Genomic DNA, 115343 nt, shown 5'->3' on the forward strand with positions numbered 1-115343 from the left:
AATTGATTATTGTATTTGGCGATCAATATAGTGAACCTTATAATTTCATGGTTAATTTCATTTAATTCATACCAGTGTCTCATAGTTGTATCCTTTCTATAATGATTAGGGTTCTCTTATACAATTCAACTTAATCCTTCTCTTACAATCCGAAGCAACTCTCCCTTGTTGTCTGGATGACATGCTATTAAGTAGGGTTCCTCTTTCATTCCAGTGAACGGATTCCCTTCAAAATCTATAACAATCCCTCCAGCTTCCTTGACCATTAAAATACCTGAATACAAGTCATCACCTTCAGAATTGTACAGCACAATTCCATCGATATCGCCTTTGGCCAGCATACACCATTGTAGAGTCGGCGCCCATAGTCTCATCATTCTCTTAAAGTTAATATCAATGAATTGTCTTAGTTTTAATGCTCTTTGATCATGTTGCACCTGATGACCTTGAATCCAGCCTACATTCCCTTTTACGATATTGGGGTTGCTCTTCACATGCATTGGTCGATTATTACACTTTGCTCCTTCCCCAGCAGCAGATACAAATAGACGATCTGTCAATGGCTCATACACCACTCCGAGCACAGGTTCTTTTCTGTACATGAGTGTAATAAATGTCGTAAAAATAGGTAAACCAATCGCAAAATTATTTGTTCCATCTAAAGGATCAATCAACCACAACCAATCGTCATTCGAGCCAATTCCCCCCGCTTCTTCACTATGTATTTGATGATTAGGAAATGCCTCTCGAATTTGATTAATGATGATTTCTTCGCAAATATGATCCACTTCAGTGACTACATCCCCAAATTCATCTTTGGATCTCCATTCAACAACATGATCAAACTTCTCTTTAGAAATTAACCCTGCTTCACGAATCACACTTACTGATAGTTCTTTGGCTACTTCGATAATCTTTCGATCCATATAGCACCTCAATCGTTATATAAATTAAACTAGTTAATACAATGTAAAATCTGGATGCAGCCAATTCTTCGGACCAATCTTAAATCTTTATCCAATATCGACAGATCCCGTCGTCTACTACATCTAATTTTCCGTTGTTTCCTTCTACTACTTTCCTAGATCTTATATTATCTTCATCACAAGTAATTAGTAATTGATCCATGCCGATATCTTTGGCTGCCTTAATGATTTCATGAAGAAACAGCTTCCCATATCCTTTACCTCGCTCGCTTGGTCTAACTATGTAACCGACATGACCTCCATACAACATTAAGTGTTTTGTTAATCTGTGTCGTAACTTTCCATAGGCTACTGGATAGCCGTTAACATACATCCAATAAATGGTTTGAGGAACATATCCATCTGGAAGATCGATTCCTCCTGAAATCTGAACCAATCTAGGTAAACTATTCTTGAATTCTTCTAAATCACATTCGGGAAAGTTAGTCGTAAAACCGTTCTCCCCTAATCCAATCTCTTGAATCATTTCAAAAACATCCTGATCATCGGCTTCACTTAATTTCTTTATTTCAATCTTCACTGGAATCAACTCACTTTCAATAATCGCTAGCATATAACGTTCTTATGTTTATAAAATAACCCAGCCTTAGATACTCATATCTTAGGCTGGGTCGTTTGTTGTTTGAGTCTACTTCCATAATTATACACTCAAGGTAAGCATAAAGTCTTTATCCTTATTCAATACAGTGTTATGTCCCGATATCCATGTTTCCCATTAGTCAAAGCACATATGTATTCCGGGCTCACATAATCAAAACGGAGAATGACCCCGATCAGGATCATTCTCCGCCTTAGAAGAAGATGTCTCTATCTCCCCCACACCATGTTCCACATTCGTCTTCGATGGTAAGAGTTCTGCGGATCTACTCCACATCCCATCAACCACTGTACCGCATTATCCCGTTCAGCAGCCGATACGGATACACCCATACAATCCGACAGCTGATCAACCAGGCTACAGCAGCCACGGTGGCAATTTAAATCCTCTAATCTTTGAGCGTACAAAATACGGCACACCTTATTGAAATATAACGGATTCATCATTCTACAGCGAAATGTTCCCATTAAGCGGGGATCAAGCTGGGCCATGTACTATCTCCTTTCACATATAATTATTCCGTCCGCGGCTGGAGGCAGAGCTTACTTCATTTTACAGACCTTGTAGACGGTTAATTCAATATATGCGAATCAGACGGTCAGGACAGGGTATATACCTGTGTCTTCGGGATAATAGGGCGTTTAACAGCCATTGTACTTCTGTACATAGTGACTAAGTGTGAGCAGGGGCCAAATCCGCGGGTAGCTGTGATATCGGATATAAAAATGTCCCGGAAGTCCTGCTCCGGTTGGGTACGTTACCCTTCTGTCTTTGTCCTCACTATTCCACTCGATCATGAGTGATATTGCCTCGTTGATCTCCCTCACGGGTTGATCATGAATGGCAATCAGCATATCCAGCGCCCAAGCTGTGTGAACAACCGTAGAATAGGGGCAGGGATGTAGGTCTTTGCCGCATCGCTTTTGCAAGACTCGCCCCAGCCGCCATCCGATTGTCTGATGCGCAGCAGCCAGTCAGCCGCTTTTTGAATCGCGGGATGCTTGGCGGGTACGCCTACAGCTCTCAGTCCGGTCACTGCAGCCCATGTCCCGTATAGATACGACACTCCCCAGCGACCATGCCAAGAGCCATCAAACTGCTGCCGATTCAATAGCCAATGCACTCCCGCCTGCACACGTGGATGATCGGCTGACAGCTTCATATAAGTCCCTAAAAACTCCAGTGTTCGCCCAGTTAAATCTGCCGTTGAAGGTTCAAATGCTGTATCTTCAAAATTTTCAATCGAAAATAGACTCGTCATCCAAGATGTACTATTCCGTTCGAAAGCGGCCCAACCGCCGTCATCATTTTGCATACGGAATAAGTACTGAATACCCTTCCGCCAAGCTTCGTAACCATCCTCATTCTGATGTGTGAACCCTGTCAACGCCCTTAATACCGCTTGCGTATCATCTACGTCAGGATTCGACGTATTGCTTTCGGAAAATCCCCATCCTCCTGATTTACGTATGAACGGGCTTGCTAACGGGATAGTCCTCTCTTGATGCTGAAGGGACATCAAATACGCTGCAGCTCGCTGAATCCCTTCATCATCGGTTGAGAGTCCCGCTTCCTGCAGCGCATAGGAAATAAGCGCCGTATCCCACACGGTCGACGGAGAATTCTGAACATGGATACTCCCATCTTCCGTTTGTGTAACAAAGGAAAGCAGCCCTTTCACAGCATGGGTAATAACAGGGGAATCCTGCTGATAACCGATGGCCAGCAGCGCATAGATCATAAAAAATGTGGCGCTTGCATAACTGTACAGCGTCCCATCTCCTTCGATATTTTCCAATATCATGTGTTCAGCCGTGCGAATCATGCGGTTTGGCTTTCGCTTTGCTGTATGCCATCTGGTCCAACGGGATTGGCGGTGCAGCTTACGATATTTCTGCGTCGTATATAGATGGTTGATGTTTGCCAAGGTATGATGCGGCGGCAATGTAAATTTGAAGTGACCCAACACGAGAATCGGAGCAAAATGAATCTTTACGTACGAACTCCAGCGGTAAAAGCTAAACGGCATCCATTTCGGGAGACGAATTAAAAATAGAGGTAAGGGGTATATGGTTGGCCACGGGTACAAGCCGTGCAGAGCCAGCATGAACTTAGTAGAGATGTGGGCTTTTTCGACGCCGCCACTACGGAGGATATAATTCTCAGCCCTTTTCATCGGTGGAGAATCCCGATCCAGATAACCGGATAACAGCAGTGCGGTGTAGGCCTCAATGGTAGAGGAAAGATGTCCGTTATCGTCGTCATATTGCTTCCATTCGCCTTCTGCCGCCTGTTTGCGTACAAGCCGTTCTGCTAGCTTCCAAATGAGGTCTTTTTCATCCGGAAAGAGGGCGCTAAGGAGCAAGATCATACTGGCATCCGTCATCGGACCGCTTTCAAAATCATATCTCCAGGATCCGTCATCCTGCTGCTCGGATTGAATCCGGGCCACATAACGGCTGATTTCCTCATGCACGTTCTCCAGCAATTTCTTTATGGTCTCACCCCCTGTCACCCGGTCGAATATCTGTCCATTGTTGCCCTTAGATGTTCTCTATCCTCTATCATATGTAGGGAGTCCACGATTTGCGGAGGTATATACCCAAGCTAATCCGTCATGACTGTCAAATAAAAAAGAAGTCAACGCAGACCGCCCTCTAGGCAAGCTTGCATTGACTACTTTATTCATGGTCCCTTTTAGTGGAACATAGTCTATTCTTCTTGCTGTCGCATTCTTACTGAATCTACGGTTTCATTTACGATAAGAACCATTGCATCTACGGCTATGATTGGACATCGATACTCAATCCGGAGAACATGTTGATCGAATTCGTAGTAAAAAACGCCGAAAAAGACAGAATCATCTTTATATTGATTATGTTCCCCCTTCAGACCACCGTTTGAGACAGTATCGATAAACTTGCCGTAGAACGCGTCCTCATGATCCTGGATCTCCTTATCTACTGCTTCATCCAAAGATGTATTCTCTATCACTTCATATATCATTGTTGCTTCGGCTGACATATCAATCGAAAGGTCTTGCGAGAAAACAAATTTCTCGTCTTCTACAACAGGTTCACCCATGCCTGTTCGCAATGCGAAGGTCACACCATATGGCTCAATTGTATATTCCCTTCCATCGAACACCGCCTCTACGTGCTCTATGGAGGTTTCCAGCTTAACGTCCTTACCAGTCACAATCGATAGCTTCTTTTCTTCGGACTTAGGGGCGTCCGTCTCTAACATCGCTGTTTCTTCCGCTTCAGAGTCCCCAACAGATGTTTTAGGAACATAAGCCTCGCCTGTTCCAAAGTCCTCTTCGTTAGACGTGTCCCAGGAGAATGCTGATTCTCCATTTGAGTCTCAGTTGCATGCTCTACCGATTGTTCAGTTGCAACAGGTTGCCCATACAACCGGTTAACAGCAATATAAGTACGACGACCGGTAGCAGTTGTACCCATCCTTTATTCATCAAACTTGTCTCCTCTCCGTCTAAGTACCATGATATATACTCCTATTTCTCACAAACCATTAAATATCGCTTCACTTCGGTAAATCAAATATGATCTCTTCGTGTTCAGATACACAAGTTGCTCTATTATATTCATGACGAATTAAGTGATACACACCATCGTTATATGTCCAAGTTCGGCAGTCATTATGTTTGTAATCATTATGATATTTATAGTAATTATCGTTCCACATCTCATATATAAACACACCGTTATCATTTAAAGATCTGTAGATTCGATTTGTAGAAATCCCTGTTAGTTCCACTAGGTCGGTCCATACTGCAATATCAAAATGATTTTCAAAATCTATATCATTAAAATCACTTACAACATACTGAGCCTTGTCAAAAGCTTTATTGTAATTTCTTAAGTATTCAATGAATGTACTTGAAATATCTATGCCAGTAACCTCGAGCCCCAATCGATGTAAGACGTATCATAATCTTGTTCCCCATAGCGATTGAATTTTTCCTCGATCATTTTCAAGTCATTCAGCTCCTGGCCTTATGATTTTTGTTGTCATCCTTTACGCCGATTTCTGATAACGTTAAGCTATTCACGAAAAGACCCAGCCATTAGATAGCTTCTATCATAGGCTGGGTCTTGTGTAGTCTGAGCTTCCCCAAGCGTATCAGTCAACAGAATCTTATGCAAGCAGGAGCTGCTTTATCTCGAACAGTACGCAAATAATGAGAATATCGCTTTCATTTTTTGAGAAGCCATTGACGACAATGCTGTCTATAATCAGTGATAAAGAAATTCACAACACTATGGAGGAACCCATTATGACGAAATGGATTGGTCTGCGAGATCTTGTCAGGCATGAAATACAGCAGCGCGGAGAGGAAGGCTGCCGCGTAACAGGTTTCATAGAGCGACTGGAAGCGACCGATATGGATGAAACTCAGATTATGGGAATATATCGTGAATTAATGGCACTTGAAATAAGCCCTGATTTTAAGTATATCGAGCCATCAGATTTGGAATCGATTCGTGCTGAACGCCCAGAAGGGCCGCGTATAATTAGCAGTGAATGGGATGACGAGGTATGGCAAAACAAGTTTTATGGTGCCTGGCTCGGCCGCGCAGCCGGTTGCGCATTGGGTAAGCCGCTGGAGGCTCCATCCTTCATGCAGGGATCAGCAGGTAGACCCGGCTGGCACAATATTAAGCTCTGGTTCGAAGGCGCTGAGCAATGGCCGATTCGCCATTACACACCAAGCAAATCTACTGCTGAGGCTCAATATGACATTGAGATTTCTCCCTGGAGCCTGGCCAGCTGCCGAGATCATATCCGCTTTATGGAGACGGATGATGATATTCGTTACACGGTGCTTGGCCTGCTCATGCTTGAAGAGCGCGGTCTGGAATTTAACTCTTGGGATGTCGGTAAGATGTGGCACCGTCGCCTATCCTTCGGTCAGGTATTCACTGCTGAAACACAGGCATACATGAATTTTGCCCAAGTCACTTCGCATATTAGCGGTGAGCAGCCTGATGATTGGGAGAAGCATATCCATTGGGTACGTTCCTATTTGAATCCTTTCCGAGAATGGATCGGTGCTCAAATCCGTGTGGACGGCTATGCATATGGCGCTGCCGGCCAGCCTCAGCTTGCGGCCGAGCTTGCTTGGCGGGATGCCTCGTTCTCTCATGTGAAAAATGGTATCTACGGCGCCATGTTCTGCTCTGCGATGATTGCAGCCGCATTCGTTGAGAGCGATGTGAAGCGGATCGTTGAGATCGGACTAAGTGAGATTCCGAAGCGCAGCCGTCTGGCAGAAGACATTAAACTGGCGGTCCAAATTGCTGAAGAAACACCAGATCAGCTTGAACTGGTTGAGAAGATTTGGGATGCCTTTAAGCACTATAACTGCGTTCATACGAATAATAATGCCGCATTATGCGCGGCTGCGCTCATTCATTCCGGCGGCGATTTTGAAAAAGGGATCACTACAGCCGTTCTTGGTGGCTGGGACACCGATTGCAATGGCGCCACCGTCGGATCCATCCTTGGCGCTTCGCTTGGAGCGTCTGCGCTGCCTGAAACCTGGATCAAGCCACTGAACGATACTTTGTATGCGGATGTCAGCGGCTTCCACCCGATTGCCATCTCAGAATGTGCTCAAAGAAGCTATCATGTATTTCGGAGACTTCAGCAGTAAGTTTCTTCTTGGATAATTGTGCAACCACAATAGCAGCTCTTATTGTATACTTTCCTTATACCATGATTAATGTCAGGGGGCGATGGAAAATGAAGCTGCATATTACATACGATCATCCAATTCCGATCAACGCTTTTGAATGGACCCCTGCTACGAATCGACAATCGCCCCATATGCATTCAAGTCTGGAAGTCGGCCTCTGCCTGTCAGGCAAAGGCTGCTTCTTCTTTGGCAGCAAACGCTATACGGCTAGTCCTGGCGACATATTTATCGTCAATAACGAGGAACATCATATTGCTCAATCTGACCCGGATGATCCAAGCCACTATCTCTTTATTAACTTTGATTCGGCGCTACTGTTGGCGGAGGAACCAGGTCTTTTACTGCCTTTCTCCTATCGTTCTACCCATTTTCGTAATCATATTGTCGGTAGCTCGCCGCTTGCAAGTGAACTTACGCCCTGGATCCTTGCAATAGCGGAGGAGCTTCGAGATAAATCCCCGGGTTATTTGGCGATGGCAAAAAGCGCGCTTATCCAGTTATGCGGCCGCCTACTTAGACATTACAACGAGTTACTCAGTGCTGACGAGCGGCAGGCGATGGTACAGACGGTTCGTCAAGCACAATCTTTAGCCACTTTGGTGGATCGGCGATTTCATGAACCGCTGAGTTTGGTGGGACTAGCAGATGAGTTGGGTATAAGTGTATCGCGCCTCAGTCGTGCATTTCTGGAAACGACCGGGTACCGCTTCTCTGATTACGTATCTCTCTTACGTGTCCAAGCTGCAAAACGAGAATTGACGGGGACAGATAAAGCAGTAACCAATATCGCATTCGAATGTGGCTTTCAAAGCTTGCCAACCTTTTATCGTGTTTTCAAAGACATTACTGGCGTATCCCCCGTGACTTATCGTCAATCTATGGGGCTTGTGCAATGAATAGTAGTTTCGCTTTTTTCACAAAACGCCCCAGCCATAGATAGCTCTTATCTAAGGCTGAGGCGTTTGTTATCTGAGCTTCTTCCACATACTTCGATTACTTTAATAATCCAGTATTACTGCTTCGCAGCGACTCTTCTGCGTCTTGTCTTACTTCCGCCACTTCATGAACCGATAGTCCAGCAGGTCCACCAACAGGAACAAGACGAAGCCGACCAGACTGAATAGTAGGATCCCGGCATACATTTGCGGATAATCCAGTCGGAGCCATGCATCCATAATGAAGAAGCCCATGCCGTGCTCGGTGCCGTAGATTTCAGTAAAGAACAGAACCGAAATGGCTGTCCCAAGCGAGATGCGGATGGTGCTGAGGATTACGGACAACGCTCCGGGCAAGGTGACATGCCAAAATTTCTGACCCGGCCCTGCGCCTAGGCTTGTCAGCACATCATAAGTGCTCACTGGAATGGCTTTTACTCCGTCTCGTACAGAAATGATAATCTGGAAAATCAGGATCAGCATAATCATGAGAATCTTGGAAGTCTCGCCTAGCCCGAAGAACAGCATAACCACCGGGAGAAGAGCGATCTTGGGCACCGGATACGTCAAATACACCACTGGGTCCAGCAGCTTGTTCCAGAGGGGCGAACGCCCCATCAGAAGCCCGATCAGCAGACCGATAATTAGCGCTAGCAAAACCCCAGCAAAAATCCGCATCAGACTATAGCCGACATTCAGCACAATATCCCTTCCACCAAGGTGTCCCATTGCCTGATAGACCTCCAGCGGGCTGGGCAGCATCGGATGATGCACTAGCAGATATGCCACGTACCAGATCACATGCATTCCCAGGAACACTAGCAATAATCTCAAAATATAGTTAAGCCGTCGTCGTTTATTCACCATTTCTCTTGCATTACCTTCCTGATTCTCTTGATCTGGTCAAAAAAGGCATCACTGGCTCGCTTCTCCCCTTGCTCCAGCCCGAATACTGCCTCATTATCAATAATCTCCGGTGCCTCGCTCTTGCTCGATGGGAGCACGATAATCTTCTGCCCCAGCAGAATGGCCTCATCCACATCATGCGTCACGAATAGCGCTGTAGTAGGATTCGCTTGCCAATGTTCCAGGAATAACTGCTGTAGCCCCTCCCGCGTAATCGCATCCAGCGCAGAGAAAGGCTCGTCCAGTAATAAAATAGACGGAGCAATTGCGAACGCCCGCGCAATGGCAACCCGTTGCTGTTGCCCACCACTCAGCGACAGCGGATAACGCTCTGCTAGTTCCAAGATGCCCATCGCAGACAGCCAGCGATCAATTTGCGCCTCCTGGGACTTCTTATCCTGCCTCTTAGAATTCGCGATCTTCATTGCTACCCTGATGTTAGCCTTCACCGTCTTCCAAGGCAGGAGACCGTAATTTTGCGGCACCAAGCCAATCAGAATGTCCTGTTCGCGCAGGGACTGTCCATTGAACAGCAGCTCGCCTCGATATTCCGGCAGCAGGCCGGACACAGCGCGTAGCAACGTGGATTTCCCACTCCCGGATGGCCCTAAAATGGTGTAAATCCCATGCTCCGGCAAGGTGAAATTCACTTTCCCAAGCGCTAGCTCTCCGCCTTTATATTCAACCTCAAGCTCTTTTACGCTGAGTCCTTTATTTCTTGAACTGGACATTGGAGATCACATCTTCAGGGGTGATGTTTTTGGTCAACAGACCCTGCTCGCGGGCCCAGGCGAATGCCGACTCTACCTCTTTCACATCGACCTGATTAGCTGGAATGTAAGCTGGTACCACTATTTGGTCTTTCAAGTTTTCCGGGTAGCCGACCTCCTTGATCACCAGGTCAATATAATCCTTCTGGTCATGAGATTTCATATAAGCAACCGCATCATCATAAGCCGCATACATAGCGCGGATTGCTTCCGGCTTGGCTTCAATTACGCTTTGCGGAAAGGCCAACACAAATGGGTTCACCTGAGCCTGCTTCGTGGAGCTAAGCACGCGTAATCCTGACGTTTTCCCCATCGTAACGAACGGCTCTGGCAAAATTGCAGCGTCTGCTTTGTTATTTTTCAGTAACTCAAGACGGGTTGGAATTTGTGGTACTTCAGTAATATTGATGTCCTTCTCCGTCAGTCCAGCCTGCTTCAACATCATGGCAACGGTGTACTGCGTAGAGGTATTCTTGGACAGGATCACGGATTTACCCTTCAGATCCTTCACATCCTGGATCTCTTTATTACCGGTGAACAAATCAAATTCCCCAAAGGTCGTGCTGGTAATTTTCACGTCTAACCCAGCTTCATTATAGATCGAAATTGCGACCAGATCCGCGCTTAACCCTTCAACCTTGCCTGCTTGAAAAGCTACATCACGGTCTTTAGCGCTTTTGAATGTCTGAATGTTCAGTTTCACACCATGCTTCTGATCAAAGCCCTGCTCATGAGCAATAACGAACGGAATCTCATCAATCGAAGGCAACAAACCCAGCGACAGCTCTGTTGGTTCCGTCGTTGTACTGCCCGCGTTACCTGCGTTGGCATTATTCGTCTTGTTGCCGCATGCTACGCCAACTATGCTAACAACTAGCACCAGCGCCAATAGCATCATCATTCTTCTTGTTGTTTTAATCTTCATGGTTCTTCCATCCCCCTATGTGTTCTATATAGAATTGGCATAGTAACGTGCCTTCTTTACTTGAGACGTCTTTCACCACTTTGCGTCTTTATTCACAAACAATATCGCACAAAATCATATGTCCGTCAGAAGTCTCAAGCAATGTCAATTTTACACCTATAATTGCATTTTGTATATTTACAAATTTAAATATTATGCAAATTTTTCATATACAAAGCATTCCTTTCAGCAAAAGTTCTTGGATTTGACGAAACGCCCCAGCCTAAGAGAACTCTTAGGTTGGGGCGTTTTGTTGTTTTGACTCTTCTTCAACATACCAGTCATCGAAAGCTCACCCAAAATGATGGGCCTCCTTCTTTCTCATTTTTTTTCGTTATTCTTTTCTATTGTTTCTATATTATTATCAAACATGTATTTCTCTAGTTCTTCCTCTATTTCTTTATTAATCTCTGAGATTATCTCTGGATGATCCTCTTTCTTTTCAAAAGCTTGGAGCCCCTCATCAATTCCTTGTTGAATCTTTTCATCTTCTCTCAAAAGTCCTAATTTTTCTCTTATTTTCTTAATGTCTTCATATATTTGTTTATTTCTTTGATACGTACTAAAGACTATTCCGAATAAAATAACAAGAAAGATCCCTACTCCATATGGGCCGATTAAATAAACGGATAGAAATAATATGATAGCTCCAATAACCATACCGATTACTGTCATTTCTATTTCATTCCTTTCTTGCGAATGCGGACAAGGGGATTCACCCTTTTACTTCACGCATAGCACCTAACACGATATTATATTTATCTGGATCTTGAACATATACATTCTTAAATTCCCATTTTCCGTGTGACTCTTTTACCGGATCATATCGAACAATTCCGCCCTTATTTTGAATGTCATCAACGATTTCATCTATCTCGTCCCAACTAACATGTATAAAGGTATCCCAGCCATAATCAGGTCCCTCCGATTCCGTTGGATAATCGGAACGTTTCTTTGAAGGAGCATTGGGTCTAACATCTTCAAGGGACTCGGCTTGTTGCAGAATAACAATCATTCCGTCACGCTCTGCATGCCCCCAACCATCAATTGTACAACCTAAGACATTACGATAATATTCTTGTGATTTTTTTAAATCTGAGACTAACCGTACTTGAATTGTTGTTCCAAACTTCCATTTTTTGTCTGGATCATTGAATTGATTATTCATTTTATATCTCCCCAATAGGTTTTCCTTCAATATCGACCTCAACAATTTCAACATTCTTCTTATTACCCAGCAATCGTTGATAGGACAAAGTCTCAGCTTTCATAAACTCACACAAGAAACATGTCGCATATATACTTATGATCTTATGTTTGTTAGAAATTTGCTCTTCATTAAAAAGCATAGGTATATCACTAAAGGTCATATGATGTGCCTCACGAACCTTAATAAAGGAATTATATTTCGAGAATAAAGTGAATAGCCTTTGATATCCATTTATATAAGGGGTGATTATTCCTTCTGAAAGTTCATTACGTAATTCCTCATAAGTACACTTTTCTTGTCTCATTATTAAAAAAGGTGTGTTTAGCTTTATATTCTCTTCAAATTCCATAAGATGAAAACTAGGATCTAATAATACACCTGCTTCGATCCTAGAGTCTCTTGCTGCCACTTCTATTGCAGCGGCACCACCTAACGAATGACCTACTATGCCAATACTACTAAATATAATTGGTTCATGAGTTAATTGTGATTGTATTTCCTCTAGATGATTCAAAACGTAGTAAATATCTTCAACTCGAGTATCCAGTAGTTCTCTCCAAAATTGAAAATCTGTACTATTAATTTTAGATATATCTTCAGATTGCCTAACAAACAGTCCTTCAGGAAAGATGGAAAACATGGATTCATATGTGGAACCAATGGATACTACAATAAACCCATTATCCACTAATTGTTGGATGTGATAGATATACATATCCCTAACAACACCAAAAGCCGGAACATATAAAATAATGGGGTAACTATTTAGATGAAGATTCGGTTTGGCATTGTTATGTACTTTAGTTTTAGTTTCTCTAATAAAATGGATATCGAAATTCATTTCTTCAAGAATAGTAGTCGCTTTCTCTTGACACGGATCAAATAATTCCAAATAACTTGTTTCATTTAATTCTGTATTCTCAACTTCTGTTGGATAGAAAATACTAACTATAATTGACCTCTTATCATTTATTGAAAAGAGGTCATTCCTAGAATTATCATGAAGCACATGCGTAATTCGTCCCACACTCATAACTCTCACCTTTTATCTATTGTTTGGGTTTCCCGACTTTCTAACCTACTGTTTGATCTCCGAACTGATGTCAGATCATTCTGAATCGTTATTTCATCGAATTATCAGATAAATTACCAGTGCAGATAATATGAACGGTAATCCAATTAAAAATAGTACAAGTGAAGACTTCGTCCTATCCATTTTATCTTCAAAAGTCTCCATGCTGTTTATTGCCCTTGCCCGATCTCCACTAGTAAATGCTCCAGAGGATATTCCAGCTATCAGCCAGGATACAGCTCCTATGCCACCAACTATCTCCAATGCTACTTCCCAATTGATCAATAGCCCAATAATTAAAGTAAAACAAACACTAAAAGATATACTTATCATTAAAGTTTTAATTTTTATCACTCCTTTAGAGAGATGATGTCACCGCTTTCAAGATTAATGCTTCAATAGATTAAATCTTCCCGAACTTCTATATGATTTTGTTTGACCATTCAACTTCATTCATTAATGGTTCCAAATCTTCACCTTCAATAACTATTACTGTCATTCCATGTTCTGATCCAGATTCGTGTTCTTCCCTAGGAACCCAATATGCTGCCTTTCCGGATTGAATATGATATTTAATTCCTTCCTTACCTTTAACCCAGCCTTGACCGTTGAGCACTAAGAATAACTGATTAACTGTAGCTGGATGTGACCCTATAATCCCCTCAGCTCCAATGTAAAAACATCCTATCTGTACTGGTTTGTTATGTTGAATAATTCTTGAAAAAATAGATTGTTTACTATTAAAGTTTGTAATTTCTCTACCAAATTGCTTTTCAAAACTAAAGATTCTCATAAAATCACTCCTAATAATTTCTATATTTCTTTTCCTTCTTTATTAGGAACAAAACCCACCTTTGGTCTTAACCTTCGGGTGGGTTTTTCACTTTCTCTTGTTGTTTTTGATGTATGCGAAAGGAGCAATAATAAACGACTGTAGTTATATTTTACCTTTATTTACATCTGCGTACAAGCGTTCCTATATTTTTTTGAATATGGTTTTATATAATCCTCATAACCATGTTATGAATTCTGTAGACATTTCAGCCCACTCAGAAAAGGATAAATGGTCATCCCATGTTACATGACCAATGGCCTTAGCACATCCCCAGTCCAGTATTCTTTGATGAAGCATATGAACTTTAAAACGTTCTTTGAACGCTTCTTTATTTTCAATTCGATTGAAATATTCCGAGATAAAATGTCTGGCAAGTCTATCTTCCCCATCCGCTTGATACATGGTAACTATTTTCGGTAAATCAGCTATTCCGTCACCAAAATAACCATTTGTAAAATCGAATATTCCACTTAATTCCCAATTCTCCGTTGACTTTTGAACAAGAATATTATCTGCTTTGAAGTCCCCCATTACAAATGTGGCGAATGCAACGTATCAAACGCTTCTTCACATTCTAATAATAAGTCCTCTACCCAATTTACATCTTTCGTGGTTATTACTGAATATTTCTTTGCATCTTCTAGCCAATATCTTATTCGATGATAGATCCACGTTTTGTAAGAATCATGAAAAGGACGTATAGTATAATTTTTAGGATCAAACTCTCCATAACTTTCTACTTTCCAATGATGTAATTTACACAAACACTCTACTAATACTTCAACAATCTCTATTTTCTCTTCTAGGTTCATTTGTTCTTTCAGATCTTGATCGTTAAAATGAACTCCAGAAAGTCGTGGCATAATAGCATAGGTCCAACCGAATATATCATTTTGTTGATCTACGATATATGGTAACGAAAGGGGGAGATTTGTAAGTTCACTTAAATTCTCTATATAAAATTTCTCTTCAACAAACTGTCCTTCATATAACGGGTTACCTTTAAGCACAAATTCTCCTGCAGTTGAACTTACAAACATAGTCTGCTTTCCTACGCCTTTTGAAGTTTCTTGAATTGATATGAGTTTGCCTAAGTTATAGCGATCTAACATCTCCTGTACTTGATTATTGGTAAGAACACCTACTTTATTCGTGGAGAAAAATATTTCTGTAGTCAATTTGATCGCTCCCTACTAATCAAACATAATTTCTTTATTTGGATTCTTCATCATTTCAAAAAGCGTTTGTATCTGCTCTATCGTATTCCTGTCCTTAGATAGATCCGGCAGGTACTCTTCTTCAAAAAATCCGACTTGTTCTGTCTCGATCCCCGTCTTAAATTGGCCACCAACGATCTCACAAAGAATGAATACTTTATATACGTGAAATGCAGAAGGTGGATGGTTATAAAACTTCTTATCAATAAGACCTAATAATTTAACCGGTATTACATCTAATCCAGATTCTTCTTTAACTTCTTTAACTACAACCTCTTTACTTGATAATCCTATATCTGCCCAACCTCCAGGCAGGGACCAAGCTCCATCGGCTCTTTCTCTAACTAATAATATCTGATTATCCTTAAAGATAACTCCTCTAACATCCACTTTAGGAGTGGGATAACCCATTTCATTCGCAAATAGATTTCTGATCTTATCACTATCGACGTCAGTATATTCGTTTAAAATCTCGATGCTTAGGGTTCTAAGTTGTTCAAATCGCTCAATATCATAAACGTCCTTGGAGTAAGTAAGCCCTGCCTGGCTAATGGCCTGGATTTGCTTGGCCCACTCAATCCATTTAGTCTGCATTAGATGATCAGTCCCTTTATATAAATTTGCGAAGACATTTTTCTATTCTTCTACACTCACTATGATTGAATTGATATGGATACCATTCGGTAAATCTTCCTTTAACACACTTATAAGAGATCTTATGAAGACCTCGCCTTTCATTTCTTTATCTGATGCATTTTCATTATTCACTGGTATTGTCTCAATTTTTAGATAGGGGCTCTCCTCTTTATTTTCATCCTGCAAATTCAGAGATTTTATCTTAAACCCTTCTGTTACTGATGCTTTTTTCCCGATGCTTACACATATGAAATACTGGTAGAGGTTTCTTTTACTATAAATCTGCCAGGGGCTGAATTTTTAAAATCTTCATATCTTTCGATTATTTCTTTGGGCAAATCTTCGGTATTACTCCACCCCCAAGAAAAGTTAGAGGAATCCTTTGAGTACAAATGCTGTTTGAAAGGAATATGAATACTGTTCTTAGCATCCTCAACTTCCGTTGCTACAGTTATATTCCCCGCCTCATTTTCATTCCCCTTTATGCCTTCCTCACTACAGCCCATCTGTAATCCCAAAATAACAATAATTATTAAAAGTACATTCACTTTTTTTAACAATGCTAATCCCTCCTAACTAAAAACTGTTCCATCCATAATACCTATGTTTAGATTATGATTCTCTTTATCTAATAGTCCTCGTATGAATTAGTGTCATCAGTGAAACTAAAGGACTACCACGTGGCAGCCCTTTAGTTTTCTGTTTCTGCAGTTATCTCTTTCTTAAAATGTAATAATTGTATTTCCTATTTTCAATCTCAATATTATTTTGGAATTCAAAACCACATTTTTGTATCACTTTGTTCGATGGTACGTTACGCACCTGAGCTATCGCGATGAGATCCTCGACATTGGTGTTTTCAAACAAATACTTAATTAACCCTTTTGCGGCTTGAGTCGTGTAACCCTTATTTATATAGTCTTCTGAGATTCCATAAAAAATCTCTCTATTGGGTGATGGTACTTTATCCAATATCCCTGTACCACACACACCAATAAACTCACGGGTTTCCTTGGTTATTATACCCAACCGCAAACGGAGATGCCCTATGTCTCCATTTGTTGATACTGCTTGTAAAAACCGCTTATTATCTGGTATTTCATAGTTCTTGATCCATTCTTCCCGTTGTTCCTTGGAGACGTTCCAATCAATCAGAAATTCGTGAAAATGAGGCTGCCAAGTAATGGCATGTAAAGCGTCTAAATCCTCAATCCTATATTCCCGCAAAATGATATCTCCACAATCAATAGTAAAGATGTCTTCACTTAAGTTTTGTATGTTACTCATTGCTACCTCCTAATGTATAGAAGGAATACAAAGCAGAGATGAGTTGGGACCTACATATCACAAAAAATGCAGCAATCCATATAATACAAGGATTCGCCGCATCTAGTAATTATATATACACTATGCTTTGCATCCTTATAATAGTGAAAAACGAATTTTAGCAAACTATTAGAAAGATGCTGGCATCATAATTCTCCTTCCAATTATATCCTGAATAAATTGTAGCAAAATTTGAAAATCTATTCAATTAAATACAAGAGAATGGCTTATACAAGGTTATTATTATCTTAGATTAATGTCTGAAAAAATTGATTTCTTATTTCTTTATTATTCTTTTCCGCCCATTCAGTTAACTTGTTCAATCCGTTTACTTCCTGGCTTTTATCAAAATAAAAACACAGATCCATAGAAACCAATCGCTTTCCCTGCACTTTAAATCCAATCCTTCTGTAACTCATATAAATACACTCAATTCTAGATGATCCATACTTCTTACCACTTGAGGATATTATATAATCTGTTCCCAAAGTAATGCTTAGTTTAGTGAAAAACATCCGTTTAATTATCACGATAATATAAAATAAAACAATGAGCATTAGAAAGGATATAAGGTACGTTATTAGATTATTTCGGTTAATAGAAAGATTAATTAACAGACATCCTTCAATTAAAATCATGGCAATTAAATTAAGTTTTGCTCTTGGATAAATGGCTTTAAATGCATATTCCATTCTGATGTTCCTTTCTCGTTGATTTCAACTAATGTTCTTAGTGTTCGCGACATCCCATTAACTCAAGTCACGCTTTTTCAATGAAAACAGAGTGTAGATCGTATCAATTTCATGCGATTCTTCCAAAACCCACGAGGTTTGGGTTAAAATTCGCTGCAGACCCTCCAGCCCAAGATATCGGATTTGCACACCAATAAACTCTGTAAATCCCAGGTATCCCGGATTTACATGCGCCCGATCGAAAATTAATGAACCTGTGACCCGGGCGTCCGCCGGGAGTTGGTATAGAAATGGTTTAAATTCTTAATGATATCTGAATCCGAACCGTACTCAAAAAGACTGCCCTCCGATGAAAAAAGCTGAATCCAGCCGGAACGTTCCATACTCATATTTAGTAATGCCTCCGGCTGACTCCAGTTAAATTGAACGATATTGACGGTAATGTCCAGGCCATCGAAGCGTTCCCTTGGCTGCTTCAAGACATCAATACACCGTTTTGCAAAATTAGGGCCGTAGGTATCGATATCTAAAATATTTATCTCAATCTTCCGTCCCTTGAGTAATTCCGGGTTCGATTCCTGGATTAGAATCAAGGTGTTGATACTGTCGGTAGCGGCCCCCCCAGCGATATTGAAAAAGCAAAGGTTCCGTTCAGGAAATTGCCCTAGTTGAGGCAGCAAAATATTTGACTGACGTCGGCAAAGATCCCTCAGCCTGATCCGAAGTCCCATGAAAGAGGTTTGCTTCACCGCCCACTTGTCCCGGAATCCTATTTTAATCCCTCGGCTTAAGTCGGGACCAAGTTTGTACAGCAAAGTACGCCTGCCGCTAAGATAGGAATTATCAACATTCGACATTTTCACAAAGATATTCCGGATAAATCCAGGCATCTTCTTTAATGATTCAATGCTTCGGGCTGATTTGAGGCAGTTCAAATGATACGCCTGTTCATCAATACTCGCGTTGAATAGGGGATGAGTAATATCCAAAATAGGTAATTGAATGTCATTTTCGAAAGCCGCATAGAGAATTCTTTGATTTTGATTTGCATCCATGGTTTTCAACTCACCTCACATGAACTATGATCCATTCTTCAAATGTATGTTTAAGTTCATATTCATTAGAATAGATTCGATTGGATTCACAAAACGCCCCAACCTTAGATAGCGTTTATCTTAGGCTGAGGCGTTAGTTGTCTGGACTTCTTCCATGATTATACATCTAAAAACCATGGAATTCCATTATTCAAATAATTCAACTTTTAAGTTTTTATTATTAATCATCACGTATGTATGCAACTGACTTCTATGATGGTATAAATGACATAGTATTTCTAACAACCATTCATATCTCGTATATCTAACCCCCAATATGATTGTTTATATTCACTCAATTCATCTATAGAATATTTCAAAAACTGCTCTACTAGTTCCGTATAATTATCTATTAATGCTTCCTTAATTTCGTTAATTGTTTGTTTAGTGTTCTTATCATAATAATCTTTCATTTCCTCCTGAGTGGCCTCATTTAATATCAAATAATCAGCCTTACATATTAATGCAATATGGCACAATAATTCTCGTATCGTTCTCTTATTATCTATCGGTTTATAATCTAAATCAGCTTCCGATAGCTGTTGTATAATTTCATTAACAGAGTCAATGGCTACTTTCATTTGATGAAACACACCAGATAAATATATATTCATTTTTGTTTGCTCCTTCAAAATGCGTCTTCAAAGCTCTTTTCATTTTCTTTTTTTGTGTTTTTCATTTTCATTTAATTTAAATCTGATAAGTGTTGTTATCATTAAGGATAGTTCTATTTATAAGTTGGGTTCATTGTTGTTATTCTTTAATTTACGAGTTTTCTCAATATACAATTGTTTCTTCATTTCTATGAATTCATATACTTGCGTTATTTCGGATATGTAGTCTTCATTAATCTCAAAATAGTCAGATCTATGTTCCAAACATTTTCTTCTCATCTCATCATGTTCTAAAATCATTTCTTCGACTGTCCTGTCCTCATCGTATTTACGTGTTTCTATAGCACTTCTATTGGCTATGATGTTTGATGCAAAATTATCCGTTATATACCTTCTTGAAAATCCAAGAAATACTGAAATAATATGATCAGAATACGATTCTTCAAAGTCCTTAATATGATGGGGCAATATATAACAGCCTTCTATTATTAAACTTTGATCGTTTTCTATGTTGGTCATGATTATTCCTTTTAGGATTGGCCATAACTTCTCACCGATTACTTCGGTGCTATCAAGTGGTGAAAAACCAATGTTACTTACTCCTCTGTATAAACCCATTTTCAAATGATCAATTGAAAGATATGGAATCTTATATTTCTCTAGTAACTTCTGCGACAAAAGAGTCTCGCCTGGTACAGCTATTACCGCTGATCAGAATTATCATTTTATATCCCCTTTTTTATATCTTCTTGACTTGAGCGTGGTGAAATCGACGTATAGACGGGCACATTAGATAATTAGATGATATTGTTAATGTATAATATACTTTTATTTTTTACACATCGAAAAGAGGTCTTCATACATGATCACAGAAGAAAAAAAACGACAGTTGAACGATGGTCCTATAATTCGTAAAGAAAAAGATATTGTTTCAAAAATGATTCGTCTATACTGCAAGAAAAAACATCACCATAAAGAGTTGTGTGAGGAATGTCAGGACCTAAACCATTATGCTATGAAAAGGCTATCCCTCTGCCAATTTGGTGAAGATAAAACAGCTTGTGCAAAGTGCCCTGTCCATTGTTACAAACCGGATTATCGTCACAGAATTAAGGAAGTTATGCGTTTCTCAGGTCCGTGGATGCTACTGTATCATCCCATTGAGTCCATAAGGCATATACCAATACCAAGTAAGTTAAGAAAATAAGCCAACTAGCATCGTTTCTGAGTGGCATTCTCGATCATCGCGATTTCCTCATATCCATATTTCTTATAAAAATCAGGAGCCTGAAAGCTAAATGTGTGCAACTTAATAAAAGTGCATTTTCTTGAAACGACCCTGCCTTTAGATAGCTCTTATCTTAGGCTGGGTCGTTTGTTGTTCGAGCTTCCCATGATTATACACCTGGAAAAATCCTATCCCTGCTTTCATTCATATACTAAAACCCAGTACTCCTCCCCAAGTTTTCCTTCTTCAACGACCTTCTTCCATCCACTTTTCTCATAGAACATCAATGCTTTATGATTCTCAGATACACACTTTAGTCTTACTGGCTTACCCATTTTTTCTATAGCCTTCTTAACTAACTGAGTGCCAACCCCTTTGCCATTAAAGTCGGGGTGTACAAATAAATTATGAATAAAACGATCAGGTAGATATAAAGATGTAAATCCAAGAATCTGTGAATTTTCCTCAGCTAATAGTACGTATTCTTCAATTGTATCCTTATCAAAATCATTTAAAGTCATCTCATCGGCATTCGCCCAGTGAAAGCTTTTACGACGTGATTCAAGATATATTTGTCTTAACTGAGGGTAGTCTGTTTTACTTGCTTCTCTGATAATAATAAGATCAATCCCCTAACTATTTCTTTTATTTTTTATTGTTACTAATTCGCTGATAAGTCCTGAAGCTAATTGGGATATGTCCGATCGCTAATAACATACTACTAAGAAATAATAAAGGAGAATGCAATACGACCGACGCACAAATGAAATATAAGATTGGGCTAATAGCTAGAGGCACCGGAATTCCAATCATTGGTGAGAACAGTAATTTATTATCTCTGCCCCGCCTAAAATATCGTATCCATCCAATATAATAAAGCAGCAGAAAGATGGACATTCCAATTAGCGATAAGACTTCGTAATTTTCTTCATGGTGTATCGATGAAAGAATAGGTGATATAAATACTCCAAGCCTTCCAATACCTTCCGCTATCTTAAAAAGCAAACTTTCTTTATCTTCCATATTATCAGGTAAATTTGTAGGTGGTATTACGAAAAAAAATAGATTAGGCAATAATATGGCAATGGGTATGATTATACTGATAAAATGAAACAAGTCATTCTTGCCTCCCTTCTGGTTAATCTAAGAAATCACAGCTATATATATTCACCTGCTCGTTATTAATTTCAAACACCGTGATAGACTTGCTTTTGAAAAGATAGCTCTTACCATCCACAAGAAGACCATTAGCCAATATATTAGACTGATAGTCATTCTGATCATCAGAATTTATAACAATGATGTTTACTTTCCCCTGATCCAATGCGCTATACACTTTGATATTCTCGTTATTGCTTTCTACTTTTATTAATGAACCTCTCAAAAAGTTTGACATTAAATAAAAACTGTAAAACGACGGTCTTTTTTCGCCAAATGTTTCGTTGTTGATCGTTAATTGCCCGTTTGAAATCAGCCCGTGTTCGCCACTGTCTTGTAGGTTCCAATAATTTGCGTAATCAACGCCATTTTGCGAGCTGGCTTATGATAGCAGTTATCATAGGCAGGCTCATGTCATTCAAACCATCTTCCATTATTATACATCCAATAACCTAGGGGTGATAGTTCATAACACACTTATTCAACAAATATTTAAAGCTCCGTTATAGGTAAGTCATAGAAAAACAGCCGACCACATATATCTTTAGAATGAAATTTGTCGTTCGTGAGAATAAGGTTTGACTAGCTTGAATAGTTCATTGATGTTTCACAATGTTGGGAAAGGAGTTGTGCAGGATGTCACTTCAGGAGGAAGGTGCGCTTGCAATCGGTTCCGGCCGAATCTTGCTCTCGCTTGCTGAATCATGGTACGAATCCGGTTTATCAAATCTCACAGTTTATGTAACCAATAAGGAACCAACAGACATGGGAAAACTCACAGAACTATACGAACATACTCAAAGCAGTGAGACCGAGACCAGGTTAAATATGATTGCTGCAAAAGAAGATGAGATGCTGGATTGGAGATCGATCGTTCGGCCTTTTCAATTTATTTTGTATGTTTCGGAGCATGGCGAATTGGAGGAGCTTCGGAGTGTTCAGCATGCTTGTATAGCGGAGAGGAAACAGATGCTCCCTGCTATCGCGATAAGAGGAATGGGAATGGCAGGCCCGCTGCTGTATCCTGACGGGGATGGATACTGGGAATCGGCATGGCTGCGAATTCATTCGTCCGTCTTTCCCGAAACACAAACGTCTGAGGTCTTCTCCACAGCGACTGCAGGCATCTTATCGAATCTTATTGTTCATGAGTGGCATGAAGCGATTACGGGTGAGCATGAAATAGACCATAGAAACCAATGCTTTTTACTTGACCCTATCACGTTAACTGGAAGCTGGAATTCTTTTCTACCTCATCCTTTAGTATCAGGCTATGATGCGGCACGTCCGGTGAAAGATATAGAATTTAACATAAGCAAAAGTCATGAACAGGTAAGTCCAGAGGTATGGTTTGCTGCCTTCAACCAATTGACTTCGACGGTAACAGGCATTTTTCATGCATGGGAAGAGAGGGACTTAATCCAACTACCACTGGCACAGTGTCTTGTTCAACCTGCAGATCCCTTATCAGAAGAACCTGCACATCTTTTGCAAACCATTGTCCGTAGTGGATTAACGCATGTAGAGGCTCGACGAGAATCGGGATTGGCAGGACTAGAAGCCTATATGGCCCGCTTAATCCCGCTGCTGTTTGCTGACCTACCCCCACATCAGCAGGAAGGAATCGGCATCGGAGTTGGGTGCGATATAACTGAAGCCGCTTTGCGGGGAGTTAGGGCTTGTTTAACTAAAGAGTTCAGCAAGCGGATTTTATCTGATGAGCCGACTGTTGTTCGACGTATAGCATGTTCGCAAATTGAAGACATCCGTTGCCTGTATTATTTACAAGCTTTAACCATCCTAGAAGGAGAACCTGTTATTGCAATAGGTGAGCCGTTGCTCGGTTTTCCGACTGTATGGGTCTATTCGAATTCCTCGTGGTATGGCAGCGTAGATCTTAGCCTCACGCTTGCACTTCGCCAATCCCTGCAGAAGGCGCTCCGTAAATCCGAACGTACGGCTCTCTCTCCTGTCCTTCAGAATAATCATGAAGTGCAAGACATTACAATTTCTGATGGTGATCCTCAAAACTATAGCTCTTTGATGTTAATTGCCATTGAGACTCTGAAACAATACGATAAGCATCTTGAGGTGTTTGAACTGAACAGCGAATCTTTGTGGGGTAAAGGACCGTTTGTAGCATATGGAATAGTTCTCGGAGAGGAGGAATCCCTTTGAATACTGTCGCTGTTATTGGGGAGGGAATACTAGCCGACGCCGTGTGCAAGCGTCTGTCCAGTATCTCGTTTGTCCGAAAGAAGGACCTCAGTGAGGATATACCCGCTGTAGACTTGGTATTGATGCTAAAGGATGAGGATAACTCCACTTATTATTATGAAGCTGAAAAGCTGCTGCGCCCGCGAGGTATTCCTTGGTTATGTGCCCATGTATCCTTGGGTGAAGGAATCATTGGGCCGCTGAATGTTCCAGGAACTTCCGGATGCTTCCAATGTGCAGAAACTAGGGTTTCGTTGGCGGGTAGCAATCGCCAAGAAGTCGAGGATTTGCTTATGCAACTCATGTCTGATGATTTTATTCCCCATAATACCGCTCAAATTTCTCCGGCGGGAGCTAGTTATATGGCGCATATTATCTCAGCGGAGACGGATAAGGTGCTACGCGGCGATAGAGCCAATACGGAAGAACATCTCTACTTGATCAACTTGAATAATTTAAGCTGCACAATCCATTATGTCATGCCACTTGGAACTTGCCCGGTTTGCGGGCAACTGCCCTATGATTCTGCTGAATTAGCGGAGATATCACTACAGAAATGTCTAAAACAGGGCAACAGCTACCGCAGCCGCTCTATGAGTGATTTGAAGAAAGTTCTACTCAAAGATTATTGGGACAGTCGTACCGGAATCTTTAATGATATGAAGTGGGGTCTCGACTCTGTCTTTGCCAGTGCCGGTATTAACCTTCCTTTAGGTTTTTACGATGAGATCACTGGGGGTCGTTCACACTCATTTACGGATAGCGAGCTCGCGGGAATATTAGAAGGGCTAGAGCGTTATTGCGGAGTGACTCCGCGCGGCAAACGAACGATTGTGCGGGACAGCTATTCCCATCTTCAGACTACTGCGCTGGACCCGTCTACGGTAGGGCTTCATGCAGTGGAGCAATACGAACAATCTGATTTCCCCTTCATGCCGTATGATCCTGAATCTCCAATGGAATGGGTCTGGGGATATTCGTTGCTACAAGCACGTCCGATTCTGGTGCCCAAACTGTTGGCTTATTACAGTCTGGGCGGAGAAGAGGGCTTTGTATATGAAACCTCCAACGGTTGCGCGGTAGGAGGAAGCTTAGAGGAGGCTATTTTATACGGGATTCTCGAAGTGGTTGAGCGAGATTCCTTTTTGTTGACCTGGTATGCAAGACTACAGGTTCCACGGCTTGACTATAGTTCGTCGGGTGATTTGGAGCTGATCCTGATGATTGGGCGTTTAAGAGCGGTTACGGGTTATGAAGTGAGCTTATACAATACCACGATGGAAAACGGAATTCCAAGCATATGGGCACTAGCAAAAGGAGGAGCGCAAGACAGGGTGAACCTCATCTGTGCTGCTGGAGCTCATCTCGATCCGATTCATGCGGCCAAGAGCGCCATACATGAGCTTGCGGGCATGATCCCGATGGCTGAAAAGAGATTGAAGGAACGAAGGCTAGAAGCCGAGGCTATGCTTGATGACCCATTCCTTGTACAGCATATGGAAGATCATTCCTTGCTCTATAGCTTGCCAGAGGCAAAGGAACGGCTTCACTTTTTATTAGACGAACGGAATCCTATCCGTACTTTCGCCGAAGAGTTTCATTCTGTGCCGTGGCAAGAAGATTTAACAGAGGATTTAAAACAAATACTTCAAATCTTCCACAGTCTTCAAATGGATGTCATTGTAGTTGACCAGTCCTCAAGTGAGACACTCCGAAACGGACTGCATTGTGTGAAGGTGCTCATACCGGGAATGTTACCCATGACATTCGGACATCATCTTACCCGGCTAACTGGCCTGGATAGGGTCCTGGATGTACCGATGAAGCTAGGATACGCAAATCACAGGCTGACTCAGCAGGAGCTTAACCCCTATCCACATCCATTTCCTTAGATAAGGACAATATTCTTTAAATATTCCCCGTTTTTTTATAAGAGTCCAATCACCTAGTCGTTTTCATTCATACAATTTAGAATAAACGGGCGAAGGGAGGAATATCGCGATGGGAGAACTAGGTGGAATCGGAAGCTGTAGCTGTAGCTGTGGTGGCTTGTGGACAAATACAGGCGCAATCCTCGTATTATTCATTCTGTTGGTTATTATTACTCGCGCATTTATTTTCTAATTACAACATATTGACATCCTGCCCTGTGTTGATGTATGAAAATCCTTGTAATGTCCTTGATAGACGTTATCGGATTTTTATCTAGCCTGTTAAAGCTCGAGTGGATACACCCACTTGAGCTTTTTCATTTTTTAAATATGCAGAAGCCTCCAGTTTTTATACTATGGCTTTGTTAAATTCTAATGTTGATATTTGACCATAAACCAAACCGCCTTGGTGATAAGGCGGTTTGGTTTATGGAGCTATCGTTCTCCTCTATTTAAATATGATTCCTAACAAAAGTATCAAGAATGACTCCAACGGTAAATCCTAATATAATTATAAAAGCCCCTACCCAAATAGGAACTTCCTTTTCAGTTAGTCCAGATTTCCCCAACAACCAAATTACTATTGTAAAGGATATTATTTCTATGATATACCTCCAGATTCCTAATCCTAATGCATCAAGTGAATCGAACCCTGAAATAAATATAAAAAGTACACAGAGATATAATGGTTTCTCCAATCTCACTGGTAGTTCCAGTTTCACATTACATTCTCCTTTCTAACATGTTTATTTTTTCTTTGCTTCGTTCATATCTCTTAGCCACTACTTTGCTGTTCTTTCACGATATACAATAAGAGTAATTGCATTTAATATGATGGTAACAATGAGAAGAAATGCGGCGGCGAACACCACAGCACCTGTTGTGTCCAAAAGAGCAGACCAATCCTCAATCTTTACAAGATGATAAATATTGAAAATCTGAAGACATAACGAAATAGTACAAAAACCGATGCTCATTATAGAAAGAGCAACCCAATTCTTATGCTCATATTTTTTATATCGCATGAAATTAACAATAGGAAGGATCCAAGCAATTAGTCCGAGCACGAAGCTGCCAAGATTAAGCATACCCATCATATCTCCCTCCTATTATTTGCAACTTAATCGTCGCTTTTGGTGAAATTATCTTACCCCAGATTATTGCAGTAATGAGTGGCAGTCCAATTCCTAACACAATCTGAATTATTATTTCAGAATCAAAATGGAATCCCCAATAACCTAGTGAAAACAATATCATTAATTCTAATAAAAATCGTAATGTAAGATTTATTACATTAAGCATGAAATACTTCCTTCCTAACCAGGCCATCAACAATTATTAAATAAATGTTCTTAAACTATTCAATGTCTCTTCCCACCGCATTTTCATCTCTTCTCTGACATTGATATCTGGTAAATTCTCTTGATGAAAACTAAGAGTGGTTTTATCACTACCATTAGAAATTGTTCGTATTTGAAGCGTTGATGACTTGACCCAATTTTCATTTTTCCAGGTTAATCTGATATTTTGATATTGATTAACAACCCGTATTTCTCCTGAAACTCCTTCACTAGTAATATATTGCTGACCAACATCCATACTAAAAGAAGAGATTTCACCTAACCATGTATTAAATCCTTTATGCGTAATCAGCTCCCAAGCTTCTTAGATAGTAATTGGGAATGTCCTCCTTACACCCACTTGAAAGCCTGTTGAAGCTGTCTTAACAACGGGTCTAATCTTCTGCATTCGAATTCCTCCGATCATTAGGGATATTGGTTTAATTGCGTGTCTTTCTGATAACGATGTTGTATTCACGAAACGACCCAGCCATAGATAACTCTTATCTTAGGGCTGGGTCGTTTGTTGTGCGCTATATTTTCCTTAATTATACATTTTACATTCAAGGGACGATAGCCCCGATACATGTGGTGTTATTTGGAGGATTAGTTCCATTATTTAACCCTAGCGTTCTCCATGATAAATTCAGGCAAACAGTCAACAGCATACCATGTAGCGACTTCATCTTTAAATTCAGTATTCCAGGCGATAATAAAATGAATCTGGCATACTTCATTGGGCTCTAAATCTGGCATTTGAACTTGTATTCCTTCATTAAAACCTGATACTAAAGTAAATGACTCATTAAACAAATCGATAAATCTCTTCGGAATATAATCATTTTTTACTGCTCTGGTCTCTAGCACTTCATCATCTTGTGTACCTATTGTAACTACATAATCATTGTCTGAAAAAGCACGTGCTTCTAAATATTGTCCCCGTTATAGCCGGATTCCTCCCATTTATAATTCTCTTTCCACGTGATAATAAAATTTGGTTCATGAATAAACTTTGAAGCTTTAAATCTCCATAAAAAGGCCCAACAATCTAATATTTGCTGCTCTGGATGTATGAAATAATTGGGTCTACATGTTAATAACTCTGCCTCAAAATCCTCAGAACAGAAAGTTGTAATCCTAGCTCCAGTTTCAAGCCATATCGTACTTTCAGCAATATTATCATCTACTACCTTGTCCAAATGTGTAATGTATGTAGTTACTTGACCTAAGGGTGTGTCAATAATTGAATCTATTGCTTCAGTTTGAATATAGTTACAATCCAAAGTAAATAACTTCATTGAACTACCCCTCATTTCGCCCATACTGATCTATCAGATAACGTTCTTGTATTCAGACATCACACCACCTTATGGCACCTAGTTAATTAATAGTGGGTTGTACGTATATCATGATTTCTTCTGCATTTATAATTACTTGATCCCCTACTGACGCTACTCCTTTCCCCACTACAAATCCACGCTTATTTTTAATGATCTCATAGTATAAGTCTATCCGATCTCCCGAATAAGCTTGACCTATCACTTCAATTCCTTTAAGTGAAGAAAGAAATCCTATACCACTCTCTTCTGAAATGACTGCAAAAGCACCCAGCTGAGCCAAAGCCTCTACTACCAATGTACTTGGAATAATAGTGTTCCGCTCATTCATATACCATTCATTACTCGAAACATTCTTATATCCCTTCGCCCATTTGTTTTTCTCGACTTCCAGCACTTTATCAATTAACAAAAATGGATACCTATGAGGCAGAATATCTTGAATATTAATCATTAAAGAGACTCCTTTTTATAAACTACAACAATTTCTGAACGGACCCGTAAGTCTAAAGTGACTAGTGAACAGGTCATAGCGTCAATAAGATGTTATCAGAAGTTAGCGTCTTCTTCGACTAACTTGAAATAATTTCATAATTTTTTTGTTAGTATTACTTCCAATGGTTCTGCCTCTAATAATAAACATCCTGCATCACGATATCCCATCGTTCTATAGAAGTGTTGAGCATCTTCATTTGACAAGGTTGAAGTCATTACTAGATTAAACCCTCTTTGTCTCATTAATTCTTCCCAGTGGAGAACAATTTCTTTACCGATCCCTCTTCCCCATATTCTTCATCGATCCATATCATATTCATAAAAGGGATGTTATCCCAGAAATAACCATACCTCATCCATCCAATTTCTTTGTCCTGATCCCAGATAACAAATATCTCCTGCTCTCTAATCTTTGATGCTACAAGTGATTCATTGATATGTTTATCTCTTTCAATTATGAATTGATAGTCTTCATTTGTTGCAAATTCTATTTTCATGATAAGCCTCCTGAATCTACTATCGAATAATCTTCCCTTATGTTCTTAATATGGATTTTATATCATTCTTTAAGTCTTCAATTAAAGGTCTTTGCACAGTACTTATTTCTTCAAGATTAATGTCTTCTATCGATTTAAACTCCAACTGTAATGACTCTTGCTCTTTATCTATATAAATAAGTGTTTTATTATCTTCATCAATTTTTCCTGTTAAGTCTGCCTTTACATTAAATATAAACATTACAAATACAACTTCATTTCCATCTGGATACTTATACTTCATCCGTGAACCACTATATACAGAATAAAGTTCATGATCTGTTACAACTAATCCTGTTTCCTCATGAATCTCTCGAATCATCGTCTCTTCAATAGATTCACCTGCATTCATTCCGCCACCAGGAAGTCCCCAGTTACCATAATCAGATCTTCTCTGTAGTAATATCCTATCTTGATCGTCTCGAATGATTGCACCGCCAGTTACTAATATCTTCATCTTTGATTAACCTCTCTGATAATGATTCATCCGCCTTCATCGAACCATTAACAACTCTCTTTTAAGATTTGTCGAATTTTTCAATTGCTTTTGAAGAACACATTTTATTTCTTTAATTTTACTGACTCAAAACTACATAGCCTATCCACCCAATAACAAGATAAACAGGCATACATGCCAATATCGAAAGCAATCGCTTGTTCTTTCTTATTAATTTTGCAGCTCCTACATAGCATAACGGGAGTAATAATCCCCAAATCAGAAATATTGGCCACCCAGCTATATAAATAGACATTGGTATTATTAAAATAGCTGAGACATATAAACTTTGATGGCTTTTAATCAACACTCCCAGGATAGAACAAATTATTGATGCAATCATAAAAGGCCAGAATAATACTGTAATCATGTATTCTCCACCCTACATGTTTTAAATGTTTAGTATACTTTGCAGACTTTGTCGGGACTCAGCGTAGATACGGTGTTATCGGATATTCACTTACAAAATCATCTTGTACCACCCTGCTTCACCTACAAAATCATCTCTTGTTACATGTTCTTCACCTATTATTTTTCGGTAATTATTAATCGTTCCATCATGAGTCACTAGATAGATTCTACAATTCAATGTCTTATTCCATTCTATAAATCGATGGACATATCCCTTGAATTTTGTTGTCCATAAATCTTCATTAAAATCAACGATCTCAAATTCTCTATACAGTTCTTCAATGTCTTGTCTTCTATAGATCTCATCGCAAGCTAATGTAATCCATTCTGGATTCTGTGGAAACATTCTTGGACCAATAAAAGGACTAATATATTTCTTTAAGTTCTGTCGTTCTGTAAAAATATTAGTCGTTTCAATTGTTCTTCTTGTTGGACTTGAAATAATAATATCCGTTGGCTTTAAGTCAAATATATCTGTCAAATTTCTTGCCTGTACTTTACCTTTTTCCGTTAGAGCTGGGTGCCGAATGTCTAAACTGTTTGGTAAATTAATTGTGTGTTCTCCTTGTGCATGCCTGATAAATACTATCTCCATTGTATACACTCACTTTATAACAATAATTCCTTGCACTTCGTACGGATAATCGATTTGTTTCTTAACTACATCTACTGCTTCCTTATTTACAAAACGCTCAACGATATATAATGCAAGATCAATTGATGTGGATACTCCACCGGCTGTAATAAGATTTCCGTCTTTAACAATTCTGGCTTTGATAACTTCCTTACAGTATGGTTCTAATAATTCATATGCATTTGGATGTGTAGTCGCACTCTTATTCTCCAGGAACCCTGCTGCACCTAATAATAGTGATCCAGTACAAACTGATACCAAATGTTCAACATTAGCGGCTTGGCGCAGCCACCCGATGAATTCTTCATCAAATCGAAGCTTTCGTGTCCCCATTCCTCCAGGAACAAATACTAAATCATACTCTGACAGATCTGGTTTGATTTTATCCACTTTAATGGTTAGTCCTAATTCATCGGAGATTTCTTCTGATAATCCACAAATATCCCATGTAGTTCCTTTGGTTTCCTCAAACATATTCAATCGATAAATCACATCATAAAATCCAATAAAGTCCAAAAACGTGAGTCCGTTAAAAACAACAAAGCCAATTTTCATTGAAATCCCCCCTCTGTTTCTAAGAGAATCTGCTAATTATGGTCTTTCTTCTATTGAAGATCGACTTTATATATTTCATAGAAAAGTTTCTTCTAATAATTAATGAGGAAACCAACTTACAGAAAATACCTCTGTATCACTTCATCATCCCAGATCTGTACTTCAATATATCTTTCAGGTCCTTTATCTCCATTCCGATTCCATTCCTGTGGCATTTTAAATTCATCGATTACTTTAACTATCTCTTGTTTGGAATATACCTGTCTACGATACGGCTTATTATCTTGATACCTCATCGTTGGAAATAGATCACCATATGTGAAACTAATTGTATTTTCATCAAACTCATCTAAGTTAATTGTTATCCAACTAGGATTCATATACCATGTCTTTAACCAATCGCAAGATCCCAGTGTCATATAGTGCGGAAAAAAGTTCTTTGGTTTTCCACCCTTAGCCATGAATTGTTCTCTGGCTATCTTCTCGAGATCTCTTCTAATTAGCATATAATCATCAGGTCTCTGACTTGCAAACAGCTTTCCGTCCTGTTTGATTTGTCGTGAAACATCAAGAGCCTCGTCAATTGAAAGACTAGATAGATTTCTTAATGGTCCTATATCCTTTTCAAAATAATGATACAAAGTATAATTCATGTGTATTGTTCCTTTGTTTTTTATTTACTGTTCTTCAGAGATTTCATCTAATGTTTGTATTCACAAAACGACCCAGCCTTAGATAGCTTTTATCTTAGATCGGGTCGTGTATGACAGAATGGGCAATTGCGCCGCAGCATATATGCATTATTAAACGAATGAACTCTGATTAACATCAGATAGTTGCAGCATTTCTACCAAATAAGGGTTCATGAATACACCTGAAGGATCAAGCTCTTGACGAAGGTGAAGAAATGCATCCCACTTCGAATATACCGTACGTAGCTGCTCCGCGTGCATCGTGTGCATCTTGCCCCAGTGCGGTCTCCCGCCATACCGTCTACAGATCTCCTCTACTTTGGCAAAATAGTCGGCATACTCCATCCCACGGTACATATGTACAGCAATATAGCCAGAATCACGTCCATTCGCCGGACTAAGCCATATATCGTCTCCCTGGACATAACGGCATTCGACTGGAAAATGAACAGCAAATTGGTATTTATCTACTGCATCGCGTATTTCCTCAAGTACCATTCGCAAGCGATCTGCCGGGACGCTGTATTCCATTTCATTAAATCGAACGAGCCTCGGCGTCGCGAAAATGCGGTGACTATATCCCACTTCCTGCACATCTGGCACGCTTGTTGCTGATAATCGGCTTATCGGTTTACAAAGGCGAGGAATGAAACGGCAACACTCCGACAATAACCAGAATAGCGCATTCTCCATCAGCATGATTTTCCAGTAGCTCCAGCGGCTTGGCGTTCCGGGGACCTCATCCGTCTTATTGGTCAGCTTTATTTGAGCAATATCCGTGTAAGGGAACCAATAAAATTCGAAATGACGGTTTTCCTTTTTAAATAGATCGAGCTGCTCAAGGCATTGGGAAAACGGCATTTTGCTGCTTGTATAGCAGAGCGCGTACGAAGGTATAACACGAAGCTTCACCTTCACGATAATTCCGAACACCCCTAGTGACACCTGCATCGCCCGAAAAAGTTCTTCATCCTGCTCGGCTGAACATTCGAGGATTTCCCCTGCCGCTGTAACTACCGTCAAACCTACCGCTTGCGTTGCAAGGCTCCCGAGTCGTTCTCCTGTCCCATGTGTTCCTGTACTGATCGCCCCTGCAATGGATTGCGCATTAATATCGCCCAGATTCTCTTGCGCGACCCCATAGGCATGCAATTCTTCCCCGAGACGGTCCAGCTTTGTTCCACCCCACACCTCGGCAATCCCCTTCTCAGAATCAACAGCAATCATACCCTGCAATTGATCCAAGGAGACCAATACATCATCGGTCTGGACGAGCCTTGTAAATGAATGTCCGGATCCGACGACACGCAGCTTACGTCCTTCGGCGCCACATTCCTTAACAATCCCGACCACCTCTTCTACGCTGGCTGGATATACAATGCTTCTCGGTAATCCGCGTACGAGTCCTGACCAATTACGCCATTCTTTCTTATTGCGCTCCTTCAAATCTACAGAAAGCATAGTCCGTCCCCCGATATGTCGTTGTCTTACCAACGATACTGCCATTCGAAATGTAGTAGAGATGTGCGAATCGTTCACATAACTCTCCTGCCTTACTATGACGCATAAAGATCGGATCGCCGAGTTTCAGCTCTTCTAGCCCGTTGTAGCGGATTGGCGTCTGAACTTCGCCCGCCCCTTCCATCGCAAGAAGTGCCGTACCTTTCGGCAGATATGGACGCGGCAGTTTGTCACTGCCTGCAGCACCTGAAGCCGTGTATCCACCGCCTAAGCAAGTGTAGAGATCGCCACGGGGCTGACGCACGATCTCGATCGCATACCCTGCGGCGGGCATTAAGGTGAAGTCCCGGTAGTGGTCGAACAGGCCGGGCGAATCGAACCCCAGCCGGCTGTAACCTCGGTGACGGCTGGCTCCATGCTGCTTGTATGTAGGCTGCCCGTGCCACCTGCATTCACGAACCGCAGCGGAGGAAGACCCAAGCGGTCGATCTCCCTGACCAGTTCGGCCCGCCGGGCAGCGGCTTCACGGATCGAGCGGCGCTTGAGCAGCCGAACGATCGCGTTCTTCATCACCTGCCCAGGTACGCTGTCGCCTAAACCTGCGACCTGCGCTTCGTAGCCCATGAGGCCGTCGAGCACGACGTGCTTTGACTGCGCGATGCGCCGGGCGAGACCGAGCGCCGCTGCTGTGGAGCGTATTGGCGAGCGCCATACGCCGAAATGCAGCCCCGGGACATCGATCGACATATCAATGTCTACACAAAGCGGCAGCCTCACACCATACTTGGCTGCTGCCGCTTCCGCCTGCTCGACATGCGTCTCGCAGTCAACCATCAGCGTGATGCTGCGCCCTTCACGCTGATGTATAGCGACGGACTCGAGTAGTCGTGCGTCCGTCGCAGGGTAGCCTAGCAGCAAGTCGGTGAATCCGTGCTGCGCGAGATGGAGTGCTTCGGCACCGTGAAGCACATGATCCCTTGAAACTGCGCATTTGCCTGAAGAATGCGCCGCAGTACATCAACAGAGCGGATCGATTTGCTCGCAATGCGGACTTTTTTTCCATTCGCCCGATGAAGAACGCTCTGAATATTCTGCTGCAGCAGGTCCAGATCAACGAAGGCAAAGGGCATCGGTAGCCCAGCGCAGACTTCTTTATAGTAACGATAATCACGCACTTAACTCGACCTCCTTTGTCTGGAAGATACAAGATTTCTTGTATTATTAATATTCTAACAATAGAGAGATAACCCATATTTTCTTATGTATTTTATATACAAACAACCCAGCCTTAGATACCTCTTATCTTAGGCTGGGTCGTTTGTTGTCTGAGCTTATTCCATGATTATATCTGGACAACCAAGGGTCTGTCTCAGCTACGCTAGTTCAGGGGCTAGATATACTAAGTAGCCTGTACTTCTTAATTTACGAAAAAATTCAAAGAACATTAAAGATAGTGAAATCTATGATAAAATAGTCAAATATACTTTAAACTAGGGGGTGTGAATCATGTTCCCGAAAAGTCTAGATTCAGTTGAGGAAGATATAGCAAAGAAAAGATTAGAAGAAACGCAAATAGAGCTATTAGAGAAACCTAGGGATAGTTTTTTCTGGAAACTGAGCAGTACATTAATAGCAGGAATTATGGTCCTTGGCGTATTTTTTTTATTTTTATGGATAATGCATAAGATCAGATATTAAAAGTACCGATATGCATTCAATCCTCACTTAGTATTCTCTACAAAACTTCTAGCGATATCATTCGCTTCATTAATTGTATTTGCAGGGCCCGATTTATAACCTTCAACTATGTCATATTTTGAGTTCACTTCATCTGATTTAATCCATACTCTGTCGAAGTTATTGAAATCAAGACTGAACCTATAGTTTTTACAGTTCTAAATTCACTTTCAATGGATGTTAATAATCCAAAATATTTGTTATTTTCTTGATCCAATTTAATATCACGCTTTACATCTCTATCTAAAATCAATTCGCCAATAAATACATTCCTACCAAAAAGATTTTTATATAGATCTCCGTGGATATTGATTAGTGTATTCTTCTCGAACTTAGATTCATTTACATATATTACTCCATTATATTCCACGTCGATTTTATGTGGTCTAAGATAGTTAATTAAGAAATACATAACTGGAACAATAATAAGACAACTAATTATCCATATAATTTTCCTCATCGTATCCCCTCAAAAATATTCAATTCTGATTTCCGATTACATCTTGAGTTACCTTCAAGGTATCTTTACCTTGTCTTCTCCAAAATAAAAACCTTTAAGTTGTTTATCAAAGAAATCCTTTAAATTTTCTTGATTGATTATATAGATGACTCGGCCAAACCTTATATCCGTTCTTGTTATATAAATATTTTCAAGATCGTATTGAATTCTAATTTCTTTTCTGGTATTTAATCTAAAAACAATCCCCGCGCTAATGCTTGTGTTTGATGGTATTTGATTCAACTCTGTAATATCTGAAGCCGATGCAGAATTAATCCAATCTACAATATTATTAATTTCATTCTGATTTAATTCTACTTTTATCCAATCGATATATGCACCACCCGATCCATTACTGGTATATTGTACTTTGGACATCTCGGCGCTGGAGATTTTTTTTGCTTGAATCTCTTTATTTAACTTTGTCTTACTCATGAGATTATTCATATCACCTAGAAAAAAATAAAATGCCCCTGCCACAAGTATGAGGATAATAAATGTTCTTCTATTCTTTAGATTATTTAAAATCGCACTCTCCCCCTGTCATATAACATTCTCTAATTCACGAGCTCGAGAAGCTATTCACCTGTCCTTGATTTCTTAGAATTGCCACCAAATATCCGTAGTACCTTTATCTCTCTTGCCATTAAATAATATATTTCCATCCTTCTCCGATTTAATATCAAATGTTATTTGATATCTCTTATTAAATAATTCTTTATCTTTAATTTGGGTTTCCATTAAGTTAATAAATTCTTCAGCTAATTCCCGGGCATTATCATTTGTGATCTTATCTATAACCATTATTCTGAATTTAACAAGTTCGTTTTGTTTAGAAGCTGTTGCAGTAATATAACCTTTTCTTTTAAATGCTTCCTTTGCATGAGCTTGTGATTTAACAACGTCATCAAAACTCATCTCATGTTGACTGCACGAAGTTAATATTATAGCTAGTACTATAATCATGAATATCCTCATTGGTTTACCTCATTACTTATATTTAACTTCAAGGATTTCATATAACTTCATTGTGTTCACGACGTCCAATTCGCTGACTTCTTTGATTGCATTATCAAATAGTCTTCTCATATATAATTATTTCTTTCTGATCCTCGCTTATTGTCGAAACAACTTTGTAATCTCTTCAGGCCGAATTTACAATTACTTCTTCGATCTCTATAAAATCGATTGACGATCTTACTAAAGACAGCGTTGTACCACCCTCTCATTGACAATCCTATATCTTACGCCCGAACGAACTTCGTCTGATACCACCATGAAATGTATATTCGCTAAATATTTCAGCAATCCTTCCAATTACTCCCTTTCCTCCTAAGCATAACACTCTACCTATCTTCGCTAGCATTTACCTTTCCCTTACGGGTCACGATGTAAGCCGATGGCGACTCCTTCATTATTTTTTTAAACACTCGATAGAAATGCGACGTATCGTAGAACCCGAGATACTCCGAGATTTCCGTCACCGTCATGTTCGATTCGAGCAGCAGGCTGCTGGCTTCTTGCACGCGCAGCTGATGTACATAGTCGATTGGCGTCAAGCCGATCGCTTTCTTGAACATGGCAATCGTATAATTCGGCGACCGACCAATCTGGGCCGCAAGATCTTGAATATGGATCGTATCGCGATAACGCCGCTTTAGCTCTTGTTGGACTTGCCTGGCCAGATAGAACTTAATCGGCTCAATTGCAGGGCTCACCGGCCCCCGCTTCGCGATTCCGAGTAGCTCGATCAGAATGCCGAGACAAATCACATCAGAATAAGGCCCCGCCTCCCATCGAACCTGGAACAGTCGATTGAATCTTTTTAAGACATACTCATAATGACTTATATTCATTCGTAGAAAATTGGGATGAAGCAACTGCTGGCCTTGCCCACAATTCTCATCTTCGAGATTAAACAGAACGGTGTATTTACGATGTGTCGACTCCGTATTGCTACTAGACCTAACTGTACCTCTCGGGATGAATAACATCTCGCCCGCTTCCACCCGATGCGATACGCCGTCGATCGAATATTGCGCGGTACCGTCCACCATCAGCGCCATGACATGATAAGGGATCGCTTCTTCGACCGTGTGCCAATCTGGAATGCTATCGTCATAATGTACCGCTACAATGTTGAACATTAATTCGCCTTCTTCGTCTATTTGAATTAACTACAGCATAGCAATCCAATGCGTAACGTGCAATGAATACAATCAAGCACATCGATAAAATACATAAAAATTACAGTTGTATCATACATCGGATCGACATTATGTACATCGTGCTCTCTCTTGGACTTCACTATAATAAAATCAAACCTATTCTTGGGAGGCTAGATACGAATGAAAAATGCGACAAGGCCGAATATTCTGTTCATCATGAGCGATGATCACGCTGCGCACGCCATGAGCTGCTATAGCGGCCGCATTAACCATACGCCGAACATCGACAGGATTGCAGAAGAAGGCATCCGCTTCGATAATTGCTTCTGTACGAATTCCATCTGTGCGCCGAGCCGCGCAACGATTCTGACTGGCAAATACAATCATCTCAATGGAGTACGCACACTCTATGAGGGCTTCGACGGCAGGCAGGATCATGTCGCCAAAATGCTTCAAACTGGCGGCTATCAGACGGGCATGATAGGCAAATGGCATCTAGGACAAGGTGGCATTTATGATCCGACCGGGTTCGATTATTGGAATGTACTGATCGGTAATTGGGGACAAGGGGAATACCATCAGCCTACATTCTCTGAAATGGGCGAGGACCGCGTATATGACGGGTATGTGACTGACGTCATTACCGACTTATCGATCGATTGGTTGAACCGGCGTAATGCAGACCAACCGTTTTTCCTGATGTGCCATCACAAGGCGCCACATCGCCCTTGGGAGCCTAGCGCCAAGTATGCCACGCTATACGATGACGTCATGATCCCCGAGCCAGATACGTTCCATGATGATTATGTGAATCGGGCAACTGCGGCGGCGGAAGCGACAATGCGGGTCGACCACGATCTCACCCTTATCGATCTGAAGGAAGAGACGCCAGAACATCTGACGCCGGAACAAGCGAAGAGCTGGAAATACCAGCGATACATTAAAGATTATTTGCGCTGTGTCGCATCGATCGATGAGAACATCGGCCGGCTGCTCGACTATTTGGACGATACGGGGATTGCAGACAATACGATCGTAATCTATACGTCGGATCAGGGCTTTTTCCTCGGGGATCATGGCTGGTATGACAAACGGTTCATGTATGAAGAATCGCTACGGATGCCGTTCATCGTACGATACCCGCAGGAGATCAAGCCTGGTCAGGTGACGGAGACGATGTCCCTAAATGTTGATTTTGCGCCAACGTTCCTAGACTTTGCCGGCTTGCCGATCCCGTCCAACATGCAAGGCTATAGCCTTCGTCCCGTCCTGAATGGCGAACACCCGCCAGACTGGCGTACGGGCATGTATTATCGGTACTGGATGCATCGGATAGACCATAACGTCTATTCGCACTACGGCCTGAGAACATATCGATATAAGCTCATCTATTATTATGCGGATGGGTTAGGGCTACCGGGAACGCTCGACGAGACGAACCAGCCGGAGTGGGAACTATTCGATTTGGAGCATGACCCGGCAGAACTGAATAATGTCTACGCCAACCCGGATTACGCGGAAGTCGTCAAAACGTTGAAGGATGAACTCCATCGGCTTCAGGCTGAAGTGATGGATGAACGATACGAGTTGGACGTAAATTAGACAATAGAAGAACCCTTCATTCAATTGAATGAAGGGTTCTCTCTCCAATGTAACAAAAGTATTTTTCATCTTCTATACAGACATTCCTAAATTGATACTTTTGGGATAATTCAATCAGCTTATCATCATTGGGGATTGGATCGATTTTACCGACATAACCTATTCTTTTATGATGTTCTTCTAATTCATGTCTTGTTCGTGCATGTACAATTATCAGCTTACCGTTATTCTTTAAATTGTTGTATACATTCAGAAATACCATGTTTATATTGTCAAAGTGCGGAATACCATTGAAGATAATCACAAAATCGAACCAATAATTCATACTAAATTCTTCTTCGAAATCAGCACAACATGTTTCTGCATTTAGATATTTTGCCTTTAGTTCCTTTAACATATTATTCGAGATATCTACTGCTACGTATCTTTGGGGATATACATCGATACATTGGAGTCTTGAGTAAATTATTCCAGTTCCTGCTGCTACATCAAGTAATGAATGTTCATTTGTAATATTAAGTCTCTTTACCAATTGGTCAGCATATTCAATTGATTTTTCAGGAATCTTCTGATCCCAATCTGATGCCAACAAATCAAATTTCTTGATTTCTTCTTCTTTACTTTTGTTTTTCACAGTTTCCCCTCTTTTCAAATTTATTTCGGTGTTTCATAAATTCTTACAAAAAAAGCCTGCAATCCTTATTGCAGACTCCTTAGTTCTAGTTGGTTCAAATCTAGCTAAACGTTAAACTGTTTTAAATGATGGTCTAAGTGCTTGTAAACGCATTTCCCCCACTCTTCAGAAGTGAGTTTACCGAAAAATGGATGTGGATGTGTTGTGCACTTTTCAGGACCGTTACTTTGAAATATAATTATTTTTTGTTTCAGTATTTCTTTTTCTTTTTCAAATTCTTTTTTATCTGCAATTATTAGTGTTGGAAGCGTGGACATATTCTTAGGAGTTGGCTTATCGTTATAAATTATGGGTTTTACAAACCTTCCTATTAATATTCCTATCCAACTTCTTGGAGAAGTGGCGTTTCCCATTGCTATATCCTGAAAAGATGAGCAATGAGCTAGCATTTGTGCAACATCCATTTTACTTAACGTTCCCATGTTCACAATGTCCCACCGACTTAAAGCAACAAAGTCGCCAGCCATTTGTGTTGTTTGAAAAAATGAAGCACCAATCCATTGTAAAAATAGTCCTGAGATTCCTTTGGCAATGCTTTTGAGATCAACGTTTCATTTACTTTCAAGTTTTTATCTTCAATACATGTCTTTGCCTTATCTGTTTAATTGAGTATAACGATAAATCCAGTGAAAACCCCAATAACTAGCAAGCATATTCCACCAATCCGAGTAATTAGTAGATATAAATCGGATGGCTCAATTGCATCATTTGACTTCCAACTCTCATTTATCTTTCAGATAATATCCGGTCTAATTGTCATTAATAAACCGCACAATAGTCCAATTAGTTCTAAGAGAATGAATTTCATTTCGTTTCTCTCCTTCGATGAATATGTATGCGATGTTATTTTCAATTCTATTTCCTTCGAGCTGTATTCATGAATAGTCATTAATTATTTCTACAACTTCCACTTTCCCATTAACCAAAAGCTCAGGAAGGTCACCTCTTAGATTTCCACTCCAATATTCTCTTGCTTGCTCTACTTTCTGTGAGATAGAAGCCCCATCTTCCTTAGGTAAAAGACTTCCATCACCTTCAAAGGAACTTCCATTGACTCGGAGTTTAACAATTTGAAGTACATTCCTATTGTAGGAATCAAACAGTTCTTTCCACTTCAAAATTTCGTCATAGTTTTTAGCAGCATATAAGCAAGATAATCTTGATGGATAATCAGGATATTCCTGAAGTCTGACCATCTCCACTATCATTTCTCTAATTGCTCTTATCGTTTGATTTGCGTATTTCATGACCACATCGGCATTCTCTTTATGTAAGTTTAAGCCTTCACTTGAATAATGGCCTTGTACTATTTGAAAAAAATCCTCGCCTTTAGAATTCCGTTGCTCTCTCTCAAAAAAGAAACGATATAATGTATTGAATTGATTTTTATCAAAGTTAATCACCTGACCTATCCACATAATATTCTTGGTGACAAGGTGATAAACGTAAAACTCATTCTCACTCATAATAGGTCTCCTTTCAAGTGGACTAATTGCATCATCGAATCCTCATCTAACTCGGGCTGAACCAAAGGACGAATGCCCGAAGCGTGAACATTATGTTATACGCTGTTGATATAAATAATCTGTGAAAAAGCTAATTCATTAGCTGGACTGGTTTCATAATCTTGATAATAATCTAACAACGGCATAAATGCCTTGATTTGCATTTCGTGAATAATCGATCCTCATTAGGACCTGATTTAAATAAGGTGATATCCAATCTGATACTCCCCCCAGATACAAACATATGACGTTTCTTCCGTCATTTAATAATAACCTTGATTATCTGATAGATAAGAAATCCTATAAATGTTGATACATATAAAATTATTGCCCATCGAATGATTTGTTTAAGGGACATTGGAAATTGATTAAGTTGTTTGGGACTTTGAAATCCATTTACTGCATCATAGTCAAGAGGCCATTTATAAAGTATTCATTACCCCTCCAGCTAAAAGTAACAACCCCACTATTAAGACAATTATGCCTATGAATTTCCTAATAGAAATGAAAGTATCACTTGGTTCAGGCATATCATCTTTGAACATCCATTGTTGACTATACCAGCCCATCGTTGGTTTAAGAATTATAAGTATTCCCACACCTACGCTTACGACTCCAAAAATAAATAACATAATGGCTTTGAATATCATCTAAACAACCCCCAATATTACAACTATTATGGTATTGGACTGATTTCCTATAACAGAGTTCATAACATCCTTGAATTCGCAATCAATAGAATGTTCTTAATATCATCAAACATCTTATTCCAATTTCTATCTGTATTATCCATAACATACGAACCAAACGGTAGGGATTTAACCGCCCTTAGTTCTAAACTTTTACGTCTTATATAGTATTCTATTGTTTTAGGACTTGACCATTTTGGTTTTGAACGAACAATAGCCGTATGTTTCAATGATTCTTCAACGCTGTCTTGCGATATATAGAATAATACTGGATTTAACGGACTAATTATCATTGCGAGGTTTCTTATATATTCAATGATCTCATCTTCAGTGATTTGAGGATACATTCTATTGATATCATGAATTTGATGTTGAAATAGGACACTCTCGAAAATCGTTACTGTATCTGTATTAAACATTCTTGTAACATACTGTTCAAAGCGTGTGCAGAATACTTTCTTATATATATTAAATGGGACAGTAGCCGTATTCGAATAACAAAGTTCTTTGGAAGATAAATATTCAATTAACTCATCATTCCATGGTTTTGGCTCAGGTACTTTATAAGGTAATAAGACATAATCATCTTCAATAATAGAGTTTTGTTGAATCCACTCTTCTTGTTGAGGGAACCTTGTTAATAAATCATCGTATTCGTTCTTCGTAAGATAAGCATAAAAAGGCAAATCAATCGGATGTTCACTACCTTCAACATATACTTTTGTGTTTACTCCGACTTCTTTAAGGTAATTGTTAAGCAATTGGGCTGTGGTTGTTTTCCCTGAACCTGGAATACCTTCAAACATAATTAATTTACTATTTATCACTCAACTCACCTTTATCATATTAAATAAATCCATTATTGAATTTTCCATCCATGTTAATTTATTTGATAATTTCAAAAGTTTTATTTATGTTTTCAAATTCTATTGATAGCTTATATAATGTTGGATCTGATTCTTCTCACTTAACCTCAATAATTCAGTCTTCAATATTTCTGGGTATACATTTATATCTTTCAATTGATCTAAAGGAAACCATTTAAAAATTAGTTTGCTTCCTTCTTCAGTTCCAACAAATTCATCATCTTTCGTTATAACTTCATGCCCTTCGGGAAAATCAATTAAGTAATAAAATCCAATCTCATGATATTGTTTGTCATCGTATTCAAAGAAATCCTCCCTCACAAAAAGTAATTCTTTCGTTCGAGCATCAATATCTAGTTCTTCTTTAATTTCCCGTATTATTGTTCGATCTGTAGATTCGTTAAATTCTACTCGGCCTCCGGGAAGATTCCAAAAATCATCTGTTAATGTCGTATGTAACAGTATTCGATTATTATGAATTGCAATACCAGCTACCCTGAAATTGAATTTATTATTGTTTCTTTCAAAAGTAATCATATGACACCTTCTTAATGTATTGTTAGATCTTCATTTTTGCTAATAATTCAAATAATGTTCCCATATCACAAAACACCCTAGCCTTAGATAGCTCTTATCTTAGCCACTCATTTATTATCCGTCGCTCACAAGCAAGATCTCGCATTGCAAAAATCACTATACGGATTCCAGTCAATTCTCAACCTAATCGGGTAGATTTGGTAACAACTGAGGGTATTCGAGGTCATTACGTTCCAGGCGGAAGATAGAAATGTAATAACTGGTACCCATGTTTACACAGTCACAGCAGAAAACCTTACTGCAAATACGTACCTGAATAGATAGCTCTGCAAAAAAACTCAATATAAAAAGTAATTCGTTCCTCGTTAGAGGATAGGCTGCTTTTACTTATTTCTACTAAGCATAACTGCTCTTTATTTTAATGTTAAGTAATGCCACCTAACTTCTCCAGAATCCTACTATATCATTCCTTTACTGCATCAACTATTATTGAAACAAATCCTAGCTCATTGTTTTGGTTTCTATGATCATAACGATATGATCTGTAAATAAATCCTTGTTCTGCATTCCATTGATTGAAATGAAATTGACCATGTTCATCACAATATTCAAGCAATTTCACTTTGAATCCTGCTTCTTCAAACATTCTTGATAAGGTCTTATATGTATGAACGATTTTATGAGTTGCTGCCGGATGGTCTTTGGGTCCAGGTCCACCGATCTTTACAATGTCCTGGTACCATTCATTCTGAAAAAAGCCATCTGGAACTGCGCAACGAATATATCCTTGATGCTCTAAAAAATCAAAACATATTCTTGCAGCTTCAACTCCTTCTTCATAAGTAAGGTGTTCCCAAACATGTTCTGCAAGAATCGCTTTAACCTTTCCCAACGGGAAGCTCTGTTCCCAGTTCGAACGTGATAATAGATTTAATTCATCCTCTTGTGTTTGAATCCATCCAGCATAAGATTGTGAAGATGCTCCAATAATTAATCTAATCGGTTCAATTAATTCATCTTCTGTTAAATTTAACATCAAATCATTCCTTTGTTTCTCAGGTTGTTTTCACATAACATTCTAGTATTCACAGACCCGAGTGTTATAGGATGTTCTGTTCTTCTATGTAAGCCTTAACCCATTTTAATTACTTTTTACGTACCAAGAAATACTGAATCATACCGGCTATGTTTTCTTTTTTTTCTATTTCAAAGTAATCTTGAAGCATAGCATCGAATTCTTGAGATGACATATTAAATTTATCAGGTCTGCCTAAATGCTCCTCAATTAACATAGTAATTCGGAAAAGTGGACTATCAAAGTTAGGAATATCAAGAACAAATTTTCCATAAGGTTTTATGATTCGATGAGCTTCTATGATTGCTTCTTTAACAAAATCTTTTTCAAAATACTCGAGTATGCCGACACACGCGCCAATGTCAAAATAACTATCTTCAAAAGGCGTTTCATGTATACTTCCGCAATATAATGATCCAATAGGCAATTTCTTTTTTGTAACAAACTCATTAAGGAGCTGTATGGTTTTGCTGCTTATATCAACCCCATGATATGTTGAAAGCCATTTATCATACCCATTAAACATTAGGTTCAAACAGCATCCAAGATCAATAAATTTCATATTTGTATCTGGCGATAGATAATCCTTGATTTCCTTACGTCCACTATCGGAAAGAGATCCTTCCATTTTCAGCCTTTGAAATTTAGGGTAGTCGGGATGATTTGTGATATACTCCGGAAGATCTTCGTATAAATCAATCCCCCTCCTCCCAAAATCAATAGCTTTATCGTAAGACTTTGAAACTAACCCCAACTGGGTTTCCATTTATTACTAAGCTCCTTTTGCTTTATTTCAGTATTATGGTGAGTTACTAAAATATCATTGGATCTCTTAGTTCTGACCACTGCATCACTGGTTCTTGTCGATCACTAATTGTTATTACACCTACATAGAGTCCTTGGTCTTCTCTATGCACTATATAATGTTCTAGCATTTCTCGGTTTATTTTTGAGATATGTTTAGTCATGACCTCGCCCATTTCAAGCCAATAGACTTCTCCTTCATTTGAAGTAATCAACTGATACTTCGTTGTCTTACCAAAATAAACGTATTGTTGTCTTATTTCATTCTCTTTAATTCGTATTAGAATATATCTAAGTCTTAACTCTGATAGTTCAGACTCTTCTATGCCTGATTCCTCAAAGATCTCTCGTAGGCATGCTGTTCTGGGACAATTCAATTCATTTGGTTCAAGGTGACCTCCCAGTCCGCTCCAAAATTCAGAATTGTAAAGACGACTATTAGATTTCTTAATCATTAGCACTTTCTCGTCTTTAAATATATAGGCAGTCGCCATTTGGCGAAGTTCCATATGCTTCAGTCCTTTGATCTTAATCGGTTGCATACCTGTCAAATAACACGCCCCATCCTTAGATAGCTCTATCTTAGGCTGGGGCGTTTGTTGTCTAAGCTTCTTCCATGACTATACATCTGATAACCGAGGGGCGATAGCCCCGATGAGTGCTTTCTAGGTATTAATCATTCTATATCGCAAAATCGGATCCCCACACTCTTCAAACTCCCCTGTTTCTTCAAACCCACAACTCTTATATAGTGCATTAGCTACGATATTGCTTGGAACATGTGATACCCTAATCTCTCTACAATCATTTCTTTTCTTGAGGAATTCAATAACTTGCTTGATTGCAGACTTGCCATAACCATTTCCCTGAAATCGATGATCAATCATGAATCTAAGAATCCAATAATACCCGTCAGAATATACTTCGTTATCAAATAGAACAAAGCCTACCATATTATCATCCGCATATATTCCATATGGTCTTGAGGTAATCTCTTTCTTTGCGTGTTCTAATGAATCCGAATTTGATGCAACTAAATTAATTTGATCTTCTTTAGGCTTTAAACTAATACATTCCATCTCATTCTCTTTACTTATTGGAAGTAGTACAATATTTGAACTATCCATATGGCCTCCTGCTATTATGGATTTGGATCTTCATAACCTTTGTAACTTGTTCCGATTCTTTCAAATAACGTTGCCGTATTTCTGACGCCCGACACAGTCGGGTGTGTCCGGCTGCCCCGCTCCCCTGCCAAGAACTCCAGCCAGACCTAGGGAAAATGTAACCCGATACAGGAATATTATGTTATGCGCGGATTTTTCTTGGAGCATTTCCCAAATGCCTTCCTCGAAAGACCTACAAAATGTCCTGGTTTATATATTCCATTGCACTTCTTATATCTTCAGCTATCATTGTTCGTTTACTTTTCCCTATATTAAAACTGTTCCATTATGTTTATATTCTTCATTCCGGATCTTATAGGTTAAACCTGAAGGAATTACCCGGAGGGGGCGTTTCATGCCTGAGCTTCTTCCATGATTATACATCTGAGATAAGCATTCTTCCATAAAAAACTAATAAGTTATGAATTCAACTTACCACTTATGAATAATTTCTGGTTCAACAAATATTTCATCAATTCTCTTTAAGAAAGGGATAATTGCACTAAAATCAACCGCCCTATGGTCAAAGGCTAAGCTCATTGGTAGTATTTTTCTAATACCGATTTCCTTGTTCCCATTTTGATGCAAAAACACCCCCGGTTTTTCCTGGATAGAACTTAGTCCAACTGCGAAAACTTGAGGAGGTATAATTTCAAGTAATCCAAAGAAACCTCTTTGTTCTTTATACAAAGAACCAATATTTGAAACCGTAACGGTTCCAGACATTATATCTTTTTCCGTCAAGCGTTCATCCTCTGGTATTTTGTAATAATCTTCTTTTTCTTTCCCTTCCAGCCCTTTGATACTATATTTACTAACCTTTGCCGCTAAAATCCTTCTTAAAATGCCAAGGTTGAAATTCTTCAATTCATTTACGGAATCAGTAAATACAGCTTGATATAACATTTCATTTATATCGGTTTTTTCAATTCTTTTTGTCAACTCTGCAATATAGTTCGAAATATCATTTAACGACATTTTTTCAATACTAGGGATAGTTGGAGTAATCATTCTACCATCGGGTAAACTCCAAGGGATTGACATATTAATCTTCCCTAAAATATGTGTCATACCCTCTGTTTTCGTATGATCATATTCAATATATGAGTTTAAATTTGGTGCAGCTAATAATCCTTCTGTAATTACTTTCATCATAATTGTATTCACTGAAATTTTATAACCAGAGTCGCGTCTCGTTTTTGAGAGTGTTTTGAATTCTTCGTAAAAGTCCGTAATATCAGGTTCGTATACATATGTTACATGCGGCACATTTTGCCACGATTCTGATGTCATATACGAAACTGCCCTTCTTTGTAGGTCAAACCTGTTGGTTTCTTTTACATCAATATTATATAAATCCATAATCTTCTCCTTTTCTTTTTCTCACTATAAGTAGTTAAAAATGTATCAATCCCGTTAAAAATATTCTGAATTAGGAAAGACACTCCTTAGAGTGTCCTTAGAGATTTAATTAATACCCTTCTATTCAACTACTGTTTTTTAAGCGCTTTTTTAAAAAAATAGATTGGGCCTACAATCAAATAAGCTGGATTGGATAAGAAGGTGGGCTTCTTTCCTTCAAATGCATGTCCTATAAATTGGAAAATCCACCCAACAACAAATAGAAGTAAACCGATTTTCATGTTAACAAAAAAATGAATAAAGAAGTAATAATAGTAGGAATCCCAATAAAGTGGAAAAACTTATTCATTGGATGTTGATGATCATTTTGATATTTTTGAAACATTTTTTCGAAATTCATAAAACTGGCGCCTCCTAATAAATTCTTTTTCATTCTAAAATCGTTGGATTTTCTCTTCAAACCCCATTCAGTTTTCGCAGCAGTTCTTCTAGATTCTCTTCGGAAAACGCGCCATTACTGAACCAGACTAATCCGCGAATTGGCGCGCCTTTGATCAGACTCATCGCATATTCAGGATCTCTACCCTGTTTAAGGCTTTCCATTTGATTGTTTTTACTCAGGATCTCAACCAACATAGCCTTACTCATCGGGTCCTCGAACAAATCACCGACTGTTGTATCGCGGGTGTATCGCCGCTTCCATGTAGAAGTCGTGGCGACATGTACCGTTTCTTGAAGTACCACATCACGCGACGATTTGCCGATCAAAATGTCAAACTGCCCCGTTTCTACATACCAATCTTTCAAATCCACATTGTAATAAGCAAAAGCACGTTTATCGAGCTCAAAACAAACCGTTTTGGTCTCACCGGGTTGCAGCATGACCTTGTCGAACCCTTTCAGCTCCTTGTCCGGACGTATGACCGAGCTTTGTGGATCACGGACATATAGTTGGATGATTTCCTGACCGGGGCGTTTTCCGTATTCGTGACCTCTACGCTTACCTGCAGTATCTCGTCGTCCCGCATCTCCGATTTGGAAAGAATCAAATTCGAATAGTCGAAGGTCGTATAGCTTAGCCCATAACCGAAAGGAAACAATGGGACAATATCTTTTGTATCGTAATATCGATATCCAACAAGCAGCCCTTCCTTGTATTCAACTCGATCTCCTTCTCCCGGAAAGTTAGGGTGGGAAGGATTCTGTCTCATGCTCATAGGGAATGTCTCGGTCAGCTTCCCGCTTGGATTAGCGTCTCCGAACAGAAGATCTGCGACCGCCCCGCCGAACGCCTGCCCCGCCAAGTACGCTTCGAGCACAGCTTTGGCATGATCCAGCCAAGGCATTTCTACCGCCGATCCATTGCTCAGCACGACAACAACGTTCGGTTGCACTTCCGATACGGCTCGGATGAGCGCCACCTGGTTGTCCGGTATGCGAAGATGTGTACGGTCATAACTTTCCGACTCGTAGCTGGCGGGCAACCCGGTAAATAGAATAACCGCATCGGCCCCTTTCGCCGCGGCCATCGCTTGCTCCATCATCAGCGAGTCGGTGCCTTCTTCGATAATGTTGTACCCTTGCGCATAAATGATCTCTGCTTCGCTACCCGCCGCTTTTGCAATTTCCTCAAGCACGTCATCAATGCGTGCCGGATTGACACTTGAGCTACCTGCTCCTTGATAGCGCGGTGACTTGGCCATCTCTCCAATGACGGCGATTTTACCTTCTTCTTCAACGGCAGAATTTCATCTTCGTTTTTAAGCAGCACCATGCTTTCTCGCGCCACTTTCCTGGCCAGCCGATGATGTACCTCATGATCGCAGGCAGCATTAGGCTTCTTGTGATCTGTAACTTTGAAAATAATAGCCAGCAGCCGTTCAACGGCCCGGTCCAATGCTTCCTCCGATAGTTTTCCTGTTTTTACGGCTTCGATAATTTTCGGTACTCCCCGGTCATATGGCATTTCTAGCTCCAAGCCTGCCGCGAGACCATGATCTCTCTCATTGACGGCTCCCCAGTCAGATACAACAAAGCCTTCGTGTCCCCATTCCTTCTTCAAAATTTCGGTCAATAAATAGCTGTTTTCCGAAGCATATTCGCCATTCACTTTATTGTAAGAACACATCACCGTCCACGGTTGCGCTTTTTTGACGACGCCTTCGAAGCTGGCCAAATAAATCTCTCGCAATGTCCGTTCATCGACGACCGCGTCCACTGACATACGGCGATGCTCCTGGTTGTTAACCGCAAAATGTTTCAATGAAGTTCCGACGCCTTGACTCTGCACACCTCTAATATAATGTGTGGCCATCTCCGACGATAAAACAGGGTCCTCCGAAAAATATTCGAAGTTTCTTCCACAAAGCGGTGAGCGTTTAATATTAACGCCGGGGCCGAGTAAAATGTCAACATCCTCTGCCTGACATGCTTCACCGAGCGCAGTTCCCATTGTCTCAACCAGGTCCCGGTTCCATGAGCTTGCTACGCCTGCCGCCGTAGGGAAGCAGGTGGCGGGCACGCTCTTTTGAATACCGAGATGATCCGCCCCCTCCCGCTGAAGCCGCAAGCCATGTGGACCATCCGACAGCCGTATCGACGGGATGCCTAACCGCTCGATACTTTTTGTCGTAAAAAAATCTGCCCCTCCGCATAATCCAGCCTTTTCCTCCAGCGTCATTTCGGCGATCAGCTGTTTCAAATCGCGTTTCATGATCATTTGTGATCCTCCCCTATAGCAATACCAGATTCGAATAGATCAGCGATCTCGAATGCCTGATCCTCATCCAGTCCATCAAATGTAAGCGTGAGCATAGTCCCTTTCCGAATTTCCATCGCCATCAATCCAAGGATGCTTTTCATATCGGAAATGATGTTTTTCTCTTCCCAGATCACTCGAATCTCCGAGACGTACTCGGCGGCGGTCGTGCTGATTTTTTTCGCCATCAACACCCCGAAGCCGTCCGTCGGCATTGTCACTTTGACCGCTTTCATCGATCATCCCTCCCACTTGCGTGTTAGTTGCCCGCAGCTTGTTCTAATTCCTTGACGATTTGAGGATATTGCTTGTCCAGCTTATAGAAGTAAAGAACAACAAACATTCCAACATAAAAGATCAATGGCAAATAAATAAACATAAACCGGATCGAGTTCATCGCTGTTTCGTTAATCGCTGTTTGGCCACCGACATAGCCACCAAACGCAAGCAGCCAGCCAAGTAACGCGGTTCCGAGCCCGCTGCCAGCTTTGGCCCCAAAGCTGCCACCGCTGTAAATAAGGCCTTCCGTCCGAATACCTGTTTTCCATTCTCCGTATTCTACCGTGTCGGCAAGCATCGCATATGTTGTGGCAAGTACCGGCACAGTGCCAATCGATTTGATGATCATGGCGATAATCACAACCGTCAGATTGGTCGGATTCACCATCATCAGCACAATTCCGAATAAACTAACCACTATACCGACTAGTGCAGCATTACGTTTGCCCAGCTTTTTGATCAGTGGTGCCACAACCAACATACCCACTAACAAAGGAAGAAATGTCGTAAGTCCCAGTAGACCGACCAAGTTCTTATCGCCCAGCACATACTGTGCATAATAAACGTTAATGCCGGTAGCTACGGCAACCCCCGTATTCATGATAATCTTGAAGCCTATCAATTGCGCCCAATATTTGTTGCGGAGCAATGCCTTAAATCCGCGTTTGATCGAAACCGACTTCTGGACGACGGACGGTTTAACACGCTCTTGCGTTGAACGATAGGTGATCCAGAACAGAATGACAGACATCATGCCGTACAGGACAAAAGTCATCATCCAACCTTGTCGTCCTCCACCTAAGGTTTCGACGAGCGGATTTGTCAGCACGGTAATGATAATGGAGGACAACACCGCCATAGTCATTCTGAAAATATTAAGTAGAGATCGCTCATAAGAATCCTGAGTGATCATCGTATTCAGTACGCCATACGGAACGTTGATCGCGGAGTAAGCGATATTGATAATCAGATAGGTGCAGTAGGCGTAAATTAAGGCGCCTGTTCCCGTAAAATCGGGAGCGCTGAACAGCAATACACCAGACAGCCCGAACGGTATAGCCAACCATTTCAACCATGGACGCGCTTTACCATGCTTGCTTTTTGTCCTATCGACCAGCACACCGATGCCAATATCAATAAATGCATCTAGCACTCGAATAATCAGGAACATTGTGCCGATTGCGGCAGCGGACAATCCTACCGTATCTGTATAAAAAAAGGTAAGAAATGTGCCTACTGACGCCCATATCAGATTGCTTGCAAAATCTCCTAACCCGTATCCAAGTTTTTCCGACAATTTGATTTTTGTACCTTCCATGAAGTCACCCCGTTTAATAATCGGTTTGTGTTGTATTCGGCATGCGATTATGTATTGCCGCTTCCGGATTACGGCGTCAAGGAATCACTGCCTGCTTCTTTAACCAACGTTTGATGGGCCCATCGTTGGAAACGCTGTCTTTTTTGCACCCTCGATCTTCTTTGCACGAACGACTCGATGCCTCATCAGTATATAAAAGATCATGGTTGGTTTATGGTATAATCGTTTGAAAAACAGGATCAATTCTAGGGGAAGCTCCATGACAGCGACGACAAAGAAACCTTCGAACCCGGGTCTCGCTTATTTCTGCAGTCTGATTTACAAAAGTGTTAAACTTCCTGTCGTCTGGGTGGCCCGAGACAGCAAATCTGAAGACATGGTGTTCGGCGACCCGCTGATGGTCGTTGATCGAACCTCCATGTATCGAACGATGATTGATAAGGCGGGGAGTTCCAAGTTGCCGATCATTTGTACAACGGTTTATTTGGATCGGATGATTATTGTGCCCGTATTGAACAATGATCAGATCGCCGGTCACCTTGTTATAGGGCCTTCGCTTTCTCAATTTCCTTCTGAAGAGATGATGGAAAATATATTTAATGACCATGAAGCCACTCGTTCGGAACGTGTCCGATGGCTGCAATACTGGAGCTCTCTCCCGGTGATCGATATGTATCGCGCAGCGCATATCGGGGTACTAGCCTATTTGATTATCAATGGAGTCGCCCTGGAGGCCGACGACGTTTTGCTTCATAATTTTCAATCGGAGCAGCAGCTGGTACCGAACAGTCATATTCAACTCACCCTGTCCGATCATATGGAAAATGCACAGATCGTCGACACAGCAAACAATCCCATATTTGATCATATTCGCAATGGGAACAAAGCTGCGGTGGTCAAGCTACTCGCTTCCTCTTCGTTCGAGGGGCAAGGTGTATTGTCTAGACGCAGTCATCTGCGGAGCCTCAAGAATCTGGCGATCTGCGCCGTTGCTAGAGCGACGCGTGAAGCTAGAGCAGGAGGAATGCTTACGAAGCTTTCATATCAATTAAGTGACTTACACATTCAACATATTGAGGAAATGACGGATGTGAGGGCTGTAGAGCATGCCACCAAAAAAGCACTCATCGACTTTGTAGAGCGTGTCGGGCAATTTAAAAGAAAAAGTGTATCCAAAGCAATTGCGGACTGCATGGATTATGTGTTTACGAACTTGTACAACAAAATTACCTTACAGGATCTTGCCACGCTAACGGGATTAAACGAAAAGTACTTATCCCATCTGTTTAAAAAGGAGGTTGGTGTCGCATTCAGCCAATATTTACAAAGTGAACGCGTTGAGGAAGCAAAAAGGTTGCTGGATCTTAGTAACGATTCCATATCGAGCATCGCGACTCGATTAAATTTTTACGATCAAAACCACTTTATTAAAGTGTTTAAAAAACATACCGGCATGACGCCAAAGCGTTTTCGGGATAAAAAAGAGGTTCGGCCTTTATAGCATATTAATAGGGGGATATATATGGCATATAATTTCTGCTAACGTTCTTGTATTCACGAAACGACCCAACCTAGATAACTCTTATCTTAGGCTGGGTCGTTTATTATCTGAGCACCTTCCTTGATTATACATCTGGGTAACCAAGGGGCATAACTTGCCATTCATTTGATTTCAATCCATATATCAACCTATCGTGATATTTGCCATTTATATATTCATAATCCCTAATAGTGCCTTCAAGTTTGAAACCTAATTTCTCAGGTATCGAACGACTTCTTAAGTTATCAGTAGCTACTCCAATTTCAATTTTGTTAAATGTTAGGTTATTAAAAACATATTCAATTAATACTTTTACCGTTTTGGTAATAATCCCTCTACCTTCGTACTCCTTGCCGATCCAATAACCAATTTCAGTTTTTTTATTTTCCTGATCCAGATAAATGAATCCTATTGAGCCTACTAGTTTATTCTCCATCCATATGCCTAACCAATACCCTTCATTTCTAGCAAACCTCATCCGTACATTCTCGATAAAATTCCTTGAATCATCGACCTTTAAAGTGATACTTGGGAACTTCAGCCACTCACCAATATGATTTCTATTCTTATCAATTAAATTAAATAACTTTTCTGCATCTTTTGTTTCTAACAACGATATAAATAGCGATTTATCTATTGCGTATTTAAACAATGGACTCCCTCCTTTTGTTGTATGTTTTCGAGGTGATTTAAGATAATGTCTTACATTCACGGAATGATCCAGCCTTAGTTTCTCTTATCTGGCTGGTCATTTGTTGTCTGAGCTTCTTCCTTGATTGTACATTTGACACCGTGAGTATGGTGTTATATGTTGTTAGTGCCCTTCTTCGATTAACCATCACTTAATATTTCTTTAATAATTTCTATTTGCTTAATGGGCAATCCGTCTGGCCAATTATCTATACTACAATAACAGATATCAGATATTTCTGAACTTGGTCTAAAAGTTCCCTCTATTATCCTACCTTTAAATATCAGCTCGACTCTATTGGGTCTATTCCCATAAATAGCCCTAGCTAGTCCAGTAATTTGCACTTTAAGTCCTGTTTCCTCATTGATTTCTCTTTCTAAGCCATCTTCAGGTCTCTCTAGTTCCATCCAGCCACCAGGAATTCCCCATAACGTTAAGTATTCACGACATTCGATTCAATAGACAGCTCCTAATGCCTCCGTAATATTATATGAATTACTTGTCTTCATGGATATTCCTCATTTCTGTCGTTGTATTATGGTATAGCGCGCTGATTTCTTATAACGTATTTGTATTCAGGAAACGCCCCAGCTTTAGATAGCTCCTATCTTAGACTGGGGCGTGTGTTGTCTTAGCTTCTTTCATGATTCCAAAGGGTAGTAGTCCCACAGCGTTGAAACGGCGTTATCGGAAGTACTTGCCTTCTTTATGATTCATACACTATTTATGCGCCTTATTATTTCTATTTCATTCGTTTCATAATAGGATGCTCTTCGTTTAGCTGCAATAAATCCCACAGGTTTCCATATAGGTCCTTAAATACAGCAACTATCCCATATGGCTGTTCTTTAGGTTCTCTTACAAATTCTATACCTTTAGAAATCATATCGTTATAATCTCTCCAGAAATCATCCGTGTTTAGAAACAAGAAGACTCTCCCGCCCGATTGATTACCTATAAATCCTTCTTGTTCTGGTTTCGACGCTCTTGCTAGTAAAATTGTTGTGCCTACTGAGCCAGGTGGAGAAACTACAACCCATCGCTTATCCTGCTCAGGCTGATAGATATCCTCTACTAATGTAAAATGAAGCTTCTTAGTATAAAAATCTATGGCCTCATCATAATCCTTAACAACAAGAGCAATATGGACTATTGATTGAATCATCTTTATTCTCCTCCGATTCTTTTTATATCAATCATTCGCAAGTTTTCCCGATAACGTAGTTGTTATCGTTTCCGTTTGGTCAATTAGTATGGAAAACCACCTACTGGACTGAGTTTAATTTGTTCCACACCAGTTCCTTTTACTTTAATCTCTTTTAACTTTTTCATGACCTGGCTTCCTCCACGGCCGAAAATATCATGCAGCGCTGAGTATTGTTTATATAACTCGTCATAGATGGCAGCATTGGCGGGATTCGGCTTAAAAGTTTCCTCGCGCAGTCGCGCCATTTTGGCAGCCGCCTCTACGATCGAATCGTATCCGCCCTCCGCCGAGCCGGCCGCAACAGCCCCGAACATCGCTGCCCCTAATGCAGCGGTTTGCACGGAATCTGCGATCTTAATTTCCCTTCCGGTTACGTCGGCATAGATCTGCATCAATAAATGATTCCGCTGCGGCAGACCGCCGCAGGCGTACAACTCATCGACGTCAATGCCGGTGTCAGTGAAGGCTTCGATAATTTTGCGAGTGCCAAACGCAGTCGCCTCCAGTAGCGCCCGATAAATTTCCTCCGGCTTCGTCTGTAGCGTGCAGCCTAACAGCAGCCCTGACAAGTCGGCATCGGCAAGCACGGAGCGATTGCCGTTCCACCAATCAAGAGCAATTAGCCCGCTTTGTCCCGGTAAATAAGCTGATGCTTCCCGCTCTAGCCACTTATGAACCGTGATCCCTGCTTCTGTCGCTGCTTGCTTTATATGCCCTGGAACAGCGTGATCTAAATACCAGGCAAAAATGTCCCCTACTGCCGCCTGTCCGGCTTCATATCCGTACAAACCAGCCACAATGCCGTCTTCAACAACGCCGCTGATGCCTTCTGCATGCACTTCTTTATCGCTCAGCATCAAATGGCAAGTCGAAGTCCCCATAGCCATGACCAGCTTGCCGGGGGTTACAACACCGCATGCAGGGACCATCGCATGGGCATCTATATTGCCAACGGCAACAGCCGTGCCCGGCGCAAGCCCATCAAGCCCGCCATTTCATCGCTCAAAACTCCTGCCTTAGAGCCAAGAGGGGCAATGGTACCGCGCAGCTTCGTCTCTGCCAAATCCGCCAGTGCCGGGTCAAGTGCCTGGAAGAATCCCCGCGAAGGGTACTCTTCCTGTTTATTCCATAATGCTTTGTAACCCGCTGCGCAGCTGTTGCGTATCTGCTCGCCTGTCATCCGCATGACGATCCAATCCGCTGCTTCCATAAACCTGTCGGCCGCTTCATATATGTGGGGAGCCTCATTAAAAATTTGCCATATTTTTGGAATCATCCATTCCGATGACACCCTTCCGCCATAGCGGTGCAAGAAAGTTTCCCCGCGGGCCTTAGCGATTTCGTTCAATCGATTGGCTTCGGTCTGCGCCGCATGGTGTTTCCACAGCTTAACCCAGCTATGCGGATCTTCCCGCCATTCTGCCTTCAGACAAAGCGGCGTTCCCGCGTAATCCAGCGGCATCATCGTACATGCCGTAAAGCCGACGCCGATGCCGACGACATCCTCCATGTTTACACTTGCGGCTTGCAGCACTTCCGGTACCGATCCTCGCAGTACCTCCATATAATCCCCGGATGCTGCAGCGCCCAATCGGCTCCCAGCTTTTCACCATTCCCGGGAAGTCTCTCGCCGATAACGCCGTGCGAATATACGGTTACATGAGTGGCCACTTCCTCACCGCTAGTAAGATCGACCAGCAGTGCTCTTCCCGACTCTGTACCGAAATCGATGCCGATCGAATATCTTCGTTTCATTAACGCCTTCTCCCTCCCCTTGTCAATAGACAGCACCGGTTTCCCCGGTGCTGCTGTGGCGTCCTCGTTACAAGCTATCATACAAACCATCAATTTCAGATTGCGTTAACGCTTTGCGATAGATCTTCAATTCATCCATCTTTCCGATAAAGTTGCTGCCGCCGCCAGGATTACCACCGATACGGTCCTCCTGGGACGGGGAATAACGCCGGTAATAGTTTTGACCGAAAGCGAATGTTCCTCCAGGAGACTGCTCGACTTTATCCAGGTACAGCTTTATCGTTTTGTTCTTAAAATCCACGACTCCAACGATATGATGCCATGAGTCCGGGTTGTTAAAGCTGATGCTCTTACTCTGATAAGCATCCGTTTTATCGCTCCGCGCCCCGAGTCGAACCGCATCGGAGTCCACACTGAGCTCCAGCCCTTCCTGAATACCATCGATACGCGTGCCGAGTATATCGTAGCGCGCACCTGCTGCCGGCATTTGACTCGGATTGATCCAGACGCTTATGGATATGGCCTCGGCATTGGCAATTTCATTGCCAATCATGTAATGCATATTGAAATACTTCGACCCGTCCATTTCAATCGCCTGCCCGGATTTGCCGGGCGTATAAACAGTTGTTCCTATGGGTATCGGATGATTTCCTTGTGCCGAATCATCATCCGTATACCCGTTGAAGGAATAATCGCCTATTAAATCGGCAGGCTGGAGATAGGCTCTGAAGTCTTGAAGGCGATGAAAAGTCAGGCGATTGGCGTTATGCTTGGAGTCCCCGCCGTCGTAAGAGGTTCGGGAAACGTAGATCAGGTCGTCACCGTCGAACTGCCAATCGACGTATTGGAAACCGACTTTCGCGACAGAAGTTCCCAGTTCAAATTTTCGTCGTCTTGAATAAGCAGTTTGCCGCGCATCCAATGAACAAGGTCCGTCGAATACATGAGAGATAGCACATTGCGCTGGTTATTTTGGGTTACATTGTAATCGGTGTGCTCATTGACAAGCGCGATATACTTGCCGGAAACGGAATCATATCGGATGGTGAATTTCACGTCTCCCCCTGGCATGTCGAACTCCCCGTATTTGGTAAACGTCTTGTTGTCCGCCCCAAGCTTATATATCCCTGCACGGTTGATGATCGAGCGCCGAAGGACGTCCCAAACTTGCCCATCCGGCCCGGCGACGGCATTGCCTTCAATGTACAGATTTACGTCGGACTGGTTGGACCGGGTCCAATTTGCGGGTCCATCAAATCTACCGACTCCGGTACGGAAATGACGGAAGCCCACATTCCCCATTGATTCAGCTGCTCAAATCCTTTGTATAGGCGGCCATTCACATTCAGTACCGGCGTAGGCGCGCAGTGATACTGATTGCTGCTGGTCTCTTGAAAAAGAACGGAAGCCGCGCTCCACGTCAAACCGCCATCGCCGCTTTTGCGAATAACGATGGAGCCCAGGCCTTTGTCGGTTCCAAGCAAATATACGTCCCCGTTATGTTCAAAGAGCGTGCTCCAATATTGCCCTTCGATCGAAGCTGTTTGCGCCCAAGTTGCGCCCTGATCCGTCGAACGGAACACCCGCGTAATACCGATAACCGGGTGCAGCGAACCATAATCATCGCTTGCCAGGAGCGCTCCGTCGGAGAGCTTTACAATACTGGGACTTGCTACGTAGTTGCCTGTGCTGGGTTCGGAATAATCGATCTGAGACACAAGGACATCGCTATAATTGTTGGCAGACGCGGCAGGGATACCGGCCAACATGACGAGTGATGCGGCGAACAGAACTGCTAAAGCACAGCGTATTTTTCGTACGAAAGGTCTCATATAAAATCTCTCCTTGTTTAGGCGATTGACGGCATTTGAATGTGCTGCCAGTTTAATACACAAGTTCACGAAAGTTGGCGACGGTATGAAAGGAAATGAAATTGCCGTTATGGGCGCTGAATGCCCGTTCATCGCTTGATCGGCTGAGGATATGCAAATCCTCCCGTCAACGACCATCGAGGCATAATGACGGGAATGTTTGGCCGAAGGTCCAGCTGTGACAAGGCCTGCAAAGCACCAATCGATACAGTTTCTTGAATAATGAAGTTGCAGCCGCGATCTTTCATTGTTGGGAAGATTGTAACGGTCAGCGGGCAATCGTTCCGCTCGGGTCATGCTGTCCGTTGCCTGCGTGCTCAGCAGCCAATATAGCCGGGACACTTCGTCATAGATCATGTGGAATTTCATTTGTCCTCCCGGGCAAGGCACGAATACAACCTGCTTGCCGGAAGGGACATTCTCAAGCATTGTTATCATCGAGCCGTCATCCTGCTCGACGACTTTGGCGATCGCGGCATATCCGCTTCCGCCCGTATGAGCCCGCATCCATAGATGGAACGTCCGTCCGCGCGGGTCATGCCAATAGTGATCCGGATCGATGAATTGAACCACGTTGGTCTCAAGCCATCCTGCAGGAGCGCAGCCTCGGCCAGGTGCAATATCGATGTACCGCTGCGGATCGGCATGAAAGAACGGAACGCCGAAGTAATTCAACTTCTCCGCAGGAACGGCATCGCAAAAGGCAAGTTCCGAGGCGAAATTCCAATTCTCGGCCCTGGTCAGATCTGCATCGGTCCTGCCGCGTATGAGAATCGGTGCCAATTCGCCGACCCCCCAAACCTCAATCTTGTGATAAAGATGCTTCTCCATCACCAAATATACCGATTCATTCGCATAATGAACGTTGCACGGCGCTTGATGCCATTGTTCGCCTCGGGTAAGGACCGCCGGTTCGGTCCAGTCTTCTCCTTCATTATCGGAACGTATCACCATGAGGTCTCCATTGTGTCCTAATACATACAACGAACGGCCGGCGACAAAAGGCCGGGCATGCACAAACGGAAAGTCTCCCTTGTGAGTCCATGATTTCCCTCGGTCATCAGACGTGAATATTTTTCCGCATGGCCCATGCACACCCGGTCCGCCGATGTCCATTGTAGCCACGAGCCGCCCCGAAGCAAGCTTGGCAATGCCAGGGCTATAACAGAAGACCGATGCGGGATCGCTGGATTCATAGATTTTGACAAACTCATCTGCAAGCGCTATCATTAATCTGCCTCCTAACCTTTGAGTGAGCCAATCATGACGCCTTTAACAAAATACTTTTGGGCAAACGGATAAATACATAGGACTGGAAGGCTCGAGACGATAATAATGCCATATTTGACGGATTCGGCCAAAAACGTTTTCTGCGCCATATCCTGATCTCCGATGCCAAGTTCGAGCTGCTGCATCATTTGCGTTTGACTGCTCAAAATTTCCCTCAGCACTAATTGCAGCGGTATTAAATTTCTGTCGTTTAAGTAAATCAAGGCATTGAAGAATGAATTCCATTGACCCACAGCCGAGAACACAACAAGGACGGCAATGATGGCTTTGGATAGCGGAAGCACCACTTTGATGAAATAGCCGATGTTACCGCACCCGTCTATTTTCGCGGCTTCGAACAGCTCTTGTGGAATGGTCGATTGGAAAAAAGTGCGAGTGATGATAATGTTCCACATGCTGACGCATCCAAGAATGATAACAGTCAGCGGGTTATCGATCATATGCAATTTTCGTACAAGCAGATAGGTCGGAATCAGCCCGCCATGAATGAACATTGGTATAATGAATAGCATGACGATGAATCCCCTCCCCGCCATATCCTTTCGCGAAAACGCGTATGCGGTCATCAGGGTAAGGGAGACGCTGAGCGCGGTCCCCCGATCGTATAGAGGACTGTGTTCCGGTAACCGATCCATAACTGCTTGTATTTAAAAATCAGGTCATATCCGTTTAAGTTTATTCCTTTCGGAAATAAAATCACCTTACCTGTTCCGACCGCGGAAGGGTCGCTAAACGATGCAATGACGACAAAATATAGCGGGTATAACACCATAATTAATAACAGGGTCAGAAAGGTAATGTTTACGGTGTCGTAGACGACATCCGCTTTGCTTCTGCGTACGCCAGTCTTCATTCTTTCCCTCCTACAAGTTTTTGCGTAGCCAAACCGCCTCAAAACCATCCTGATTAGAAAATTCCATTTTGCCCGAATTTCTTGGCTAATTTGTTGACGGTCAACAGCAGGACCAAATTGACAACCGAATTAAACAGCCCGATTGCCGCGGAGAAGCTGAACTGGGATTGAAGCAATCCACTCTTGTAGACATAAGTGGATATCACTTCGGAGCTGCTTAAATTCAGGGAATTCTGCATCAGAAAAGCTTTCTCGAATCCGACACCGAGTATATTGCCGCAGCTGAGGATCAATAACGTTACAATGGTGGGCATGATCGATGGCAAATCAATATACCATGCCTGTTGGAATTTGGAAGCTCCATCGACCTTCGCCGCTTCGTGCAGAGAAGGATCAACTCCAGATAACGCAGCCAGGTAAATAATGCTTCCCCATCCCATACCCTGCCAGATTCCCGACCAGACGTATAAATGGCTGAAGGCATCCGGGTTCGTCAATGTCATCATAGGCCCATGAATCAAACCGATGGAATTGAGCAACTGACTGACAACGCCCAATCTTGGGGAAAGAAAGACATTCAGCATTCCTATCAAAATAACCGTTGAAATGAAATGAGGAGCATAGGTTACGGTCTGCACGACTTTTTTGAATTTCTTGCTCGTCACGCTGTTAAGCGCCAAAGCAAGGATGATGGGTATCGGAAATCCCGCAATAAGAGAGTATAGACTTAAAGTTAACGTATTTTTGATCAGCACCCAGAATAAATCCAAATGAACGAACCGTGCAAAATGGTATAATCCTACCCAGTCGCTTCCCCATATCCCTTTGATCGGCTTGAAATTCTCAAACGCAATCAGCACGCCGTACAAAGGCACATAATCAAACAGAATGACATAAATCAGTGCGGGAAGAACTAAAAAGTAAAGCCCGATATTTTGTTTCACACGATTGATGGTTATTCCCCCTTCTTGACTTTATTCAGTTGGATTATTCCACCTATTCATGGCCCAACTTGCTAGCAGCATCCAATTGTTTTTGATTCAGCTCCATATATTCATCCAGCCCCAGATCCTTCAATTTCTTGACATAGCCATCCCATTCCGCATCAATGTCGCCCTTGCCGGATATCCAGTTGGCAACCGTGGTTTTGATGTAATCATTAAGCGATTGACTCAAATCGGTCATTCTCTGCTTTTCTTCGTCGCTTAACAAGCCGCTGGGCATCGGAGGATAGTTCAGGTTTTTTTCCGGCAAATATTTTTTGTAAATATTTTCATATGCCCATTCACGCGTTCCTTCTTTCTTGAAATTGTCGTTGACGATCTTGTTGTTGAACATATCTTCATCCAAAAGAGCTATGCCGTAATTGCCCAACGCTCTATCTGCATCCGCCACTTCCGTGGTTGGAGTCAATAATTCGTATTTGCCGTCACTGCTTTTCTTCCACCATACGTCTTCGCTGCCGAAGTTCTCCGTTAAAGACCATTCCGGATCGGCCAGGAGCTCTGCCAATCTTGCTGATGCCACGGGATACTTATTGTTTTTGAAGATGACAAAGTTTCGCGGCCAGATGCTTTTGGTCTGACGGCGTATTAAGGGATTCTTGCCGTTTGGAGACTTCAATGGCGCCATCGGGGTCCACCATTTCCCGTCGCTCGCGTTTTGTCCTTGATCTACAAACGAAGTCATTGAACCGACCAAAGGAGGGGTGGATGAAATGGCAGCCGTATATCTTCCCCAATCATCTGTAAACGCTTCCGGAACGATCAACCCGTTTTTATACAAATCGGCCATGTATTTGATCGGCTCTTTGAGATCGGGATTCGTGGCCTGTGATTTATATTTGCCGTCTTCTACAATGAAATAGCTGCCTGGGTATATACGCCGAACGCGCCATACATATCGAATTGGCCGCCAATGTTGTTGCCGTACAATATGTAGTATGGGATGACGTTCTTTGGTATCGAACCCTTTCCTGCATTATTTTTGAAAGCCATCAACACGTTTTTGAATTCATCCGTCGTCGTAGGTATCTGAAGTCCCAATTCATCCAGCCATTTTTTGTTGATAAACCATTGATCCCGCAGGTTATAGGAGGTCTCATTCAATACCGCGTAAGGAAAGCCGTACAATTTGCCATCCGGCATCAGTGCCTGCTTCTTTTGCTCCGGATTCGTGTCAAAGAACTTTTTCCAGGAGGGGGCGTATTGCAGGAGATCATCGATTCCGACGATATCTCCCGCATCGATGGCATCCGACATCGCCTGTTCAGAAGCATCCATTCTGAACCCGATATCCGGGTAGTCCCGGCTGCTGAACATCAGGTTCGCTTTTTCGGCATCGCTGTATACTTTCAGGTTGATTTTTATGTTCGTTTTTTTCTCGATTTTTTTCCATAAGTTATATTGGGTGAAATCTCCCATATGGGCTCCGTTTGCAATGCCCACAGTTAATGTAATCGGCTCTTTCGTAATTGGAAAACCTGTGGCATTCGTGATTCCGCCGTCAAGCAAATTGTTCTCAGATGCAGGCGGGTTACTCTCGTTTTGTTTTGTATCGGTGCAAGCGACTAATGTTCCACTGATGAGTATAATACTCATGATACAGGATAGAAATTTGGATACTCTGTTTTTCATTCAGATACTCCCCCCGGCTTTAAAATGTATGGAGATTAAACATCTCCCGAATCTGCTGCTCCATTCCCCTAAGTTGCTCGATCTCAAGCATCATCGAAGCACTCAGACTTGCATTACCACCAGTACGTCCGTGCAAACCGATTGAAAGCCCTTCCAAGCTTAAATGATACTTGGCATTCAGCGGATAAGGCTGACGTTCAACCGCAGATGCTAGACCGAGAAATTGCTGCAGCCGGACCGCCTCGGCGACATTACCCCGCTGCAGTTGAAGCAGCCTCACATACAGATCAGGATGGAAGTTGACCATAACGCCACTATATCCGGCCGCCCCCATATCCAATGATTTCAACAATGTAGCGGCATTTGCATTGAACAGCTTTAAGCTCGTGCCCCTAATCGCATCCAGCTTGGCTTCGATCTGCTCTGGATCACAGCAGGTATCCTTCAGGAAGGAAAACCGCCCCGTTCCCGCGCACCACTTCAATAGTTCGGGAGAAAGCAAACGTTTATACGGGTAGGGGCACTCGTAAATGCCAAAGGAAACATCAGGCACTTCCGATAAAATCATTTCCGCGTTCTGTTTCCACACCTCCTCCGATTCGTCTGCCGCGGCCAGTCGGTTGCTTACCAATACGAATGCATCGATACCTGGTGGAGGAAATCCGGCGGATTTCCTCTATCTGATCCGAATTTGTATCCGAGATGTGGCCCGAAGCGATGACCTGTACGCGTCCTGCAGCCTTCTCCGTTACAAACTTCGCCAATTGGACACGTTCCTCTAACGATAAAGCGAACATTTCACTGGACTGGCAAACTGCGAACAACCCCTGGACTCCATGACCAATAAGCCATTCAACATACTCCCTTAACGCAGTGTAATCAATCTCCTTTTTTTCATTAAAAGGGGTAATCATCGTCGGAAAAACGCCGTTTCTGATATCCATCGTCTTCGCCTTCTCCTTCTCTTATCGTTTCGCCAGAAATTCATCGATTTGCTTTTGCATTTCCGCCTGAATTTTGTCGATCCCTGCGGCTTTCATCTGTTTATTCAGCTCCGCTAAACCTTTGTCGATGTCCGGAATCACTCCGTATTCGAGCGGGATGGCATACCGAAGCATAACGTTGCTTACATTCGCCACTTCTGTCTTTACATCGGCATTGTTGAATACAAACGTTTCAAGCGGATAGTGGTATACTTTCCCTTCCCATACTTTCGCCAGGTCAGCGGCTTCTTGCGGAAAGGTCACATTCACCCGATTTAAAGGCGAGTCAAAGCTCCATTTGGAGTAACCTGCATAGTTCGCGTTTTGGGCCGTTGATTTGAATTTGTCTTCGCCAACGGGTTCGTAATGCGTGCCGGCTGATGCCGTGCATAATCAGATCATGCAGTTCTTTATCGTTTTGCACCAGGTCGATAAACATCAATGCGCGTTCCGGATTTTTAGAGGTTGCATGGATCGAAGTTCCGTTCTGCGTAGAAACCGCAACGGACTTTTTGCTGTTTGGAGTGAGATCCGCCAATGCCACTTCATATTCCGGTTTATCCCTGCGAATTTCAGCCATTTTGGCTCCAAGCGTATCCAAATTTTGTGTAACCGTTGCCGTTTTTCCGTCTTTAAAATCCTGCATATGATCATTTTTACTGTTTAGAACATTTTTCGACCATGCGTTATTGTCGGCAAGATCCTTGTAATAGGCCAACAACTCTTTGAACTCAGGCGTTTGGTAAATGTTAAATATTTGTCCTTTGCCGTCCGTTATTTTGAAGGCCAGCGGCAAGTCGAGATCCGGCATGTTCCAGTCATTCTTCTGCTTCACCAAGATGCGATCCAAATTGTGCAGCTTCCAATCTCCCGCTTCGGGAGTGAATGGAATGATGCCTGGTTCATTTTTGGCTATCGCCTTTATATATTCCGCAAACGTTTCAGGGCTGTTGATTTCAGGCAAGCCATATTTTTTGCGCAAATCTTCGCGGTACAAAATCAGTTTTTCGACGAACCCTCCTTTATTGGATGGAACCATGTAAAGTTTGCCGTTCACTTTTGCTTGTTCCCAGCTTTCCTTCGGCATCGCTTTCCAGGTCATTGGCATATAAGTCGAAAGCATTTGATCCGTTAATTCCAAAAATCCTCCCTTCAATGCCTGATCGCTGTAGCCTGCCCAGTTGGCGGAATAGATTAAATCAAAATCTTCGTTGGCGGCTAACTTGAGCGGATATTTCTGTGCCCAATCAGACCAATCCAGAAACTCCGCTTCGATGGTCGCATTGATCTTCTGTTTCAGCTTCTTATTGATTTCTGCATACACCTGATCGTAATCGACAGGTTTTGGCCCCAGAAAAATCATCTTCAGCTTAACTTCATTGGAAGTATCCGAATTCTCGTCTTGCGCAGCCGTCTGTTTGCTGTCTGCCGGTTTTGCGGTTTCTTCGCCCCCTTTGTTCCCGCCACCGCAGGCGTTTAGAATCATGACCATAATGAGAACAAATGCCAGCATGGCCCGCTTACTCTTCTTCTGCATCTTCAAAACTCCCCTTTATGATATATTGATGGACCAGTTTTAAATCCCAATGACATACAAGCAATCAAAAGCGCTTCTGCATATCCTGCCAAACATGTTGTTCTCAGCCTTTTGCTTATGCAAGGAATGCAGAATTCGATTAAATCATCCTTTTACGGCGCCAATCGTCATGCCTTGCACAAAATACTTCTGGATAAACGGGTAGGTAATCAAAATGGGACCGCTTGCAACAATCGTCATCGCCATCTTCAAACTTTCGGCCGGAATGCTCGTTGTCATCACAGCTCCCGATTCCATCATCGCTTTTCTCATGCCATCCATATTGCCAAGCATTTTGTAGAGATAATATTGCAGTGGCATCAGCTTTTCGTCGGAAACGAACAGTAAAGCATGATACCAATCATTCCAATAACCCAGCGCAAGAAACAAACCGATGGTGGCGAGCGCCGGCTTTGAGAGCGGGATGATCAGGCGAATAAAAATACGGAAGTCGCCAGCCCCATCTATTTTTGCCGATTCGACGATTGCCTCCGGAACATTGCTCATAAAAGATTTCATGACAAGAATGTAGAAAACATTAAATAGCATTGGGATGATTAAAGCCAGGATCCTATCTTTCAAATGGAGAAAGTTCACCATGAGCAAATACCAGGGAACAAGCCCTCCACTAAACAATGTTGTAAAGAAAAAATAGAAGGAAAATGTATTTCGCCATTTAAAATCTTTTCTAGAAAGGCAATAAGCGGTCATCGCTGTCAGAAACAAGCCCAATATCGTGCCGACCAAGGTAACGGTGATCGTTACCGCATAAGCTCGTAGCATTTGCTCGGGTACTTGAAGAGAATGCCGTAAGCATCCAGCGAGAGCACTGTTGGGAACAGCTTAAACCCCTCTTCGCGATTGCGCTCTCCTCCGTCAAGGAGGAGGAAACAATCAACAGAAAAGGAAACAGACACAGGATGGCAAGTATGGATAGCAGCACATAACCCATGACGACGAATAGCTGGCGGTCAAGTTGTTGTCCGGCTGCTTTGGAAGGACTCGTATTGCTTATCACTTTTCATGACCTCCATGTTCAGAATAATGCGCGGTCTCTGTCGTGTTTGCGTACAGCATAGTTGACTACGAGAATGGTTATAAAACCAAGCACGGATTGATAAACGCCAGCGGCAGCCGACATTCCGATTTCATTCGTCGTAATCAGGGACCTAAAAACAAAGGTGTCGATCACATCCGTTGCGGAAAACAATACGCCGTTGTTGCCCACCATGTTGTAAAACATTCCGAAGTCGCCTCTGAAAATATTGCCAACGGCCAGCAGCACAAGAATAATGATCGTCGGATACAGATTGGGAATGGTTACCTTGAAAACACGTTGAAAAATATTTGCTCCATCGATCTCGGCCGCTTCATACATCTCGGTATCAATACTCGTTATGGCAGCCAGATACATCACTGTTCCATACCCTAACGCTTTCCAAGCGGCGACGATGACAAGAATGAATGGCCAGTAAGAAGGCGTATTATAAATGTCGATCGGTTCAATGCCTATTCCCTTTAGAAGCACGTTGACGGTGCCAATGTTATAATTCAACAGATTATAAGCAATCGAGCCAACCACAACCCAAGAGATGAAATAAGGCAGAAACAATACGGATTGCGTTATTTTACGAAACCATTTGCCCCCAACCTCAAACAGCAGGATAGCTGTCGTAATTTGCAGAAGGTTATTGACCACGATAAACGCGATATTATATAATGCCGTATTCCTTGTTACCCTCCATGCATCCCCGGATTCAAAGAAAAAACGAATGTTATCGAGCCCGTTCCAGGGACTACCGAATACACCTCCTGCATAATCAAAACGTTTGAACGCAAGTATGATCCCGGCCATCGGAACATAAGCAAAAAGCAGAAAATATAGGACGGCTGGGGCCAGCATTAACAATATGACTCGATATCGGACAACATCCCCCCAGAATCCATGACGTTTCATCTGTATTCCCCTTTCTCTAATCTCTACGATTTAATTATAGATAGGAATCTATCGAGATATCATTCAGGGAGCAATGAAAACCAATACTAATTCAACGATCCTGTTGAAAAAGTATTTAAAATGGCCCGAATCCGCCTGTGGATCCGAGCCATATATTCCTTCATCTGTGTTTCAAGTCGCTAAACCTTATTCTTTTTTCGATATTCTCCGGCGACATCCCCATTGACTGCTTAAACTGTCTGTTGAAATATATCATGTTTTTATACCCAACGCGTTCAGCAATCTCGTATATTTTTAAAGTAGGATCAAGCAGCAGCTCGCAGACGCGTTTCATTCGCATTTGGTTCAAAAAATCGCTGAACAGAATATTGGTTTCGGTCTTGAACAGCTGGCCGAGATAATTCGGGCTAAATCCAAAATGGGCGGCAACTTCGATTAACGTGATCTTCTGTTCAAGTTTGATGGATACATAGTCCGTAATCTCATCAATCAACTTTCTTTTTATCCTTGTTTTTTTTACATACAACAGCTCGGATAATTCAAAAAACCTCTTCCTTAGCCAGGAAACAATATCATGTACCGTTTCGAATTGAAAGAGAATCTGGGGTTGATGGGAATCCCACTTTACGACCTCGTATAAATTTTCGTTCATTTGCCGTAATTCCGCATGCAGCTTCGAGGTGATCCGGATGATGAGGTCATAGACGTCGTTTTTTTGGTAAATCGGTTCATTCCCTTGGAAAAGCATCTGCAGGCAGTCATCAATTGTCATCAAATCGTATTCCAGCATCGCCCGCAGCATCCGTTCAACGGTTTCTTCCAGCTGCGATCCCATCTTTTCCGTAGGCGACCATTCGGAAGCGGAAGCATCACGAATCAAACGGTTCTTGCCCAGGATCCACTTAATGCTCAAAGCAGCCTGTGCCTGATGGTAGGAGTCATGCAGCTTATTCATCTCTGTTGTGTACATCCCTATGCCAATTGTTAAGGTAAACGGAAACTTCTGGCTAAATGCTTGTATTAAATCATTGAGCAGTATGGAAAGATGATCTTTCTGTAATGTAGAAATGAGAACAAAGTGAAAATCGTAGCTGCTGATGACATATCCTAAATGTTTCTCATCGGCGAATTGGCGGACAAAATTCGTAACATCAGTCGTCATTGTACGCCTGTCATCCTCCGCCATCGTCTTGATCTTCCAAGCCAAATCATCGATTTCTATAAGTGAAACGACAGATCCATGATGTAATAACGGCGCGAGAAAGTCGGTTACATGCTCTTCGATCGGCCCCGGCGTCATTTCATTGAACCAGCGGAGCAGGATCTCCTGATTCACAAGTTTCAACGTTTCCGTCAAGGACAGATCCTGCTTCCGTTCTGTCTCAATTTTGGAGCAGAGCATCATCAGCATTTCGTGAAGCTCATCGTCATCTACAGGTTTGAGCAGATAACCGGAAGCACTTAAATGTATCGCCTCTTTCGCGTAGCTGAAATCCTGATGGCCGCTGATAAAAATAATATGGACATGCGGATTTATTGCTTTCGCCTTTCGCGCAAATTCCATTCCACTCATAATCGGCATGCGGATATCCGAAAGAATAATGTCAATTCGTTCCTGCTCCATCATCTCCAAGGCGGTAAATCCGCTCTTCGCGGTCCCTGCAACCTTCAGGGAAGGCAGGTGGTTGCTTACCACCCTGCGCCTAAGCCATTCCAGATCGATATCTTCGTCATCCACAAGCATGACGTTAATATTCATATCTCATTCACCTCAACGTTGTCTATGGGGAGTAAAATTTGTACCGTTGTTCCCGCACCATAAATGCTGGCAATATGGATTCCGAAATCGCTTCCATATCTGAGCTTGATGCGTTCCTGGACATTTATAAGCCCATACCCATCAGATTGAGTACTGGCGGATAGCATTTTACGTAATGTCTCCGGTTTCATTCCAATCCCGTTATCAATGATCTTAAGCTCGATGCGATCCTTTAACCGGTGCCCGGTGATACGAATAGCTATCGTTTCGCCAAACCAGGCATGCTTAAAAATATTTTCCACAAACGGCTGCAAAATCAATTTAATGACCTTAACATCCCTGATTTCCGAATCAATGTCCATATAAACCGTAAAGTTATTCGCATATTTTACCCGCTGTATTTCCAGGTAAGTTTCCACCTGTTCCAATTCCTGTTCAAGCGAAACATACACATGTCCTTCATTAAGCGTCAGCCGGTAAAACTTGGCGAGTCCTTTAACCATTTTGGTGACCTTTCGAGTTTCCCCCAAATTCGCCAGACTACCGATGGTTGATAACGTATTGTAAAGAAAATGGGGATTAATTTGCGCTTGGAGCGCATCGAGCTCGGCCTGCTTTTTCTGAATCCCCTGCTCGTAAACATTCCTGATCAGATCTTGAATGCTTCTCGCCATCGCATTGAAAGCGTCAGCGATGTGGACAAATTCATCGTTTCCGGAAAACTGAATCCTCTTATAGAAATTACCTTCCTGAAATGATTCGATCAACGTTACAATCCGTTTCATCTTCTTGCCGGAAAGCCGGGCAACGATGAATCCGATACCGGCCATGACTAGGAAACTTATCGAACAAACCATGCCAATCGCTTTCTGCATCCTGCCGGCATCCTTGTTCAAATAGGCATGCGGCACCAGTGCTTCGATGATAAAGTTTGTACCGGGAATCGCTTCCTGTATCGTGAAAAATGATCCTTCGAGCTCGTGCGCATTCCCTTTCTTATACATCGCTGTTCCTGAAGCAGCATCTATCAAGCGCAGATTAATCCCTTCTTTGATCGGGAATGTATCGAAACTGCTTAAAAGATCGTCAAACCGGGCCGTTACACGAATATAGCCGATGACAGATGAATAACCGCCCGATGAAATCAATTTGCGGAAATGGGAAATGTCCCCCAATTCCCGGTCCGAATCAATCTGAAGCCATAAATTGTCTTTCCTCGAGGATTGCAATGATTTGAACCACTGGCTGTTTTCGATGCTGCGGGCTGAAAGAATATAATAATCCCGCTTGGTGATTGGTTTCGACATATCATCGCCGGGAATTTCGTATATCTTCGTGTTTGTCGTGTAGAGTACCAGGCGAATGTTATTCCCGAATAATAACAGCGGCGCTTTCATTTGCGGAACAATTTCATCCCTCGTTTTAAGCATAATGTCCAGAGGCTCCCCTTGGATCTGCAGGGCGTCTTGAAAAGAAATGCTGGAGAACAATGTGTTGGACATCCGCTGAATTTCATCCATTTGGTATTTCATGTTGTTCTTTGTTTGCTCCAGAGCGGTCCGAATATTGGTTTCGGCCATTTCGGTCCTTGATTTAATGAGCATCGTGTAGGAAATATAGCCGATCACCACATCCGTTAGCAAGACCAGAATCAAATAGGGAATCATCACCTTGTATGTGTATGGAATATACAGCTTGCCAGATACTTTGCTCATCCGTTCCACCTTGGCTTTCTGTTTTTCAAGAAATGGAGTTAAAAAGAAATCTGAATCTCCGAAACGACATCACTAATGTTAGAGTTGTTTCGACAACCGAAAATGAATTCCTTCTTTCTATATTGACTCGATTCCAAACAAAATCTAAAATGAACACAAAACAAATTAAAATTCATGCTGGAAGTCCTATCACCCCAATGAAGAGCTATCGCTCATTGAATTGAAACCGATTACATAGGAGGAGTTAGACTATGCTGCAGATTTGTCATCACACTGAGGGAGTTTCAAAAGCTGAGGTTTCGTCAAACACATCTCTTCTAACACTATACCCCGTTGAAGGCAGGGATCAAGAAGCACTTCCCTTCGTATTGGTCCTGCCTGGCGGCGGATACTATCTGCTTGCTCCGCATGAAGGTGAACCTATTGCCCGCTGGTTCAATGAGCTAGGCATTCATGCGGGCGTTCTTCATTATCAACTTGACCATATTACGCCTTCGGTCTTGATTCGGGATGTCGAGGATGCCATTCTTTGGATTCGGGAGACTCCTCATGAGTGGAAGGTTAACCCGCAGCAAGTCGGCATGATCGGATTCTCGGCTGGAGGCCATCTCGCTTCCATCGTTGCCGTTACGGGTACCGTAAAACCGGATCTTCTACTCCTCGGCTATCCGGTGATTACATTCGAGGAACCTTATGCTCATCAGGGAAGCCGTGAACGTTTCCTTGGTGATAACCCAGGGCCAGATCAAATACAGGCCTTTTCATCCAACCATCAGGCAAATTCAAGCAGCCCGCCGACCTTTATCTGGACTACCTCCGATGATGCCGTTGTTCCTATGGAAAACAGCATGCTGTTTGTAGGTGCGTTATCTAAGGCAGGCATTCCTTTTGAACTTCATGTGTTTGAGGAAGGCCCTCATGGTCTGGGCATGTCCGAAGGGGACCCGCTTTGCCGGCAATGGCTCGGATGCTGCGTCAATTGGCTCCGGCACCACCATTTTGTTAGGAAGGACTCTTGAATGAATCTATTGCAGCAATCATGCCCTAAATCCTCTATCAACGAATGTATCCGCAGCAATGGAAGTTAAAGATTCAAACATTCCTCGGCCGCATTATTTTATCGATTTCTACCCCAGTCCTGCCAGTCAGCGATCTGATGAAGACTATCAAGGATCTCTGTTCGACAAGTATTGTTGCCCAGGGATTATTTTGAACATCCATATCAACAGCTCCTGCCCTTGGCCGAAAGCGGGACGGGCAGCAATACATGGCCCTCTCATTTAATCCCCAGTCAGGCGTTAAGTCTAACTGGGGATTTTGATGTTCAACAGGAATTACCTAACTTTTCTGACCCGTGCTCGTTGGTATACAGAACGTCTCTCTTCATCAATGGACCATGCTATTGTTATTACAGGAGAGGGCTCTCGTCCAAAACAAGGACAGCACCGTCAGACGCAATCATGCGTTTTCGGATCTGTTATGCTAGGCTGCTCGAGCTATTCGCTTGGCGAACTGGAGATCGAATAATATCTCACTTTAAGCGGCGGCAGCAGCTCCCAAATCGTTCCAACGACAATTCGCAAGCTGCATAAGTGAATGACAAACAGGAAAACCTAAATCCGGAAACTTCATTAACTAACGGATCTAGGAGGTTGGCAAATGGCAAAGTTTTTAGTTTTAACAATATTATTATTGGTGGCAGGCTGTTCGTCCCATAACAATATGATGCAAAATCAAGTGACTCCTAAGCAAAAACAAATTTCAACTCATGATCATGCTGCTGCACCAAACTCTATCCTCACACAGGCATCATCAACAGCAACAACTTGGCAAAAGAGATCATCTATTACAACAAAAGAAGCACAAAATGGAATTCCATCGGATTTGTTGGATCTGATTCGAACACCGAATGGAAATCCAGCAAACCAGGCACCTGCAAGAAATCCTGAAAATAAGGAGCCAGCAGGTTCAACAGAACAAGTACAGGAAGGTAAAAAAGATACTACAGATAAATCTGATTTCGAGCAGCAGGTTTTGGATCTGGTCAATCAAGAAAGGGCCAAAACAGGATTAAGTTCCTTGAGTAGAAATGAAGAATTGTCAAATATGGCTATGGTCAAGGCACAGGACATGTACAACAACAATTACTTTGATCATAATTCTCCAACACATGGATCCCCTTTCGATATGATGAAGGAATTCGGAATCACATACAATACCGCTGGAGAAAACATCGCAAAAGGGCAAACCACCCCTACCCAGGTAATGAAGGAGTGGATGAATAGCCCTGGCCACAAAGCAAATATACTGAATAATAGTTATACTAATATCGGTATTGCTTATTATAACAACACATGGGTCCAGGAATTTACTGGATAGCGCCCTTCATCTCTCAACAATAAAGTATCAAAAACCCGCAATATGGTATTATCCCCTTCAAGTAGACACTCAAAAAAACCTCCATGTTAAGATGGAGGTTGGAGTGACACTTGGAGGGGATATTTTATGGCTAGAAAGGGACAAACATTCAACACATATACTGAAGAATTCAAATTAAAGGCAGTCCAAGCTTATTTGAAAGGCTCTGCAAGTTACAAGGTAGTGGCCGAACGAGAGGGAATTCGTAATTGTTCGCAGCTAAAGGTTTGGGTGAAGAAGTGGAAAAACGGTGAGTCACTTGGTAAGAGTAAAGGTGAAGTAAATCCACTGAAGGGACGTCCACGTACGTCGTTTGGAAGTGTCGAAGAAGAGCGAGATTACCTGAAAGCACAGGTAGATTATTTAAAAAAGCGGTATCCAAATCTAGTAAAGGAGAAGCCCCAGCCAGCAAGAGAACTATAAAATAGTGGAAGAACTACGCGGCTCTCACGGCATTACACGTTTGCTAACCATTGCAGGAATACCAAGAGCCAGTTATTACAAATGGCGAGCCACAAACCCTGAGCGTGAGGCAAGGCGAGACAAGGATCATGGAATTAAAGAACATATGATGGCTATCCATTTTGCACACCCAGAGTTTGGCTACCCGCGCATGATGACCGCCTTATGGGAAGCCGGTTACAAGGTGAATCATAAAAAAGTATCGAGGATCATGAGTGAATTATCGATCCAATCGGTGATACGGAGAAAGCGAAAACAGTCCAATTATACGCCTTCTGTTGTCTATCCCAATCGCTTAAAGCGCCAATTCCATGCTACAGCACCGCAGCAAAAAATGGTCACTGACATTACCTATATTTCCGACGGAAAGAAATTTTATTATTTATCCGTCATCCAAGATTTATTTAACAACGAGATTGTCGCCTGGAATTTGTCAGAACGTAACGATGTTGAACTCGTACTAGATACAGTAAAAGAATGGGCAAAGAAAGAGACGTTTCGGAAGCCGTGCTCCATTCGGATCAGGGCTTCCAATACACGTCTCAGGCATACAACACGCAATTAGAAGCACTCGGCGTTAAAGGCAGCCACTCTCGCAAAGCAACCTGCCTGGATAACGCATGCATCGAATCCTTCTTTTCGCATCTCAAAACAGAGAAGCTGTATATTAAACAGTGTAGATCAGGAGCAGAAATTCAGCAAGCAGTAGAAGATTATATTTATTTCTACAACTATCACCGTTTTCAAGCCAAATTGAAACAACGCGCACCGATTGAGTACCGGTGCGCGCTAGCAGCTTAGCTTTTTTTATATGTCTACTTGACAGGGGTATGACCAATATGTCGGGTTTTTGATACTTACAAATCCTGCATACGCCACCAGTTATTTCGTGTCATCGCACTGACTCGATTTATTAATCTCATCCATCTTCATCGCGGATCGAGGGGCGATAGTCCAGATGTCTGAATATGATGTTATCTGAAATATGATTCCTTGGGTTCTTAACTTCGGCCAGACCAAGGAGCGTCAGCTCCGCAGCTTGAATACGGTGTTACTGTTATCATCTACTTTCCTGTTATACTAACGCAATTCCTAAGTACGTTTTCTGGTTTATTATTGTTTGTTGCATTTTTTCTAAATATTTAAGCTGTTGTTTATTCAACTGATCTTTTTGTGAAAATTGATTATGATAAACAAATGAGTACAGATACCTAAAATTAATAAAAAAATCAACGTGTTTCAATATTCCATTCACTGAATTTCCAATTGAGTATCCTTCAATAAATGATTTGAAAAATAAGGAGGCGAACTGATCCCGCTCATCTCTATCTTTAATCGTTTGTGAAGCATGATAGATAGCGATAGCAATATCATATGCAAACCAATTAAATTCACTGTCTCCAAAATCAATATATGTAATTTCACCTTTATCACATAGAAAATTATGGTGATGTAAGTCTCCATGTATGATTCCATATAATTCTTTAGAATTGCTCATTGATTTAAACTCTTCAAGATAGTTCTCCCATTTCTCTTTAATCCTAAAATCTAAAGAGTCCATATTCATCTGATAAATCTTATGCTCATTCCATTCTGGTCGTTTGTACTTACCTTTGTACATCTTGGATAAGGAATGCATCGTCCCCATCCCTCTACCCCATTGCTTAAATAATTTTTCGTTCCAATCTTCACTATTAATATCAATATGATTTCCCTTAACTTTCTTGTATGCAACATAAAATAAATTTTCTGTTAAAATATTAATATATGATTCTCCGTTTTGAATTATAGGAATCGTTACATTTACTCCATTTTCTTTGAGAAATTTAGTCCATTCGATTTCAGACAAAATTTGCTCCTCTGTATCAAACTCTCTATTAAAGATCTTAATAATAATTGGTACTTCGTTTGAAATTTCGTAAACATTATCAAAATATCCACCGAGTACACGAATTTTTGATTCGTGACAGTTCAATAAAGTAAGTAATCGATTCAAAACAGATTTATCAACCTTCATTGGGTCCCTCCTTACAATCTTACATAAGATTTCAGCTAACGTTCTTGTGTTCACATACCCGAGAACCATAAGGCGTTGCGCGCTGGGTCCGATGGACTTAGCCAGTGCAGAGTTATCTGCCTGATCCCATTACTCCGAAATGCGAACAGTTATCTTTTCTTGTTAATTGGAATTGATGTTTAATACCTCATCTGGTTCGTTCTGACTACGATATACAAACTCAAGATCTGTGGATTCAGCATTGTGAAAAAGTTCAAATAGTTTTGTGTCTTGATTTATTAAATACTTTGCTTCCTCCCATTGTTGAGCAACGACTACCATTGGTTTAGTTCCGTGGTACAAAATCCACGTTGCTTTTCCTCCATATACATTAGGTAAATAGTTTATTTGTTTAATCTTGTATATCAAATCTTTGAAGCTAGCTGTATCAGAGATATTTAGTTTTGCTGGATTGGGAGCCATACAATCATCACCCATGCAAACACTACTACGTTCAAACCTTATAATCACTACAAATCCTCCTGTTTTGTTCCTTTTAGGCATTACTTCTTTTGAGTAACTTATATGTGGACCAACAAAAGGAATAATTGTTACTCTCACATCAATGTATGATGCTTCCTCGATTATTCTACATTACCTTATAAAAGTCTCTTACTAAAGATCGTTTCCACTCTTTTGTTATTATTATCTTGAATCAGCAATTTAATAAATGATATTTCTTGAACTTCAGCTCGAATCATCTCTAGTCTGTTCGTACTGTACTGTAATGCTTCTAATAATTTCTGATTAGTTAAACGGTTTGCAATTGTACAATGGGGTATCCATCTTTCAGGGTAGTACAAAGAATTGGAGAAAACACTATACTGCTTGAAGTGGTTATGATGATTGAAGTGTAATTCTATTAATTCCCTTGTTGGATTCGGAGATAAAAACAAAGCTCCACTATTTATAAACGTCCCAAACATGCTAAATGTTAGATATATCCTTGTTGCTGACTCATAGTACTGTTCAAACAATTCCTTATAATGAGCCTCTTCCAAGTCCGAATAATCTGCCAAAGTAATATGCGGTTTTCTATTCTGAATCTCGTAGGCATAGTTAGATATGCCGTTATCACTCAATTCCTTCCATAAATTATTGATTATATACTCTGTGTTTGAGTCAAAATGAAGTACTACCCCATACAAAATAGAATCACTACTTTCCACTCAATAGTTTTTAATGATTTGACATAGGGGTTAAACACATTGCATTGATATCATCTAACGTTTGTATGTTCCCGACGCCAAGACCCTTAGATGTAAATCTTAGGGTCGCAGGTGTTTCTGCCTGAATCCTCTTCTCTGAAAAACCTCGGGTAAACCAAGGGGTGTTAGCCCAGCAGCGGGAACGCGGTATTATATGAAGGTGATGACTTCCTCGATATACATTCAAGTCAACAATTCTTATTAATTTTTTTTAACTAATCTCTTAAAAACTTTAAATGAATTAAATTTTCTTTGGTCCTTCATAAATATCGTTTTTATTTGGTTTTCTTACGAATTGAATACATCTCTCTTCACATGCACCAAATTTAAGAAAATTCGATTGTCCTTGTCTCAATGAGACTTCATTGGCTCCACCTGCATAATCGGGATCATCAAATTCAACTCCATCATCTTCCCAAAAACAAATTTTACAGATTTCATATGTTCCAGGTGGTTCTTCATCAAGTGTTTTGTACCCACAACAGGGACAAGCAAATCTAGTCATTAAATCATGTCCTTTCAAGAAATTCGCACTTTCATATAACGTTCTTTTATTCACGAAACGCCCCAGCCTTAGATAGCTCTTATCTCAGGCTGGGGCGTTTGTTGTCTAAGCTTCTTCCATGATTATACATCTCACAACCGAGGGGCGATAGCCCTGATGCGTGAATACGATGTTATCGCATGTCGGGCTATCTCCGAAATTTTTTCTACCAATCATTCATTTTAACTACTTATTGTTTCTTACCGACAGCAATCCATCTTCTATCAATATCTTCAAATACAAATTCCTTATTGTTATAATCCGTTATTAATAAAGGTCGTACGATCCTTACGCCTAACTCACTCAAACTCCTCTCCATTTCCTCTTGATTATCTGTAATTAAATATGCATCATATCCGTAGCCATGTATTTCTCGATTAGGTACTATATTTTCTTGATTTGAACTTGTTAAAACTATCTCTATTTGATCCCTATACAAACAAATATGTGGTTCAATTGATTCAAGATAACTTTCTGCTCTAAAGCCAATACGTTCATAGAATTCTGCTGTCTTCTTCATATCAGAACTTGGGAAAATCTGAAGCAAATTCGTAAACCCTCTTGTAACCATAAATCTCATCCCTTCTTGTAAACTTCAATTCTAAAACATCATCCAAGTTATAGAATTACTTTATTCTGGGTTTGTTATTGTTTGGCCCGAATTTTCCTATAACGTTCTTCTATCTACGAGCCCGAGAGTCATAAGGGAGCCTAGCGACCAGGTTCGACGGACTTAGCCTCGCAGGGTTGTTCGCTGATTCAACTTCTTTACTTATCCATCCTGCGAACCAAGGGGCGAATGCCCCGCAGCGTTAGATACGGTGTTATAAGATGTGTGCCTTCTTCGAAACTACTCTCGTATTACTTTGTAATAGTACGGTCCACACATTGATTCGTGGGTATGTACATAAGTCCAAGTGAAGTCTCTATCAAAAATAAATATGTCTTGTTCAGAATCAAAATCCTCAGCCACTACATCATTTGCATTTTTATATAACCTTACATAAGGAGAGTCTTGATACATCACATATATTTCACTTTTAGTTATTTCATTAAATTCTTTTCTTGCTTTTTCTTTTATTGAACAGACTTGTTTTTCATAACTGAAAATATGCCACCTGTATTGATTATAATAAATAGACTCTTTTCTTCTTCGCTAATATTCTTTGCGAATGTACGATCCCATAAATTAATAATGTCTTGCGATTCTTCAAATAATTCTGAAATGATAATACCCTTCTTAGTTAAATTCATCTGAAATAGATATTTCTTTTGAATCCCTTCAACGTACCAATAAACTTTATTTAACTCTTCTTCTGGCAAATTCTCTAGGATTCGATTAATTTCATCTTTAATCATAAATACCTCCGTTGATTTAGTGTTTCCTATGTGTCTTTTGCTTTTTATCGAAGTTCAGCAATTTCTTATAACGTTGTTGTGCTCACGACGCAACCCGGCCTTAGATAACTCTTATCTTAGGCCAAGTCGTGTGTTGTCTGAGCTTCTTCCTAGATTTGTTCATCTGACAACCAAGGGCTTAGCCCGCAGCGTAGATACGGTGTTATGTGATGGACCGGCCATCTTTGAATTAACATCAAGAAGCTAAAACCAAACTATCTATATACTCCCGTTCTCTTATTAACAAAATCATTAAATGCATCATTATGTTGTTGATTAAATAATTCAGGCACTTCATCTTTATTAAAAAATTTAAGTTCTATACTTTCTTCATTCTCCTTAATTATTTCTCCACCAGAAATATTCCCTTTATAGACAAATGCAATTGTTTGCGATTGATCTCCATTGGGATATTCATCAAAGTATTTACTATAAATTCCAATTAGTTCTTCGATATTAATTCTTAATCCTGTTTCTTCTTCAACTTCCCTTTTTGCCGTTTCATCTGCGGATTCACCAATCTCCATAGCCCCACCTGGAAATCCCCATGCATCTTTATCTCTCCTTCGCTGCAATAAAATTTGTCCTTCTTCATTAGTTATTATTGCCCCAGCAAAATTAAGAATTATCATTTCGCTACCAACCTTGCTTCTAATCCACTTTATATAATCCATCGTTTTCCCCTCTTTATGAAAAGACTAAATGATTTCAAATATCTTTTGCTAGTCTTTCAGTTAACGTTCTCGTATTCACGACGTCCCACCACCTTAAGCCACGAAGTAGTGGCCGCGACGCGGTTAGGTGGTGCGGGTGTGTCAGGCTGAATATTCTACCCTACCTATTGCTACGGTCCGGACCGAGAGTCGAATGGACCGTAGCGTGTATACAGTGTTAGCTGTTGTTGCTGTCTTCATTGAATAACTGGATATTTCTTTTCATTAATTCATCAATTACTTTGTCCGCCATTATTTCAATTGGATCAAGTCCACTAATTACCAATTCGCATTCAGACATTACCTTCATATTAATAACATGGTATAGACTTCCAACCGCCATAAGATACTGTAATAAATAATCTTCAACGTTCTTTAGTGTTTCAACAGGAGAACTATTAGCGTTCTGGATCCCTCTTAACACTCTCCTCGCCAAAGCTACCTCCAGTGGAATATCTATACATACTGAATAATCAATTAATTCACCCATACCTTCTCTGCCTCTACCGAAGGGCTCCTCAACTATAATGATTTTTTTGGGTTCCAATAATTGATCATTTATTGGTAGTACTACCGATCGCCCTTGGGCTAATTCATTTAAATCTCTATTAAAATCAGGATTCATTACTAATTTGGGATCTGCGCCTTCATTTAACCAGGCAATAAGGTCAACTGGATATTTATTGGTCGAAGCATAGTCATCAAAATAAAATGCAATCGCTTCACTAAGCCTATTCTTTAATTGACGCACTAACGTACTCTTCCCTGAGCCAGATGGACCACTTATAGAAATAATAAATGATGATTTATTCATGGAAGGGCTCCTCTCTAAGATTTTTTATGATCTTACAGCAATTTCAACTAACGTTTAGGTATTCACGAAACGACCCAGCCTTAGATAGTTCTTATCCAACTACATTGTTCATCATCAAGTTACCTCCGATTGCTTCTATTGTTTTTTTGACTCTATTAAAATTGCTCCAATTTCACATAACGATTCGTATATTCACGACGCCCGACAAAGTCGGGTGTGTCCGTAACTTATACTTCCTGTCAGTTACTTTTGCGGACCGAGGGGCGAATGCCTAACCAACAGATAAATTAATCTAATATCGTTTTTTCTCTTGGTACTGCAGTTTTTACAAATTCTTGTTTAATGTCTTTCTTAAGTACTTGTTTGAATCGGTCTTTACCAATATGATCAAAACGTCTTTGTACTTTCATTACATGTTCTTCTCTGATTTTATCTGACTTTCTATTCTTTCATAATCCTCATAGCTGCTTTTAACTCTCGAAATATGCCACCATGCCGTGTTTCCGCATTCTGCAAGCACCCTTGGCTAGATAATTTTTGACTTCTATATGTATAGGAATGCTCTTGCAAACACCTTGCAAAACCGAACCTTTTGAATAGTCACTATAGTGATGTGGACCGAATCCTGTCCATGATTGAAGGAATTCGTTAACAATTTAGGTTAACCATGTTAATATATATTCACATATATGAAAGAGGGTATAACTATTGAATTCGAATATAGCGGCATATATAACATTAGTATGTACTTCGGCTGTTCTGAACTTGTCTATACTTTTCTTTACTTATTGGAGGAGACATTATTATTCAAGTATCGCTAAATTGTTCATGTGGAATACATTTACTTCAATGATTTATTGCTTTGGTTATGCCTTTAGCTTAACATCGACTTCGTTAGAACAACTTAGATTTTGGAATATTGTACAGTATGCAGGGATGCCATTTTTCCCTCCGTTAGGATTATTGCTTGTCATGCAATATTTAGATTATAAATTAACGAGAAAAAGAATAATCGCGTTACTTATAATGCCTTGCCTTACTTTTCTCATCAATGTAACAAATGAATCCCATCATTTTTTCTATAGAATATATGATATCCATTCGGTGCTTGGGGCTCCATATAGTGAGATTGAATATGGGGTATGGTTCATAGTACATAATATTTACATTTTTGGCTGTATGTTAGCTGCGCTCTTGTTGCTGCTTTCACGCTGGAAGGAAACAGATAGTGTATATCGACCTCAATTATTTGCCCTCATCTGCGGTCAGTTGCTTCCAGTAGTGACTGCCTTTTTATTATTCATAGGAGTGACACCCGATGGTATTGATCCTGTACCAATGGTTATATGGTTTTCTTCTGTTTTGTACCTTTGGTCTATTACTTCCTCTCGAATGTTATCAATTATGCCAATTGCGAAGGAAACGATCTTTAATAATATGAATGATGGTGTTATTGTGCTTAATGGTACCTATCAATTAATCGAATATAATCAAGCTTGTAAAAATATGTTTAGTGAATTGGATCGATCAACGATAGGGCAGCCATTTGATCAAGTTTGGTATATGCTAACGGATCAATCATTTCCTGTTCAATTAGATACGATATCAGATAAATTGAATGTTACGATTCATCAAGCTAATTATATTTATCAACTACGTATTTCTAGGCTTCAACAATCAAATAATAGGTCTGGCTTACTAATTATATTTACGGATATAACAGAGCTACATATATTACAACAAAAGTTAGAGCATCAAGCCTATTATGATGAGCTTACGCAAATATACAATCGTCGTGCCTTTTTCCAGCAAAGTGAGCAAAGCTTAATGAAAGCAAAAGCTGAATTGTCATCTTTTATGATTATTCTATTTGATATAGATTTTTTCAAAAAAGTGAACGACACTTATGGGCATAAAACCGGAGATCAAATGCTAGTACATACGGCTCAAATATGTAAGGCTGAGCTGGGAGAAAATATGCTATTTGCTAGATATGGTGGTGAAGAATTTGTACTCGCTTTAACTGGTTATACACTAGTGGAAGGGGAAAACTTCGCTAATCACCTTAGATTTTGTATTGAACAGAAGCCCCTAGTTGAAAATGACCGATTTGTATCCGTTACCAGCAGTTTTGGAGTATCCATAACAACAGGAGCTATGGAGGAAACAGTCTATCAACTTCTTCAAAAAGCTGATGAAGCACTTTATGCTGCCAAAAGAGCTGGTCGAAATCAAATACGGGTTTTTACTGAAAAGTACGAATTTGTGGGATAGTACAGTTTGTATACCTCAAAATCACTAATGATACTTGCTGAGGTAAGAAGCATCATTGGTGATAACTGAAGAAGTTATACTGTGACTTTATTCAATTATTCCATTAAAACGTGAAGGGCTAAACGGTAAAGGAGATGAAGACTTCGATATAACACCGCACGATGGCGGGTTTCAAGAGGTTAACAGCAGCTATGCGGACTAGTTGTGGGCTTGGCTAAAGTCTTTTCGCTACATTTGTATATGTATAGCCAACCAAGGTAATGAAAATAATAATGTTATTGAAAGAACAACTACTAAAGGAATCCATACGATTCTGGTTTTTATATTTCATTCTCCTTTCTGTTAGGAACTTCAGATCTTAAACTCTTAGCGCCAATTTCTTATAACGTTCTGTATTCACGAAACGCCTCAGCCTTAGATAGCTCTTATCTTAGGCTGGGGCGTTTGTTGTCTGAGCTTCTTCCATGATTATACATCTGACAACCAAGGGCGATAGCTCCGTTGCGTGAATACTGTGTTATAAGAAGTCCCGACTTCGAAGCTTCGCTAAAAATCGCTTAATTTCACTAGTTCATTCTTAAATTCATTTAAGTCCTTAATTTCATTTGTTCTTAGCTCATATTGTTCTATTATTTTATTAATTCTACTTATCAATTGTTTAATTTGAGTATCTTGATTTCTTTTACTTACTAAAAGCATCCCATCATGATATCCAATATCTACACCTAAGATTAAATCAAGAAAAAAATCATCATCTTCCAGTATATTATCTAATGATGGTTTATCAATAGTTGATAATTGTCCCCTTATATCTTCAATACTTATCTCTCTTGATAGTCCATATATATTCATTTCTGAATAGGCATTAGAGATAATCAGAATATTATGTAAAGTTGTTAGTTCTTCAAGTGAATTTATCTCAAAGATTGTTCCATAATCCCTATATCTATATTGAAACTCATTTCTAATTGGTGAGATTATATATGAAGATCTAGCTGGAATATAGCCACTATCTTCAAATTTATTATCCTCTGCAGTACATTTATACTGCCATTTAATAAAGTTATAGTCTTTATCTAATCTTTTAGTGGCCTCATGAATATCGAAGATTGGAACGATAAATACCCTTTTAGATTCAAGTAGCTTCCAAATAAAAGATAAATAAATTACTGCTTCCTCACAACAATACGGCGACACACCGAACTGTTCGTGGAGTCTATCCCATTCATCACTCTCTACAAATTTCATATATCCATCCCATGATTTTTTAACTACATCTTTTTCAATTGAAAGGTGCCGATATTCATATAGATTTTCTTGAACCGAAGATTTAAAGTTTAATGGCATATAACTTACTACCTCACCATTTTTTTAGAATTTTTACGGGATTTCCGTCTAACGTTGTTGTATCTGCGAACCCGAAAGACTTAAAGGAGCAGCGACTGGGTGGCTCTGCCACTTAGTCTGCAGGTGTTGTGAGATGAACCCGCTTCACTACTTACCTCTTCTTGCGAACCGAGGGCGTAGCCCGAAGCGTAGATACTATGTTAGGTGATGTTGCCGCTTCTTCGAATACTCCCTGTCCACATGTCTCCAGTTCTTATAAAAAAACTTCGTTCCATTTTTCCGTTAATAGATTCTTCCGATATTTTATATGCCTTCCTTTCAATATCTCTGATCTCATCTATAGATTCCAAATCACTTTCCCAAATAAAATAACCGTTAACATGCCTTTCCCAAGTGAACGATCCAAAACTCGGATGATTATTAATGTATGGAAATGACTTAGGATTAGTATCTTTAATAAAAATGTGTTCATAATATTGGATTTCTGAATTAATAGCTGTAACAACTTGCGAGTCAATAAATTTAGGATCACCTAACCAAATCTTCAAATAGTATGGTTCATCTAAACTCTCAAGTTTACTTTCCCACTCAAGATAAATTTCTATTGGATGTGTCCGGCTGCGATTACTTCCCCGAATACCAAAATACTTCATCGAATCCACATCAGACTTCTGCCGGACCTAGGGCGTATGCCCGATATGTGAATATTGTGTTAGCTGATGTCGCCTCTTCTTTGAGTTACCTTCGCTGGTTTCGTTGTTAATATTCTTCTAATCTCTTGAACAAGTTTTTCCTTCTCTATTTCAGGTATTGCGTCAGCGGTTAATTTCCTAGCAGCGATCGGTGTTATCCATGGGACTACATCTTCATAGGTAATCTCTGATAATTTCGTATATTCATCCATAAATATGTTAATTAATTTTTCGCGATTTGAATCAAACTTAATCTTAAAGTTCTCTGGAAAATTTGAGGGTAATACAGCATAACGTATCATAATTATAAATTCGGCTATATCAGCTTCAGGGTTTCCGATTGTTGCATTCATCCAGTCTATTAATACAGCCTTACCATCATTCTTAATAATTATATTACCTGGGTTAGGATCGCCATGACACATACATAGTTTTGATGGTAATGAATCTATTAATGAGATTATGTGCTCTCTCTCCTGTTCACTTAGATAATTAACGCTCATAATGCTGGATTTAATTACAGGTCTTTGGGAAGGTAATTCATTACCGACAACTAATGTATTATGTACTTTGTGTAATTGTTGAGCTGTCAGCCGAATATCATCATCTTGGTTATCTACTTTGGATATGTTATTGACAGCTTGCTTAAAAAAACGTTCCATAATTGTTTCGCCAATAATATGTTCAACAATAATTCCTGGCCTTCCGTCCACTTCTATAAAATCAAAAGGTTGAGGAACAGACAGTCCACGTTCCCAAGCAATGCAATTATTGAGATATTCTCTTCTCGCTGCTTCAATACTTGTATTTCCCTTGACAAGTTTTATTATTTGATTATTTCCTATTTCAAACACTTCAGAGCAGCCACCTTCTCCGATCTTATTACCTAATGTAATTGTCATTTGAGGTAATTCCTCTCTTTAATATTCTTTAGGCGATTTCAGCTAACGTCTTTGTATTCACGAACCCTCACTGGCTTAAGCGCGCAAGCGCGGGTCCGACGGACTTAGCCAGTGCAGGGTTGTCCGGCTGATCCGACTTCCCCGAAATTCCTCTGTCGGACCGAGGGCTGGATGGCCAGATGCGTGAATATGGTGTTATCAGAAGTTCAGGACCCACGTTATCCACCCACTAAATCAAACTTTGTTTCCTTATTGTTTTTAAAGATCCGAATTGTGTCGAATTTATTTTCAGTATTAATTATAAATGCTTTTAATTTGCCTAATCTTTTAACATCGAATCTGTCTGTGTCTGGTTTGAGTTCTTCTATTTTTATTACAAGTGTTTTATTCTGTATTTCTGATTGAATAGAATTAATAAAAGATGGCTGTTCACCCTGATTTACATTACTATTATTTAAAATTAGATATTGTCTTTCACCTTCTCTTGAATATAAGTAAATACCATTCGCTTTCTTTGTCTTCTCTAAAAAAGATACAACATCATTATTCAAATCCTTCTGATCTACTTCAGTTAAAAGTGAGGATGAATTATTATTACATCCAATCAATATGAGTAAGAGAACTAATATGACCATTTTTTTATGCATCTATGGATCACCCCAACTTTCCTGAATTTCTAATAACGTTCTTGTATTAACGAAACGACCCAGCCTTAGAAAGCTCTTATCTTAGGCTGGGGGCGTTTGTTGTCTGATATTCTTCCAAGATTATACATTTGTCAACCAAGGGGCGATAGCCCCGATGCGTGAATACAGTGTTATAGGATGTTCTCGCCTTCATTGAGTTATCCTAGAGAATTTTCTTCAATTCCTGAATCCGATAATCAACTATTTGAATTCTTAATAATACTTCAATATAAAAAAACATCATTTGGTTAAATTCATTTAATTTACTCTTAGATATATTGTTTTTAATAAACGCTTCCCTTTGTTCTTTTGTCATCCTCAAAATTATCTCGAAGTAGAATTCAAAAAACTGAAAGTCAAACGTCTTGAAAGTAATTATTGATTTATTATCTATAAAATATCTATTAATTGTCCGTATGTTCCTATCTACATAATCAATTAGGTTCAAATAATAGTTTTGTGTTTCGTTTGTTAGTGTAATTAATTGTTCTCCAGATTGAATTATATTTCCGTCCATATTCTCAAGATAACTCGTATATATCCTTACTAACCTCCAATTTAAATCAACCCACAAATAATCATAGGATAAATAAGTGTTAATTGGTTTAAGAAATTCTATCTCTTGTTTTAACCTTTTAATTTTTCCTCTTTTGAAGATTGCCTTTAAAATCTTCATAAAGAAACTACTCCTTATATAGATTTATTTGCGGGAATTTCCTATAATGTTCTTGTGTTCCTGAGCCCGAGAGACTTAAAGTAGCACATGCGACTGGGTGGCTTTGCCACTTAGTCTCGTAGGGTTGTCTGCCCGAATCCTACTTCTCCGATTATCCTCGGGCAGACCAAGGTGCGAACGCGAAGCAGCAGGAAAACGGTGTTATCTGATATACATGACTTCTTTGATTTAGCTATTAAAATCTTGTATCTTTCTATTATTTTCAATTCGATCTTTAAATTCACCTTGCGTGTATTCATTTATGACCTTATTCCAAAATACCTGTGCTGGTTTGTTGCTTTCTAATTGATAAACTTCCCACTGCCCCTTATGAAAATCAAATATTTGTTTAGCTACTGCTTTGCCTATTCCTTCTTTTCTATATTTCTTCATAATAAAAAACTCCGCAATCGAGTAGTAATTCCTCTCTTCTGATTCAATAAATCTTACAAACACAAAACCTATATACTTATCTTCTTGCTTAATGACATATGGAAATCGATGATTAACTTCTTTCCAATAGTCTTCCAAATATGGATATTCTCTAAATAATCCATCATCTTCTACATCACATTTTACAAATTCAGAGAAATCATAAATATAAAATTGCATTAGGTTTCTTATTATATCTTCATATTTTTTAGAAGCTTGAATTAATTCATAATTCATTAAAGTGTTACCACCTTTGTTTTATATGTGTTTTGAGTTTCATGTTATTTCAGATAACGTTTTGTATTGACGACGTCCTGGCCCCTTAGAGTCGCTGCTTATAGTTGTGAGGCTTGCCGAACACCTAATGCAGTGACGTCCCGACGGGCTTAGGGGGCTGGATGAGTCACTCGCTTCTCAGAGTGACCCGGAGCGTCAATATGGTGTTAGCCGAAGGAAGTTCTGGAAGCAGCCATTGTATTTAAGGCGTTCTCAAAATAGCTATATACTTCATCTGCAATTCCCAGAAACTCTTCAACAAGTACATTACTATCCAAGTAACAAGCATACAGATAATCAACTAAAGCGGAGTCAATCTCGCAATAGTATAATATGGCATTCTTCATCTTAATAATGTCATCTTGCCATACACCTGTATCTTCTAAAACCAAAGAGTATAATGCACGAATTAATTTCTTTTTCTAATATCATATAGACTCCTCCAAACTAAGAACTTCTTTCGGCTAACGTATTGTATTCACGAAACGCCCCAGCCTTAGATAGCTCTTAAGTTAATATGTATAATTAATTCGTTTTAAAAACATGAAACCCTTTATCTATGCGGTTTTCGCGTTTCTAGAAGTGTTATGAAGATTGCAAAAGTGGATAGGTTTTGTGGGCAAGTTGTGGGCAATTAGGAACAAAAACAATCCCACTTACCTTAATTGGTAGGTGGGATTGTTTTTTACTCAGCCGACAGAATATCAGTCATCCTGATCCATTGATAATCTCCTTGAGCAATAGCGAGTTTAATTTCGCGACGATACGACTGGATCGCTGTAACAAATCCGCTAACCTCAACATTCTCAAACTCGTCAAATAGCTTCAACGTAATTCGTCTGTGCTGGTGAAACGTTTCTGAAAGTGCTTGCTGGATCTGCTCCAGTTCCTGGGCATCCAAGATCGGCTTAGTCACTCTCTTACTTTCTCTATCCTGACGTTCCATTGCCTTTTTATGCTCCGGTAAAATGAAGCTCCTGTCCCATAGTCCACCATTGAGTAAATCAGACATATCGATCATCTCCATATAAGAACATATGTTTGTATCATATACTCTATTTGAAGAAATGATCAATAAAAAAGACCAATAAGGAATAATCCAAAGTAGTCTTGTATGCTTTAATGCTGATGTACGGTTTCTCTTAATTGGGTACTCACGGTTCTACAAATCTAATTAAGATTCAGGATCATATACTTCCACTCCCTTAGTGCTCCAAGGAAATTCTTCTTCCCCCTCCCACAATGACCAATTTCCACCGGTAAGTCTTACTATTTCTCCATCCTCATCTACGAATTCTGGATCATATGATTGACACTCAACAACTAAACCGCTATCTCTAAACTGAATTTTCACTGTACCGTAATGCCCATATGTATCATCATCAAAATCAAAACTAGCCATTCTATTAGCGTCTACTTTAAATTTCGATTCTACACCAGCACCTTTATCAATGTATCCATCACGAACTCTTATAAATCCAACTGAAGCCGTTCCATTGGTTTCGCTTTCTAATGAGATATCTACAATACTAATCACGCCTGATGGTTCATCTCCAAATTCATAACTTAAGTCATTAATAACCCAGGTGCCATTGTAATCTTTAAATTTGTTTTCTCCAGATGATACTGTTTTATTACTACTTACATTGGCCACTTGTTTCTGTTTAAAGCTTTTTTTCTCTTGAATCGAAATATCGTATACACTTTTAAAACCATTAAAATAAGCTTCTATTTCTTTCATTTGTTTTTTTACCTTTTTATTTCCAATCGCATAAATATCACCATTTACCACTTTAGATGATTGAACTTTTCCATTCTTATAGTTTGACAACACATATCCATCATAATCCTCAGTATTTTTATACATAGTGCCAGTATATAGATCTCTATTCTTATTATAATACCCTTCAGATAATTCCTGTCTATCTTCTTCCATACCTAAGTAATATGAATACCCCTTCATGAGACCATCTGACTGTTTCTTCATTACTTCTATATAAGGAATGTATGGCGTATAGTTTTTAGCTAATATTTTCTTAATCTTATCATCGGAATAAGTTGTTAAAGTAATATTGTTTTCATTGTCTTTGTACTCAAATTTTGTTGCCAGCCTACTGGAATTTAACTCATAACCAACTTTTAATATATTGTTTGTTAATTTACCTTTTGCAACATAACTAAAAACATCATTCATTCCATCATCTTCTGAACTAGATGAATAGGAATTTATTTTAACGTATTCTCCTTGACCATTATATTTATCATCTTTCCAATTACCGTTGTACTTAATATATGTTTTTTGACCATCTTCAATTATATATGCTATGTACTTCCCTTGACCTGATCTCTTCCCACTAATCCAATCGCCAGAGTATGATTTATCACCTGGCCAGTTCATTGTTCCCTTTCCATGTGGTCTACCATTCTTCACTTCACCATAATAGGTAGCTCCATTATTTAATTTAAGATTTGTTTTGTTTGAAGCACCACTAACATCAAGCATTCCATAAGATAAAATAAACAATGAAAAACAAAGTAATGCAATAAAACTCTTCTTCAAAACGATCTTCCTTTCCTTGATGGAATAATATTGATATAGGCTATAAGAACTATATCGGCAGAGAGCAATATTTCATTTAGATAAGTTTAGTACTACCTGTTTGAAGGAATAAACACTTATATATCGAATCAAAGAATAACCATGGATTGATTAGTTACTTGTTCAGGAAGGAAGTTGTGTATTGTATACATACATATCGAAGGCAATAGAAGCGAGACAAGAGCTTGTTCTGTCTTTGGTAGACGGTTCAACGATTGCTGGAATACCAAGTTGGGGCGAAGATCGGAGTAGAGTGCAGATTAAGTCGCCTGATAAGGTTGTTTGGATACCGTTGGATGAGATCCAGCATGTAACTACTTTAGTATCAATAAGTATGAAAAAGCCTACTGGTCAATAAGATCAGTAGGCTCCATACATTATAGATTAATTTCTATGTAAGGATCAAATATAACTAACTGATTAATCATGTAACTAAACATAGCATCTTTTTCACTTAACTCCATACTATCAGCCTTTTCTCGATCCATTTGATAAATTATTTCCACTTCATAATCAGAATTTTTTTTGAGAATCTCCTTTGTTAATTTGATAATCGAAGCCTTATCAAAAGGCTCGACATAAACAAATATAGTCTTATAATCATTACTAACAATCTTCTCGTGAATAATTTCATATTTTAAATCTTCTGTTTTCTCAGCCTGATCCACCTCTTTATTCTGTGGCTTATCGGCGGCTCCATCTTCAGGATCAATCGGACTTTTTTCAGGCTGTTTATCCTCGATATTTAAATTATTGTTAGTATTAGCAGCTATTTCTTTCTCGGGTTTCTCTATAGAAGGGTAAATTTTCAAACCCAATATTATTAAGATCACTCCAAAAACTAAAATACTTACACTATGTACCTTCTTCTTAAGATATATATATTTAAGTGAAATAATTAATAATAAAATACCTGAATAAAAAATGATTAAGTAAAGTTTATATGTAATGATTCCTATTAATATTATAAAGATTAATGAAGTTAACTCTACTCTCATTGAAATTGGTGTAACTCTCTTATTAATTATGAACACTATTAAATAAATAACCAAAAAAAGTCCAATAACTACAAACAGATTGACCACTCCTTTAAAATAAAAATATGTCGCAGAAATTTTATCTGCGACATATCACCGATGCTACCTGATTTGTTTACATTATATCATGATTCCAAAATGTTACAAGTTAAACCATTCGCTATTCGGCTTTGTAGGGTTAGATATGATACCGAGTGTAGCCAGCAGCCCAAGCAGCACATCCGTAACAGCCAAAACGTCATTCTTCATCACGTCTGTTAGGTCAAACAGCCCTGTCAAATGACCGATGAGCTGTAAAAGCAGCAGCACCTGGGAAACGATACTAACCCATAGTGCATAGTTACGCCATCTCTTCTTATTCATCGCAAGTCGCCTCCATTTTCGATCCTTTGTAACTGTCTTTCGAGTTCACTGATTCGTGCTGTATTACCACCAATAAGCTTCAAAAAGTTATTCCGCAACCGATTAATAACGATAGCTGTTTGTTCCCTCGTAATCGGAGCTCCTGGACGTTTTCCATCAAAATAACCATTTGCCTTAGCCTCGGCCCAATCTTTGGCCGCCCACTCGCTTACCTGATTAATGTCTCGTTCACTCACCTTCGTTTCCTCCTTCTTCGGTCCGTACTTTGCTCTCAGCTCCGCATCAGTGCCGTCGAATTCATTCAGATCCACTGCCCCGTTAATCCCATTTACACCCCGAGATCCAGACGGGAGGTATCCTCCTGCTTGTCCATCGCTATATTGCCAGAACTCCCAGCGCTTCCAACCGGACGCATCGACTGGTGTTTGAGTGCTATACCGTGCAATCCAGAGCGGGTATCTACTCAATCCACTAAAGTTACCTATGAAAGCAGGATAGGTGTAGAGGATCGGCGTTACGCCAGTTAATCGTTCGATCTCTTCCAGGAACGCCTTCGCTACTGCAGCAGTTCCCGCCACGCTTAAGCTGCCGGATTTCGATTCGTAATCTAGTACTGGTGGAAGATCAAACTTAACTCCCGCTGACTGAATAGCCTTGTAGAACATTTGTGCCGCTGATTTAGCCGCCGCTTCTGTCATCACTGAATTATCCAAATAATGATAAGCGCCGATCAAAAGGCCGGCTGCCTTAGCTCCTTTTACATTTTCGAGAAACCGTTCATCAACCTTATTCTGAGTTGCCTTAATAAAAGCGAAAGAGATCCCGCTGGCAGCTACCTTCGCCCAATCGATCTTCTCGTTCCAATGTGATACGTCGATCCCTTGAGCATTACCTTGTTTACGTGATTGCAAATTAACCTCTCCCTTCGGTGACGAGTTTTAATACCGCAAGAATTATGGCTCCTACTACTGTAGTGCCTAGCCAAAAGATAATTTTGTAAATAGAATCAATCCGCTTGTGAGCTGACTTCGCCTTTTCCAACGCTTCGGTAGCCGTCTCGTTGGCGTGGATAGCCCTATCCAGTTTCTCGTCCATTCCGTCTACTTTGGTCTCTACTCTTGTAATTCTTTGGAGCGTTTCAGCCTGTACAGCGTCCATACCGGTTCCCCATTTCTCTCCATTAAAATAGCCCCACGGCTGTCCGGGGGCAAAATAAAAACGCCTATGATGGCGTTAGTGGTGTTGCGTAGTATAGTCCAAGGAGCACATATTTTTAATATTCATGTTGCTAACTCACTTAATCTCTTTTTCACATAATCATCGGGTGGTCCCGAATCATTTAAGGTTTTTACATCTATTATCTCGTTATCTTTTATCTTAAAAGATTTAATTCCGGAATTACTATCAATTTCCGGGATAAAGAATCGCCCATCAAAGTAATTAATAAAGTAAGGTGTCCCGCTAAACCCTAACTTACTATAAATATTCTCTACTGAGTTGAAGTTAGAGAGGTCTTTCAGACGAATAATCTTCTCAGGGTAAATTGAAATATAGTAGTAATCCCCAAGTTTTTTAATATCATTCATCAAGCTGTATTCTTCCGGTACTGAGTACTGCTTTTCGACTGTAAAATCACCGTTAATATAATCTACTACAGATATCTTGCTTGGTCCGCTTACAAAGTACATCTTTCCGTTAATAATGGAAAAAGAACGAACATAAGCCTCTTCCAAAAATTCTAGGTGTACTTTTTGATCGACAATTACCTTTCCGTTTTGAACTGTTAAAACAAACATGTTCTGAGTTGTTGATGTTAAAACATAAAATTTCTTCGTGGCCGAATCGTAAACCGTACGATGTGGACGTCCCTCAATACCATCAATAATCTGTGTCTTTTTAAACCCTTTAGGAGTTAAAGTATACACAAATAGTCTATTTCTCCCCGTATCCTCTGCGACAAATATTGTACCATTACTCGCAATAGAATGAGGCCCCGCAATGTCATCATCAAGAGTCTTCCAATCCTTAATAGGCAACTCTATATCTCTACTATATATAATCCTGTGGTTCCAACAATCAACAATTAAATTTATTCCCGCAATTTTTGTAATGAAGGTTGGCGTGTACAATCTATTTGCATAATCGTCACCATATGCATTAGTTCCAGAAGGAACAATCAAAATAGCAACAAATATAGCTATTAATAACCATCTGTTTGTGAAGTATTTCCTGTTCGTAATAATCACCTCGATTTATATTATATCTCAATTGGAGATGAGAAGCACTATTAGAACACTCTAATTACAAATTCATAGTGTGGGGTCGGCCAGAAACGTTATTCCATCGAAACATACATAAGTACTGCTTCCGACTTGAGGGACGATATGCCCACTACTTTGTATAGCCACCCTCCCAAACGCCCCAGCACTATCTACAGCAAAGTTTTTGGGGAACTGAGGAAGATAACCCACCGGAAGAACACTTGTAACGCTACCAATTACCCCACCTTTTATCATACCTTCTAGATGCACGATCCCCATCTGGTCCTTAAATGCTCTTAACGGCCTACCACCTGCGTCGTCATATGATACCCACCCATTCAAAAGTTCCAGTTTTATTATATCTGTGGTGTTTATCTTTTTTATAAACGGTTTGATTTTGTTTACTTTAACAGAATTGGTAATTACAATTTCGTTCGCTACTCTATCCGCCCAATAAAAGTAACTGTTATAGTGTGCCAGCCCTTGAGTCGTTCCATATGTCGGAGGAACAATACTCTCGACGAATGTAAATGTTGAGCCGTCAAAAGTATATCTGTCTAGTTTGCCAGTGGGGGTTTTACCGTAAGTGTTAGGGCCGTGCATATTGCAATACAGTTCATCGTCTATCCACAATAAACTTTCATAACCGCCATCTGGACCTATAGGATTAACTGGATAGGTTTGAAGTAATTTACAATCCAAGTCAAACTTCCTTATTATCGCATCATCAAAATAACACACCCAATAAGCACCATCTTTTTTAACGATGCACTCTGCCGCATTGCTTCCTATATCAGTTTCTTTAATTAACTCGATATTAGGTAATGAATATTCAATAATTCTACTTATTCTCGGATTTCCTCCATCGTTTATATTGTAGGCAGTTACATAGAGCTTACTATCGATTATAGTGCAATCTCCAAATGACATAAACTTATCTTGTGGGTCTGTGGCGGTATAAGCGTCCAATTTTTCTGATACAAAATGCCCCTTCATATCATATACAGATATAATGTTTTTTAATGTGAAATTTTCGTCTCTGTCAGTAACTACGTAAATGTACGTTCCGTCCGTGGTGACGCCCTGCCACGCCCTATATTTTTTATGTGATGGGAACGATGAAATTGATGGTAGTGCATTTACGGTATCCACCAACTGCGCAGTAACGGTTCTGATTGCATCTGCATTATCTTCAATGGCTTGCTTATCCTCTGGGCTCATCAATCCGCTTGTTGTATCCGTTGCAACAGGTATCGGGTCACTCCCCCCGGTAAGGTGAGTTGCAGCATGATCTCCAGGGGCAGAATCACCCGTAACCGTCAAATGTACAGTCTTATCATTTGGATTCTGTGTAACCTTAATGCCGACATCACCCACAATTGTAAATTCATCTGTAGTGTTATCAGCTTCCATGCCGTTGACTTTCGCAAATGCATTTTGATTCTTCTCAGCCCCACTCTCAATTCCTGTTAGCTTTGTATGCTCCGTTTGCGTCAAGTGGGCAACCTGATCCGCTATATGGTTTATCAGCTCTGTAGCCGTACTACCCGGAGCCTTATTGTCCCATTCTGTCTTCTTAGCCTTGGTTACATGGATATCCGCATTTGCTATATGGTTAGCTGCTACCGCATCCCCTGCATCCACCTCAGCCTGTACACGGTCAAATCCAATATTAATATTATTAAAGTCATCACTTATATGTTTACTTCCGACCAGGTTCGCGAACCGATTTGTCATGTACCTCAGCTCCTTTCTTAAGTTGTTGTAATCGCTGTTCGATCGCTTTCTTGACCCCTTTTAAAATCGCTTCTTCGTTGCCTGGATGGTACGGAGTCACAGCCATGATCACTGCGCATATCTCCGGTACCGGATTAAGAGGGTCAAGTTCAACTTTTACGATTGGTTGTATCTGTGCCAAATTTATCACCTGCCTAATATAAAGGTAAAACCTCCCTTTTTGTCGAAATAACGGTTGTCAGGCCGATTATTGATAGAAGGGAGGTTATAAAATGATAGAAGAGTCAAAACTGTTAAATAGAGTTGATTTCCGTCAAGTTACAATTGAGCAATTAAATCATGTTCTTAATGTTGTAACTGAAGGTGATGGTAAGAAAATCAACATCTTGTTTCTCACTAATTTCGGTTTAATTCAAGGCGAAATAACTGATCCTTTTAACGAGGCAGAAGACTATGAACCCACATTCTTCCAATCTGTTATAAAAAGGACTATCGAGTTTCGAAGCGAAGCTATTGCTGAAGCAGAAGAAAACAATGCAGCTACTCGAGCAGTTAACGATGGAGCCTACATTCCTCTTAAAAATGTAGTCATCAAGCATCATGGTAGTGCCGGGACTCTAAAAATACAAGAAATGATTCTTTTTACAGAACACATCGTTGGGATTTCTTTTTCAGATTCTTCTCTAGAATAAACTTGGTATTTTTAGAACAATCGCGACCTATCGATATAATTAGTTCATCACCTTTTAGCCGTTCCTCGTGAGCGGCTAATTCTTCTCTTACAATCTGGCGAATCCTATCTTCTAATGAAGTATCCCCTGTTACTCTTGTTACGGTTTCTTCACCATAAACTCTTCCTTTCATCTTCCTTCACCCTTTCCAGGCATAATAAAAGGCCCCTCCGTTGGAGAGACCTCTTAATGAACTATTTATTAATATCTTCCTTGCTGCATTGCTCGAATTAATTCTTTATTACGCTTATCTGCTTTGTGGCTATTTACCACTAAAAACGCATGTACGACACCAGGGATGTAGCCAAAAATACAAAGTAGAATGTTTAATAAAAACGAGCCTGGTTTACCGCAAAACAAAACTGCGAGTGGAGGTAACAAAAAACAAAGAAAATAGAGCATTTACGCACACCCCTAATAACTGGTTTAATTGGGTATATAGTACCATGTTTTAGTAGAAAGGTTAATAGTTATTTATCAAGTGCATCAAGCTCGGCATTGATTTTGTTCAGCTTTTCAGTCTTCTCGGAGATTTGTTGATTTATATCATCCAGCGCTTGTTGAAACACGGTCTGTTCCATTCCTGGTGCCGCTTCAGCCAATTTAATCTTTTTCTGCTTCTGTAGTTCGCCTAGTTCAGATTCTAAGGTAGATTTATCTGTAAGAAGAAATGTCTTTTTTACATCGACCTTCTCACTTTGATCGCCTGTAATGACTGATTGCTCGCTCGTGATGATGTTAATCACCTTCTTTTTATTATCAACGTCCAATTTACCGCCCATTGCATCGCTCAGAGCTCTTACTGGAGCATTAGTTTTTCCGTCAATGACAGCACCATTGTCCGACAATTCTTTACCATTAACGATTACTGTATATTCTCCGCTTACCTTTTGGCCAACAAGGCTTTTCACCTGAGCCGCTAAAGCGCTTCCTGACGTCATTAACATTGCCCCAATAACAACACCGCTCAACAAATATCCCCATTTCTTCAAGTCTATCATCCTCCGTTGGTATATTTATCCTTATGATACCTTACGGAGTAGATGTCGTAAAGGTTCCACCCCAATTCTGGTTCTGACTGTTACCATGATTGTGTGTACCAATATTGACGGTATGAGTATGGTTAGATATTAGCGATCTTATTGAATTCAATTCAGCCTGTAATCCGCTGATACTAGAAATGCTTAACCCACTAACTGCTGTTCCGTTTGTGAATTGGATTGACCCTTGTAGGTAAGTTATCCCTCCAGAGTTAGTTCCGACACGTAAATCTCTATTACCGATAACAGCTAACTCACTTGAACTAGAATAAATCAATCCCATTGATTGACCACTAGAATTATAATAGGTATGACCAGATATGCCAGCTACTTGGTTTGTACCAAGTGCAACACGAACACGATTACCAGAGTCGTAGAATTTGAATCCATCAGGATCTAACTCAATGCGATCTCCAGATGTTGCTGTCCTGATCCGTCCTCCCAGAATATCAGCACCAGTTATATTGGTCCCGTTGATTTGTCCGCCAGTGATTACAGATGCCGATATAGTGCCACTAAACTCGGCCCCTACAGCGATCATATGACCGGCGTTGTTGACTGAAAACGCACTACCGATCTGGATACTTCCCCCGATAATCATACCGCCTTCAACCGTGCCAGTGAATCTACCGTCAACACCTTCCAGCGTTCCAGCAAATTTAAGCTTCTTGGCCCGAGCATCAAGGTATAGGACAGATTGATTTTCAACCTTCCAGTCCATCACATCGGAGTTAAGTTGCAAACGGCTCAGGTGGTCTTCTCGCTCGACCACGATCCCCTCGGTGCGACTGTGGGTAATGCCGTAATAGGACTTGTCAAACTTGACGCTACCCTGGTTCAGTCGGTTGACCTGCTGCGTCAGGCTACCTTCCAGCTGAAACTCTGACTGCTGTTCTGACTGTGACGGCGCTTCGATCTTATGTGTAAGGCCACCCTTAAAGCTGTACGTCTGTCGTAGGATGAATGACGTATACCGCATAATACCATCCCATGGAATATTCATTTCTTGCCATGGGATATTGGTATCAATCCAGCTGCCGCCTTCACGCTGCTCAAAGCCGATCACGTCACCCTGGTCAAGGTGAGGATAACCGCGGGAGTCCATCGTCAGCGGCAAGTACGTTAAGCCATTCAGGGCGACGTACATCGCGTTAACTTCTGCCTGTGTCATAAACGGATTCTCTACATACAGGGTATGATTTTCATCCCCGGATCCTGCCTCGTAGATTAATCCGTCCTCAGTGTTGTACGTGACGACGATCCGCGTAAAAGTCTTAACCGGGTTGGTCTGCTTAACCCTGATGTAATCAGCCGTGGTCATCTCGTATACCGCTGGAGCTCCGGCAGAAAAACGCTTGAACCTCATGACGCCATCCTTGCCCATAAAGATGCTAGCACTGTTAGCCCCTGCAATATAAGCCAGCACCTGCCGGCAAGTGTACCCTGCTGGACCCGCTTGAATCTGATAAGCTGGATTGATCACAACACTGCTATCATACGTAAATCCAAGTCGGTTACATATCTCGTCGAATACAGCCTTTTGTGTAGTTGGATATGAGAGCTGAGAAATATATGGCACATCTGCCGTGATCAACTTGTCATAACAGGTGTACGTCCAGACATTGTTGATCTTTTCTCTGGTGTCGATATAAAACTCACCCAAGGGCAACCATTCAGTCGCACCAGCAACCCAAGGTATATTCATAGATTCCCAGGGATACTCTGCGTCCATCCAGCTCATGCCTTCAAGAGATAGTGATAGGTGTGGCACTACCTTGGCATTAGCTCTGATTGGGTCTGGAAGGCGTAAATTAATCGTCAGAATAGAAGGTATGGCCGTGCCTATCTCAAGTTCTTCTCCACCAGCCATTACATTCTCGATGCTGAAATCTATAATCTGAGCACTTGTGTACTCCGTTCCGTCGATCACAGCTTTAACGATAAACTGCCGGTCATGCCGTTTTATATAATCCGCAAATATTGGGCTTATTGGATACATAGCATCACTTCTCCGTCAGGGTTACTTTCAACCCATTCCACATAATCTCGGTACCCTGAGCAACTGCAAACGGAGCAGGTCGATTACCGACATAAAAAGTCTTAGTTTCATACTTACCAGTCATGGGATCGGGATAGGTTACAGGGAAAAACACATCTTCCATAGACCGTAAAATAGAAGATATTCTATCCCATTTGAGCGGTCCCCAGGCCATTTCAATCTGACGCTTGACTGCTATCCTATCCCGGTTAAGTGTTCCGTCAGCCGTCCGCACTGTGCTCTCACCGTCATCTAGGTCCATTGTGGTAACCTGAAAAGATGACGGATATTCGGCAATCTCTTGACTATTTATTTTAAGCATCTATACCTCCTATCTAGCGAACAACGGACCGCCCATTTGACGCTCCGCTTTACCTATAGCTCGTCCGGCCACTCGGCCGAACTCTGTTTCGCCTATAGTCAATCCCATCTCTTTGGCTTCAATCCTTCGCAAAATATCAATCATGGTCATAAATGCCTCAATCATAGGCTGGTCTTTCGCACCCAGCATTGCTTCTAGTTTGGACAGAGGGCTGATAACTTCCGGATCCGCAGAGGCTCCTTTGTTGTCCCCAACCATTGCCAATGTAGGTCCATAGGCAAGACCACCTTTAGCGAGCTTAGGAATTTTCGGAATGTTGAACCCGATCGAGCCCACATCAGGAACGCCAGGAATCTTACCTACCCAGTCCGGTACGTCTATATTGATCTTGTTAAGCTGAGCTATCAAGAAATTGATCGCATCTATGATGATATTTACCGCGCCTTTGAGGATACCGACAATCCCGTCCCAGATTCCGGAAAAGACAGTCTTTATCCCTTCCCAGGCCCGTGTCCAATCTCCGGTGAAAACGCCAGCTATAAAGTCCATGAGTCCGCCAAGGGCCTTGATAATCCCTTTCGTGAAATCCACAACGGCGCCTATCGCAGTGATAAGGATGCCGCCAAGGAAGGAAAATACCTCTGAAAATGTAGGACCAAGCGTTTTAACCAGGTAGTTGACGATCGGTAGAATAAACTTGTTGAAAATATCTAGTGTGGAAATCCCAGCATATCCGGTGTAATAATCGGCTCATCCTGGACATGCTCAAAGTGAACCCCATCCTCGCTTACCAGAAGCCCAAGATAGCATTTAAACGGATATAAGTTTCCCGCCGTACGCTCAATCATATAAAATTTACCTTCATCATAAATAACTGCCGGATTAAACACGGTAATCCTTCTCCAGTTATATTTGCCTGGCACGACAATTGGATTGGCTTGATGCCTAACCATTCTCATGATTTCCCCTCCAGTTCATTCCTTGACGATTGATATAATACGACTTCCGTTTACTTGAACTTCCCTCAACTCGCCATACAGCACCTCAATGTCCCATTCCACTTCTCCTGTTTGTGCATTAATTTGCTGCTTGTAAATGCCCCATGCGGTTCCTGTACTCCAGAAGCATGAGTAATGATCTGCAAATAGCTTTGGCGCAAAAGCCATCGTGTGATTGACCATATCGTAGGAGAAGCCGCTTAAAGCCGTTAACACAGCCCAGCTTGACATCGATCTTGCATAATGATGACCACATTCCATTTCGTTCCACGGATTGCGATGAAATCCCTCGAAGCGTTCTCGTACCGCTTTTACCACCGTCAGACCTTCCTGTACATAGCTTTCATAAATCAAATGAGCAGCTACTTGATATTCAATTCCCGTCCATACCTCATCCGAATAGACGAACGGCAGCTTGGGCTGGCCTCCATGCGGCCATGAGCACAGCAATAAGCCCTTCTCCTCATTTAATGCAAAGGTGCGCTGTACATTCGAATGATTCGTAAAATTCGTCAAAAAGTTATATTTATAAATCGAATAAACGGCCTGCTTCACATGTTCTTCCGACAACACATAGCCTAGTCCCACTACATGCGCCATTAACTGACCGAACAATTGATCAGATAAGCAGCCTGTTCCGTATTGATAGCGATAGTCGTTAATGTCCTCAAGCTGCTGGATATAGTACTCGCCTCCCCAGAGCATTTCATCCATTCTCGTACTTCCTTGCTCGAAGGCAAGTCGATACTTCTCGGTGTGACTGTCATCTCCCAGATAATCAGCCATTTCAATACCAGCTTTAAGAGCGGCGTAGAACATAGAGTTAGTTAGCGAATTGGGTCCTTGAAACTCGATATCATACGTATTATGCTGCTCGGCATCCAGCACATAATCACCATCCAAATCCCAATAAGCAAAAGCAAAATCAAGCGCTCGACTGGCCTGCTCCCACACCTCTTGTAGAAACTCATCATCACCGCTCAGCTTCCATTCCCGATACAACCTAATGATTGTGCCCATCTGACCATCCGCCGCTGGGATCATATCCCACCTTTTGCCGCCAAACACCCGATTGGTGCGAAAAGCCATGCAGCCTTCCTCATCGGTTTCGAGCAAAAACTCTACCCTACGCATCGTGCGCTCCAGTTCAGGGAAAAGAAAAGCTAGCGTTTGCGCATAATTCCATACATGGGTACAGGTGCCTTCGCAGCTGCCAACATGGTCCATGCCACCTTCCCATCCTAGCAGTGTTCCGTCCTCAATGCGAAAGCAGGTCGTGCTGCGCAATACGGTAATATTGCTTGCCAGCGCATCAATCACATAGGAAGGCAACGTACTGCCGAACATTGCATGGTGAAAGTCTCGCGATAGCTTCTCTTCTCGGCAGCTCGGTCAGCAAATAGCTTCCTGCATGCCAAGCATCTTTAAATAAGGTAGCATAATAGTTTTTTACGATCCCATGCCCATCTTGATCGGGAATCGTAATTCCCCCTACCCAGCCCTTAGGCCGATTGGGAAAATGCCAAGCGAGCACAAACTCAAACACCTTGTCTTCACCAGGATTCAATACATGGTGGATCCCTATCGAGCCAATCCTCAATTTGTCCTTCTGAGAACTGCTCCCTCTAATCCCCTCCGCTTCTGAATGCATTTCTAAATGTCCATCTGTGCAGAAATCGTCCCAAAAGTCATGAATACTATCATTCCAATACCCATCGAGCCACTCTTCCTTAACCGTTACATTCAAATCTGTCGTTAAGAGCGCCATGCTTCCAAAATGCAAATGATCTGACTCAAGCTGAGGGGAATCAAAGAACAAGCCTCTTAGCTCTGGCTGCTCCAGATATCGATTCCGGACCTGCTCTTTGACTCTCACATATCCAGTGTTATCAATCTTCTCAAGACCTACCACATTAGCTATAGATCCAGCAATCGTGACATCTACTGCGGAAGAAGCTTTGTTACGGACTCTATAACGAAGGACAGCGCCTGGGATACCCGAATCATCCGCATTTAACGGAATGAATGGAGTGAATGCCTCCAAAGTAACTTCCACCGGAACGCCGCTATCTTTCAACGTAACAGACACGAAAGGATACTCTCCACACAGTTCAGATTCAGCAAATCGAGGCAATCCCGCAATCTCGGGAGAATAAAATCCACATGGCCCCGCAAAGGATCCCTCCAGCTTGGATTCCAGCACTTTAGCGACATAGGGCTCTCCTGGTGCTTGCGCACGAATCGCAAAAAATGTATACGGCAGTTTGTTACCTTTGCCCTGACTATTGAAAATTTCCCAATCGCATAATTGTCCACGTGATCCAACCGAAACATTGCCTGTTCCGATTCCACCAAGCAGAAACTTGGCCTGGGTCGCTTGACCTGGATAGGTTCGCTGCTTCTTTCTTTCGAGCAACTCTTCCTCCAAGTATGAATAATGCTTCATCGCCTAGCCTCCTTCTCCAACTGCTATATTTGTGAAATTCACACCAAGATTAGCATCGCTCGAATGAAAGACGAAAGTCCTTATTATGCTTATGGAGGTTCTTATTCTTCAAATCCTGAGGACCACAAACAAAAAAGCTGAATGATCCCCCTATCCGGCAACGAATAAGTCGTCATTCAGCTTGCGCTATATAAATTTTCTTAATAACTATCTACCTAGTACACTCTCTTCTTTCCTTGCTCATCCTTTAGGATCTCTACCGCCTCGCGGAAGCGCAGTGAGTGGATAATCTCACGCTCACGCAGGAACTTCAGGCTGTCTTGTAGATCCACGTCATCAGTCATATCGATCAGCCATTGATATGTAGCCCTTGCCTTCTCCTCCGCGGCTATATCCTCATACAGGTCAGCGATTGGATCGCCTTTCGCCTGAATGTAGGCGGCCGTGAACGGCACGCCCGAAGCATTTTCATAGAAGAGCGCGCTATCATGGGCAACATAATGAGGTGCCAACCCGCAAGCTCGGAGCTCCTCCACAGTAGCATCCTTCGTGAGCTTGAATACCATAGTAGCAATCATCTCAAGATGGGCGAATTCCTCGGTGGAGATATCTGTAAGCAGCCCAATAACTTATCCGGAATTGAATACCTCTGGTTCATATAACGCAGCGCAGCAGCCAATTCCCCATCGGCCCCACCATACTGCTCCAGCAGCAGCTTCGCCATTCCGATATCGCATTTACCTACGCGAACCGGGTATTGCAGCTTCTTCTCGTATACCCACATGTTCTCCGCTTTACCTCCTTCTGCTCATTTTAAGAGCATGTTCAAAAAAGGACGAATTACTGCATTGAAGTAGCTATCAAGGCAGGTCTAGACCTGCCATGGCCATGGGGTATTTACCCATTCCCACGGATATCTTGAGAAGGAATGCCCGAAGTTCTGCAAAGGACCATAAAGATGCTGAAAATGCTCTGACAGATGCCGTCGCTCTAATGCCATTTGATTAAATTGCTGAAGGGCGGCCAAGTCCTCCGGATGTGTATCCAGATACAAGTTCAGCTCGACGAGTGTGAAATCCAACGCCTGCAGCTTCTCCAGCATATCATAATACTCTTGATCACAATGCGGCTTAGTTACTTCATTCATTCGTCTGCCTTCCTTTCCCCCACCGGGATTCATAGGGGCTGTATAATGCGGGCCATAGTGTACCATGTCTTAATGCTTCCTGCGTACTGAACTGTGGCAAATTGGGCGGCTGGAATCGCATATATAAATGCGGCGGAGTACTATAGTGTTTAGTCAGCATAGGCGGACAAGGATCAAAAGGGCCAATAAAAGGGGAATACGTCTTAACCTGAGTAAAGTTCAATCTACTTCCTCCTTCCTATATCTCCTCATTCTTTAACATATGACATTCGCCCAAATAATGAACAAAAAAGCGTGAATAAACAGCAAGAAACCGCCCTCTCCAGAGCGGTCAAGCCAAATGCTTATAAAAAAACCATCAGCATCACACTGCACTCCAAGTTCTCAAGTACAGCATAAACTGACGGTTTTATAGTCCGAAATGTCAGGAGAGAATTCTACGATTCCTCACATGGATCATCGAGTTGTTCCGGTTCTTGTAATTTAATGATCTTAACGCGGGTAATCCGAAGGCGGCTTGCCTCAGCAACCTCGAAAATCACATTATCCTCCTGCTTCTTCTTACCTTTGGCCGGAATCCCTTCTAGCTCCTTAAACAGCCAGCCTCCGATCGAATCGACCTCGTCGTCCACCAGATCACTGCCGATCAGATCATTGACTTCCTCAATCAACAGGCGTCCATCTACAGAGTATACGCCATCATGCAGCTTCTCGATTTCCGGACGTTCATCCTCAAACTCATCATGAAGATCGCCAACGATCTCCTCAAGTATTTCTTCCACCGTCAAAATACCGGCTGTACCACCATACTCATCTACCACGATCGCTAGCTGAGAATGACGCTTCTGCATCAGACGAAGTACATGGCTAATCTCCATAGATTCCGGGACATTCAGAATTGGCCGTACCATATCCGCGAGTTCTCTCGGACCTTCCGGCTCTGGCAGCAGTAGATCTGTAATATGTACAAAGCCGATGATTTGGTCTTTATCCTCCACAGCAACTGGATAGCGCGAATGCTTAGTGTCATTGATAATCTTCATATTGTCTTCCCAGGATAGATTCGTGTACAAGCAATCCATATCTGTCCGCGGCAGCATAACCTCCCGCGCCAACATATCCGAGAAGTCAAAAAGATTGTCCATCAGCTTCATTTCATCTTTGTCGATGACGCCGCTCTTAGCGCTCTGGTTCATCAAGATCCGTATTTCTTCCTCGGAATGCGCCATCTCGCTCTCATTGGCCGGCTGAATGCCGATTAAGCGGAGCATTCCGTTAGCCGATGCATTAAGCAGCCAAATGACTGGCAGGAACAGCCTGTAGAAGTACAATAGCGGTGCCGACAACCAGAGTGATGTCGCTTCGGATTTCTGAATCGCCAGCGATTTAGGAGCTAATTCACCAACTACAATATGCAGAAATGTAATAATCGCGAAGCCAATGGCTACGGAAATCGTAGAGATCAGCGTGGAATCCGTGACGCCGAGCTTATACATAATAGGCATGACGATAAGCTCGGATACAGCCGGTTCACCTACCCAGCCAAGACCGAGTGATGCTAACGTAATTCCTAACTGAGTAGCCGATAAGTAGGCATCCAATTTCTTATTGACTCGAAGCGCATAGGAAGCCCTTCGATTCCCTTCGCTGGCAAGCTGGGTCAGCCGTGATTGGCGCACCTTAACGAGCGAGAATTCCGCAGCAACGAAGAACCCGTTAAAGAACACCAGGATTAAGACTATAAGTAGATTAGAAATAATCTTGCCAACTTCAAAATCGGTGTGCAAGATGAACGCCTCTTTTCTGTGTGATTACGTATAATGTCGTATTGGTAAATATTATAGAACTTTCTCTTATAGAACGGTAGCTTTGCGTGATTTGAAGTCGATATCCTTGTAATACATATCGGCAACCAACAGATTAGGACCACAGCAATTCGCAGCAGGGCAGTGACAATTCACCTTCTGATTGAGTGGATGCTCCGTAAGCCACTTCTCAAAAATATCATCCAGACGCCCGTCACGCAAATTGCCAAAGGCAGGAATAGCCGCGAAATCGGTGACGAATACATCGCCAGTAAACATGTTCACGTTCACCCGATTGCGCCCATCAGGATCATTGCGCATTGTAACATTTGGTTCCTGACGCATACGGCGCAGCAGCTTGGCATCCTCTTCATTTGTATTGCAGGCGAAGAAAGGAAGCGTGCCGAACAGCATCCACAAGTCGGGATCACGGGAATCGAGTAACGAATGAATAGCTCCGCGCATCTGATCCAGCGATAACATCGGCAGCCCCTCCGCAAAGTCAGCTGCATACATTGGATGAACCTCATGTCGTTTACAGCCCATTTCCAGAATTAGGCGGTGAATCTCAGGCAGCTTCTCATAGGTCCGATAATTGATCATCGATTCTGCGGAGATGAACATTCCTGCCTCACTCAAGCGACGGGTATTCTCCACCATCTTGTCATACATTCTGTAGGCAACCTCAGGTTTCACCGGATGCCCGCTACGTGCAAAGCCTACCTCATGGAAGTCCCGCTCGCTCGTATAATTGAACGAGATATGCATGACATCCAGATAAGGCAACAGCTTCTCATAACGGTCATAATCAAGTGTCAAATTGGAATTGATCTGAGAACGAATGCCTCGCGATCTGGCATATTTCAATAGCGGAACAATCAATTCGTCAACCGTCTGCTTCCGGAATGTAGGCTCCCCGCCCGTGATGCTAATCGTCTGCAGGTTCTCGACCTCATCAAGTGCTCTTAGCATCGTATCGAGTGGAATATGCTCTGGCTCCTTCATGACTAGGCTATCGCCTACTGCGCAATGCTCACATCGCATATTGCACAGATTGGTAACAGTCATCTCAACGCTGGTCAGCACATGTCGGCCGTGCTGATGAAGTGACAGAATCGGGTCCCACGGATCATAGCTCGGGTTAATTTGCCGGAACGTTTCGTTGTTCGTACTCATTATTTTCATATTATACTCACCTTATTTATTTATAGCTTTTTTGTACCATCTACTCCGGTAATAACGACGGATAGACGGCTTGACAGATCAATATCGTATGGAGCCTTCAAATCAACTCCGTCAGGATCAGTCAGTACCCTAACCACAGGTCTGTGCGGAATATCTTTGTGAATCTTGGCGACAACAGCCTGCTCACCAGTACTCAAACCGACGGTCATACCAACTGGATAAATAGCGACATGATCTCTAAACAGCTCTAATTTCGACTTCTCATACCATTCTCCGCAGCCCGCATAGAGCACCTCCACTGCCTGATGCGGAAGCATCGCTGGGCGATATACCCGGTGCGTGGTCATCGCATCGAACGCATCCGTAATCGCAATCCAGCGAGCGAACTCATGAATTTCGTCACCCTTCAGGCCTCGCGGATAACCGCTGCCGTTGACTCTCTCATGATGCTGATAGGCACAGTGGGCAGCCTTGAGCGGAATCCCCGGCTCATCTTTTAACAGTTTGAAGCCGATCTCAGTATGCTTCTTAATCTGTGCGAACTCCTCATCAGTCAGTTGCGACGGCTTATTCAGAATATCCGGCGGTACCTTCGTCTTGCCGATATCATGTAGCATGGCTCCAAGGCCAAGCAATGTCAGATCCTCTTTACTGTAACCGTAAACCTGACCTAGCAGCAAAGTATAGATGCATACATTCAAAGAATGACGATACAGATAATGATCCATACTATCGATATTCATCATCATTATCATCACGTTTTCCCTGGAGCTGAGATCATCGATGATCGACTCGACCAGGCCGGAGAAAGTCTTACCCAGATAAGGATAGACTACCCCTTTCATCGATGGTTCCATCAGCTTCTTAAAATTGACCCTTAACTCATTCAGCGCACGGCGGCGTGTAGTTTCTTCGATCATTTCGCTGACCTGGATATCATCCGTACGATGATCAGCAATATAAATATAATCGAGGCCGTGGTGACGCATGCTGCGAATGATAGCATCATTTATTTCTACATTTTCCGACAAGAGAACGATACCGTCCTCATTATAAATTTTCTTCCCTAACTTCATTCCTGGCCTTAGAGAATCTATTGCTATTAACCGCAATTAAACCACTTCCGTCTCGTTATAAATCGCTTTATTTAAATTTGCTCCCATCTGGTAAGGAAGCAACTATCTACAGCCCCTGCCGCCTGTAATTCCAATCTGAGCAGATCACGTATAAATAAAGGAAGCATATATTTCAGCTCACTCCCATTCTGCAACCGCTCATAGCCTACTCCGAAAGTAAACATATCAAGCGTGCCGACCCTATACGTCATTTCCGGCTCCAGTGGAATCCCCGCGATACTTGCCCGGACAATCCGTCGATACGGCTCTGCCTGTGGGTCATACATAACTTCCATTCCATCCAGGCAAATTCCGCCCAGAACCTTGCCGCGAAATCCATAACCGAATATAGGCTTATCCATCATGTCCGGAAGCAACGATTGCTCCAAGGTGTATAGTATGTCCTCACCTTTTAAGTTCATAGTACACGGATTAATCGGGGAAGGGCAACGTTCATGCAGCATGCCTTCGCTAATGTCCCCAGCAGGAAGCTCGCTCAGCAATTGACCACTATTGATGATCGATAGATCGCTCTTTGTGAACCTTCGGACTGCCTGGGCCAACAAATTACCGAATGGAGACTCATTGGTGTATGAAATCGGTAGCTTCCGATCCGTCCGCGTAACCGTCCGATCCAGACGAACCTCAGCCTTTTTACGATTAGTGTCAATGGAGTGCAGCACGATTTCACTCTCCACCCCAGGCTCCACCTTAAGCACCTTACCATCGTAAATTTCAGGCTTACCACTCACAGGATTCTTGCGGAATTTAATTTTCCCGAGATAATTACCGAATTTCCCGGCAGCCGTAATTGCTGTCTTCCCAATGATCTGCGGTTCCTCCAGCAAATGATGGGTATGTCCGCCTATGATGAGATCGATATTCGGGATCATCTCCGCCAACTGTCGGTCGAGCTTTATCCCTAAATGGGACATAACAACGATCAAATCCACCTGCGAACGCAACTGTTCTACATCATATTGGATCGTCTCCATCGGGTCAAGAGCATCCCATCCCAATAAACGGTAAAAATCAGAAAATGCCGCCGTTGCGCCAATCAATCCAATCGTAAATGGACCACGCCGTACAATATGATGTCTTCTCATCCACCCTGGAGGCTGGCCTGTTCTTTGCTCAACAATATTGTTGCAAATGACGGGACAACGCAGACTCGCATACGTTTCCTCTAGAAGTTCTGGAGTAAAGGTTAGACCCTCATTATTCCCGATCGTAATCGCATCGTATCCGGTCAAATTAATGACATCAACATTGGCATGACCTATGGTGCCCTCTGTCTCCGGTGCGGCTCGGTCCATATGGTCACCTATATCAAGGAGCAGCATTTCACTCTTTGGCTCGGATCGCAAATCATCGATCATCGCGGCGATTCTGCCCATGGTACCGAAATGGCTGTGCAAGTCATTCGTATATGCAATCGTTAATGTAATTTCGTCCGTATCCGGCACATGAAAGCCCCCTTGTTGTTTTTTATTCATTAGACCTACAAAAAATGAAGATAAATCTAATTATATACCTTGAAAACGCCCACTGTCTTCTTATATATGATATATTATAGGGATTTAAACTCATAAACCGAGGTGAATAGACATGAAAATATCCATTTTCCTCTTTGCAGGATTGGCCGAGCGACTTGGGACATCGCGGATCACCTTCGATTACAGCGAATCTCCTTTAACACCTGAGCGTCTGAAGCAACTTCTGAGCAATGCTTATCCTGATGCAGCCCCGCTTCTATCTGCTGCATTGGTAGCCGTCAATCAGGAGTATGCAGTAGCCGATTATCCGATCCAGGAGACGGATGAGATCGCTTTGATTCCACCTGTATCTGGAGGCTGATGCGTAAGCATCAGCCTTTTCACAGTCCTGTGATCTATTTAACAAAGTTAATGGTGACTACAAGTCTACGACTCCATAATTCTTGAGTCATATTGCTCTACTAATTAATAGCGACAAAGAACTATGACACCGTTGTCAACCCATTTATTTCCTGATATGATTGACTTAGAGCAAGTTTTCAAAAGCGGTCTTTTGGAACGATCTCTTAAAAGCAGAATATTGAGGTGTCATCTTTCTTGAAAATACATATCATGGATCTTAACCCTGGAGACAAGCTTCAGTCCGACGTATTTAATCATTTTGGCGTATTAGTTCTACAGAAAGAAAAGGAGCTGTCCAACGAGGCCATCGTAAAATTGATGCAGCATGGTATCGATTATATTGACATCATCCCTCATACCATTGATGTCGTCGTACCGAGCGCATCGGTCACTCCACAGTTCATCCAGAAGATGCAGCCCGTATTTAATGAAGCGGTTGACGGATTTGAAGCGATTTTCCTGGAAGCTTTAGCAACCGGCAATTTCGATAATTCCCAGGTAGACCGCCTACTTGAGCCTATGGTCGAGCAACTCGATACCCAGAAGGATGTCGTCTCTTTGCTCCTACTACTTGGCAATCATGACAATTATACATATAATCACTCTTTGCAGGTTGGAATGCTATCCTATTATATCGCTTCTTGGCTAGGATATTCAAAGGAAGAGGCCTACAAAGTAGGTAAAGCCGGTTACTTGATCGATATCGGAAAATGTAAAATACCGGATGAAATCCTGTTCAAACCTGGGAAATTGACACCTGAGGAATTTGAAGAGGTCAAACGTCACACTCAATATGGATATGAGATCATTATGAATTCTACCGATGACGAGCTATCGGCCCTCGTTGCTCTGCAACATCATGAGCGCGAGGACGGCAGTGGTTATCCACGTGGACTGACCGATAAGGAAATCCATCCTTACGCTAAGATCGCTGCGGTAGCAGACGTCTATACGGCTATGACGTCTAACCGAATCTATCAATCGAAGCAAGAGCTGTTCACTGTACTCAAGGAATTGAATAACATGAGCTTCGGTAAATTATGTCCTGAGCCTACCCAAGCGCTGATTAACCACCTGCTGCCGAACTTTATCGGCAAGAAGGTATTACTAAGCTCTGGTGAGGTAGGGGCCATTATTATGACGAATCCATCCGATTTCTTCCGTCCGCTGATCCGTACTGAATCACGCTTTATCGACCTGGCTAGGGAACGTGAGCTTACGATCACTGAGGTTTATATGTAGGTACCTGAAATGAATTAGGAGAATGGTCTGGTTGACAGCCATTCTTCTTTTTATTGAAAAAAAAGGGCGCCCAGGTCACTTCTCATGACTACTGGGACTGCCCTTTTTCTACAGGAGAGCCCTTAACCGATGGACCCCTCCATTTCGAATTTAATCAATCTATTCATCTCAACGGCATACTCCATCGGCAGCTCTTTCGTAAACGGCTCAATGAAGCCCATGATGATCATCTGAGTCGCTTCCTCTTCGGTCAAACCACGGCTCATCAAGTAGAAGAGTTGCTCTTCCGACACCTTCGATACGGTCGCTTCGTGCTCCAGAACAATGTTATCATTCATGATCTCATTGTATGGAATAGTATCCGAAGTAGACTCATTATCGAGAATGAGTGTATCGCACTTGATGTTGGACTTCGCGCCATCTGCTTGACGTCCGAATGATGCAAGACCGCGATATGTTACTTTACCGCCATGCTTACTGATCGACTTCGATACGATCGTCGAAGTGGTGTCCGGAGCGAGGTGAATCATCTTCGCACCCGCATCCTGGAGCTGGCCTTTGCCGGCAACAGCAATCGACAGCACGCTACCTTTGGCTCCGCGGCCTTTCAGGATAACCGCTGGATATTTCATCGTCAGCTTGGAGCCGATGTTACCATCAACCCATTCCATCGTTGCATTCTCTTCTGCAACTGCACGCTTCGTAACGAGGTTATAAATGTTTGGTGCCCAGTTCTGAATCGTAGTATAACGAACGCGAGCATTCTTCTTACAGATGATCTCTACGACTGCGCTGTGCAGAGAGTTTGTGCTGTAGACCGGAGCCGTACAGCCCTCTACATAGTGCACGAAGCTATCCTCATCAGCAATGATCAGCGTACGTTCAAATTGACCCATATTCTCCGAATTAATACGGAAGTAGGCTTGCAACGGAATCTCACACTTCACGCCCTTAGGAACATAGATGAAGCTACCGCCAGACCATACCGCACTGTTCAGAGCGGCAAATTTATTGTCCGCTGGTGGGATAATCGTACCAAAATGTTCGCGGAAGATTTCCGGATGCTCTCTAAGAGCAGAATCGGTATCCATAAAGATTACACCTTGATCCTCCAGATCCTTCTGCATGCTATGGTATACAACCTCAGATTCATATTGGGCCGATACCCCAGCCAGGAACTTCTGCTCTGCTTCCGGAATACCAAGCTTATCAAAGGTTTCTTTAATTTCGTCAGGAACTTCGTCCCATGTCTTGCCTTGCTTCTCAGATGGTTTGACATAGTATTGAATTTCGTTAAAGTCAAGATCGTCCAGATCTCCGCCCAGCGCGGTAGCGGCATTTTCTCGAACTGCTCCAACGATTTCAGACGGAAGTTAAGCATCCATTCCGGTTCATTTTTCATACGGGAAATTTCCGTGACAATCTCTCGAGTCAAGCCTTTACCCGATTGAAAAATTGACTTATGCTCATCGCGAAAGCCATATT

Annotated in this window: 129 protein-coding genes and 10 pseudogenes (2 of these 139 running past the window's edge); 19 read left to right on the top strand and 120 right to left on the bottom strand. The window is 41.4% G+C overall.

Annotation, left to right across the window (positions count from 1 at the left end; genetic code table 11):
- The 8 genes from RE628_RS19875 to RE628_RS29720 form a co-directional block, all read right to left on the bottom strand.
- A protein-coding gene (locus RE628_RS19875) for an NUDIX domain-containing protein (protein WP_309154665.1) crosses the window boundary here: on the bottom strand, nt 1-83 show its start. It extends 382 nt beyond the left edge of the window; only the first 83 of its 465 coding nucleotides appear in the window; the start codon lies at nt 81-83; its stop codon lies beyond the left edge, outside the window.
- Nucleotides 84-125: 42 nt separating this feature from the next.
- Nucleotides 126-926, bottom strand: a complete 801-nt coding sequence (locus RE628_RS19880) for an inositol monophosphatase family protein (RefSeq protein ID WP_309154666.1) — start codon at nt 924-926, stop codon at nt 126-128.
- Nucleotides 927-1005: 79 nt separating this feature from the next.
- Nucleotides 1006-1539 (bottom strand): GNAT family N-acetyltransferase, encoded by a 534-nt coding sequence (locus tag RE628_RS19885; protein WP_309154667.1) that lies wholly within the window; start codon nt 1537-1539, stop codon nt 1006-1008.
- Nucleotides 1540-1793: 254 nt separating this feature from the next.
- Nucleotides 1794-2075 carry a hypothetical protein gene (locus RE628_RS19890; RefSeq protein ID WP_309154668.1) on the bottom strand — a complete coding sequence of 94 codons (282 nt, stop codon included), beginning with the start codon at nt 2073-2075 and terminating at the stop codon, nt 1794-1796.
- Nucleotides 2076-2225: 150 nt separating this feature from the next.
- Nucleotides 2226-2438: a hypothetical protein gene (locus RE628_RS19895; protein ID WP_309154669.1), complete on the bottom strand. Its 213-nt coding sequence runs from the start codon at nt 2436-2438 to the stop codon at nt 2226-2228.
- Nucleotides 2432-4099 (bottom strand): prenyltransferase/squalene oxidase repeat-containing protein, encoded by a 1668-nt coding sequence (locus RE628_RS19900; protein ID WP_309154670.1) that lies wholly within the window; start codon nt 4097-4099, stop codon nt 2432-2434. Before RE628_RS19900 ends, RE628_RS19895 begins: the two co-directional genes overlap by 7 nt.
- Nucleotides 4100-4296: 197 nt before the next feature.
- Nucleotides 4297-4830 (bottom strand): hypothetical protein, encoded by a 534-nt coding sequence (locus RE628_RS19905; RefSeq protein ID WP_309154671.1) that lies wholly within the window; start codon nt 4828-4830, stop codon nt 4297-4299.
- Between the two features lie 297 nt (nt 4831-5127).
- The gene (locus RE628_RS29720) at nt 5128-5517 is read right to left on the bottom strand and encodes a class I SAM-dependent methyltransferase (RefSeq protein WP_375142937.1); all 390 of its coding nucleotides are present in this window, start codon (nt 5515-5517) and stop codon (nt 5128-5130) included.
- A 364-nt stretch (nt 5518-5881) separates the two neighbouring features.
- On the opposite strand from RE628_RS29720, the gene RE628_RS19910 reads away from it, so the two are divergent.
- Together RE628_RS19910 and RE628_RS19915 are read left to right on the top strand one after the other, a co-directional pair.
- The gene (locus RE628_RS19910; RefSeq protein WP_309154672.1) at nt 5882-7261 is read left to right on the top strand and encodes an ADP-ribosylglycohydrolase family protein; all 1380 of its coding nucleotides are present in this window, start codon (nt 5882-5884) and stop codon (nt 7259-7261) included.
- A gap of 89 nt (nt 7262-7350) precedes the next feature.
- Nucleotides 7351-8199: a helix-turn-helix domain-containing protein gene (locus RE628_RS19915; protein WP_309154673.1), complete on the top strand. Its 849-nt coding sequence runs from the start codon at nt 7351-7353 to the stop codon at nt 8197-8199.
- A gap of 150 nt (nt 8200-8349) precedes the next feature.
- On the opposite strand, the gene RE628_RS19920 is transcribed toward RE628_RS19915, so the two are convergent.
- From RE628_RS19920 to RE628_RS19995, 16 genes are all read right to left on the bottom strand, one after another.
- On the bottom strand, nt 8350-9072 hold the full coding sequence (locus tag RE628_RS19920) for an ABC transporter permease (RefSeq protein ID WP_309154674.1): 723 nt from the start codon (nt 9070-9072) through the stop codon (nt 8350-8352).
- Nucleotides 9073-9098: 26 nt separating this feature from the next.
- Nucleotides 9099-9875, bottom strand: a complete 777-nt coding sequence (locus tag RE628_RS19925; RefSeq protein WP_309154675.1) for an ABC transporter ATP-binding protein — start codon at nt 9873-9875, stop codon at nt 9099-9101.
- On the bottom strand, nt 9856-10839 hold the full coding sequence (locus RE628_RS19930; RefSeq protein WP_309154676.1) for an ABC transporter substrate-binding protein: 984 nt from the start codon (nt 10837-10839) through the stop codon (nt 9856-9858). The genes RE628_RS19925 and RE628_RS19930 overlap by 20 nt, the downstream gene beginning before the upstream one ends.
- A 360-nt stretch (nt 10840-11199) precedes the next feature.
- Nucleotides 11200-11553 (bottom strand): hypothetical protein, encoded by a 354-nt coding sequence (locus tag RE628_RS19935; protein ID WP_309154677.1) that lies wholly within the window; start codon nt 11551-11553, stop codon nt 11200-11202.
- A gap of 40 nt (nt 11554-11593) precedes the next feature.
- Complete coding sequence (locus RE628_RS19940) at nt 11594-12046, bottom strand: VOC family protein (protein WP_309154678.1); 453 nt, start codon at nt 12044-12046, stop codon at nt 11594-11596.
- Between the two features lies 1 nt (nt 12047).
- Nucleotides 12048-13115: an alpha/beta hydrolase family protein gene (locus RE628_RS19945; protein ID WP_309154679.1), complete on the bottom strand. Its 1068-nt coding sequence runs from the start codon at nt 13113-13115 to the stop codon at nt 12048-12050.
- Nucleotides 13116-13214: 99 nt separating this feature from the next.
- On the bottom strand, nt 13215-13493 hold the full coding sequence (locus RE628_RS29725; RefSeq protein WP_375142938.1) for a DUF5316 domain-containing protein: 279 nt from the start codon (nt 13491-13493) through the stop codon (nt 13215-13217).
- A gap of 88 nt (nt 13494-13581) precedes the next feature.
- Nucleotides 13582-13953 carry a cupin gene (locus tag RE628_RS19955; RefSeq protein WP_309154681.1) on the bottom strand — a complete coding sequence of 124 codons (372 nt, stop codon included), beginning with the start codon at nt 13951-13953 and terminating at the stop codon, nt 13582-13584.
- Between the two features lie 216 nt (nt 13954-14169).
- Entirely contained in the window at nt 14170-14526 is a 357-nt protein-coding gene (locus RE628_RS19960) for a phosphotransferase (RefSeq protein ID WP_309154682.1), read from the bottom strand.
- Nucleotides 14526-15173, bottom strand: coding sequence for a phosphotransferase (locus tag RE628_RS19965; RefSeq protein ID WP_309154683.1), 648 nt, complete (start codon nt 15171-15173; stop codon nt 14526-14528). The genes RE628_RS19960 and RE628_RS19965 overlap by 1 nt, the downstream gene beginning before the upstream one ends.
- Before the next feature lie 15 nt (nt 15174-15188).
- Nucleotides 15189-15806 carry an NUDIX hydrolase gene (locus RE628_RS19970; protein WP_309154684.1) on the bottom strand — a complete coding sequence of 206 codons (618 nt, stop codon included), beginning with the start codon at nt 15804-15806 and terminating at the stop codon, nt 15189-15191.
- 281 nt (nt 15807-16087) lie between these two features.
- Nucleotides 16088-16408: a hypothetical protein gene (locus tag RE628_RS19975; RefSeq protein WP_309154685.1), complete on the bottom strand. Its 321-nt coding sequence runs from the start codon at nt 16406-16408 to the stop codon at nt 16088-16090.
- A 151-nt stretch (nt 16409-16559) separates the two neighbouring features.
- Entirely contained in the window at nt 16560-17135 is a 576-nt protein-coding gene (locus RE628_RS19980) for a GNAT family N-acetyltransferase (RefSeq protein WP_309154686.1), read from the bottom strand.
- A 976-nt stretch (nt 17136-18111) separates the two neighbouring features.
- On the bottom strand, nt 18112-18921 hold the full coding sequence (locus RE628_RS19985; protein ID WP_309154687.1) for a hypothetical protein: 810 nt from the start codon (nt 18919-18921) through the stop codon (nt 18112-18114).
- Nucleotides 18922-19199: 278 nt separating this feature from the next.
- Nucleotides 19200-19574, bottom strand: a complete 375-nt coding sequence (locus RE628_RS19990) for a DinB family protein (protein ID WP_309154688.1) — start codon at nt 19572-19574, stop codon at nt 19200-19202.
- Nucleotides 19575-19691: 117 nt separating this feature from the next.
- Complete coding sequence (locus tag RE628_RS19995; RefSeq protein WP_309154689.1) at nt 19692-20252, bottom strand: 2-phosphoglycerate kinase; 561 nt, start codon at nt 20250-20252, stop codon at nt 19692-19694.
- A 184-nt stretch (nt 20253-20436) separates the two neighbouring features.
- On the opposite strand from RE628_RS19995, the gene RE628_RS20000 reads away from it, so the two are divergent.
- Nucleotides 20437-20781 carry a nitrous oxide-stimulated promoter family protein gene (locus RE628_RS20000; RefSeq protein WP_309154690.1) on the top strand — a complete coding sequence of 115 codons (345 nt, stop codon included), beginning with the start codon at nt 20437-20439 and terminating at the stop codon, nt 20779-20781.
- A 221-nt stretch (nt 20782-21002) separates the two neighbouring features.
- Here RE628_RS20000 and RE628_RS20005 read toward each other — a convergent pair whose 3' ends face one another.
- A complete protein-coding gene (locus RE628_RS20005; protein WP_309159511.1) occupies nt 21003-21422 on the bottom strand; it encodes a GNAT family N-acetyltransferase in 420 nt (139 codons plus the stop codon).
- A 1174-nt stretch (nt 21423-22596) separates the two neighbouring features.
- On the opposite strand from RE628_RS20005, the gene RE628_RS20010 reads away from it, so the two are divergent.
- From RE628_RS20010 to RE628_RS20020, 3 genes are all read left to right on the top strand, one after another.
- Complete coding sequence (locus RE628_RS20010; RefSeq protein ID WP_309154691.1) at nt 22597-24138, top strand: hypothetical protein; 1542 nt, start codon at nt 22597-22599, stop codon at nt 24136-24138.
- Nucleotides 24135-26069 carry a TOMM precursor leader peptide-binding protein gene (locus tag RE628_RS20015; protein WP_309154692.1) on the top strand — a complete coding sequence of 645 codons (1935 nt, stop codon included), beginning with the start codon at nt 24135-24137 and terminating at the stop codon, nt 26067-26069. The genes RE628_RS20010 and RE628_RS20015 overlap by 4 nt, the downstream gene beginning before the upstream one ends.
- Nucleotides 26070-26178: 109 nt before the next feature.
- Nucleotides 26179-26301, top strand: coding sequence for a YjcZ family sporulation protein (locus RE628_RS20020; RefSeq protein ID WP_309154693.1), 123 nt, complete (start codon nt 26179-26181; stop codon nt 26299-26301).
- 259 nt (nt 26302-26560) lie between these two features.
- Here the strand turns inward: RE628_RS20020 and RE628_RS20025 are convergent, their stop codons facing one another.
- The 15 genes and pseudogenes from RE628_RS20025 to RE628_RS20095 form a co-directional block, all read right to left on the bottom strand.
- The gene (locus RE628_RS20025) at nt 26561-26830 is read right to left on the bottom strand and encodes a hypothetical protein (protein ID WP_309154694.1); all 270 of its coding nucleotides are present in this window, start codon (nt 26828-26830) and stop codon (nt 26561-26563) included.
- 60 nt (nt 26831-26890) lie between these two features.
- Nucleotides 26891-27205, bottom strand: a complete 315-nt coding sequence (locus tag RE628_RS20030) for a hypothetical protein (RefSeq protein WP_309154695.1) — start codon at nt 27203-27205, stop codon at nt 26891-26893.
- Complete coding sequence (locus tag RE628_RS20035) at nt 27189-27437, bottom strand: YrdB family protein (protein ID WP_309159512.1); 249 nt, start codon at nt 27435-27437, stop codon at nt 27189-27191. The genes RE628_RS20030 and RE628_RS20035 overlap by 17 nt, the downstream gene beginning before the upstream one ends.
- A gap of 9 nt (nt 27438-27446) precedes the next feature.
- On the bottom strand, nt 27447-27707 hold the full coding sequence (locus tag RE628_RS20040; protein ID WP_309154696.1) for an SRPBCC domain-containing protein: 261 nt from the start codon (nt 27705-27707) through the stop codon (nt 27447-27449).
- Nucleotides 27708-28063: 356 nt separating this feature from the next.
- The gene (locus RE628_RS20045) at nt 28064-28315 is read right to left on the bottom strand and encodes a hypothetical protein (RefSeq protein WP_309154697.1); all 252 of its coding nucleotides are present in this window, start codon (nt 28313-28315) and stop codon (nt 28064-28066) included.
- A 59-nt stretch (nt 28316-28374) separates the two neighbouring features.
- On the bottom strand, nt 28375-28746 hold the full coding sequence (locus RE628_RS20050; RefSeq protein WP_309154698.1) for a hypothetical protein: 372 nt from the start codon (nt 28744-28746) through the stop codon (nt 28375-28377).
- Nucleotides 28747-28828: 82 nt separating this feature from the next.
- Nucleotides 28829-29239 carry a 3-hydroxyacyl-ACP dehydratase FabZ family protein gene (locus tag RE628_RS20055; RefSeq protein WP_309154699.1) on the bottom strand — a complete coding sequence of 137 codons (411 nt, stop codon included), beginning with the start codon at nt 29237-29239 and terminating at the stop codon, nt 28829-28831.
- A 134-nt stretch (nt 29240-29373) separates the two neighbouring features.
- Nucleotides 29374-29777 (bottom strand): annotated as a pseudogene (locus RE628_RS20060) (GNAT family N-acetyltransferase).
- 37 nt (nt 29778-29814) lie between these two features.
- Nucleotides 29815-30273, bottom strand: coding sequence for an NUDIX domain-containing protein (locus RE628_RS20065; RefSeq protein WP_309154700.1), 459 nt, complete (start codon nt 30271-30273; stop codon nt 29815-29817).
- Between the two features lie 118 nt (nt 30274-30391).
- Nucleotides 30392-30682, bottom strand: a complete 291-nt coding sequence (locus tag RE628_RS20070) for a hypothetical protein (protein ID WP_309154701.1) — start codon at nt 30680-30682, stop codon at nt 30392-30394.
- Between the two features lie 90 nt (nt 30683-30772).
- Complete coding sequence (locus RE628_RS20075; protein ID WP_309154702.1) at nt 30773-31318, bottom strand: histidine phosphatase family protein; 546 nt, start codon at nt 31316-31318, stop codon at nt 30773-30775.
- Between the two features lie 9 nt (nt 31319-31327).
- Entirely contained in the window at nt 31328-31912 is a 585-nt protein-coding gene (locus tag RE628_RS20080; protein WP_309154703.1) for a DJ-1/PfpI family protein, read from the bottom strand.
- Nucleotides 31913-32028: 116 nt separating this feature from the next.
- Complete coding sequence (locus RE628_RS20085; RefSeq protein ID WP_309154704.1) at nt 32029-32565, bottom strand: hypothetical protein; 537 nt, start codon at nt 32563-32565, stop codon at nt 32029-32031.
- A gap of 150 nt (nt 32566-32715) precedes the next feature.
- Nucleotides 32716-34065, bottom strand: a complete 1350-nt coding sequence (locus tag RE628_RS20090; protein ID WP_309154705.1) for a D-arabinono-1,4-lactone oxidase — start codon at nt 34063-34065, stop codon at nt 32716-32718.
- Nucleotides 34034-35195, bottom strand: a pseudogene (locus RE628_RS20095) (amino acid deaminase/aldolase). The gene RE628_RS20090 and the pseudogene RE628_RS20095 overlap by 32 nt, the downstream one beginning before the upstream one ends.
- A gap of 376 nt (nt 35196-35571) precedes the next feature.
- On the opposite strand from RE628_RS20095, the gene RE628_RS20100 reads away from it, so the two are divergent.
- Complete coding sequence (locus RE628_RS20100) at nt 35572-35763, top strand: hypothetical protein (protein WP_309154706.1); 192 nt, start codon at nt 35572-35574, stop codon at nt 35761-35763.
- Between the two features lie 553 nt (nt 35764-36316).
- On the opposite strand, the gene RE628_RS20105 is transcribed toward RE628_RS20100, so the two are convergent.
- The 3 genes from RE628_RS20105 to RE628_RS20115 all read right to left on the bottom strand — a co-directional run bounded on the left by RE628_RS20105 (nt 36317) and on the right by RE628_RS20115 (nt 38448).
- Nucleotides 36317-36781 (bottom strand): hypothetical protein, encoded by a 465-nt coding sequence (locus RE628_RS20105; protein ID WP_309154707.1) that lies wholly within the window; start codon nt 36779-36781, stop codon nt 36317-36319.
- A gap of 120 nt (nt 36782-36901) precedes the next feature.
- Entirely contained in the window at nt 36902-37279 is a 378-nt protein-coding gene (locus RE628_RS20110) for a hypothetical protein (protein ID WP_309154708.1), read from the bottom strand.
- A 368-nt stretch (nt 37280-37647) separates the two neighbouring features.
- The gene (locus RE628_RS20115; protein ID WP_309154709.1) at nt 37648-38448 is read right to left on the bottom strand and encodes a helix-turn-helix domain-containing protein; all 801 of its coding nucleotides are present in this window, start codon (nt 38446-38448) and stop codon (nt 37648-37650) included.
- A gap of 201 nt (nt 38449-38649) precedes the next feature.
- Between RE628_RS20115 and RE628_RS20120 the strand changes: the two genes are divergently transcribed.
- Entirely contained in the window at nt 38650-40071 is a 1422-nt protein-coding gene (locus RE628_RS20120; protein WP_309154710.1) for a sulfatase family protein, read from the top strand.
- 16 nt (nt 40072-40087) lie between these two features.
- Here RE628_RS20120 and RE628_RS20125 read toward each other — a convergent pair whose 3' ends face one another.
- From RE628_RS20125 to RE628_RS20195, 16 genes and pseudogenes are all read right to left on the bottom strand, one after another.
- Nucleotides 40088-40705: a class I SAM-dependent methyltransferase gene (locus tag RE628_RS20125; protein WP_309154711.1), complete on the bottom strand. Its 618-nt coding sequence runs from the start codon at nt 40703-40705 to the stop codon at nt 40088-40090.
- A 104-nt stretch (nt 40706-40809) separates the two neighbouring features.
- A complete protein-coding gene (locus RE628_RS20130; protein ID WP_309159513.1) occupies nt 40810-41187 on the bottom strand; it encodes a DUF1569 domain-containing protein in 378 nt (125 codons plus the stop codon).
- Between the two features lie 179 nt (nt 41188-41366).
- Nucleotides 41367-41495 (bottom strand): DUF6199 family natural product biosynthesis protein, encoded by a 129-nt coding sequence (locus RE628_RS29730; RefSeq protein ID WP_375143129.1) that lies wholly within the window; start codon nt 41493-41495, stop codon nt 41367-41369.
- Between the two features lie 145 nt (nt 41496-41640).
- On the bottom strand, nt 41641-42231 hold the full coding sequence (locus RE628_RS20135; RefSeq protein WP_309154712.1) for a DUF2441 domain-containing protein: 591 nt from the start codon (nt 42229-42231) through the stop codon (nt 41641-41643).
- 461 nt (nt 42232-42692) lie between these two features.
- Nucleotides 42693-42920 (bottom strand): DUF6199 family natural product biosynthesis protein, encoded by a 228-nt coding sequence (locus RE628_RS20140; protein WP_309154713.1) that lies wholly within the window; start codon nt 42918-42920, stop codon nt 42693-42695.
- 59 nt (nt 42921-42979) lie between these two features.
- Nucleotides 42980-43765, bottom strand: coding sequence for a P-loop NTPase family protein (locus RE628_RS20145; RefSeq protein ID WP_309154714.1), 786 nt, complete (start codon nt 43763-43765; stop codon nt 42980-42982).
- A 120-nt stretch (nt 43766-43885) separates the two neighbouring features.
- Complete coding sequence (locus RE628_RS20150) at nt 43886-44362, bottom strand: NUDIX hydrolase (protein WP_309154715.1); 477 nt, start codon at nt 44360-44362, stop codon at nt 43886-43888.
- A 463-nt stretch (nt 44363-44825) separates the two neighbouring features.
- Nucleotides 44826-45398 carry a class I SAM-dependent methyltransferase gene (locus RE628_RS20155; protein ID WP_309154716.1) on the bottom strand — a complete coding sequence of 191 codons (573 nt, stop codon included), beginning with the start codon at nt 45396-45398 and terminating at the stop codon, nt 44826-44828.
- Between the two features lie 109 nt (nt 45399-45507).
- Complete coding sequence (locus RE628_RS20160) at nt 45508-46203, bottom strand: class I SAM-dependent methyltransferase (protein ID WP_309154717.1); 696 nt, start codon at nt 46201-46203, stop codon at nt 45508-45510.
- A 46-nt stretch (nt 46204-46249) separates the two neighbouring features.
- Nucleotides 46250-46783 (bottom strand): NUDIX domain-containing protein, encoded by a 534-nt coding sequence (locus RE628_RS20165; protein ID WP_309159514.1) that lies wholly within the window; start codon nt 46781-46783, stop codon nt 46250-46252.
- A 123-nt stretch (nt 46784-46906) separates the two neighbouring features.
- The gene (locus RE628_RS20170; protein ID WP_309154718.1) at nt 46907-47368 is read right to left on the bottom strand and encodes a GNAT family N-acetyltransferase; all 462 of its coding nucleotides are present in this window, start codon (nt 47366-47368) and stop codon (nt 46907-46909) included.
- A gap of 471 nt (nt 47369-47839) precedes the next feature.
- Nucleotides 47840-48769, bottom strand: a complete 930-nt coding sequence (locus RE628_RS20175) for a 2-oxo acid dehydrogenase subunit E2 (protein WP_309154719.1) — start codon at nt 48767-48769, stop codon at nt 47840-47842.
- 128 nt (nt 48770-48897) lie between these two features.
- Nucleotides 48898-49169, bottom strand: a pseudogene (locus tag RE628_RS20180) (Mpo1-like protein).
- A gap of 56 nt (nt 49170-49225) precedes the next feature.
- A pseudogene (locus RE628_RS20185) lies at nt 49226-51482 on the bottom strand (glycoside hydrolase family 3 C-terminal domain-containing protein).
- A 2-nt stretch (nt 51483-51484) separates the two neighbouring features.
- A complete protein-coding gene (locus RE628_RS20190; RefSeq protein WP_309154720.1) occupies nt 51485-51763 on the bottom strand; it encodes an HPr family phosphocarrier protein in 279 nt (92 codons plus the stop codon).
- 23 nt (nt 51764-51786) lie between these two features.
- Nucleotides 51787-53124 (bottom strand): MFS transporter, encoded by a 1338-nt coding sequence (locus RE628_RS20195; RefSeq protein WP_309154721.1) that lies wholly within the window; start codon nt 53122-53124, stop codon nt 51787-51789.
- Nucleotides 53125-53383: 259 nt separating this feature from the next.
- On the opposite strand from RE628_RS20195, the gene RE628_RS20200 reads away from it, so the two are divergent.
- A complete protein-coding gene (locus RE628_RS20200; RefSeq protein WP_309154722.1) occupies nt 53384-54625 on the top strand; it encodes a helix-turn-helix domain-containing protein in 1242 nt (413 codons plus the stop codon).
- Between the two features lie 124 nt (nt 54626-54749).
- Here RE628_RS20200 and RE628_RS20205 read toward each other — a convergent pair whose 3' ends face one another.
- The 19 genes and pseudogenes from RE628_RS20205 to RE628_RS20300 all read right to left on the bottom strand — a co-directional run bounded on the left by RE628_RS20205 (nt 54750) and on the right by RE628_RS20300 (nt 72957).
- Nucleotides 54750-55316: a GNAT family N-acetyltransferase gene (locus RE628_RS20205; protein WP_309154723.1), complete on the bottom strand. Its 567-nt coding sequence runs from the start codon at nt 55314-55316 to the stop codon at nt 54750-54752.
- A gap of 179 nt (nt 55317-55495) precedes the next feature.
- On the bottom strand, nt 55496-55810 hold the full coding sequence (locus tag RE628_RS20210) for an NUDIX hydrolase (RefSeq protein ID WP_309159515.1): 315 nt from the start codon (nt 55808-55810) through the stop codon (nt 55496-55498).
- A 287-nt stretch (nt 55811-56097) separates the two neighbouring features.
- A complete protein-coding gene (locus RE628_RS20215; protein ID WP_309154724.1) occupies nt 56098-56520 on the bottom strand; it encodes a VOC family protein in 423 nt (140 codons plus the stop codon).
- A gap of 83 nt (nt 56521-56603) precedes the next feature.
- Nucleotides 56604-58317 (bottom strand): annotated as a pseudogene (locus RE628_RS20220) (ribulokinase).
- Between the two features lie 67 nt (nt 58318-58384).
- Entirely contained in the window at nt 58385-59239 is an 855-nt protein-coding gene (locus RE628_RS20225) for a LamG domain-containing protein (RefSeq protein WP_309154725.1), read from the bottom strand.
- Nucleotides 59128-59619, bottom strand: coding sequence for a hypothetical protein (locus tag RE628_RS20230; RefSeq protein ID WP_309154726.1), 492 nt, complete (start codon nt 59617-59619; stop codon nt 59128-59130). The genes RE628_RS20225 and RE628_RS20230 overlap by 112 nt, the downstream gene beginning before the upstream one ends.
- On the bottom strand, nt 59529-61418 hold the full coding sequence (locus RE628_RS20235) for a sialidase family protein (RefSeq protein WP_309154727.1): 1890 nt from the start codon (nt 61416-61418) through the stop codon (nt 59529-59531). The genes RE628_RS20230 and RE628_RS20235 overlap by 91 nt, the downstream gene beginning before the upstream one ends.
- A gap of 11 nt (nt 61419-61429) precedes the next feature.
- Nucleotides 61430-62331, bottom strand: a pseudogene (locus tag RE628_RS20240) (carbohydrate ABC transporter permease).
- Between the two features lie 53 nt (nt 62332-62384).
- Nucleotides 62385-63275 carry an ABC transporter permease gene (locus RE628_RS20250; protein ID WP_309154730.1) on the bottom strand — a complete coding sequence of 297 codons (891 nt, stop codon included), beginning with the start codon at nt 63273-63275 and terminating at the stop codon, nt 62385-62387.
- Between the two features lie 52 nt (nt 63276-63327).
- On the bottom strand, nt 63328-64125 hold the full coding sequence (locus RE628_RS20255; protein WP_309154731.1) for a type 2 periplasmic-binding domain-containing protein: 798 nt from the start codon (nt 64123-64125) through the stop codon (nt 63328-63330).
- Between the two features lie 59 nt (nt 64126-64184).
- On the bottom strand, nt 64185-64967 hold the full coding sequence (locus RE628_RS20260; RefSeq protein WP_309154732.1) for a type 2 periplasmic-binding domain-containing protein: 783 nt from the start codon (nt 64965-64967) through the stop codon (nt 64185-64187).
- A gap of 19 nt (nt 64968-64986) precedes the next feature.
- Complete coding sequence (locus RE628_RS20265; protein WP_309154733.1) at nt 64987-65556, bottom strand: dihydrodipicolinate synthase family protein; 570 nt, start codon at nt 65554-65556, stop codon at nt 64987-64989.
- Nucleotides 65513-65911, bottom strand: coding sequence for a dihydrodipicolinate synthase family protein (locus tag RE628_RS20270; RefSeq protein ID WP_309154734.1), 399 nt, complete (start codon nt 65909-65911; stop codon nt 65513-65515). The genes RE628_RS20265 and RE628_RS20270 overlap by 44 nt, the downstream gene beginning before the upstream one ends.
- Nucleotides 65912-65932: 21 nt before the next feature.
- Entirely contained in the window at nt 65933-66220 is a 288-nt protein-coding gene (locus tag RE628_RS20275; protein ID WP_375142942.1) for a DUF3502 domain-containing protein, read from the bottom strand.
- A gap of 16 nt (nt 66221-66236) precedes the next feature.
- The gene (locus tag RE628_RS20280) at nt 66237-67487 is read right to left on the bottom strand and encodes an ABC transporter substrate-binding protein (protein WP_309154735.1); all 1251 of its coding nucleotides are present in this window, start codon (nt 67485-67487) and stop codon (nt 66237-66239) included.
- 144 nt (nt 67488-67631) lie between these two features.
- Nucleotides 67632-68478 (bottom strand): annotated as a pseudogene (locus tag RE628_RS20285) (carbohydrate ABC transporter permease).
- A gap of 84 nt (nt 68479-68562) precedes the next feature.
- On the bottom strand, nt 68563-69483 hold the full coding sequence (locus RE628_RS20290; protein WP_309154736.1) for an ABC transporter permease: 921 nt from the start codon (nt 69481-69483) through the stop codon (nt 68563-68565).
- A 160-nt stretch (nt 69484-69643) separates the two neighbouring features.
- Entirely contained in the window at nt 69644-71242 is a 1599-nt protein-coding gene (locus RE628_RS20295; RefSeq protein WP_309154737.1) for a response regulator, read from the bottom strand.
- Entirely contained in the window at nt 71239-72957 is a 1719-nt protein-coding gene (locus RE628_RS20300) for a sensor histidine kinase (RefSeq protein ID WP_309154738.1), read from the bottom strand. The genes RE628_RS20295 and RE628_RS20300 overlap by 4 nt, the downstream gene beginning before the upstream one ends.
- A 251-nt stretch (nt 72958-73208) precedes the next feature.
- Between RE628_RS20300 and RE628_RS20305 the strand changes: the two genes are divergently transcribed.
- The 5 genes from RE628_RS20305 (at nt 73209) to RE628_RS29745 (ending at nt 76638) form a co-directional block, all read left to right on the top strand.
- Nucleotides 73209-73976, top strand: a complete 768-nt coding sequence (locus RE628_RS20305; RefSeq protein ID WP_309154739.1) for an alpha/beta hydrolase — start codon at nt 73209-73211, stop codon at nt 73974-73976.
- A 640-nt stretch (nt 73977-74616) separates the two neighbouring features.
- On the top strand, nt 74617-75336 hold the full coding sequence (locus RE628_RS20310; protein ID WP_309154740.1) for a CAP domain-containing protein: 720 nt from the start codon (nt 74617-74619) through the stop codon (nt 75334-75336).
- 126 nt (nt 75337-75462) lie between these two features.
- Nucleotides 75463-75798, top strand: a complete 336-nt coding sequence (locus tag RE628_RS29735) for a transposase (RefSeq protein WP_375142944.1) — start codon at nt 75463-75465, stop codon at nt 75796-75798.
- Nucleotides 75799-75802: 4 nt separating this feature from the next.
- Nucleotides 75803-76402 (top strand): IS3 family transposase, encoded by a 600-nt coding sequence (locus RE628_RS29740; RefSeq protein WP_375142945.1) that lies wholly within the window; start codon nt 75803-75805, stop codon nt 76400-76402.
- Nucleotides 76315-76638, top strand: a complete 324-nt coding sequence (locus RE628_RS29745) for an IS3 family transposase (RefSeq protein ID WP_375142946.1) — start codon at nt 76315-76317, stop codon at nt 76636-76638. Before RE628_RS29740 ends, RE628_RS29745 begins: the two co-directional genes overlap by 88 nt.
- A gap of 274 nt (nt 76639-76912) precedes the next feature.
- On the opposite strand, the gene RE628_RS20320 is transcribed toward RE628_RS29745, so the two are convergent.
- From RE628_RS20320 to RE628_RS20365, 10 genes are all read right to left on the bottom strand, one after another.
- Nucleotides 76913-77854: a phosphotransferase enzyme family protein gene (locus RE628_RS20320; protein WP_309154741.1), complete on the bottom strand. Its 942-nt coding sequence runs from the start codon at nt 77852-77854 to the stop codon at nt 76913-76915.
- A 162-nt stretch (nt 77855-78016) separates the two neighbouring features.
- Entirely contained in the window at nt 78017-78454 is a 438-nt protein-coding gene (locus tag RE628_RS20325; protein WP_309154742.1) for a hypothetical protein, read from the bottom strand.
- Between the two features lie 38 nt (nt 78455-78492).
- Nucleotides 78493-78975 carry a 2'-5' RNA ligase family protein gene (locus RE628_RS20330; RefSeq protein WP_309154743.1) on the bottom strand — a complete coding sequence of 161 codons (483 nt, stop codon included), beginning with the start codon at nt 78973-78975 and terminating at the stop codon, nt 78493-78495.
- 367 nt (nt 78976-79342) lie between these two features.
- The gene (locus RE628_RS20335) at nt 79343-79606 is read right to left on the bottom strand and encodes a CPCC family cysteine-rich protein (protein WP_309159516.1); all 264 of its coding nucleotides are present in this window, start codon (nt 79604-79606) and stop codon (nt 79343-79345) included.
- A gap of 229 nt (nt 79607-79835) precedes the next feature.
- Nucleotides 79836-80165 (bottom strand): glyoxalase, encoded by a 330-nt coding sequence (locus tag RE628_RS20340; RefSeq protein ID WP_309154744.1) that lies wholly within the window; start codon nt 80163-80165, stop codon nt 79836-79838.
- Between the two features lie 330 nt (nt 80166-80495).
- Nucleotides 80496-80783, bottom strand: coding sequence for a DUF4275 family protein (locus RE628_RS20345; protein ID WP_309159517.1), 288 nt, complete (start codon nt 80781-80783; stop codon nt 80496-80498).
- Nucleotides 80723-81004, bottom strand: a complete 282-nt coding sequence (locus RE628_RS20350) for a hypothetical protein (protein WP_309154745.1) — start codon at nt 81002-81004, stop codon at nt 80723-80725. The genes RE628_RS20345 and RE628_RS20350 overlap by 61 nt, the downstream gene beginning before the upstream one ends.
- A 254-nt stretch (nt 81005-81258) precedes the next feature.
- Entirely contained in the window at nt 81259-81717 is a 459-nt protein-coding gene (locus tag RE628_RS20355; RefSeq protein ID WP_309154746.1) for an NUDIX hydrolase, read from the bottom strand.
- 217 nt (nt 81718-81934) lie between these two features.
- Nucleotides 81935-82570 carry a nucleoside/nucleotide kinase family protein gene (locus RE628_RS20360; RefSeq protein WP_309154747.1) on the bottom strand — a complete coding sequence of 212 codons (636 nt, stop codon included), beginning with the start codon at nt 82568-82570 and terminating at the stop codon, nt 81935-81937.
- Nucleotides 82571-82857: 287 nt separating this feature from the next.
- Complete coding sequence (locus RE628_RS20365) at nt 82858-82980, bottom strand: hypothetical protein (protein ID WP_309154748.1); 123 nt, start codon at nt 82978-82980, stop codon at nt 82858-82860.
- 298 nt (nt 82981-83278) lie between these two features.
- Here RE628_RS20365 and RE628_RS20370 point away from each other — a divergent pair, with 298 nt between their 5' ends.
- On the top strand, nt 83279-84844 hold the full coding sequence (locus tag RE628_RS20370; RefSeq protein WP_309154749.1) for a histidine kinase N-terminal 7TM domain-containing diguanylate cyclase: 1566 nt from the start codon (nt 83279-83281) through the stop codon (nt 84842-84844).
- Nucleotides 84845-85390: 546 nt separating this feature from the next.
- Here the strand turns inward: RE628_RS20370 and RE628_RS20375 are convergent.
- The 9 genes and pseudogenes from RE628_RS20375 to RE628_RS20415 all read right to left on the bottom strand — a co-directional run bounded on the left by RE628_RS20375 (nt 85391) and on the right by RE628_RS20415 (nt 92454).
- Nucleotides 85391-86191: a hypothetical protein gene (locus RE628_RS20375; RefSeq protein ID WP_309154750.1), complete on the bottom strand. Its 801-nt coding sequence runs from the start codon at nt 86189-86191 to the stop codon at nt 85391-85393.
- Nucleotides 86192-86391: 200 nt separating this feature from the next.
- Nucleotides 86392-86853: a hypothetical protein gene (locus RE628_RS20380; protein WP_309154751.1), complete on the bottom strand. Its 462-nt coding sequence runs from the start codon at nt 86851-86853 to the stop codon at nt 86392-86394.
- 50 nt (nt 86854-86903) lie between these two features.
- Nucleotides 86904-87785 (bottom strand): phosphotransferase, encoded by an 882-nt coding sequence (locus tag RE628_RS20385; protein WP_309154752.1) that lies wholly within the window; start codon nt 87783-87785, stop codon nt 86904-86906.
- A 218-nt stretch (nt 87786-88003) separates the two neighbouring features.
- On the bottom strand, nt 88004-88432 hold the full coding sequence (locus tag RE628_RS20390; protein ID WP_309154753.1) for a hypothetical protein: 429 nt from the start codon (nt 88430-88432) through the stop codon (nt 88004-88006).
- Between the two features lie 202 nt (nt 88433-88634).
- The gene (locus RE628_RS20395; protein ID WP_309154754.1) at nt 88635-89147 is read right to left on the bottom strand and encodes a hypothetical protein; all 513 of its coding nucleotides are present in this window, start codon (nt 89145-89147) and stop codon (nt 88635-88637) included.
- A gap of 228 nt (nt 89148-89375) precedes the next feature.
- The gene (locus tag RE628_RS20400) at nt 89376-89855 is read right to left on the bottom strand and encodes a GNAT family N-acetyltransferase (protein ID WP_309154755.1); all 480 of its coding nucleotides are present in this window, start codon (nt 89853-89855) and stop codon (nt 89376-89378) included.
- A gap of 206 nt (nt 89856-90061) precedes the next feature.
- Nucleotides 90062-90313, bottom strand: a pseudogene (locus tag RE628_RS20405) (nucleotidyltransferase); the annotation flags it as partial.
- A gap of 266 nt (nt 90314-90579) precedes the next feature.
- The gene (locus RE628_RS20410; protein ID WP_309154756.1) at nt 90580-90921 is read right to left on the bottom strand and encodes a YolD-like family protein; all 342 of its coding nucleotides are present in this window, start codon (nt 90919-90921) and stop codon (nt 90580-90582) included.
- A 147-nt stretch (nt 90922-91068) separates the two neighbouring features.
- Nucleotides 91069-92454, bottom strand: a complete 1386-nt coding sequence (locus RE628_RS20415; RefSeq protein ID WP_309154757.1) for an MORN repeat-containing protein — start codon at nt 92452-92454, stop codon at nt 91069-91071.
- A gap of 181 nt (nt 92455-92635) precedes the next feature.
- Between RE628_RS20415 and RE628_RS20420 the strand changes: the two genes are divergently transcribed.
- A complete protein-coding gene (locus RE628_RS20420) occupies nt 92636-92851 on the top strand; it encodes a hypothetical protein (RefSeq protein WP_309154758.1) in 216 nt (71 codons plus the stop codon).
- Between the two features lie 19 nt (nt 92852-92870).
- Here RE628_RS20420 and RE628_RS20425 read toward each other — a convergent pair whose 3' ends face one another.
- From RE628_RS20425 to RE628_RS20455, 7 genes are all read right to left on the bottom strand, one after another.
- A complete protein-coding gene (locus tag RE628_RS20425) occupies nt 92871-93491 on the bottom strand; it encodes a hypothetical protein (protein WP_309154759.1) in 621 nt (206 codons plus the stop codon).
- 180 nt (nt 93492-93671) lie between these two features.
- The gene (locus RE628_RS20430; protein WP_309154760.1) at nt 93672-93893 is read right to left on the bottom strand and encodes a phage holin; all 222 of its coding nucleotides are present in this window, start codon (nt 93891-93893) and stop codon (nt 93672-93674) included.
- Nucleotides 93890-94804, bottom strand: coding sequence for a glycoside hydrolase family 25 protein (locus RE628_RS20435; RefSeq protein ID WP_309154761.1), 915 nt, complete (start codon nt 94802-94804; stop codon nt 93890-93892). Before RE628_RS20435 ends, RE628_RS20430 begins: the two co-directional genes overlap by 4 nt.
- 1 nt (nt 94805) lies before the next feature.
- Nucleotides 94806-95051 carry a hemolysin XhlA family protein gene (locus tag RE628_RS20440; RefSeq protein WP_309154762.1) on the bottom strand — a complete coding sequence of 82 codons (246 nt, stop codon included), beginning with the start codon at nt 95049-95051 and terminating at the stop codon, nt 94806-94808.
- A gap of 122 nt (nt 95052-95173) precedes the next feature.
- On the bottom strand, nt 95174-96139 hold the full coding sequence (locus tag RE628_RS20445) for an NHL repeat-containing protein (protein WP_309154763.1): 966 nt from the start codon (nt 96137-96139) through the stop codon (nt 95174-95176).
- 63 nt (nt 96140-96202) lie between these two features.
- Complete coding sequence (locus RE628_RS20450; RefSeq protein WP_309154764.1) at nt 96203-97891, bottom strand: hypothetical protein; 1689 nt, start codon at nt 97889-97891, stop codon at nt 96203-96205.
- Nucleotides 97857-98072, bottom strand: a complete 216-nt coding sequence (locus RE628_RS20455) for a hypothetical protein (protein ID WP_309154765.1) — start codon at nt 98070-98072, stop codon at nt 97857-97859. The genes RE628_RS20450 and RE628_RS20455 overlap by 35 nt, the downstream gene beginning before the upstream one ends.
- A gap of 91 nt (nt 98073-98163) precedes the next feature.
- Between RE628_RS20455 and RE628_RS20460 the strand changes: the two genes are divergently transcribed.
- Nucleotides 98164-98583 (top strand): hypothetical protein, encoded by a 420-nt coding sequence (locus RE628_RS20460; protein ID WP_309154766.1) that lies wholly within the window; start codon nt 98164-98166, stop codon nt 98581-98583.
- 240 nt (nt 98584-98823) lie between these two features.
- On the opposite strand, the gene RE628_RS20465 is transcribed toward RE628_RS20460, so the two are convergent.
- The 15 genes and pseudogenes from RE628_RS20465 to RE628_RS20535 all read right to left on the bottom strand — a co-directional run bounded on the left by RE628_RS20465 (nt 98824) and on the right by RE628_RS20535 (nt 112184).
- Nucleotides 98824-99024, bottom strand: a complete 201-nt coding sequence (locus tag RE628_RS20465; RefSeq protein WP_309154767.1) for a YqaE/Pmp3 family membrane protein — start codon at nt 99022-99024, stop codon at nt 98824-98826.
- Between the two features lie 68 nt (nt 99025-99092).
- Nucleotides 99093-99614 carry a stalk domain-containing protein gene (locus RE628_RS20470; protein WP_309154768.1) on the bottom strand — a complete coding sequence of 174 codons (522 nt, stop codon included), beginning with the start codon at nt 99612-99614 and terminating at the stop codon, nt 99093-99095.
- 40 nt (nt 99615-99654) lie between these two features.
- Nucleotides 99655-101661: a hypothetical protein gene (locus tag RE628_RS20475; protein ID WP_309154769.1), complete on the bottom strand. Its 2007-nt coding sequence runs from the start codon at nt 101659-101661 to the stop codon at nt 99655-99657.
- Between the two features lie 4 nt (nt 101662-101665).
- Nucleotides 101666-102022, bottom strand: coding sequence for a DUF6711 family protein (locus tag RE628_RS20480; protein WP_309154770.1), 357 nt, complete (start codon nt 102020-102022; stop codon nt 101666-101668).
- A gap of 9 nt (nt 102023-102031) precedes the next feature.
- A complete protein-coding gene (locus tag RE628_RS20485) occupies nt 102032-102613 on the bottom strand; it encodes a phage tail tape measure protein (RefSeq protein WP_309154771.1) in 582 nt (193 codons plus the stop codon).
- Between the two features lie 119 nt (nt 102614-102732).
- Nucleotides 102733-102981, bottom strand: coding sequence for a hypothetical protein (locus tag RE628_RS20490; protein WP_309154772.1), 249 nt, complete (start codon nt 102979-102981; stop codon nt 102733-102735).
- A gap of 15 nt (nt 102982-102996) precedes the next feature.
- Complete coding sequence (locus RE628_RS20495; protein ID WP_309154773.1) at nt 102997-104367, bottom strand: GH116 family glycosyl hydrolase; 1371 nt, start codon at nt 104365-104367, stop codon at nt 102997-102999.
- Nucleotides 104333-105466 (bottom strand): GH116 family glycosyl-hydrolase, encoded by a 1134-nt coding sequence (locus tag RE628_RS20500; protein WP_309154774.1) that lies wholly within the window; start codon nt 105464-105466, stop codon nt 104333-104335. The genes RE628_RS20495 and RE628_RS20500 overlap by 35 nt, the downstream gene beginning before the upstream one ends.
- A gap of 215 nt (nt 105467-105681) precedes the next feature.
- Nucleotides 105682-106250 (bottom strand): annotated as a pseudogene (locus tag RE628_RS20505) (manganese catalase family protein).
- Between the two features lie 87 nt (nt 106251-106337).
- Complete coding sequence (locus tag RE628_RS20510; RefSeq protein ID WP_309154775.1) at nt 106338-106613, bottom strand: spore coat protein CotJB; 276 nt, start codon at nt 106611-106613, stop codon at nt 106338-106340.
- Nucleotides 106606-106836, bottom strand: a complete 231-nt coding sequence (locus RE628_RS20515) for a spore coat associated protein CotJA (RefSeq protein ID WP_309154777.1) — start codon at nt 106834-106836, stop codon at nt 106606-106608. Before RE628_RS20515 ends, RE628_RS20510 begins: the two co-directional genes overlap by 8 nt.
- 214 nt (nt 106837-107050) lie before the next feature.
- Nucleotides 107051-108400, bottom strand: coding sequence for a hemolysin family protein (locus tag RE628_RS20520; protein ID WP_309154779.1), 1350 nt, complete (start codon nt 108398-108400; stop codon nt 107051-107053).
- Between the two features lie 66 nt (nt 108401-108466).
- The gene (gene yfkAB / locus RE628_RS20525) at nt 108467-109603 is read right to left on the bottom strand and encodes a radical SAM/CxCxxxxC motif protein YfkAB (protein WP_375142947.1); all 1137 of its coding nucleotides are present in this window, start codon (nt 109601-109603) and stop codon (nt 108467-108469) included.
- Between the two features lie 20 nt (nt 109604-109623).
- A complete protein-coding gene (locus RE628_RS20530; RefSeq protein WP_309154781.1) occupies nt 109624-110715 on the bottom strand; it encodes an HD-GYP domain-containing protein in 1092 nt (363 codons plus the stop codon).
- 35 nt (nt 110716-110750) lie between these two features.
- Nucleotides 110751-112184 carry a bifunctional metallophosphatase/5'-nucleotidase gene (locus RE628_RS20535; RefSeq protein ID WP_375142948.1) on the bottom strand — a complete coding sequence of 478 codons (1434 nt, stop codon included), beginning with the start codon at nt 112182-112184 and terminating at the stop codon, nt 110751-110753.
- Between the two features lie 142 nt (nt 112185-112326).
- Between RE628_RS20535 and moaD the strand changes: the two genes are divergently transcribed.
- Nucleotides 112327-112575 (top strand): molybdopterin converting factor subunit 1, encoded by a 249-nt coding sequence (gene moaD / locus RE628_RS20540; RefSeq protein WP_309154785.1) that lies wholly within the window; start codon nt 112327-112329, stop codon nt 112573-112575.
- Between the two features lie 236 nt (nt 112576-112811).
- Nucleotides 112812-113858: an HD-GYP domain-containing protein gene (locus tag RE628_RS20545; RefSeq protein ID WP_309154786.1), complete on the top strand. Its 1047-nt coding sequence runs from the start codon at nt 112812-112814 to the stop codon at nt 113856-113858.
- 122 nt (nt 113859-113980) lie between these two features.
- Here RE628_RS20545 and sufB read toward each other — a convergent pair.
- Nucleotides 113981-115343, bottom strand: a pseudogene (gene sufB, locus RE628_RS20550) (Fe-S cluster assembly protein SufB) (it continues 34 nt past the right edge of the window).

The organism is Paenibacillus sp. D2_2, from assembly GCF_031199965.1.
Classification (GTDB): domain Bacteria; phylum Bacillota; class Bacilli; order Paenibacillales; family Paenibacillaceae; genus Fontibacillus.

Bases quoted from the DNA above. Each gene is read 5' to 3' on its own strand.
- RE628_RS19880 (WP_309154666.1), bottom strand. From the start codon at position 926: ATGGATCGAAAGATTATCGAAGTAGCCAAAGAACTATCAGTAAGTGTG.
- RE628_RS19885 (WP_309154667.1), bottom strand. From the start codon at position 1,539: ATGCTAGCGATTATTGAAAGTGAGTTGATTCCAGTGAAGATTGAAATA.
- RE628_RS19890 (WP_309154668.1), bottom strand. From the start codon at position 2,075: ATGGCCCAGCTTGATCCCCGCTTAATGGGAACATTTCGCTGTAGAATG.
- RE628_RS19895 (WP_309154669.1), bottom strand. From the start codon at position 2,438: ATGCTGATTGCCATTCATGATCAACCCGTGAGGGAGATCAACGAGGCA.
- RE628_RS19905 (WP_309154671.1), bottom strand. From the start codon at position 4,830: ATGTTAGAGACGGACGCCCCTAAGTCCGAAGAAAAGAAGCTATCGATT.
- RE628_RS19910 (WP_309154672.1), top strand. From the start codon at position 5,882: ATGACGAAATGGATTGGTCTGCGAGATCTTGTCAGGCATGAAATACAG.
- RE628_RS19915 (WP_309154673.1), top strand. From the start codon at position 7,351: ATGAAGCTGCATATTACATACGATCATCCAATTCCGATCAACGCTTTT.
- RE628_RS19925 (WP_309154675.1), bottom strand. From the start codon at position 9,875: ATGTCCAGTTCAAGAAATAAAGGACTCAGCGTAAAAGAGCTTGAGGTT.
- RE628_RS19930 (WP_309154676.1), bottom strand. From the start codon at position 10,839: ATGAAGATTAAAACAACAAGAAGAATGATGATGCTATTGGCGCTGGTG.
- RE628_RS19935 (WP_309154677.1), bottom strand. From the start codon at position 11,553: ATGACAGTAATCGGTATGGTTATTGGAGCTATCATATTATTTCTATCC.
- RE628_RS19940 (WP_309154678.1), bottom strand. From the start codon at position 12,046: ATGAATAATCAATTCAATGATCCAGACAAAAAATGGAAGTTTGGAACA.
- RE628_RS29725 (WP_375142938.1), bottom strand. From the start codon at position 13,493: ATGATAAGTATATCTTTTAGTGTTTGTTTTACTTTAATTATTGGGCTA.
- RE628_RS19955 (WP_309154681.1), bottom strand. From the start codon at position 13,953: ATGAGAATCTTTAGTTTTGAAAAGCAATTTGGTAGAGAAATTACAAAC.
- RE628_RS19960 (WP_309154682.1), bottom strand. From the start codon at position 14,526: ATGGGGGACTTCAAAGCAGATAATATTCTTGTTCAAAAGTCAACGGAG.
- RE628_RS19970 (WP_309154684.1), bottom strand. From the start codon at position 15,806: ATGCAGACTAAATGGATTGAGTGGGCCAAGCAAATCCAGGCCATTAGC.
- RE628_RS19980 (WP_309154686.1), bottom strand. From the start codon at position 17,135: ATGAGTAACATACAAAACTTAAGTGAAGACATCTTTACTATTGATTGT.
- RE628_RS19985 (WP_309154687.1), bottom strand. From the start codon at position 18,921: ATGGATGCAAATCAAAATCAAAGAATTCTCTATGCGGCTTTCGAAAAT.
- RE628_RS19990 (WP_309154688.1), bottom strand. From the start codon at position 19,574: ATGAATATATATTTATCTGGTGTGTTTCATCAAATGAAAGTAGCCATT.
- RE628_RS20000 (WP_309154690.1), top strand. From the start codon at position 20,437: ATGATCACAGAAGAAAAAAAACGACAGTTGAACGATGGTCCTATAATT.
- RE628_RS20010 (WP_309154691.1), top strand. From the start codon at position 22,597: ATGTCACTTCAGGAGGAAGGTGCGCTTGCAATCGGTTCCGGCCGAATC.
- RE628_RS20020 (WP_309154693.1), top strand. From the start codon at position 26,179: ATGGGAGAACTAGGTGGAATCGGAAGCTGTAGCTGTAGCTGTGGTGGC.
- RE628_RS20030 (WP_309154695.1), bottom strand. From the start codon at position 27,205: ATGATGGGTATGCTTAATCTTGGCAGCTTCGTGCTCGGACTAATTGCT.
- RE628_RS20035 (WP_309159512.1), bottom strand. From the start codon at position 27,437: ATGGCCTGGTTAGGAAGGAAGTATTTCATGCTTAATGTAATAAATCTT.
- RE628_RS20040 (WP_309154696.1), bottom strand. From the start codon at position 27,707: ATGGATGTTGGTCAGCAATATATTACTAGTGAAGGAGTTTCAGGAGAA.
- RE628_RS20050 (WP_309154698.1), bottom strand. From the start codon at position 28,746: ATGAAGTTATTTACTTTGGATTGTAACTATATTCAAACTGAAGCAATA.
- RE628_RS20055 (WP_309154699.1), bottom strand. From the start codon at position 29,239: ATGATTAATATTCAAGATATTCTGCCTCATAGGTATCCATTTTTGTTA.
- RE628_RS20065 (WP_309154700.1), bottom strand. From the start codon at position 30,273: ATGAAGATATTAGTAACTGGCGGTGCAATCATTCGAGACGATCAAGAT.
- RE628_RS20070 (WP_309154701.1), bottom strand. From the start codon at position 30,682: ATGATTACAGTATTATTCTGGCCTTTTATGATTGCATCAATAATTTGT.
- RE628_RS20075 (WP_309154702.1), bottom strand. From the start codon at position 31,318: ATGGAGATAGTATTTATCAGGCATGCACAAGGAGAACACACAATTAAT.
- RE628_RS20080 (WP_309154703.1), bottom strand. From the start codon at position 31,912: ATGAAAATTGGCTTTGTTGTTTTTAACGGACTCACGTTTTTGGACTTT.
- RE628_RS20085 (WP_309154704.1), bottom strand. From the start codon at position 32,565: ATGAATTATACTTTGTATCATTATTTTGAAAAGGATATAGGACCATTA.
- RE628_RS20090 (WP_309154705.1), bottom strand. From the start codon at position 34,065: ATGCTTTCTGTAGATTTGAAGGAGCGCAATAAGAAAGAATGGCGTAAT.
- RE628_RS20100 (WP_309154706.1), top strand. From the start codon at position 35,572: ATGTTCCCGAAAAGTCTAGATTCAGTTGAGGAAGATATAGCAAAGAAA.
- RE628_RS20110 (WP_309154708.1), bottom strand. From the start codon at position 37,279: ATGAGGATATTCATGATTATAGTACTAGCTATAATATTAACTTCGTGC.
- RE628_RS20115 (WP_309154709.1), bottom strand. From the start codon at position 38,448: ATGTTCAACATTGTAGCGGTACATTATGACGATAGCATTCCAGATTGG.
- RE628_RS20120 (WP_309154710.1), top strand. From the start codon at position 38,650: ATGAAAAATGCGACAAGGCCGAATATTCTGTTCATCATGAGCGATGAT.
- RE628_RS20130 (WP_309159513.1), bottom strand. From the start codon at position 41,187: ATGGGAACGTTAAGTAAAATGGATGTTGCACAAATGCTAGCTCATTGC.
- RE628_RS20135 (WP_309154712.1), bottom strand. From the start codon at position 42,231: ATGAGTGAGAATGAGTTTTACGTTTATCACCTTGTCACCAAGAATATT.
- RE628_RS20140 (WP_309154713.1), bottom strand. From the start codon at position 42,920: ATGATATTCAAAGCCATTATGTTATTTATTTTTGGAGTCGTAAGCGTA.
- RE628_RS20145 (WP_309154714.1), bottom strand. From the start codon at position 43,765: ATGTTTGAAGGTATTCCAGGTTCAGGGAAAACAACCACAGCCCAATTG.
- RE628_RS20150 (WP_309154715.1), bottom strand. From the start codon at position 44,362: ATGATTACTTTTGAAAGAAACAATAATAAATTCAATTTCAGGGTAGCT.
- RE628_RS20155 (WP_309154716.1), bottom strand. From the start codon at position 45,398: ATGTTAAATTTAACAGAAGATGAATTAATTGAACCGATTAGATTAATT.
- RE628_RS20160 (WP_309154717.1), bottom strand. From the start codon at position 46,203: ATGGAAACCCAGTTGGGGTTAGTTTCAAAGTCTTACGATAAAGCTATT.
- RE628_RS20165 (WP_309159514.1), bottom strand. From the start codon at position 46,783: ATGCAACCGATTAAGATCAAAGGACTGAAGCATATGGAACTTCGCCAA.
- RE628_RS20170 (WP_309154718.1), bottom strand. From the start codon at position 47,368: ATGGATAGTTCAAATATTGTACTACTTCCAATAAGTAAAGAGAATGAG.
- RE628_RS20175 (WP_309154719.1), bottom strand. From the start codon at position 48,769: ATGGATTTATATAATATTGATGTAAAAGAAACCAACAGGTTTGACCTA.
- RE628_RS20190 (WP_309154720.1), bottom strand. From the start codon at position 51,763: ATGAAAGCGGTCAAAGTGACAATGCCGACGGACGGCTTCGGGGTGTTG.
- RE628_RS20195 (WP_309154721.1), bottom strand. From the start codon at position 53,124: ATGGAAGGTACAAAAATCAAATTGTCGGAAAAACTTGGATACGGGTTA.
- RE628_RS20200 (WP_309154722.1), top strand. From the start codon at position 53,384: ATGACAGCGACGACAAAGAAACCTTCGAACCCGGGTCTCGCTTATTTC.
- RE628_RS20215 (WP_309154724.1), bottom strand. From the start codon at position 56,520: ATGATTCAATCAATAGTCCATATTGCTCTTGTTGTTAAGGATTATGAT.
- RE628_RS20230 (WP_309154726.1), bottom strand. From the start codon at position 59,619: ATGGGGAATGTGGGCTTCCGTCATTTCCGTACCGGAGTCGGTAGATTT.
- RE628_RS20235 (WP_309154727.1), bottom strand. From the start codon at position 61,418: ATGATAGCGCTTGCAGATGAGTTTGTCAAAATCTATGAATCCAGCGAT.
- RE628_RS20255 (WP_309154731.1), bottom strand. From the start codon at position 64,125: ATGGCCGATTTGTATAAAAACGGGTTGATCGTTCCGGAAGCGTTTACA.
- RE628_RS20260 (WP_309154732.1), bottom strand. From the start codon at position 64,967: ATGAAAAACAGAGTATCCAAATTTCTATCCTGTATCATGAGTATTATA.
- RE628_RS20270 (WP_309154734.1), bottom strand. From the start codon at position 65,911: ATGGATATCAGAAACGGCGTTTTTCCGACGATGATTACCCCTTTTAAT.
- RE628_RS20280 (WP_309154735.1), bottom strand. From the start codon at position 67,487: ATGCAGAAGAAGAGTAAGCGGGCCATGCTGGCATTTGTTCTCATTATG.
- RE628_RS20290 (WP_309154736.1), bottom strand. From the start codon at position 69,483: ATGAAACGTCATGGATTCTGGGGGGATGTTGTCCGATATCGAGTCATA.
- RE628_RS20295 (WP_309154737.1), bottom strand. From the start codon at position 71,242: ATGAATATTAACGTCATGCTTGTGGATGACGAAGATATCGATCTGGAA.
- RE628_RS20300 (WP_309154738.1), bottom strand. From the start codon at position 72,957: ATGAGCAAAGTATCTGGCAAGCTGTATATTCCATACACATACAAGGTG.
- RE628_RS20305 (WP_309154739.1), top strand. From the start codon at position 73,209: ATGCTGCAGATTTGTCATCACACTGAGGGAGTTTCAAAAGCTGAGGTT.
- RE628_RS20310 (WP_309154740.1), top strand. From the start codon at position 74,617: ATGGCAAAGTTTTTAGTTTTAACAATATTATTATTGGTGGCAGGCTGT.
- RE628_RS29735 (WP_375142944.1), top strand. From the start codon at position 75,463: ATGGCTAGAAAGGGACAAACATTCAACACATATACTGAAGAATTCAAA.
- RE628_RS29745 (WP_375142946.1), top strand. From the start codon at position 76,315: ATGGGCAAAGAAAGAGACGTTTCGGAAGCCGTGCTCCATTCGGATCAG.
- RE628_RS20320 (WP_309154741.1), bottom strand. From the start codon at position 77,854: ATGAAGGTTGATAAATCTGTTTTGAATCGATTACTTACTTTATTGAAC.
- RE628_RS20335 (WP_309159516.1), bottom strand. From the start codon at position 79,606: ATGACTAGATTTGCTTGTCCCTGTTGTGGGTACAAAACACTTGATGAA.
- RE628_RS20340 (WP_309154744.1), bottom strand. From the start codon at position 80,165: ATGAAGAAGACAGCAGAATTCTATGAACGTATTGGCTTTAGAGCAGAA.
- RE628_RS20350 (WP_309154745.1), bottom strand. From the start codon at position 81,004: ATGATTAAAGATGAAATTAATCGAATCCTAGAGAATTTGCCAGAAGAA.
- RE628_RS20355 (WP_309154746.1), bottom strand. From the start codon at position 81,717: ATGGATTATATAAAGTGGATTAGAAGCAAGGTTGGTAGCGAAATGATA.
- RE628_RS20360 (WP_309154747.1), bottom strand. From the start codon at position 82,570: ATGAATAAATCATCATTTATTATTTCTATAAGTGGTCCATCTGGCTCA.
- RE628_RS20365 (WP_309154748.1), bottom strand. From the start codon at position 82,980: ATGAAAGTACAAAGACGTTTTGATCATATTGGTAAAGACCGATTCAAA.
- RE628_RS20375 (WP_309154750.1), bottom strand. From the start codon at position 86,191: ATGCCATTAAACTTTAAATCTTCGGTTCAAGAAAATCTATATGAATAT.
- RE628_RS20385 (WP_309154752.1), bottom strand. From the start codon at position 87,785: ATGACAATTACATTAGGTAATAAGATCGGAGAAGGTGGCTGCTCTGAA.
- RE628_RS20390 (WP_309154753.1), bottom strand. From the start codon at position 88,432: ATGCATAAAAAAATGGTCATATTAGTTCTCTTACTCATATTGATTGGA.
- RE628_RS20395 (WP_309154754.1), bottom strand. From the start codon at position 89,147: ATGAAGATTTTAAAGGCAATCTTCAAAAGAGGAAAAATTAAAAGGTTA.
- RE628_RS20400 (WP_309154755.1), bottom strand. From the start codon at position 89,855: ATGAATTATGAATTAATTCAAGCTTCTAAAAAATATGAAGATATAATA.
- RE628_RS20410 (WP_309154756.1), bottom strand. From the start codon at position 90,921: ATGGAGATGATCGATATGTCTGATTTACTCAATGGTGGACTATGGGAC.
- RE628_RS20425 (WP_309154759.1), bottom strand. From the start codon at position 93,491: ATGAGAGTAGAGTTAACTTCATTAATCTTTATAATATTAATAGGAATC.
- RE628_RS20430 (WP_309154760.1), bottom strand. From the start codon at position 93,893: ATGAATAAGAAGAGATGGCGTAACTATGCACTATGGGTTAGTATCGTT.
- RE628_RS20440 (WP_309154762.1), bottom strand. From the start codon at position 95,051: ATGGACGCTGTACAGGCTGAAACGCTCCAAAGAATTACAAGAGTAGAG.
- RE628_RS20450 (WP_309154764.1), bottom strand. From the start codon at position 97,891: ATGACAAATCGGTTCGCGAACCTGGTCGGAAGTAAACATATAAGTGAT.
- RE628_RS20460 (WP_309154766.1), top strand. From the start codon at position 98,164: ATGATAGAAGAGTCAAAACTGTTAAATAGAGTTGATTTCCGTCAAGTT.
- RE628_RS20465 (WP_309154767.1), bottom strand. From the start codon at position 99,024: ATGCTCTATTTTCTTTGTTTTTTGTTACCTCCACTCGCAGTTTTGTTT.
- RE628_RS20475 (WP_309154769.1), bottom strand. From the start codon at position 101,661: ATGTATCCAATAAGCCCAATATTTGCGGATTATATAAAACGGCATGAC.
- RE628_RS20480 (WP_309154770.1), bottom strand. From the start codon at position 102,022: ATGCTTAAAATAAATAGTCAAGAGATTGCCGAATATCCGTCATCTTTT.
- RE628_RS20490 (WP_309154772.1), bottom strand. From the start codon at position 102,981: ATGAGAATGGTTAGGCATCAAGCCAATCCAATTGTCGTGCCAGGCAAA.
- RE628_RS20495 (WP_309154773.1), bottom strand. From the start codon at position 104,367: ATGTTCGGCAGTACGTTGCCTTCCTATGTGATTGATGCGCTGGCAAGC.
- RE628_RS20500 (WP_309154774.1), bottom strand. From the start codon at position 105,466: ATGAAGCATTATTCATACTTGGAGGAAGAGTTGCTCGAAAGAAAGAAG.
- RE628_RS20510 (WP_309154775.1), bottom strand. From the start codon at position 106,613: ATGAATGAAGTAACTAAGCCGCATTGTGATCAAGAGTATTATGATATG.
- yfkAB (WP_375142947.1), bottom strand. From the start codon at position 109,603: ATGAAAATAATGAGTACGAACAACGAAACGTTCCGGCAAATTAACCCG.
- moaD (WP_309154785.1), top strand. From the start codon at position 112,327: ATGAAAATATCCATTTTCCTCTTTGCAGGATTGGCCGAGCGACTTGGG.